At 64.4% G+C, this 115,343-nt stretch carries 79 protein-coding genes and 1 tRNA gene (1 of these 80 cut by a window edge); 38 read left to right on the top strand and 42 right to left on the bottom strand.

Annotated features, from left to right (window positions below; translation table 11 throughout):
* The first annotated feature begins 68 nt into the window (after window positions 1–68).
* Window positions 69–1,205, top strand: coding sequence for a TIGR01906 family membrane protein (locus AB0N72_RS05425; RefSeq protein WP_363929941.1), 1,137 nt, complete (start codon window positions 69–71; stop codon window positions 1,203–1,205).
* Window positions 1,206–1,250: 45 nt separating this feature from the next.
* Here the strand turns inward: AB0N72_RS05425 and AB0N72_RS05420 are convergent, their stop codons facing one another.
* Entirely contained in the window at window positions 1,251–3,083 is a 1,833-nt protein-coding gene (locus AB0N72_RS05420; protein ID WP_363929940.1) for an AMP-dependent synthetase/ligase, read from the bottom strand.
* Between the two features lie 10 nt (window positions 3,084–3,093).
* A complete protein-coding gene (locus AB0N72_RS05415; protein ID WP_363929939.1) occupies window positions 3,094–4,905 on the bottom strand; it encodes a phospholipid carrier-dependent glycosyltransferase in 1,812 nt (603 codons plus the stop codon).
* Window positions 4,906–5,039: 134 nt separating this feature from the next.
* Here AB0N72_RS05415 and rsmI point away from each other — a divergent pair, with 134 nt between their 5' ends.
* Window positions 5,040–5,912 (top strand): 16S rRNA (cytidine(1402)-2'-O)-methyltransferase, encoded by an 873-nt coding sequence (rsmI, locus tag AB0N72_RS05410; RefSeq protein ID WP_363930333.1) that lies wholly within the window; start codon window positions 5,040–5,042, stop codon window positions 5,910–5,912.
* A 159-nt stretch (window positions 5,913–6,071) separates the two neighbouring features.
* On the top strand, window positions 6,072–7,553 hold the full coding sequence (locus AB0N72_RS05405; RefSeq protein WP_363929938.1) for an NAD-dependent succinate-semialdehyde dehydrogenase: 1,482 nt from the start codon (window positions 6,072–6,074) through the stop codon (window positions 7,551–7,553).
* A 170-nt stretch (window positions 7,554–7,723) separates the two neighbouring features.
* On the opposite strand, the gene AB0N72_RS05400 is transcribed toward AB0N72_RS05405, so the two are convergent.
* From AB0N72_RS05400 to AB0N72_RS05390, 3 genes are all read right to left on the bottom strand, one after another.
* Window positions 7,724–10,102 carry a DUF3488 and transglutaminase-like domain-containing protein gene (locus AB0N72_RS05400; protein WP_363930332.1) on the bottom strand — a complete coding sequence of 793 codons (2,379 nt, stop codon included), beginning with the start codon at window positions 10,100–10,102 and terminating at the stop codon, window positions 7,724–7,726.
* Window positions 10,103–10,221: 119 nt separating this feature from the next.
* A complete protein-coding gene (locus AB0N72_RS05395; protein ID WP_363929937.1) occupies window positions 10,222–11,718 on the bottom strand; it encodes a DUF58 domain-containing protein in 1,497 nt (498 codons plus the stop codon).
* A gap of 12 nt (window positions 11,719–11,730) precedes the next feature.
* Complete coding sequence (locus tag AB0N72_RS05390; RefSeq protein WP_363929936.1) at window positions 11,731–12,819, bottom strand: MoxR family ATPase; 1,089 nt, start codon at window positions 12,817–12,819, stop codon at window positions 11,731–11,733.
* Between the two features lie 164 nt (window positions 12,820–12,983).
* Between AB0N72_RS05390 and AB0N72_RS05385 the strand changes: the two genes are divergently transcribed.
* From AB0N72_RS05385 to AB0N72_RS05365, 5 genes are all read left to right on the top strand, one after another.
* On the top strand, window positions 12,984–13,880 hold the full coding sequence (locus AB0N72_RS05385; protein WP_363929935.1) for a TatD family hydrolase: 897 nt from the start codon (window positions 12,984–12,986) through the stop codon (window positions 13,878–13,880).
* A 292-nt stretch (window positions 13,881–14,172) separates the two neighbouring features.
* On the top strand, window positions 14,173–15,333 hold the full coding sequence (locus AB0N72_RS05380; protein WP_363929934.1) for a transglycosylase family protein: 1,161 nt from the start codon (window positions 14,173–14,175) through the stop codon (window positions 15,331–15,333).
* Window positions 15,334–15,359: 26 nt separating this feature from the next.
* Window positions 15,360–16,241 carry a 16S rRNA (adenine(1518)-N(6)/adenine(1519)-N(6))-dimethyltransferase RsmA gene (gene rsmA / locus AB0N72_RS05375; RefSeq protein WP_363929932.1) on the top strand — a complete coding sequence of 294 codons (882 nt, stop codon included), beginning with the start codon at window positions 15,360–15,362 and terminating at the stop codon, window positions 16,239–16,241.
* Window positions 16,238–17,230 (top strand): 4-(cytidine 5'-diphospho)-2-C-methyl-D-erythritol kinase, encoded by a 993-nt coding sequence (locus AB0N72_RS05370; RefSeq protein WP_363929931.1) that lies wholly within the window; start codon window positions 16,238–16,240, stop codon window positions 17,228–17,230. Before rsmA ends, AB0N72_RS05370 begins: the two co-directional genes overlap by 4 nt.
* Before the next feature lie 37 nt (window positions 17,231–17,267).
* Window positions 17,268–19,091 carry an ABC-F family ATP-binding cassette domain-containing protein gene (locus AB0N72_RS05365; RefSeq protein WP_363929930.1) on the top strand — a complete coding sequence of 608 codons (1,824 nt, stop codon included), beginning with the start codon at window positions 17,268–17,270 and terminating at the stop codon, window positions 19,089–19,091.
* 101 nt (window positions 19,092–19,192) lie between these two features.
* On the opposite strand, the gene AB0N72_RS05360 is transcribed toward AB0N72_RS05365, so the two are convergent.
* Together AB0N72_RS05360 and AB0N72_RS05355 are read right to left on the bottom strand one after the other, a co-directional pair.
* The gene (locus tag AB0N72_RS05360; protein ID WP_363929929.1) at window positions 19,193–19,594 is read right to left on the bottom strand and encodes a VOC family protein; all 402 of its coding nucleotides are present in this window, start codon (window positions 19,592–19,594) and stop codon (window positions 19,193–19,195) included.
* A 107-nt stretch (window positions 19,595–19,701) separates the two neighbouring features.
* Entirely contained in the window at window positions 19,702–20,301 is a 600-nt protein-coding gene (locus tag AB0N72_RS05355) for a TetR/AcrR family transcriptional regulator (protein WP_363930331.1), read from the bottom strand.
* 276 nt (window positions 20,302–20,577) lie between these two features.
* On the opposite strand from AB0N72_RS05355, the gene AB0N72_RS05350 reads away from it, so the two are divergent.
* The 10 genes from AB0N72_RS05350 (at window position 20,578) to sufU (ending at window position 35,448) form a co-directional block, all read left to right on the top strand.
* Window positions 20,578–20,649: transfer RNA gene (locus AB0N72_RS05350), tRNA-Gln, on the top strand.
* A gap of 123 nt (window positions 20,650–20,772) precedes the next feature.
* Complete coding sequence (gene glmU, locus AB0N72_RS05345; protein ID WP_363929928.1) at window positions 20,773–22,272, top strand: bifunctional UDP-N-acetylglucosamine diphosphorylase/glucosamine-1-phosphate N-acetyltransferase GlmU; 1,500 nt, start codon at window positions 20,773–20,775, stop codon at window positions 22,270–22,272.
* A 2-nt stretch (window positions 22,273–22,274) separates the two neighbouring features.
* Window positions 22,275–23,255 (top strand): ribose-phosphate diphosphokinase, encoded by a 981-nt coding sequence (locus AB0N72_RS05340; RefSeq protein WP_159697849.1) that lies wholly within the window; start codon window positions 22,275–22,277, stop codon window positions 23,253–23,255.
* Window positions 23,256–23,617: 362 nt separating this feature from the next.
* The gene (locus AB0N72_RS05335) at window positions 23,618–24,193 is read left to right on the top strand and encodes a 50S ribosomal protein L25/general stress protein Ctc (protein ID WP_363929927.1); all 576 of its coding nucleotides are present in this window, start codon (window positions 23,618–23,620) and stop codon (window positions 24,191–24,193) included.
* A 123-nt stretch (window positions 24,194–24,316) separates the two neighbouring features.
* Window positions 24,317–24,901: an aminoacyl-tRNA hydrolase gene (gene pth / locus AB0N72_RS05330; protein ID WP_363929926.1), complete on the top strand. Its 585-nt coding sequence runs from the start codon at window positions 24,317–24,319 to the stop codon at window positions 24,899–24,901.
* A 142-nt stretch (window positions 24,902–25,043) separates the two neighbouring features.
* Entirely contained in the window at window positions 25,044–27,776 is a 2,733-nt protein-coding gene (locus AB0N72_RS05325) for a LuxR C-terminal-related transcriptional regulator (RefSeq protein ID WP_363929925.1), read from the top strand.
* 44 nt (window positions 27,777–27,820) lie between these two features.
* Window positions 27,821–30,478 (top strand): AAA family ATPase, encoded by a 2,658-nt coding sequence (locus tag AB0N72_RS05320; protein WP_363929924.1) that lies wholly within the window; start codon window positions 27,821–27,823, stop codon window positions 30,476–30,478.
* 604 nt (window positions 30,479–31,082) lie between these two features.
* Window positions 31,083–33,560 (top strand): ATP-binding protein, encoded by a 2,478-nt coding sequence (locus tag AB0N72_RS05315; protein ID WP_363929923.1) that lies wholly within the window; start codon window positions 31,083–31,085, stop codon window positions 33,558–33,560.
* A gap of 79 nt (window positions 33,561–33,639) precedes the next feature.
* Window positions 33,640–34,965 carry a cysteine desulfurase gene (locus AB0N72_RS05310; protein WP_363929922.1) on the top strand — a complete coding sequence of 442 codons (1,326 nt, stop codon included), beginning with the start codon at window positions 33,640–33,642 and terminating at the stop codon, window positions 34,963–34,965.
* Between the two features lie 30 nt (window positions 34,966–34,995).
* Window positions 34,996–35,448 carry a Fe-S cluster assembly sulfur transfer protein SufU gene (gene sufU, locus AB0N72_RS05305; RefSeq protein WP_363929921.1) on the top strand — a complete coding sequence of 151 codons (453 nt, stop codon included), beginning with the start codon at window positions 34,996–34,998 and terminating at the stop codon, window positions 35,446–35,448.
* Between the two features lie 22 nt (window positions 35,449–35,470).
* On the opposite strand, the gene nhaA is transcribed toward sufU, so the two are convergent.
* The 4 genes from nhaA to AB0N72_RS05285 form a co-directional block, all read right to left on the bottom strand.
* Window positions 35,471–36,775, bottom strand: coding sequence for a Na+/H+ antiporter NhaA (gene nhaA, locus AB0N72_RS05300; RefSeq protein ID WP_363929920.1), 1,305 nt, complete (start codon window positions 36,773–36,775; stop codon window positions 35,471–35,473).
* 147 nt (window positions 36,776–36,922) lie between these two features.
* On the bottom strand, window positions 36,923–37,144 hold the full coding sequence (locus AB0N72_RS05295) for an SCO4848 family membrane protein (RefSeq protein WP_018777351.1): 222 nt from the start codon (window positions 37,142–37,144) through the stop codon (window positions 36,923–36,925).
* Window position 37,145: 1 nt separating this feature from the next.
* Window positions 37,146–37,643: a DUF2505 domain-containing protein gene (locus AB0N72_RS05290; protein ID WP_363929919.1), complete on the bottom strand. Its 498-nt coding sequence runs from the start codon at window positions 37,641–37,643 to the stop codon at window positions 37,146–37,148.
* Between the two features lie 47 nt (window positions 37,644–37,690).
* Window positions 37,691–39,220 (bottom strand): SDR family oxidoreductase, encoded by a 1,530-nt coding sequence (locus AB0N72_RS05285; RefSeq protein ID WP_363929918.1) that lies wholly within the window; start codon window positions 39,218–39,220, stop codon window positions 37,691–37,693.
* Window positions 39,221–39,328: 108 nt separating this feature from the next.
* On the opposite strand from AB0N72_RS05285, the gene mfd reads away from it, so the two are divergent.
* Both mfd and AB0N72_RS05275 read left to right on the top strand, forming a co-directional pair.
* Entirely contained in the window at window positions 39,329–42,961 is a 3,633-nt protein-coding gene (gene mfd / locus AB0N72_RS05280) for a transcription-repair coupling factor (RefSeq protein ID WP_363929917.1), read from the top strand.
* Between the two features lie 4 nt (window positions 42,962–42,965).
* Window positions 42,966–43,769 (top strand): metal-dependent hydrolase, encoded by an 804-nt coding sequence (locus AB0N72_RS05275; RefSeq protein ID WP_363929916.1) that lies wholly within the window; start codon window positions 42,966–42,968, stop codon window positions 43,767–43,769.
* Between the two features lie 108 nt (window positions 43,770–43,877).
* Here AB0N72_RS05275 and AB0N72_RS05270 read toward each other — a convergent pair whose 3' ends face one another.
* Together AB0N72_RS05270 and deoC are read right to left on the bottom strand one after the other, a co-directional pair.
* Window positions 43,878–44,105, bottom strand: coding sequence for a hypothetical protein (locus tag AB0N72_RS05270; protein WP_363929915.1), 228 nt, complete (start codon window positions 44,103–44,105; stop codon window positions 43,878–43,880).
* Between the two features lie 55 nt (window positions 44,106–44,160).
* Complete coding sequence (gene deoC, locus AB0N72_RS05265; protein ID WP_363929914.1) at window positions 44,161–44,853, bottom strand: deoxyribose-phosphate aldolase; 693 nt, start codon at window positions 44,851–44,853, stop codon at window positions 44,161–44,163.
* Window positions 44,854–45,047: 194 nt separating this feature from the next.
* Here deoC and AB0N72_RS05260 point away from each other — a divergent pair, with 194 nt between their 5' ends.
* Window positions 45,048–46,478, top strand: coding sequence for a DUF222 domain-containing protein (locus AB0N72_RS05260; RefSeq protein WP_363929913.1), 1,431 nt, complete (start codon window positions 45,048–45,050; stop codon window positions 46,476–46,478).
* Between the two features lie 22 nt (window positions 46,479–46,500).
* Here AB0N72_RS05260 and AB0N72_RS05255 read toward each other — a convergent pair whose 3' ends face one another.
* The 9 genes from AB0N72_RS05255 to AB0N72_RS05215 form a co-directional block, all read right to left on the bottom strand.
* Complete coding sequence (locus AB0N72_RS05255) at window positions 46,501–47,373, bottom strand: FAD-dependent oxidoreductase (protein WP_363929912.1); 873 nt, start codon at window positions 47,371–47,373, stop codon at window positions 46,501–46,503.
* 162 nt (window positions 47,374–47,535) lie between these two features.
* Window positions 47,536–48,879, bottom strand: a complete 1,344-nt coding sequence (locus tag AB0N72_RS05250) for a patatin-like phospholipase family protein (RefSeq protein ID WP_363929911.1) — start codon at window positions 48,877–48,879, stop codon at window positions 47,536–47,538.
* Complete coding sequence (locus tag AB0N72_RS05245; RefSeq protein ID WP_363929910.1) at window positions 48,876–49,289, bottom strand: hypothetical protein; 414 nt, start codon at window positions 49,287–49,289, stop codon at window positions 48,876–48,878. The genes AB0N72_RS05250 and AB0N72_RS05245 overlap by 4 nt, the downstream gene beginning before the upstream one ends.
* Window positions 49,286–49,768, bottom strand: coding sequence for a hypothetical protein (locus AB0N72_RS05240; protein WP_363929909.1), 483 nt, complete (start codon window positions 49,766–49,768; stop codon window positions 49,286–49,288). Before AB0N72_RS05240 ends, AB0N72_RS05245 begins: the two co-directional genes overlap by 4 nt.
* Entirely contained in the window at window positions 49,765–50,736 is a 972-nt protein-coding gene (locus AB0N72_RS05235) for an acetoacetate decarboxylase family protein (protein WP_363929908.1), read from the bottom strand. The genes AB0N72_RS05240 and AB0N72_RS05235 overlap by 4 nt, the downstream gene beginning before the upstream one ends.
* Window positions 50,733–51,788, bottom strand: coding sequence for an alpha/beta fold hydrolase (locus AB0N72_RS05230; RefSeq protein ID WP_363929907.1), 1,056 nt, complete (start codon window positions 51,786–51,788; stop codon window positions 50,733–50,735). The genes AB0N72_RS05235 and AB0N72_RS05230 overlap by 4 nt, the downstream gene beginning before the upstream one ends.
* A complete protein-coding gene (locus tag AB0N72_RS05225) occupies window positions 51,785–53,722 on the bottom strand; it encodes a hypothetical protein (RefSeq protein WP_363929906.1) in 1,938 nt (645 codons plus the stop codon). Before AB0N72_RS05225 ends, AB0N72_RS05230 begins: the two co-directional genes overlap by 4 nt.
* Window positions 53,719–56,376, bottom strand: a complete 2,658-nt coding sequence (locus tag AB0N72_RS05220) for a GMC oxidoreductase (RefSeq protein WP_363929905.1) — start codon at window positions 56,374–56,376, stop codon at window positions 53,719–53,721. The genes AB0N72_RS05225 and AB0N72_RS05220 overlap by 4 nt, the downstream gene beginning before the upstream one ends.
* 149 nt (window positions 56,377–56,525) lie before the next feature.
* Window positions 56,526–56,957, bottom strand: coding sequence for a hypothetical protein (locus AB0N72_RS05215; protein WP_363929904.1), 432 nt, complete (start codon window positions 56,955–56,957; stop codon window positions 56,526–56,528).
* Between the two features lie 72 nt (window positions 56,958–57,029).
* Here AB0N72_RS05215 and AB0N72_RS05210 point away from each other — a divergent pair, with 72 nt between their 5' ends.
* The 3 genes from AB0N72_RS05210 (at window position 57,030) to umuD (ending at window position 58,968) form a co-directional block, all read left to right on the top strand.
* Window positions 57,030–57,800: an SDR family oxidoreductase gene (locus AB0N72_RS05210; RefSeq protein ID WP_363929903.1), complete on the top strand. Its 771-nt coding sequence runs from the start codon at window positions 57,030–57,032 to the stop codon at window positions 57,798–57,800.
* 48 nt (window positions 57,801–57,848) lie between these two features.
* Entirely contained in the window at window positions 57,849–58,442 is a 594-nt protein-coding gene (locus AB0N72_RS05205; protein ID WP_363929902.1) for a dihydrofolate reductase family protein, read from the top strand.
* A gap of 94 nt (window positions 58,443–58,536) precedes the next feature.
* Window positions 58,537–58,968 carry a translesion error-prone DNA polymerase V autoproteolytic subunit gene (umuD, locus tag AB0N72_RS05200; RefSeq protein ID WP_363929901.1) on the top strand — a complete coding sequence of 144 codons (432 nt, stop codon included), beginning with the start codon at window positions 58,537–58,539 and terminating at the stop codon, window positions 58,966–58,968.
* Here the strand turns inward: umuD and AB0N72_RS05195 are convergent.
* Window positions 58,959–59,975, bottom strand: coding sequence for a LacI family DNA-binding transcriptional regulator (locus tag AB0N72_RS05195; RefSeq protein ID WP_363929900.1), 1,017 nt, complete (start codon window positions 59,973–59,975; stop codon window positions 58,959–58,961). The two genes, umuD and AB0N72_RS05195, sit on opposite strands and share 10 nt — an antisense overlap.
* Before the next feature lie 134 nt (window positions 59,976–60,109).
* Between AB0N72_RS05195 and AB0N72_RS05190 the strand changes: the two genes are divergently transcribed.
* Window positions 60,110–61,579: a sugar porter family MFS transporter gene (locus tag AB0N72_RS05190; protein WP_363930330.1), complete on the top strand. Its 1,470-nt coding sequence runs from the start codon at window positions 60,110–60,112 to the stop codon at window positions 61,577–61,579.
* 180 nt (window positions 61,580–61,759) lie between these two features.
* Window positions 61,760–63,058 (top strand): Y-family DNA polymerase, encoded by a 1,299-nt coding sequence (locus tag AB0N72_RS05185; protein ID WP_363929899.1) that lies wholly within the window; start codon window positions 61,760–61,762, stop codon window positions 63,056–63,058.
* A gap of 28 nt (window positions 63,059–63,086) precedes the next feature.
* Here AB0N72_RS05185 and AB0N72_RS05180 read toward each other — a convergent pair whose 3' ends face one another.
* The 3 genes from AB0N72_RS05180 to nirB are packed head-to-tail and all read right to left on the bottom strand — an operon-like array spanning window position 63,087 to window position 67,916.
* Window positions 63,087–64,244: a uroporphyrinogen-III synthase gene (locus AB0N72_RS05180; protein ID WP_363929898.1), complete on the bottom strand. Its 1,158-nt coding sequence runs from the start codon at window positions 64,242–64,244 to the stop codon at window positions 63,087–63,089.
* 12 nt (window positions 64,245–64,256) lie between these two features.
* Window positions 64,257–65,291 carry a uroporphyrinogen-III C-methyltransferase gene (gene cobA, locus AB0N72_RS05175; RefSeq protein WP_363929897.1) on the bottom strand — a complete coding sequence of 345 codons (1,035 nt, stop codon included), beginning with the start codon at window positions 65,289–65,291 and terminating at the stop codon, window positions 64,257–64,259.
* Between the two features lie 12 nt (window positions 65,292–65,303).
* Window positions 65,304–67,916, bottom strand: a complete 2,613-nt coding sequence (gene nirB / locus AB0N72_RS05170; RefSeq protein WP_363929895.1) for a nitrite reductase large subunit NirB — start codon at window positions 67,914–67,916, stop codon at window positions 65,304–65,306.
* Between the two features lie 282 nt (window positions 67,917–68,198).
* On the opposite strand from nirB, the gene nirD reads away from it, so the two are divergent.
* Window positions 68,199–68,579, top strand: a complete 381-nt coding sequence (gene nirD / locus AB0N72_RS05165; protein ID WP_363929894.1) for a nitrite reductase small subunit NirD — start codon at window positions 68,199–68,201, stop codon at window positions 68,577–68,579.
* 5 nt (window positions 68,580–68,584) lie between these two features.
* On the opposite strand, the gene AB0N72_RS05160 is transcribed toward nirD, so the two are convergent.
* The 4 genes from AB0N72_RS05160 to AB0N72_RS05145 form a co-directional block, all read right to left on the bottom strand.
* Window positions 68,585–70,333: a phospho-sugar mutase gene (locus AB0N72_RS05160; RefSeq protein WP_363929893.1), complete on the bottom strand. Its 1,749-nt coding sequence runs from the start codon at window positions 70,331–70,333 to the stop codon at window positions 68,585–68,587.
* Between the two features lie 100 nt (window positions 70,334–70,433).
* Window positions 70,434–72,053, bottom strand: coding sequence for a glycoside hydrolase family 32 protein (locus tag AB0N72_RS05155; protein WP_363929892.1), 1,620 nt, complete (start codon window positions 72,051–72,053; stop codon window positions 70,434–70,436).
* A 94-nt stretch (window positions 72,054–72,147) separates the two neighbouring features.
* Window positions 72,148–73,749 (bottom strand): glycoside hydrolase family 68 protein, encoded by a 1,602-nt coding sequence (locus tag AB0N72_RS05150; protein WP_363929891.1) that lies wholly within the window; start codon window positions 73,747–73,749, stop codon window positions 72,148–72,150.
* A 519-nt stretch (window positions 73,750–74,268) separates the two neighbouring features.
* Window positions 74,269–75,069: a purine-nucleoside phosphorylase gene (locus AB0N72_RS05145; protein ID WP_363929890.1), complete on the bottom strand. Its 801-nt coding sequence runs from the start codon at window positions 75,067–75,069 to the stop codon at window positions 74,269–74,271.
* Window positions 75,070–75,185: 116 nt separating this feature from the next.
* On the opposite strand from AB0N72_RS05145, the gene AB0N72_RS05140 reads away from it, so the two are divergent.
* A complete protein-coding gene (locus AB0N72_RS05140; protein ID WP_363929889.1) occupies window positions 75,186–76,595 on the top strand; it encodes an NAD(P)H-quinone dehydrogenase in 1,410 nt (469 codons plus the stop codon).
* 115 nt (window positions 76,596–76,710) lie between these two features.
* Here the strand turns inward: AB0N72_RS05140 and AB0N72_RS05135 are convergent, their stop codons facing one another.
* From AB0N72_RS05135 to AB0N72_RS05125, 3 genes are read right to left on the bottom strand one after another with little or no spacing between them, the layout of a single operon-like run.
* On the bottom strand, window positions 76,711–78,273 hold the full coding sequence (locus tag AB0N72_RS05135) for an FAD-dependent oxidoreductase (RefSeq protein ID WP_363929888.1): 1,563 nt from the start codon (window positions 78,271–78,273) through the stop codon (window positions 76,711–76,713).
* Complete coding sequence (locus AB0N72_RS05130; RefSeq protein ID WP_363929887.1) at window positions 78,270–80,474, bottom strand: molybdopterin oxidoreductase family protein; 2,205 nt, start codon at window positions 80,472–80,474, stop codon at window positions 78,270–78,272. Before AB0N72_RS05130 ends, AB0N72_RS05135 begins: the two co-directional genes overlap by 4 nt.
* Window positions 80,475–81,887, bottom strand: a complete 1,413-nt coding sequence (locus AB0N72_RS05125) for an MFS transporter (RefSeq protein ID WP_363929886.1) — start codon at window positions 81,885–81,887, stop codon at window positions 80,475–80,477.
* Between the two features lie 294 nt (window positions 81,888–82,181).
* Here AB0N72_RS05125 and AB0N72_RS05120 point away from each other — a divergent pair, with 294 nt between their 5' ends.
* Window positions 82,182–83,591, top strand: coding sequence for an MFS transporter (locus AB0N72_RS05120; RefSeq protein ID WP_363929885.1), 1,410 nt, complete (start codon window positions 82,182–82,184; stop codon window positions 83,589–83,591).
* Window positions 83,592–83,656: 65 nt separating this feature from the next.
* On the opposite strand, the gene AB0N72_RS05115 is transcribed toward AB0N72_RS05120, so the two are convergent.
* From AB0N72_RS05115 to AB0N72_RS05075, 9 genes are all read right to left on the bottom strand, one after another.
* Window positions 83,657–85,471, bottom strand: coding sequence for a biotin carboxylase N-terminal domain-containing protein (locus tag AB0N72_RS05115; RefSeq protein ID WP_363929884.1), 1,815 nt, complete (start codon window positions 85,469–85,471; stop codon window positions 83,657–83,659).
* Window positions 85,472–85,588: 117 nt separating this feature from the next.
* Window positions 85,589–86,248, bottom strand: a complete 660-nt coding sequence (locus AB0N72_RS05110; RefSeq protein ID WP_363929883.1) for a nucleoside triphosphate pyrophosphatase — start codon at window positions 86,246–86,248, stop codon at window positions 85,589–85,591.
* 149 nt (window positions 86,249–86,397) lie between these two features.
* Window positions 86,398–88,797: an MMPL family transporter gene (locus AB0N72_RS05105; protein ID WP_363929882.1), complete on the bottom strand. Its 2,400-nt coding sequence runs from the start codon at window positions 88,795–88,797 to the stop codon at window positions 86,398–86,400.
* A 1-nt stretch (window position 88,798) separates the two neighbouring features.
* Window positions 88,799–89,494, bottom strand: coding sequence for a TetR family transcriptional regulator (locus AB0N72_RS05100; protein WP_363930329.1), 696 nt, complete (start codon window positions 89,492–89,494; stop codon window positions 88,799–88,801).
* 184 nt (window positions 89,495–89,678) lie between these two features.
* On the bottom strand, window positions 89,679–90,146 hold the full coding sequence (locus AB0N72_RS05095; RefSeq protein ID WP_363929881.1) for a YbjQ family protein: 468 nt from the start codon (window positions 90,144–90,146) through the stop codon (window positions 89,679–89,681).
* Window positions 90,147–90,239: 93 nt separating this feature from the next.
* The gene (locus tag AB0N72_RS05090; RefSeq protein WP_363929880.1) at window positions 90,240–91,673 is read right to left on the bottom strand and encodes a dicarboxylate/amino acid:cation symporter; all 1,434 of its coding nucleotides are present in this window, start codon (window positions 91,671–91,673) and stop codon (window positions 90,240–90,242) included.
* A 194-nt stretch (window positions 91,674–91,867) separates the two neighbouring features.
* On the bottom strand, window positions 91,868–93,550 hold the full coding sequence (locus AB0N72_RS05085; protein WP_363929879.1) for a DUF885 domain-containing protein: 1,683 nt from the start codon (window positions 93,548–93,550) through the stop codon (window positions 91,868–91,870).
* Between the two features lie 66 nt (window positions 93,551–93,616).
* Window positions 93,617–93,862, bottom strand: coding sequence for an acyl-CoA carboxylase subunit epsilon (locus tag AB0N72_RS05080; RefSeq protein WP_363929878.1), 246 nt, complete (start codon window positions 93,860–93,862; stop codon window positions 93,617–93,619).
* The gene (locus AB0N72_RS05075; RefSeq protein WP_363929877.1) at window positions 93,859–95,442 is read right to left on the bottom strand and encodes an acyl-CoA carboxylase subunit beta; all 1,584 of its coding nucleotides are present in this window, start codon (window positions 95,440–95,442) and stop codon (window positions 93,859–93,861) included. The genes AB0N72_RS05080 and AB0N72_RS05075 overlap by 4 nt, the downstream gene beginning before the upstream one ends.
* Before the next feature lie 216 nt (window positions 95,443–95,658).
* Here AB0N72_RS05075 and AB0N72_RS05070 point away from each other — a divergent pair, with 216 nt between their 5' ends.
* The 9 genes from AB0N72_RS05070 to AB0N72_RS05030 all read left to right on the top strand — a co-directional run.
* Entirely contained in the window at window positions 95,659–96,537 is an 879-nt protein-coding gene (locus AB0N72_RS05070; protein WP_363929876.1) for an NAD(P)-dependent oxidoreductase, read from the top strand.
* Window positions 96,538–96,604: 67 nt separating this feature from the next.
* Window positions 96,605–97,528, top strand: a complete 924-nt coding sequence (locus tag AB0N72_RS05065) for a biotin--[acetyl-CoA-carboxylase] ligase (protein ID WP_363929875.1) — start codon at window positions 96,605–96,607, stop codon at window positions 97,526–97,528.
* A complete protein-coding gene (locus tag AB0N72_RS05060) occupies window positions 97,521–98,114 on the top strand; it encodes a PH domain-containing protein (RefSeq protein WP_363929874.1) in 594 nt (197 codons plus the stop codon). The genes AB0N72_RS05065 and AB0N72_RS05060 overlap by 8 nt, the downstream gene beginning before the upstream one ends.
* Entirely contained in the window at window positions 98,104–99,300 is a 1,197-nt protein-coding gene (locus AB0N72_RS05055; protein WP_363929873.1) for an adenylate/guanylate cyclase domain-containing protein, read from the top strand. Before AB0N72_RS05060 ends, AB0N72_RS05055 begins: the two co-directional genes overlap by 11 nt.
* A 139-nt stretch (window positions 99,301–99,439) precedes the next feature.
* Window positions 99,440–105,574: an Ig-like domain-containing protein gene (locus AB0N72_RS05050; protein ID WP_363929872.1), complete on the top strand. Its 6,135-nt coding sequence runs from the start codon at window positions 99,440–99,442 to the stop codon at window positions 105,572–105,574.
* Window positions 105,575–105,824: 250 nt separating this feature from the next.
* A complete protein-coding gene (locus AB0N72_RS05045; RefSeq protein WP_363929871.1) occupies window positions 105,825–111,920 on the top strand; it encodes an Ig-like domain-containing protein in 6,096 nt (2,031 codons plus the stop codon).
* Window positions 111,921–112,012: 92 nt separating this feature from the next.
* Window positions 112,013–112,984 carry a MoxR family ATPase gene (locus tag AB0N72_RS05040; protein WP_363929870.1) on the top strand — a complete coding sequence of 324 codons (972 nt, stop codon included), beginning with the start codon at window positions 112,013–112,015 and terminating at the stop codon, window positions 112,982–112,984.
* 72 nt (window positions 112,985–113,056) lie between these two features.
* On the top strand, window positions 113,057–114,457 hold the full coding sequence (locus AB0N72_RS05035) for a DUF58 domain-containing protein (RefSeq protein WP_363929869.1): 1,401 nt from the start codon (window positions 113,057–113,059) through the stop codon (window positions 114,455–114,457).
* Window positions 114,454–115,343, top strand: partial view of a transglutaminase-like domain-containing protein gene (locus tag AB0N72_RS05030; RefSeq protein ID WP_363929868.1) — the beginning only. It continues 1,621 nt past the right edge of the window; 890 of the gene's 2,511 nt are visible here — the first part of the coding sequence; its start codon is at window positions 114,454–114,456; the stop codon falls past the right edge of the window. The genes AB0N72_RS05035 and AB0N72_RS05030 overlap by 4 nt, the downstream gene beginning before the upstream one ends.

Raw genomic sequence — 115,343 nt, 5'->3', positions numbered from 1 at the left:
GCTCGAATGCAGACAAGAGAGCCGGCAGCACGCAATGGCCGGTGGATGCCTACGGAAGTGAAACCGCTGTGAGCGACAAGAGCCCAAAACCACAAGAACCGGACACGGACGTCCACGAGGACCCCAATGAACCGGCCTTCGACTGGATGAAGCCGAAGACGTCCAGTGGTGCCTCAGCCGCGACTCCTGCCGAGGCATCAACCGCTGCTCCCGGCACCGCGTCGACCGCCGCGGGCCAGCCTGAGAGCCGCGCGGACCGCAAAGCTGCAGAGGCTGCCGACGCCGATACGGAACCACCGCTGTTCGCCGACACCCTTGCGAATGCATCTTCGGGCAAGCAACCGTCGCACTATTCGGAACCGCTGCCGACGTCGGCCCTTCAGGTCCGCCCGCCGGAAGACGAGGTGGCCCGACGCAACGCTGAACGGGAGCAAGCCGCAAAGGTCAAGCCCGTAGGCCCCCGTATCTTCCAGGTGCTCTTGGCTGTTTTCTACCCTGTGATCCTCCTGGTGCTGGCAGTCAGGGCGGTCACCAGTCCATTGTTCCTATGGGTGGAGTACAACCGGCCAGGTTTCCCCGGTGATGGCTACGGCTTCAACACCGATGACCGGATGACGTACGGGTCCTACGCCGTGGATTATCTGAGCAACTGGGCCGGTCCCCGTTACCTGGGTGGCTTGGTAAACCAGGACGGTGCAAAGCTGTTCAAGGACAGCGAAGTAGCGCATATGGCGGACGTTAAGACAGTGATTCTGTCGTCGTTCGGTGCGGGGGTCCTGCTGATCATCCTCAGCATCATCGGCATCATCTACCTGCGCAAGCGGAGCACCGGCGGGGTTCGCCGCGGACTGTTCGCAGGCTCCATTGTCACCTTGGTGATCATCATCGGCCTCGCTGTCCTGGCCGTGCTCAGCTGGCAGCAGTTCTTCACCGAATTCCACAGGATCTTCTTTGCCAACGGCACGTGGACTTTCTCCTTGGAAGACACGCTGATCCGGCTCTTCCCCGGGCAGTTCTGGGTTGACGCCGGCATTGTGATCGGCGCTTTGGTATTCATTGCCGCGACGCTGACGTTTGTGTTCACTTGGCCGACGAAGAGGCGTCGGGGACTCGTGGCCCGCGAGGCAGAACACGAGGATGTAGATGCAGATGAGGCTTCGGACGACGAAGCCTTTGACCAAGAAGCAACGAGCGCAAAGCGGTAACTTGGCGGTTTCGTCCCAGGAAGCCCGGAGTACTAAAGCGCCCGCCTACTTCTCGTAGAGCTTTTCAACGCTCGAGGCGAAGTCTCCCACCACGGTCGCGCGCTTGAGTTTGAGTGAGGGCGTCAGGTGTCCGGACTCCACGCTGAGCTCGGCGGTAATGAAGCCGAACTTCTTGATGGACTCCGCTGCTGAGACGAGCTTGTTCGCTTCGTCGACGGCGGACTGCACAGCGGCTTTCACACGGTCATCACCTGCAGCTTCCGCCGGGCCGAGCGCCGGGTACTTGTTCTCGGCGCACCAATCCGCCAGGCCGTCCGGGTCCAGGCTGATCAAGGCCGCCACGAATGGCCGTCCATCACCCACCACCACTGCCTGACCCACCAACGGGTGCTCGCGCAGTTTCTCTTCCAGGGGAGCTGGAGCAACGTTCTTGCCGGCGGCCGTCACCAGGAGGTCCTTCTTGCGGCCGGTGATGGTCAGGAAACCGTCGGAGTCCAGCTCACCGAGGTCTCCGGTGCGGAAGAAGCCGTCCACGAACGCGGCCTCAGTGGCTTCCTTATTGCCGTGGTAGCCCCTGAACACGCCGATGCCTTTGACCAGCACCTCACCGTCCTGGGCGACGCGGATGGTGGTTCCCGGCAGGGGTATCCCCACAGTCCCGATGCGGCACATGGTGGGCGTGTTCACCGTGCATGGTGCCGTGGTCTCGGTCAGGCCGTAGCCCTCCAGGACCGGAACACCGGCGCCGTGGAAGAAGTGGTTGTCACGGAGACTGAGGGGGCTGGCGCCGGACACCGTGTAGCCGACATCGCCGCCGAAGACTTCCCTCACCCTGGGGTAGAGCAGTTTGTCGAACACCCGGTGCTTGGTTCTCAGAAGCCAACCCGGACCGTGCCCCTGACCACGCGCGGCAAGATCCACCGCCGTCGAATATTCCACGGCGGTTGAAGAAGCCGCCGAGAAAAGGGCGGATTTTCCTGACATGGCGGCCTTGTGGCCGGCACCGGCGTATACCTTCTCAAAGATCCGGGGGACTGCCAGGAGGAACGTCGGCTTGAAGGAGCCCAGGTCCGCCATCAGTCCGCTGGCACCGGCGCTGTGGCCCAAGGTAATGCCGGCAGTGAGGCATACAACCTGGACGGCCCTTGCCAGGACGTGGGCAAGCGGCAGGAACATCAACGTCCTCGCGCCCGGCTGCATCAGAAGCTCCGGAAGGAAGGGGATGACGTTCCGGGCCACCAGTACGAAATTGCCGTGGGTGATCTCGCACCCTTTCGGCTTGCCGGTGGTGCCCGAGGTGTAGACGATCGAGGCGATGTCAGCCAGCTTTGCCGCGCTGCGTTGCCGCTCCAGTTCGGCATCCATGACCCCGATTCCGACGGCGGACACGCTGGTCAGGTTGGGTGCCTCGCCGTCGTGCTCCATCCGGATGATGGCGATGGGGTCCTCGCCGAGGAGCTCCGATTTGTCCACCACGGAGTGGACCATTTCGGCCTTCTGGGCGTCCTCAACGAAGATGCGCCGGGCACCGGAGTCCGCCAGGATCCATTCGATCTGGCTGGCGGACGAGGTCTCGTAGATGGGTACGGTGACGCCGCCCGCCATCCAGATGGCGAAGTCCACCAGCGTCCATTCGAAGCTGGAACGGGACATTACCGCCACGGGGTCGCCGGGGTTGAGTCCGCCGGCGATGAGGCCCTTGGCCAGGGCGGTGACGTCCGCGAGGAACCGTGCAGCGGAGACGTTGAGCCAGCCGTTTGCGGTGTTGTGCGCGTACAGGATGCCGAACGGATCCTTGGCGCACCGCTCCAGCAGGAGATCCGTCACATTGGAGTCCTCATCGGCGTCGAAAAGGAGCTCCGTGCTTGCTTCCCTCACTGCTTGCCTCCTAGATCCACGATGGCATCCACATTCTCATTCGCCATTCCTGGTAACTGATCACTTCCGCCGTGAGCACCGGGTAGAAGAATGCTGTGGCGAGGACGGCCAGGACCAGGACGACAGCTACCACGTACAACCCCGAGCGTCTGCGCCAGGGCGGATCGGCGCTGCGGCCCAGCACCAAGCCCAGCACATACGTCAGGCCAAGCACCAGGAAAGGTTCAAAGGAGACAGCATAGAAGATGAACATGGTGCGTTCCGGGTACATGAACCACGGCAGGTATCCGGCAGCGACTCCGGCAAGGATGGCACCCGCCCGCCAGTCGCGGCGCCCAGCCCACCAGAACAGCAGGATGACCAACGCGATGGTTCCGCCCCACCACACCACGGGGTTGCCCACAGGAAGGATTGCTGAGGAGCAGGTCTCCACAAGGCAACCTGAGGTCCCTTGCTTTGGGGACTGGTAATAGAACGACGTCGGACGGCCCATGACCAGCCAGGTCCACGGACTGGATTCGTACGGGTGGTCGGAGCTGAGCCCCTGATGGAACTTGTAGGCCTCCAGGTGGTAATGCGCCAAGGACCTGACGGAGTCAGGCAACCAGTCCCAACCGGGCGCCGGGTTGGTGGCGGCCCATTGGCGGTAATAGGCGTCCTTGGACAGGAACCAGCCGGTCCACGTCGCAGCATAGGTGACCACAGCCACCGGGATGATGGTGAAGAACGCCAAAACACCGTCCTTGACGATGCCCGCACTGAACCAGTTCCGGATGCCGGCGATGCGTCGAGCGTTGAGATCCCAGAGCACGGTCATCACGCCAAAGGCAGCTACGAAGAACAACGCCGACCATTTGGTTCCCACGGCGAGTCCGAGGCAGATCCCGGCAACCAGGCGCCACCACCGCATTCCCAGCCAGGGTCCCGCCACCAGCTGGCTGGCCAGTGGACGGTCGTCGGGCGAAGCAGCCGCTTGTGCGGCGAGCCGGGAAGCCAGGCGACGGCGGCCGTCGTCGCGGTCCAACAGCAGGGCACCAAAAGCGGCGAAGAGCCAGAACGCGAGAAAGACGTCAAGCAATGCTGTCCGTGAGAGCACCAGGTGGTGTCCGTCAATGGCAAGCAGCAGGCCGGCAACAGCCCCGAGAGTATGCGAGCGGAAAAGCTTCATGGCAACGAGCGCCACCAGGAAAACAGTAAGGGTGCCTGTCAGCGCTGCACTGAAACGCCAGCCAAAGGGATTGTCACCGCCGAACAGCCACATTCCGAAGGCGATCATCCATTTGCCGACCGGCGGGTGGACTACGTATTCGGGGGTGTTCAGCAGGACGTTGGGATTACCGGCATTGAAGGAGTCGTTGGCATTGGACGGCCAGCTTCGCTCGTAGCCGCTGACCAGATAGGAGTAGGCGTCCTTGACGTAGTACGTTTCATCGAACACCAGGCTGTGGGGGACTTCGAGCCGGAAAAACCTGAGGATTCCACCCAGGACGGCAGAAATCGTGGGAATCAGCCAGAACCATAACCGCAGCGACGCCGGGTAGTCGCGCCAGCTCTGGATACCGCCGATCAAGCGGTTCCGCAGTGCCTCCGCGCTGAAAGCCCCGGCCGGCCGGGCAATCCAGCGGTGGCGCTCAAGGCCGCGGCCCGGCAGGTAGCCCACAGGGCCGGTTTCCGTCCGCCGGGAGCTGCGGGAGCGGCCTGCGGGCACTGGTTCATCAGGGTGGCCGACCGGGCGTTGGACTGTGGTCCCATCTGTGTCGGCGTCGGCGGAAGACGCCACGGGTGTGCCGGAAGCGGCGGCAGGAACGGGCGACTGGTTCACCCGCCCATGCTACCTTTCCATGCTTGCAGCATCGTTGAGGTGAGGTGTCGGAGGCGGCGCGGCATTAGGCTTGGCAGGTGGACGAACAACGCAACACCCCGGACGAGGCCCTTCCCAGCGACGACGAGGACGAGCTGCTACCCGCTGTGGAGCCCCCTTCCGGAGCAACCCCCGGGTTCGGCAGGATTGTCCTGGCGGCAACGCCTATTGGAAACGTAGGCGACGCGTCCAGCCGCTTGGTGGAACTCCTGGCGACATCGGACATCGTGGCAGCTGAGGACACCCGTCGCCTGCACAGGCTGGTGACGGCGCTGGGCGTCGAGGTTTCCGGACGCGTCATCAGCTATCACGAGCACAACGAAGTGGCCAAGACCGGCGAACTCCTGGACCACGTGCGCGCCGGGAAGACCATCCTCATGGTCAGCGACGCCGGCATGCCGGCTGTCTCGGACCCCGGGTTCCGCTTGGTGGAGGGTGCCGTGGCCGCTGGTCTGACCGTGACTGCCGTTCCGGGTCCCTCCGCGGTGCTGACTGCACTGGCACTGTCCGGCCTGCCGACGGACCGCTTCTGCTTCGAAGGGTTCCTGCCCCGGAAATCTGGCGAACGGAATTCGCGCTTGGCCGATCTGGCTGATGAACGCCGCACCATGGTGTTCTTTGAAGCCCCGCACCGGCTGGAAGTCATGCTGCGGGCATTGCACGAGCGCTTTGGCGCGGATCGCCGGGTGGCTGTTTGCCGCGAATTGACCAAGACCTATGAGGAAGTCATCCGCGGAACCCTGCGCGAGCTCCTGGAATGGGCAGAGAACAATGAAGTCCGTGGCGAGATAGCGGTAGTGGTGGGTGGTGCGCCTGAACAGGAGCCCGGCAAACCCGAGGACCACGTCGCGGCGGTTAACGAACTCATTGCGCAGGGCATCCGCCTGAAGGAAGCCGTAGCGGCCGTTGCCGAAGACGCCCGCGTCAGCAAGCGGGAGCTGTACTCAGCGGTCCTGGCCGCCCGCTGAGGTAGCTGTGCAGGTGCACAAAATGGCGTCCGGATGGCAGTGCGTGCAGGCGTAGACACTGCTTCTCAGCGGGCAGTACCGTGGCAGTAATTCAAGCCACTTCCGGCAACGAACCCCAGTGGTGCAATTCTCCAAAGCACCCAAGACGAAGGAGTCGCCATGACTGTCACGGTTGAACGCGAAAGCGAACTGCTGGCTTCCGTCCCTACAGGCCTGCTGATCAACGGTCAGTGGCGCCCGGCCGGATCCGGAAAGACCTTTGATGTTGAGGACCCGGCAACGGGCAAGGTCCTGCTCAGCATCTCCGACGCCGGTGCTGAGGATGGTGCCGCCGCCCTCGACGCCGCTGCTGCCGCCCAGGCTGACTGGGCCCGTACGGCCCCGCGCGAACGTGGTGAAATCCTCCGACGCGCCTTTGAGCTGGTTACCGAGCGTGCCGAGGATTTTGCGCTGCTGATGACCCTCGAAATGGGCAAGCCGCTGGCTGAAGCCCGCGGGGAAGTCACCTACGGTGCCGAGTTCCTGCGGTGGTTCTCCGAAGAAGCCGTCCGCGTTTCCGGCCGCTACTCCGCGGCCCCGGACGGCAAGAACCGCCTGCTTGTGCAGAAGAAGCCGGTTGGCCCCTGCCTGCTGATCACTCCCTGGAACTTCCCGCTGGCCATGGCCACCCGCAAGGTAGCCCCCGCCGTCGCCGCCGGCTGCACCATGGTGCTCAAGCCCGCCAACCTGACCCCGCTGACCAGCCTGCTCTTCGCCCAGGTCATGCAGGAAGCCGGCCTCCCCGCGGGCGTCCTGAACGTTATCCAGACCTCCACGGCCGGCGCCGTCACAGGACCGCTGATCAAGGACGACCGACTCCGCAAGATCTCCTTCACCGGCTCCACCCCGGTGGGCCAGGCCCTCATCCGCGAAGCCGCGGACAAGGTCCTGCGCACCTCGATGGAACTCGGTGGCAACGCCCCGTTCGTCGTCTTCGAAGACGCCGACCTGGACAAGGCCGTTGAAGGCGCCATCGCGGCGAAGATGCGCAACATGGGCGAGGCGTGCACCGCGGCGAACCGCTTCATCGTGCACGAATCCATCGCTGATTCCTTCGCCGAGAAGTTCGCAGCGAAAATCGGATCCCTCACCACCGCCCGCGGCACCGAGCCCGAGTCCAAGGTGGGTCCGCTCATCGATGGCAAGGCACGTGACGGCGTCCACGCCCTCGTCACCGAAGCTGTTGAAGGTGGCGCCGAGGCAGTCACCGGTGGTGCCGCCGTCGACGGTCCCGGCTACTTCTACGAGCCCACCGTGCTCAAGAACGTCGCCGAGAACGCCCGCATCCTCCAGGAAGAGATCTTCGGACCGGTCGCCCCGATCATCACGTTCTCCACGGAAGACGACGCCGTTCGCCTGGCCAACAACACCGAATACGGCTTGGTTGCCTACGTCTTCACCAAGGACCTGAACCGCGGCCTGCGGATCAGCGAACGCCTTGAAACCGGCATGCTGGGCCTGAACGCCGGCGTGATCTCCAACGCCGCAGCACCGTTCGGTGGCGTCAAGCAGTCCGGCCTCGGACGCGAAGGCGGCTCCGAAGGCATCGAAGAGTACCTCTACACCCAGTACGTAGGCATCGCGGACCCGTACGCCGACTAGGCTCCTCCCACCAAGGAGCCGTCCACCGCTCTCGCAACAAGATCGGTTGACACCCGGAAGGCCCGGCACCGGAACCCCAAGTTCCAGTGCCGGGCCTTCTGCTGTTTTCGGCTGGCTCTCTTCGCCGGCTGTCTTAGGCCTGCTGTTTTCGGCCTGCGGCCAGCCCTTCGTCAGCGGCGTTGGGGAAGCACTTCACGCACCGAGCGCCATCCCCGGACAGCCACCCACCCCACACTTTTGCCGAGCATACCCAGTGCGCGGAACGGCGCACCCAGTGCCCTGGCCCACCGCCGCATCATCGACGGCGGCAGCCAGTCAGCACGGAACCGGACCAACCAGCGCGCATTGTTCCGCAACGACTCACGCACGACGGCGATGCGGGGCGCCGCTGCGGGGGCCGCCACCGCCAGACGACCATAGCGTTGCCGTTCGAAGTCCGCGGTGAGGGACGCAACGGCGTGGTGCGCGGCGTCGTCGAGCCCTCCCGACTCACCCAAGGCCGCGCTGGAACGCAACCTGCCGGAGAAGTGCCTCGGTGTTTCGCTGGGCGACGACGGGACGCCGTAATCGCTGGCCAGGTCCTGCAGCTCGGCCCATGCCAGCTCCGGCCCCGGATCCTTGTACCCCGGCGGCAGTCCTTCGGGGTCATCCTTGGCTTTGACGTTCAGCCGACGTCGCCGAAGGACCGCGCGGCTGAGCCTCGGCGAGCACAGGAACCCCAGCAGGAGCAGCAGCCCTGCCGCCGCGGCGCCGATTGCCGGAAGCGGATTGACGCTGGCGGAGCCGGTGGCGGGAGCGCCCACGTCCGGAACAGGGATAGGAGCCGTGGCCACCGGTGCCGGCGTGGTCAGGGTTTCCTTTTCGTCAGTGTTCGTGCTGAGGTTTCCCGCAACAGAGCTCTCCGTTGCGTAATCAGGTACGACGCCCCGTGACGGGGTCGGTTCAAACGGGACCCATCCCAGGCCCTCGAAATACAGCTCAGGCCACGCGTGGGCGTCCCTGGCGTCGACCTCGTATTCGGGGAACGAGCCCTGGCCCACCAAGGCAACAGATTCGCCAGTGAGGCGGCCGGGCGCATAACCGACTGCGATGCGGCTCGGGATGCCTTCGGCCCGTGCCATGACCGCCATGGCTGAGGAGAAGTGAACGCAATAGCCGCTCTTGACGCTCAGGAAATCTGCCAGGACGGAGAGGCCGTTACCGTCATAGCCGTTCTGGACGGGTGCTTGAAGGGAGTACGTGAACTCCCCGGAACGCAGGTATTTCTGGATCGCCAGGGCCTTGGCGTAGTTGTTGTTGCCTGCTGGAGCGGTGACCGAATCTGCGGTTTTACGGACGATATCGGGCAGGTTCCCGGGAATCCGGAGGAAGTCATCCGAGATGGACCGGGCCGGAGCCGTGGCTTGGGTCAACGCTGCGGCAGTGATCTTGGGGGCGGCGGAGAAGACGACGTAACGCTGTGCCCTCGTCGTGGTTTCTGTGCTCATGATGCTGAGGGTTTCAGGGTCCCAGGTCCAACGCCCGTTGAGGCCGTTCACCGAGGCAGGGGCGAAGGGGGCGGGAAGATACGGGCTGGTGAACTGGCCTGCGCTGACCGACGTCACCGCGTTGATGATTTCACCCTGGACGGCGTAGCCGGTCTCTATCCTGTCGGCACCGGCGCGCCGCTGTGCCGTGCGGTCATCAGGCGCCCACGTTTCGCCGTCGAAATGGTCAATGGTGACGGACCTCAGATAAAGCGGCGCGCTGGAACTCGTCGCATAGGTGATCCGCCCTGATCCGGTGGGGCTCCGCAGGCTGTTGCCCAGCGTAATCATGGGGTTGAGCCCGTTCGAGGTACCCCAGGGACTCAGCCGCGAACCTTGGGGAAACGTGCCTGTCTCGAAGCCGGGAATCGCGAGGGGCACCACAAGGGTCAACGCAAGGGCCAGGCCGCCGGTCACCAACGAACGCCTGAACTGGCCGGCGCCCCGGCCCGTCCCGGTCTGCAACCGGGCATCAGGGGCGAACCAGTGGCTGCACCCGAGGATGAGCAGGTAGCCCACCGCCGCGCCCAGGAAACCGGCAACACCCACGCTCTGGGGCTTGATGGTCGCCGGCACCACCATGACCGCCAGGATCCCGATGCCGCTGGCAGCAGGCATGGAGAGCGGAACTGCCAACGCGTCGATAAGGATCACCAGAAGCCCCAGGCAGGCGCACATGACGAACACGATCCCGGCGTTCGGCGCTACGGGCGCACTCTCCGAGACCACCGTCTCGGCTGCCCGTTTGATCAGGCGTCCGACGGCGGTGAAGGTACCGGGAGTGGGGATGAAACCGAGCAGGCTCTCCTGACGGCAGAACGTGAAGGCAAGCACGGCTGCCAAGGACACAAACGATCCTAACGTGGCCAGCAAGGGCTGGGCACGGAGGGCCCGAAGGGCAGCGAGTGTCAACGAAACTACCAGGACTGTGGTGATCAGGGGCATGAACCAGGCCCAGCCCCTGAGGACGCCATTGAGCGACAAAGCGGCACCCAGGACAGCCACCGCGATGGACCCGGCCATGACCCAGGGATAAGGGCCGGCGCCTGGCGTCCTTGGGCGGCGCAGGTTGGCTGGTCCGTTCTGCCCGGACGAGCCACTGGCAGGGTTGGAGGCCGGGGAGTTCCGGTGGGACGTTGTTGTCATCGGGGCACCGCCGCTCCACGCCGGACATCCATGGCGGCCCCTGCCGCGGCGACTATTCCGCCTTCATCGAAGGCGGACCAGGCGGAGGTCAACTGGGTCTTGGGCGTCACGGCGGCGACCCGCCAGCCCGCCCTCCGCAGGATCTCGAGGGCATCTTCATTGCTTCGGGATGCGTCGCCGATGACCAGGGCAAAAGCATTGGCTCCGTACGCAGCCGCAGGAGCCAGTGCCCTGGCTTCCGACGGGGTCAAGGAACCCAGCAACGCCAGAAGGGGGCCCCGCAGCCGGTGTGCGGCCAGCTTGTCCATGAGGCGGTCATCAAAGACGGAATCCGCAGCGTCCGTGGGCGCCTGGCCGGGACGCGTGTCACGGTGCCCCGGACCGGGATGCCGGGACCCCGTATTTTCCGGCCGCGTCTGCCCGGAAACGTGGCCCTCCAGCCGGTGGTGCTCTGCCCGGGCATGCCGTGGACCACTCAGCTCGATGGCAGCGAGCCCCTCTGCGATGGCTTGCAGACCCCCCGCTCCAGAGAATTCTTCGGCGTCGGGATCCGGAGCCGAACGCGAGCGGAGGAACGCCGGGCCGCCGAAGGCGTCGAGAATGCGCAACGAATAGTTCCGCTCGGACAAATGCGCCGCCACGGACATCGCCGCAGTGACCATCCATTCAAAATGGGAACTCGTCACCAGGTCCGAGTCCTCATCATGGCCGCCAAAAACAGAACCCGTACCGCTGGCGAAGGCCGAAAAGCGTTGATCCAGGATTAGGGTGGCCTCCGGCGTGGTCACGGATTCCTCCTGGCGGACCATAAGTTGGCCGTGACGTGCCGTGGCAGCCCAGTGCACCCGGCGCATAGGGTCCCCGTGCCGGTATTCGCGGGTCATGATGTCGTCGTCGCTGGGGTTGGCGCGGATGCGCGTGGCCGTCACGCCATCGTTCCCACGTGCTCCGGCGAGCCCGGTGACCGGAAGCTCGACGGCGGCCGGCGTCACGGTGAGGAGGTCGCCGTCATCGATGGAATGGCGCCGCAGCGACAGACCAAAGGGATCGCTGAACTCGGCCGTGACTGGACCGATCCGGAACTGGCCCCTCTTGCCTGACCGCAGGCGGTACTCGTAACGGCTGGTCCCGCCAGAGGCGGACCTGGCCGGGAAACGGAACGCGGGCGGCTCACCGAACCTCGGCGGCAGTTGTTCCTCCATGATGACGTGCCCCGTGGAGTAGGACGTGCGGGCAACGGCGAGGCGAACCGTCGTTGTGCTGGACGTTTCCACGCTGGAGGGGTTGAACTCCCGATACACCTGGAATTTAGGTTTAAGCACCCGGACTCCAGCCAAGGCAACCAGGGGGAGTACCAGCAACAAGATGGCCAGGGTCAGTAGATCGCGCCGACCCATGACGTAGGCAGAGCCGAGGGAGACCGCGCCTGCGGCCAGAAGGCCCCAGCCCCGGGCAGTGAACAGGTGCTTCGGAAGCCGGTCCATGAGTGCCACTGCGGATACCTCCTAAACGGCGTGGCGGTCCCTGCGCCACGCCCCCGGCGGTTCCTGGGCCACAGGCAATGCGGACAGGATTCCCCGGAGTACGCTCTGCGGTGTATCGCCGGAACTGGCTGCCTTACGGTCCAGGATGATCCGGTGGGCGAGGACTGATTCAGCGACGTCGACGACGTCGTCCGGAAGAACAAAATCGCGGCCATCCAGCGCAGCCGTCGCCTTCGCGGCACGCAACAGCTGCAGCAGGGACCGCGGACTGGCACCAAGGCGGAGGCGGGCACTGTCTCGGGTGGCCCGTCCGATGGCCACCGTATATTCCTTGATGGCCGTGGAAACGTGGACCTGCTGGACCGTGGCAATCATGGCCGCGACATCGTTGGCTGTGACCACCGGCGTCACCTTGACCAGGGGAGAGGAGGCCTGGTGCGTTTCCAGCATCTGGATTTCAGCGTCCTTGTCCGGATACCCCATGGAAATCCTTGCCATGAACCGGTCGCGCTGGGCTTCGGGCAACGGATAGGTGCCCTCCATCTCAATGGGGTTCTGGGTCGCCACCACCATGAAGGGCAAACCCAACTGGTAGGAATTGCCGTCCACGGTGACCTGGTGCTCTTCCATGCATTCCAGCAGCGCGGACTGGGTCTTGGCCGATGCGCGGTTGATTTCATCACCGATCACGATGTTCGCGAACACGGCTCCCGGCCGGAACTCGAACTGCCGGGACGACTGGTTGTAGATGGACACGCCGGTGACGTCCGAGGGCAGCAAATCCGGGGTGAACTGGATGCGGGAGACCGTACAGTCCACCGTCCGGGCCAACGTTTTGGCCAACAGCGTCTTGCCGACCCCCGGCACATCCTCCAGCAACAAATGGCCCTGGGCGAGCAGTACCGTCAGCGCCAGCTTGGCAGCATCGGCCTTGCCGTCAATGACTTTGTTGATCGAATCGAGGATGCGCTCGCTGGCGTCGTGGAACCTGTCCTGATCCATGACCTGCGGCCTGTGCCCGTTCAGTCCGGCGCCGTCCCGGGGCAGCGGGCTGTAAGCCTCGCCCTGGAGGGGCGAAGATTCAACGGTGACTTGTCGCTTGGACTCCATGGATTGCCCTTCAGCTTTTGGCCGCGGCACCGCCGGTGCTGGCCGCCTGTCCGTTCCAGACTACCCAGACTTTGGCCGTCCCTGACATAGTGCTCCCGGAATTTATGTGCCAACTGGAATTTATCCGGGCAGCAGGAGGACCGCGGTCCGATTAAGGTGGGAGCATGTGCAATTCTCTTGCTCCCGCCCCTTACCGTGCCTCGCAGGACGCCGAGGAAAAGCCGGACCCGCGCCGGGAATACCCGCCGGCACCGGAACCCCTGCCCGTGCCGGTCATGGACAACCACACCCACTTGGATTTCAGGCACGGATTGATTGAGGTTTCTGTACGTGACGCCATGGACTCCGCCGAGGCCGTAGGGGTGCGGGGCGCGGTCCAGGTTGGTTGCGATTTGGAGTCCTCGCGATTCACTGTGCAGGCCGTGGATGCAGATCCCCGGCTGTTGGGTGCAGTGGCGATCCATCCCAATGATGCCCCCGAGTACGCAGGGCGTGGCGAACTCGAAGCGGCACTGCAGGAAATTGAAGACCTGGCCGCGCATCCCAGGATCCGTGCGATCGGTGAGACAGGGCTGGACTTCTTCCGGACGCATGGGGAAGGGCTGACGCACCAGCGGTACTCCTTCCGCCGCCACATCGACATTGCCAAGAGGTTGGGCCTGACGCTGCAGATCCACGATCGCGACGCCCACGATGACGTCGTGCAGGTCCTGCGCGAAGAAGGCGCGCCGGAACGGGTGGTGTTCCACTGTTTCTCGGGCGATGAAGAGCTGGCCAGGATCTGCAACGACAACGGTTGGTACATGTCCTTCGCCGGAACCATGACCTTCAAGAATGCCGGGAACCTGCGCTCAGCTTTGGCCATTGCCGAGCCAAGCCGGATCCTGGTGGAAACCGATTCCCCGTTCCTGACGCCGCATCCCCACCGCGGGCGTCCCAACGCGAGTTACATGGTGCCCTACACCGTGCGGTCCATGGCCGAGGTGACAAAAGATGACCTGGCCGGGCTCTGTTCGCGCCTGGCCGAAAATACCTTGTCAGCGTACGGATCCTGGGCTTGAAACGGTGTCCGGGAGCCCCGGATTGGGCCCATAAGGTGAATACCGGGTATGCAGACGTCTTGGTCCGTTTATAACAGATCGGTTACTGTGTTAAACAAGTAGCCGGGGTCGGGGAAGGCCAACGGATAACTGGACCGGGTAATTCCGGACCCATCAGTTGAATGTTTTTGGCGGCACGGATGCCGGCAGCAAGAGTGGGACCAGGCAGTTTTGCCTGGCCCCTCGGTTTTGCGGCTGGCATTATTTCTGTGCTTTTCCCCGTGCCCGGATGGTCTGAGAGTTATGGGCAATCGTGATCAAGTTCTTCACAACGGATGGCAAGTTCAGCTTCCTCAAAGTTGGTGCCCAGTTGCTGGTAGTCGCAGCACTGGTGGTCGGCGTCGTCGCCTTTGTCGGCAACAACAAGACCGTCACCCTCAACGTTGACGGAAAGGTGAGCTCCGTCCAGACCTTCGGCGGCACAGTTGACGAGGTAGTCAAGGCAGCCAAGGTCGAGCTGAAGGACGCAGACCGCGTTTCGCCGGCCCTGGACGCACGCGTGGACAACGGCTCAGTGGTGAACGTCAACCTGGCCAAGGCAGTCTCCATTGAGCTGGACGGCGCCCGTAAGACGGTCAACACCACCGCCCCCGACGTCGCCGGCCTTGTCAGTGAACTTGGCGTCGCCAGTTCCTCGCAGGTTTCCCAGCCGAAGGAAGCTGCCCTGGAAGTAACGGGATCCTTCGTCTCCATTTCCACTCCCAAGACCATCAGCGTGGTGGCCGACGGCAAGAGCACCAGCACCACCACGACGGCGGCCGACGTCGCCACCGTCCTCAAGGACGCCGGCATCAAGGTGGGCGCCAATGACCACCTGTCCCAGCCCGGCAACGCGCCGGTCATCCAGGACATGGTGATCAAGGTCTCCCGCGTGGACACCAGCAAGACCGCCGAGGCCACTGAGGAAGTGCCCTTCGACAGCGTGAAGACCGAAAGCGCCGATCTCTTCAAGGGCGAGGAAAAAGTCACCCAGGAAGGCGTTGCCGGTTCACTGGTGAAGACGTTCAAGCTGGTCCTCGTGGATGGACGCGAAGCATCGCGCACCCTGGTCTCCAGCAACGTAGCCACCCCGCCGGTCGCCGAAAAGATCAGCGTCGGCACGAAGCCCCGTCCTGCAGCCGCCCCCGCAGCCGCCGCTGCCGCAGCCCCCGTTTCGGGCGGCCCCACCGGTGCCCCCAACGAAGCCATGTGGGACAGGATCGCCCAGTGCGAGTCCGGCGGAAACTGGGCCATCAACAGCGGTAACGGCTACTACGGCGGACTCCAGTTCTCCGGCCCCACCTGGCTTGCCAACGGTGGAGGCGCCTACGCTCCCACGGCAAACCTCGCCACGAAGGCCCAGCAGATCGAAATCGCCAACCGCCTCTACGCCAAGAACGGCCTGAGCGACTGGGGCTGCGCGCACGCAGCGTGACCCCGGACAGGCGATACGATACCTAGGTGACTGAACCGAATTCCGAACCCGCCGCCGTCGCGCCTTTGCTGGGCGCCACAGACATCCGACGGCTTGCCGAGGAAATCGGTGTACGCCCCACGAAGACACTGGGGCAGAACTTTGTGATCGACGGCAACACCATCCGCAGGATCGTCAGCGCTGCTGCCATTGACGCGGACGAAACCGTGCTGGAAGTCGGACCCGGGCTGGGTTCCCTGACACTGGGACTCCTGGATGCCGCCAAGAATGTGGTGGCCGTTGAGATCGACCCCGTCCTGGCGGAAAAACTGCCGGAGACGGTCCGGGCTTGGCGTCCGGAGGCCCAGGACAACTTCCACCTGGTGCTCTCCGATGCCATGAAGGTCACGGAACTTCCCGTGGCTCCAACGGCGTTGGTGGCCAACCTGCCGTACAACGTGGCTGTGCCGGTGGTGCTGCACCTCCTGCAGCATTTCCCCAGCCTTCAGCACGGCCTGGTCATGGTGCAGGACGAAGTAGCGGACCGGCTTGCGGCAACTCCGGGTTCCAAGATCTACGGCGTTCCCTCGGTCAAGGCTGCCTGGTACGGACACATGCGCAAGGCCGGGGTTATCGGGATGAACGTGTTCTGGCCGGCACCGAAAATCCACTCCGGACTGGTCGCGTTTACCCGCCATGAGCCTCCCGCAACGCACGCAACCCGCGAACAGGTGTTCGCCGTCATTGACGCCGCCTTCGCCCAGCGCAGGAAGACGCTCCGCGCCGCCCTGGCAGGGTGGGCAGGGAGCGCTGCCGAGGCGGAACGATGCCTCGTAGCTGCCGGAGTGGACCCCACAGCACGCGGCGAGGTCCTGGATATCTCCGCCTATGTCAGGATTGCCGAAGCCCGCCACCCCGTGGGCGCATGAATCCGGGAACCCGCAAGCCTGGCAGCCTTCCGTTCGCGGGGGACCGCTTCCATGCCCGGACAGTCCGCGTCAAAGCACCCGGGAAAGTCAACGTCTCCCTGAGCGTTGGTCCGCTCAGGGCCGATGGGTACCACTCGGTAGCAAGCGTGTACCTGGCCGTGTCGCTCTATGAAGAAGTGGCTGCCACCAGTACCGAAGGCACAGGAATCACGGTCAGCGTCAGTCCGGAGAGCACGCTGGACCTGGATGGCGTGGACATCCCGTTGGATGAACGGAACCTGGCCTACAAGGCTGCGGCCATCATGGCCGAGGTCTCCGAAAAACCCACTGGCGTACACCTGGAGATCACCAAGCGGGTACCCGTGGCCGGTGGGATGGGCGGCGGTTCTGCAGATGCGGCGGCCACGCTCCTGGCCTGCGACGCCTTGTGGAACAGCGGCCTTTCACGCGAGGAACTCGCGCATCTCGCAGCCGAACTGGGCGCGGACGTGCCGTTCTCGCTCCTGGGCGGTACCGCCGTCGGGCTTGGCGTTGGCGACAAACTCTCGCCTGCCCTGGCGAAGGCCCAAATGGACTGGGTTCTTGTCTTCGCGGACTATGGGCTGTCAACGCCGGATGTGTTCCGAACCCTTGACGGGCTGCGCGACTCTGAAGGCGTGGAGATTCCTGAACCCGTGGACGTGGATCCCACGATTCTCCAAGCACTGCGCAACGGGGATCCTGAGACCCTCAGCCGGGTGCTCATCAACGACCTCCAACGGGCTTCGATCACACTGGCACCGCAGCTTCGCGACACCATCGGTCTGGGAGAGGCACGCGGCGCCCTGGCGGGCATGGTGTCCGGTTCCGGCCCCACCGTCGCCCTGCTGGCCCGGGACTCCGTGGCGGCCAGCGTGCTCGCCGAAGAGCTCACCCACCGGGGGCACACCGCAGTGGCTGTGCACGGCCCCGTTCCCGGAGCACGGATCATCTCCGATACGCTCCTTTAGTACCTCCCCGCATTCCAGCAGTAGAAAGTAGTACCCATTGGCCCACCTGCTCGGCGGCGAAAACCTCACCGTTTCGTTCGCGACCCGCACAGTCCTCGACGGCGTCACCCTCGGTTTGGAGGATGGCGACCGGATCGGCATGGTGGGCCGCAACGGTGACGGCAAGTCCACACTCATGCGCCTCCTGGCACTGCGGTCCACCCCGGACTCGGGCCGCGTCACCAAGCGCGGCGACGTCACCGTGGGCTACCTGGACCAGTCGGACGTACTCGACGGCGACCTCACCGTGGGTGCCGCCATCGTGGGGGACCGCGCGGACCACGAATGGGCCGCCAACCCCAAAATCCGTGAAGTCATGGGGGGACTGGTGGGCGACGTCGATTGGCACGCCAACGTCCATGCCCTCTCCGGCGGACAGAAACGCCGCGTCGCACTGGCCAAGCTCCTCATTGAGGACCACGACGTCATCATGCTGGACGAACCCACCAACCACCTCGACGTCGAAGGCGTCGCTTGGCTGGCCCGGCACTTGAAGACCCGCTGGCGTGCAAACCAGGGCGCCTTCCTGGTGGTCACCCACGACCGCTGGTTCCTGGATGAAGTCTGCAATTACACGTGGGAAGTCCACGACGCCATGGTGGACATGTTCGACGGCGGTTACGCCGCCTACGTTTTGGCGCGCGCCGAGCGCGACCGCATGGCCGCCGTCGTCGAAAGCAAGCGCCAGCAGCTCGTCAAGAAGGAACTCGCCTGGTTGCGCCGTGGCGCACCCGCCCGGACAGCGAAACCGAAGTTCCGCATCGAAGCTGCCAACGACCTCATCGCCGATGTGCCCGATCCCCGGGATTCCGTAGCGCTGAGCAAAATGGCTACAGCCCGCTTGGGCAAGGACGTGCTGGACCTTGAAAATGTCACCCTCGATTTCGAAGGCGGCGCCTCGGGGCAGAAGCTCTTCGACAACATCACGTTGCGGTTAGCGCCGGGCGAACGCCTGGGGCTCGTGGGCGTCAACGGCGCGGGAAAGTCCACGCTGCTGAAACTGCTCAACGGGGAGATCCAGCCGAGCGCCGGCAAGGTCAAACGCGGAAAGACCGTGGTCACGGCTGTGCTGACGCAGGACGTCAAGGAGCTTGATGATGTTTCCGACCTTCGGGTCATCGAGGTAATCGAACGCGAGAAGCGGTCCTTCAGCGTCGGTGGCAAGGAATTCACTGCCGGGCAGCTCGTTGAACAGCTTGGCTTCACCAAGGAAAAGCAGTGGACTCCCGTCAGCGACCTTTCTGGTGGCGAGCGGCGGCGGCTCCAACTGCTGCGCCTGCTGGTGGGCGAGCCCAACGTCCTCATGCTCGATGAGCCCACCAACGACCTCGATACCGATACCCTGGCCGCTGTCGAAGATGTCCTGGACGGTTGGCCCGGGACGCTGGTTGTGGTCAGCCACGACAGGTACCTGCTTGAGCGTGTTACGGACAACCAAATGGCGTTGTTGGGTGACGGCAAACTCCGTGGGCTGCCCGGCGGCGTCGACCAGTATCTCGAACTGCGTGAAGCGGCCCTGGCCTCGGGAGCGGTTGTTGGTGGTTCCGGCGCGCCGACAGCTGCAACGGGCTCTGGTGCGGTTACGGCGGGAGCCAGTGAAGCCGAAAAGCGTGAAGCGCGGAAGGACCTCAACAGGATCGACCGCCAGCTCGGCAAGATTGCCCAGCAGGAGGAGAAGCTCCACACCCAGATGGCCGCGAAGTCCGAATCCGGCGACTTCGACGCCCTGGGGGAGCTCAACGCCAAGCTCCGTGAGCTGCTCGATGAGAAAGAGGGCCTCGAAATGGAGTGGCTGGAGGCCGCAGAGATCCTGGGCGAGTAGTACCGCCGTCGGGACGCTCTCTCACGTTCCGCGTGGTTGGGGTGATCGCTGGCTCACGTTCCGCGTGGTTGGGGTGATCGCTCGCTCACGTTCCGTGTGGCTCACGAGGCTGGTTCGTAGCCAATCAGCCAATGCAGGCCGTAACGGTCGATGACCTGCCCGTCCGAAGCGCCCCACGGCTTCGGCGCCAGTGGATCGACGATCCTGCCACCTTCGGCGAGCTTGTCGAACCACTCGTGGAGGACCGGGGGTTGTGCCGCCCCGAGCAGCGAGAGCATGGCGCCTTCGATCAGGAAACCCTTTTCGCCCGTGGCCGCATCTGTCCCGAATAGGGCAACGACGCCGCTGAGAACTCCGTGGGCGATGGCGTCCGCGGGGCCATCGGTGCGTGAAAAGTCCTGATATGTGTGAAGTGTAAGTTCGCCACCGAAGACTTCCGCGTAGAAACCCAGGGCTTCACGCGCAGTGCCGGGAAAACTGAGGTAAAGCTGGGGTGCTGTCATGCACACAGCCTACTCACGCCGCGGCCAGCTTCCTGGAAGAGGGTCGGGTTTAGGGGCGTGGGATGTGATGGAGGGTTGGGTTTAAGGGCGTGGGATGTGATGGAGGGTTAGCCCTCGGAGCGTAGCCCGGGCTCCCTTTGGAGACCCGTCAGCCCGTTCCAGGCAAGGTTCACCAAGTGTGCGGCAACAGCGCGTTTGTCGGGCGAGCGGGCGTCGAGCCACCATTGGCCGGTCATGGCCACCATCCCCACCAGCATCTGGGCGTACATGGCGCCGTCGGCGGCGCTGAAGCCGCGGCGTGCGAACTCGTCGGAGAGCAGGTGCTCGACGCGCGCGGTGACGTGGGAGAGCAGGGTGGAGAAGGCGCCTTCGGGTTGCGACGGCGGGGCGTCGCGCATCAGGATCCGGAAGCCTTCCGTGCGGTCCTCGATGTAGCCCAGCAGGGCCAAGGCAGCACGCTCCACCAACACCCTGGGCTTGGCTTCGGTGCTGAGGGCCTCGGTGATGGCGTCCAGGAGGATCCGGAATTCGGTCTCCACAACCTGCCGGTACAGGCCTTCCTTGGAGCCGAAGTGCTCGTAGATCACGGGCTTGGAAACACCGGCAGAAGCGGCGATTTCCTCGATGGTGGTGCCGTCCAGGCCCCGGGCCGCGAAGAGCGCACGGCCGATCCCGATCAACTGTGACTTGCGCTGCTGGCCAGTCATCCTGACCCGTGCCGGCTGGCCGTTGGAAGCTTGGTCCAACGGGGCGGAAGTGCCCACGGGCCGGGAAAGTTCAGTGCGCTTGCTCACGTGACCATCATGCCCCAGATGGCCAGTGGAGCGGGTGAAGGCTCCTCGTGATGGTGCGTGGCGGAGCGTTTGCCGGGTGGTCAAGTCGCGAAGCACGCAAAGGTCATGGCAAACTAGTTTCTTGTGTGTGGAACCCGGCGACCCGGGAGACCCTGCGGGCTTCTGGTCCGAAGGATGAGCCACGCACGGTCCGCTCTGGTGTAACGGCAGCACCCCGGCCTTTGGAGCCGTGGAGTATAGGTTCGAATCCTATGGGCGGAACGGTCGGAAAACGCGCTCCTTCTCTGTACCTGTGACGGCTCTAACGGTGCCTGGGTCCATTGTCGGATGGCAGCTTTCCGAAGCCGGGTTACCCGGGACATACAGAGCAAGGAGAGCCAGTACGTGAGCCCCGAAACCAACGGTCCCGCAGCGGTGATCGTCTTGGCCGCAGGTGCCGGAACGCGCATGAAGTCGCGCACTCCCAAGATCCTCCACGAAATCGGCGGCCGTTCCATGGTCGGCCACGCTCTCCTCGCAGCCCGGGCCATCAACCCCTCGAAGCTCGCCCTGGTAGTCCGGCACGAACGCGACCTGGTGGCAGAGCACGTCTCCGCACTGGACCCCGAAGCCCTGATCGTTGACCAGGATGAGGTCCCCGGCACGGGACGCGCGGTGGAAGTGGCGCTGAACGTGCTCGACGCCGAGGCCCGGCTCACCGGCACCGTGGTAGTCACGTACGGCGATGTCCCCCTCCTGACCGGCGAACTGTTGGCCGAACTGGTCACCACGCATGAGTCCGAAGCCAACGCCGTCACCGTGCTCACTGCCGTGCTGGATGACGCTACTGGGTATGGCCGCATTCTTCGCGCAGAGGACGGTACCGTCACCGGCATCCGCGAACACAAGGACGCCAGCGACGCCGAGCGGGGCATCCGCGAGGTCAACTCCGGAATCTACGCGTTCGACGCCGCAGTCCTTCGCGCAGCCCTGGAAAAGGTCACCACCGACAACGCCCAAGGTGAGATGTACCTCACCGACGTCCTCGAACTGGCGCGCGACTCCGGTGGCCGGGTTGCCGCCGTCGTGACCGAGGACCGCTGGCAGGTTGAGGGAGCAAACGACCGCATCCAGCTTTCGGCGCTTGGCGCCGAGCACAACCGCCGCATCGTCGAGGCATGGATGCGCGCCGGTGTGACCGTGGTGGATCCGTCCACCACCTGGATCGACTCCACCGTCACCCTTGACGAGGACGTCCGTTTGCTGCCCAACACCCAACTTCACGGTTCCACCACGGTGGCGCGGGACGCCGTCGTGGGTCCCGATACGACGCTGACGGACGTCAACGTTGCCGAAGGTGCCAAAGTGACCCGCACGCATGGCTCGGGTTCCATCATTGGAGCCGGGGCCACCGTTGGACCGTTCACCTACCTCCGCCCTGGCACGGTACTGGGAGAGACCGGCAAGATCGGCGCCTTCTACGAAACCAAGAACGTGACCATCGGCCGCGGTTCCAAGCTGTCCCACCTCGGGTACGCAGGTGACGCTGAAATCGGCGAGGACACCAACATCGGCTGCGGCAACATCACGGCCAACTACGACGGCGAGAAGAAGCACCGCACGGTGATCGGCTCGGGCGTGCGGACTGGTTCAAACACCGTCTTTGTCGCTCCGGTGACCGTGGGTGATGGCGCTTACAGCGGCGCCGGTGCCGTCATCCGCAAGGATGTCCCGCCTGGAGCCCTCGCCATTAGCCTGGCCGCGCAGCGAAACGCCGAAGGCTGGGTACTGGCCAACCGCCCCGGTACCAACTCAGCACAGCTAGCGCAGGCCGCGCAGGAGTCCATGCTGACCCCCGCCTCCACATCCTCACAATCTCCAGCAACCACAGAAGAGGGCAAATAGGCATGAGCGAAATTACCGCACACGGCGAGAAGAAATTGATTCTCGCCGCCGGAAGGGCACATCCGGAGCTGGCGCAGGAAATCGCGAAGGAGCTGGAGACTGAGCTCCTGCCCATCGACGCCTATGACTTCGCCAACGGGGAAATCTACGTCCGTTCCGCTGAGAGTGTCCGCGGCACCGACGCGTTCGTCATCCAGGCGCACCCGGCCCCGCTGAACAACTGGCTCATGGAGCAGTTGATCATGATCGACTCCCTCAAGCGCGCCTCTGCCAAGAGGATCACGGTTGTTTCACCGTTCTACCCGTACTCCCGCCAGGACAAGAAGGGCCGCGGCCGCGAGCCCATTTCCGCCCGCCTGGTAGCGGACCTGTACAAGACCGCCGGTGCGGACCGCATCATGTCCGTGGACCTGCACACCTCCCAGATCCAGGGCTTCTTCGATGGCCCGGTTGACCACCTGATGGCGATCCCGCTGCTGGCCGACTACATCCGCACCAAGGTGGAGGCGGACAACATCACCGTTGTTTCGCCGGACACCGGCCGGGTCCGTGTCGCCGAGCAGTGGGCGGAACGCCTTGGCGGTGCCCCGCTGGCGTTCGTTCACAAGAGCCGCGATCTCACCGTGCCCAACCAGGCCGTCTCCAAGACCGTTGTTGGCCAGGTTGAAGGCCGCACCTGCGTGCTTATTGACGACATGATCGACACCGGTGGAACCATCTCCGGCGCCGTCCAGGTCCTGAAGAACGCTGGCGCCAAGGATGTCATCATCGCTTGCACGCACGCCGTTTTCTCCGACCCGGCAGCGCAGCGCCTCGCGGATTCGGGCGCACGCGAAGTGGTTGTCACCAACACCCTGCCCATCCCTGCAGAGAAGCGTTTCCCGCAGCTCACGGTGCTGTCCATCGCACCGTTGATCGCGCGTGCCATTCGTGAAGTGTTCGACGACGGTTCTGTTACCAGCCTGTTCGACGGCAAAGCCTGACCTTTCCGGCACAGGACGGGCCATCCAGGCGCCTTGCGGCGCGTGGGTGGCCCGCTTTTTGTGCCTGTTTTTCCTGCTCGTTTCCATCCCTGTTTCATCCCGGTTCATCCCGTTTTCACGCAATGCGGGCTGCGCTGCTAGACTCTTGGGGATACCTTGGCGAGGGAGAGCACATCCGGTCCGCATTTTGTGGATCTGGGTTGCGGGTCTCCGTTATCGACTGGGTCTGCATCTCCTTCTACACAGGCAGAACGGCTGCTTCGCGGCCGTCTTCAGCCGGGCGTCGAAGGTCTCCAGACCTCCGCCCTTGCTGATAGACCAGCCCGGTCCTTACCGGGCGCCACAGTAATCAAGGAGTACACATGTCTGAGCAGAAGCTCACCGCAGAACTGCGCACCGAATTCGGCAAGGGTTACGCCCGCCGTGCACGCATGGCCGGCCAGATCCCCGCTGTCATCTACGGCCACGGCGCAGAGCCGATCCACATCAACCTGCCGGGCCGCGCCACCACCTTGGCTGTGCGCGTTTCCAACGCCCTGCTTGCGATCGATGTCGACGGCGAGCAGCACCTGACCCTGGTCAAGGACATCCAGCGCGATCCCGTAAAGCAGATCATCGAGCACGTTGACCTCCAGACCGTCAAGGCAGGCGAGAAGGTTACCGTCGACATCGCCATCCACGTCACCGGTGAAGTTGCTCCGGGCGCTGTTGCCAGCCTCGAAGCCACCACGGTTTCCCTGGAAGCTGAGGCAACCCACGTTCCCACCGCCGTCGAGGTTGACATCGAAGGCCGCAAGGCCGGCGAGAGCATCCACGCCTCGGACCTGGTTCTCCCGAAGGGTTCCACCCTGCTCACCGAAGGCGACACCCTGGTGGTCCGCGTTGCCGAAGCAGCCGGCTCCGAAGAAGAAGAGTCCACGGAAGCAGCTGCCGAGTAGTCTTCTGACTGCTTGAGGGCTTACGCCGTACAGTGGCCGGGTACCTTCGGGTCCCGGCCACTTTCTGTTCTTCGGCCCAGCCAACCTCCGCTGCTTCGAACTACCTTTCCCTAGGATGAGACCATGACTGACACCTGGCTGATCGTCGGCCTCGGCAACCCCGGCAGTGAGTACAGCAACAACCGGCACAACGTGGGCCAGATGGTGCTGGACGAACTGGCTTCCCGCATGGGTGGAAAGTTCAAGGTCCATAAAGCCCGGGCCCAGGTAGTGGAAGGCCGACTGGGCATTGGCGGGCCCCGTGTGGTGCTGGCCAAGCCGATGACGTACATGAACGTATCCGGTGGCCCCGTGGCTGGACTGTGCAAGTTTTACGACATTGCGCCGGACCACGTGATTGCCGTCCACGATGAGATCGACATCCCTTTTAACACAGTCAAGTTAAAAATCGGGGGCGGTGAAGGTGGGCACAACGGCCTCCGCGACATCTCCAAAGCGCTTGCAACAAAGGACTACCTCCGGGTCCGGGTGGGGGTCGGAAGGCCCCCCGGGCGCATGGATACGGCCGACTACGTCCTGCGGGATTTCGCCACCAGCGAGAAGAAAGAACTCCCTTTCCTCCTCGATGAGGCTGCCGACGCCGTGGAACTGCTCATGAGTGAGGGCTTGTTGGCCGCCCAACAGAAACACCATCCCGCCAAAGCTTGAGCAAATCTTGAGTAAAGCCTGATCAAAGACTGACGGCCCGGAGGACCCCAAGGCCTACAAACTGGCGGCGCCCGACGGTAGTGTGCATGTTACGCAGATGAGCGGTGGGGGACTATCGCGAATGTGTTAGCTAAGGATGCGGATGTCGTCGGAGTTGCTAAACAGGAGCGGTGGAGGCGCAGCGAGGGCTGCGGCTCCCGATTTTGCGGGCGGACCCGGCGATCGCCAGACGTGGTCGCTGCTGGCCCGCAGCCATGACCTGTCCAGGGCAACCAAGTTCCTTGAGTCGCCCTCGTCCTACGGAGTAGTCCTCACGGGGGAGCGGGGGATCGGAAAATCGGGCCTGGCCCGTGCCGTGGTGTCATCCCTCGGGCCCAGGGTCCACAGTCTCCAGCTCCGAAACACGGTAGCGAATGGCCAGACTCCTTATGGGTGCCTCGGTTTCCTGCTGGCCCGCCTGCCCTCGGAAGCCGTTGGTTCCCCTACGGGAATCCTGCACGCCGTCACCAACCTGATCAGGGCCGAAGCCGCGGGGCGGGAAACCGTCTTTATCGTGGACAACGCAGGCGGCATGGATCCCATGAGTACCGGTGTGTTGTTGAACCTCATGGCCACGGGCACCGCCAAGGTGGTGGCCACCGTCCAGCGGGCCAGCGATCTCCCCGCTGATTTCCACCGCATGGTGTTGGACGGCGAACTGGGCGAAGTGCACCTGAACACCCTGAATGAGGAACAGACCAAGCAGGTGCTCGGCTCGGTGCTGGGCCACTACGTTTCGACGACCCTGGCTGGGTCATTGCACTCGGCTGTGGGCGGCAACCCCATGCTGTTGCACGCGCTCCTGGAGGAGCAGCGGCACAGGGGAAACCTTGTCCTCAACGACTCCGTGTGGACTCTCCGCGACCGGATCACGCTGGAGGGTGCGACGGTGGTGGAGGACTTCGTCCGTTCCAGGCTGGCGCGCGAACCGCAGGCCCACAGGACGGTCGTTGAACTCCTCGCCTGCGCGCAGCGCGCCACCCTCGTAGATCTTGCAGCCATCTTTGAAACCCAAATCCTGGTGGAGATGGAAGAATCCGGCCTGCTCACGGTCGAGCGGAAGGGTGAGCACTGGGTCTCCCTTCGGGATCCGTATGTTGGGGAGGTTGTGCGCAGTTGGCTGAGTACCCGCCGCATGAGGGAACTCAGGCTGATGCTGCACGGCCCGAAAGAACCGGAACCAAGCGGAATGGCTCCGCAGGACCTCCTTAGCTATGCGGCATGGACTCACGCCTGCGAGGATGAACCCCAGCCCTCGCCTGCCCTGGCCCTTGCGGCCGGACTGGCGGCTTTGGACGACTACGACCCCAACTTCGCCATCCAGTGCACGGCCTCTCTGGACCCCAAAGACGCTGAATGGGTACGCGGCCAGCGCCTCAAAGCCGCTGCGTACCTCATGCTGGACCTGCCACTGCATGCTGCCCAGGCACTGGATGAGATCTCCGGGTCGCACATCGCCGGGCTCGACCCAGTGGAGTTCGCCGAGGTCACTGCAGCGCAATGCCAGGCAATGACGTGGATTGACGGCCGGTCCGGCATGGTTCCAGCTGTCATTGCGGAGGCCTTCGAAAGGCTCGAGGGGATGTCCGCTGAGCATCCTCCGGGCATGCTGGCCAAAGCCCGGAACAGGCTCCATCTGTGCAACTACGAATACAAGACGTACATGGGCGAGTACGCGTCCATGATCGAGGACCTTGAAAAGGAACTCACCAAGGACTACACCGAGGACCGTGAACATTGGCTCAGGTCGTCCTTCTTCCTGATCGAGGCCCGGTGCATTCTGGGCAGGGAAGTGGAAGCACAGCAGCTCGCCCGCAGCGTTTCACGGCGCTTGGGGGACACGGACAGGCCAGCCCAACTGGAAGAAGCCTTCGCCAAGCACGCCTTCCTGGTCCTTCTGCTGTCCGGCCAGTGGCGCAAGTGCATCGAATTGATGCGCCGCACCCCGTCAAGGCCCTCGCGCCTCCAGTACCGTGGTGCACTGACTGAACTGGGCGTTGGCTTGGCCTATGCCTACGCCGGCAAACCTGCCAGCGCCATCGAACCCCTGCGCTCGGCGGTTGCCCAGTTGGAGCTCCGGCCCGCCATGAACATGAACAAAGTGGCCTACGCTGCCACCGCCTTTGCCTACGCCCAATTGGGCAATTTCGTCGAGGCCGGCCGCTACTTGGACCTGTACAGGACCTGCAGGGGCGTGGGAATGTACTTCTCCGAGTCCGTGGCCGTATTTTGCGCCGAGATGGCAGGCAGGTGGATGGGGGACCCCGACGTCAAGGATCGGCTCCTTGCCCGGGTCCACGAAGACATCGAACAGCAGCGCTACACGACGGCGGGAATCTGCCTTTTCGGCGCGACGGTGGAAGGCTCCGATGAGGAATACCGCCTGCTGGAGGACATCGCCGGCCGACGCCAGGGGCCGCTGGCAAAAATCTCCGGCGACCTCGCCCGTGGCTCGCTGACCAAGAGCTCGCGGTCGTTGTTGGCAGCCGCCGACGCGGCAGCGTCCCTGGATCTCCTGGTAGTTGAGGCGCGCTGCGTGGCCATGGCCTTGGACTTTGCCCGGGATGCCGGCGAGACCACGACAGCCCGGACGGCCCAGCTGAGGCTTGAACGTTTGGAGCATTCGGTCTCCTCACTTCCCATCCAACCAAGAAGCGACGCGCCGGTATTGACCGAACGGGAACGCCAAATTGCTAAACTCGCCGGAAAGGGTGTCAGCAACCGCGAAATCGCGATGGATATTGGGGTGTCTGTGCGGACTGTAGAAGGCCATCTGTACCAAGTGTTCACCAAGCTCGGTGTTTCGTCTCGGGGCGAGCTCAATGGGCTCCTGTGAGGTAGGGCGGCGGGCAGAATCCATATTCCTGGTGCGGGCTGCCCATGCAGGCTGAGCACCTTGTAGGCCGGGACGCCGAACTGGAACTGGCCCTGGAGATATTGCGCCAGGAAGGTGCCGGGGCCGTGCTGGTCGTGGCGGATCCGGGCATCGGGAAGACCGCCCTGTCCGACGAAATAGCAGCCCGTTTGGCATCGGAGATGGTGGTGATGCGGGTCCACGGGAGCCCGGCACTGTCAGCGGTTCCCTATGGGGTCCTGGCACCATATTTGTTGGATCTCCCCGTGGACCAGGCCACCTCGCCGGTGGCCATTCTGCGTGAATTCTGGTCGCAGTTCGAGAAACGACGCGGCGGCGAAGGAGCGCGCCTTTTGCTGGTGGTCGATGACGCCCACGACCTCGACGAAGGCAGTACGCAGATCCTGGCCGAACTGGTCACCGCGGGCTGGGCCCGGTTGGTGGCAACCAGCAGGCCCAGGCCCGGTTTGCCCGCCTCACTGCTCCAACTGTGGTACGACGGTTTGGCCGAGCGCGTGGAACTCCATCCCTTGGACAAGGAAACCGCCACCGAATTGGTGGAGAAGACCCTCGGTGGGACGGTCATGGCGAGTGCGGCGGACGTGCTGCATGCTTTGTCCGAAGGCAACCCGCTGCTGCTGAGGTGCCTCCTGGACGACTCGAAGGCCGACGGGAACCTGGTACGGCGCAATGGCGTGTGGCTTTTGACGCGGGAGCCCTCCGGCAGCGGCGAAAACCTGGCCGAGGTGGTGAGGAACAGGGTCCTGCGGACGAGCGAGGCGGAACGGGAGGCGATGTTTGTCATTGCCCTGTCCGAGCCCGTCCCTGCTGCTTTGCTGGACGCCGAGGTAGGCAGGGACACTGTGCGGGCCTTGATGGACAACAGGCTCGTGATCCCTACTAATGGCCCGGGCAGCCCCCTCAAAATGTGGCACCCCATGTACAGCGAGGCCCTTCGCCAGATAGTTTCGCCCGCCCGCAGCCTTCAGATCCGCCAGCGGATGGTCCAGCACCTCGCGGTGGAGCCCACCACCGCTGAGGGACTGCTGCGCATGGTGAGCTGGGCGCTGGACTGTGGTGCCGACGTCGACGACCAACAGCTGCTGCAGGCGGCGTTCCTGGCCGCCAAACTCCTCCAGAACCCCTTGGCGCTGGCAGCGGCCGGCAAGGTCCGCTCGGACGCGCTGCTGCCGCGTGCACGCGCGGTGATGGCTATGGTCAGGTACAACGACGGCGACTACGGCAGTGCGGTGCGGCTGCTGGAGGAGGGCAACGGGTTCCTCGACGCCGACCCGATGGGACCGACGGGGGCAGGCCTGTTGTGGGTGGCGGCGCGCACGGCCAGGGGTGATTCGGCGTCGGACATTGCCTCCGACGCCTGGGCCGCGGCCAAGTCCCTGACCGACGGTTCAGCGGCGTCCGGCTCCATGGCCACCCAGGTCACAAGGCATGCGTGGTCCGTGGAACTGGCCGCGCTGGCCCACGAAGGACGATACGGCGAACTTCGCGAGAGCCTGGACGCGTATGCCGAGGGACTCCCCAGCGATGAACCGGACAGCGCCATGAACCGGATCTTCCTGCTGGCCCTGCAGTGTGAGCTTCTCACCGTTGAAGGCCAGCCCGCGCAGGCCCTCGAGGCCGGTCGCGAAGCTTTGATCATGCTCGATGAGCACAGCGACAACCTGCTCTACTTCAGCGACTTCGTGCTGGTCCGCTACGCCCTGGCCGCCTTGGAATCGGGCGACTGGAGTGCAGCCGATGCGGCCCTGGACCGTTACGCAGCCAGCTCGGCCATGGGGCTGATCACCTTCGGTGGTGACATCCAGGCGCTCAAGGGGCTCGGGCTCTTGCGGCAGGGCCGCTCGGAGCAGGCCACCGCACTGCTGACCCCCGCCGTCGAAGCCCTCCGCGTGAAGGACCCCCAGCGGCTCAGGAGCGTGGGGCACGCCCTGGCGTTCTATGCGGCGGCCAAATCCGGCAACACCGCACTGGCGCAGCGGCTGGCGGGCGAACAGGTCCCTGGCCGGGGGAGTAGCTACATTGAGGCCCTTGCCGGGCTGTTCGCTTTGGCGGGCCATGAACTTCTGGTCAAAGGATCCGGGCTGCAGAAATTGCGGGACCTGCCGGAAACCGGTCGCCTGCACGCGTTGCCGGGCCTGCTCTTGCAGAACCTTGTCTTGAGGGCCGAGCTCGGTGACCTCCGTGCCACCGAGTCGATCGAGGAAACCGCCTCCCTGATGACCGGGGCCTGGGCCGCGGGATGGCAGTCACTTGCCGCTGCCCAGTTGAATGGCGCCGGCCAAGGCTTCGTGAACGCAGGGAACCTCATGTCTGCGGCAGGGATGCCGGGCCCGGCCGCCGCGGCGTTCGACAAAGCGGTGGCGACTTTCGACGCCGAGGGCAAACGTCCCGAGGCGCGCCAAGCGGCCGTGATGCGGGACGTCAGCGAAGCCAGCCTGGGCGACTCCCTGGTCCGGGACCCGAACACAGAAGCGGACCGCTCCGTGCCCCTGACGCGTCGTGAGCAGGACATCGTTGCACTGGCCGTATCAGGGCTGACCGATCGCCAGATCGCTGAGAAGCTCATGGTCTCGGTTCGGACTGTGGAGGGCCACCTGTATCGCAGCTACGCGAAGCTGGGCATCCGGCGTCGTGAAGATCTTGGAGCCGCTGTTCGGCAGTGACGGTGCGCGCCGCTGCGTCTGTGGCCGCCATTTCGTGGGCTCGCTGCGTGCGGTGCCGCGCGCGTGGCATGGTGGGCAGCTAAGCCACGAATCGGGCCAGCCGGGAAGATCGAGCCCTACTCTCCGGCCCTGAATGCCTAGCCCGTTTGAGTACCCCCAAAAGAGCTCTCCGGCCCCTCGCATCCGAATCCGTGGCCATTTAACCAATCAATGGAGTAATCCGCAGGTATTTCGTGTCGGAACCAAGTAGTGGCTCGTCGGGGTACTGAGTACAACACAGTATCCGGCCCCCAAAAGCCCCTAAGTAATCGAGTACCGATTACTGGTGTACGGCATTTGCGCCCCCGGCAGTATTGATCTTGGAAGAACGGTTCAGCCCCAAGCATCACCGGGATTCCGAAAGTCGCATCAATCGCATCGGTGGTCTCTTCAGCCGATGCCCCGGCCACCGGAAGGTGGTCCGGCCCTGAACGAAGCCGGCGGCGACAGAGTCTTCTGAGACCGAGACTCTCCCCCCAGCCGCCGCCGGCTTCTAAGCCAGGGACCCCGCGAATCGCGGAAACAAAAACTTCCCGGACATGGGACTGCTGCTATTGGAGTGTGCATGCTGCCGGACCCTTGGCTGGACGAAGACACCGTCCCAGCCAGGCTGCGATCCCCGGCACTCCCGGACAGGGCACAGTTGCTGGAATTCGTCCTCTCGACCGTACGGTCACCCTCCACCAGCGGCATCGTGGTCGCAGGAGACAAAGGCTCCGGCAAGAGCCACTTGTTGCTCTCGCTCAAAGCCGGACTCCCCGAGACGATGGATGTCAGGACCTTTGCCGGAAGCCTGGACCTGAAAGCCACCGACTACGGCGTCCTGCGTTCAGGGGCAGGTGTGTTGGGTACCGGTGGGCCGGGCACAGGCGTGGGTGCACGAGTCCTGGGGGCCGGCCTTGATGCCGGAACCAACGAGGGCCTGCTGCCTGGACTGCACGTCTTCCGCGCGCTCACCCGCACGCTCGGACCGGCCAGCTACCTGTACTCGGCCCCCACCGCACGGCGACGCAGCAAACAGCACAACCAGCCCGCAAAGCCCCAACTGGTGGTGCTGGTGGACGACATCCACTACGTAGACCCGGCCTCGCTTGGCGTGCTGCTCCAGCTCATCCCAGGTTTCGGGGCCAAACTTGTAGCCACTGCAGACAGCCGCCGCCCACTCCCGCAGGACCTGTATCAACTCTGGGAAGACGGCTTCGTGGAGCAATTCCTCCTCCCGCCATTCACCCTCATGGAGGCCCACGCTTTGTGCGTGACTCTTCTCGGTGGCAAGGTGCAACGACGCGCCAGCAGCCTTCTTGCAGCAATGAGCGGTTTCAACGTGGGGATACTTTGCCTTGCCGTAGAGGATGCGCGTCGCGCAGGCCTCCTGGTGCAGCGGGAAGGCTATTGGATGATCGATACCCGGGCCCACTGCGACTGGCCCCGGGTAGTGGAGCATGTACGGGCCGAGAACGATAGCCGTCCGCCGGAGGAGAGGCTGGCCCTCGAGCTGATCGCATTGTCCGAGCCGCTCCCCGCCGAGGTCGTGGAACGCCACTATGGCCAGAAGGTCCTGGAAAACCTCTTGGCGGACCGGCACATCAGGCTGTTGCCGGGCTGGCCTCCGATGGTCCGCATGGGATCGTGGCTGAGGGGCGAGGGTACCCGGCTCGCTGTCCCACCGTCCCGCAGCCTTGCCCTCCACCAGCAGATCGAGGAACCCGGCCTTACCCCTGAGACAGCCCCGAGCCTGGTGCGTTGGATGACCTGGACCCTGGACTGCGGCGTCAGCCAGGCCGACGAACTCCTCCTGGCCGCCGCGCCCGCCGCCGACCGTCCCTCCACCGCTGAACTGGCCCTCAAAGCCGCCGCAGCAGTGAAGGCCCCGGATCACTCGGATGAAGCAGGAATGCTGAGGGTGCGCGCCTTGATTGCCGAGGGCAGGCTTTCCGAAGCCACGCCGGTTCTGCGTCGCCTGGCCGCAGCGGGCAGTCCGGAGGAAGTAAAGGCCGACGCCGGTGCCCGGCTGATGGCATTGGAGCTGTTGGGTGCGGTCCCCGGTGACTCGCTGGCAGAGGGCAGGGCCGCCGGGCCCGCTGCCCTGATCACGGAAAACGTGCGTGAAGCCGAGCGCCTGCTGCAGTCCGGTGCCGCCGTGGAGGCGTTGGCGAAGACCACCCAGGGAATGAAAACCGTAGGCAACGATCCCTCCTTGGAAACCTTCCGCCCGGGCGTTCTTCTCCGCCACGTCATCTGCCTGCGTCACAATCTGGCATGGGGCACCTTGGGCCCGCTCCTGAAGTATTCCGCCTACAACGTGCCCGCCCACGTGGCCGAATGTTCGGAGGCGGCACGGGCCTACACCGAGCTCAGCCAAGGCCTCCCGCGGGCAGCGTACGGCACCTTGGAGGCCGTGCTGGCAGAACTGTCCGACGCCGGCCTGCCGCCTGTGCGTTCGCTGGCTGCGGCCATGATGGCCTACTGCGAAGCGCTGCGCGGAAACCCCGGCCGGGCCATGGAACGGGCCACGCAAAGCGCCCAAGCCCTGGACAGCGTGAAGCCATCCGGCCTTCTGCCCCGGATCAGCGCCCTTTACATCGCCGCAGCCCGGGACGTTGCATCCGGCACATCCGGACACCTGCTGGCGCTCGCAGAACAATTCCATGAGGAGGGAAGCGTGTTGCTCGAAGCTGAGGCGCTCTCCCTCCTGGCGCTCAACGCAAGCAGTACCGCCGTCGACGATCAGGCCATCCTGAGCCGCTTGGCGGCCGCGGCATCCGACGTCGACGGTGCCGCTGGTGCGGCGCTGCGGACCTTTGCTGCTGCCCTGCTGGAGGACGAGCCCAAGTCGCTTGAGACGGCAGGGCGTTCATTGTCTGCGGACCGGCAGTTCGCGCATGCCGCCCGCTGCTACGCCCGGGCGGCTGCCGGGTATCAAGCCAAGGCACGCAAGGCCGCGGCACGCCGGGTATCGGTGCTTGGTGAACGGCTGCGCGGCGTCGTCGAGGGTGAGGCCGTGCCGCCGCCGGGCTGGGTCCCGGGGCGGGCGGGCAACTGACGTGCTGTACGGCACACTGCCCGATCCGGACCTGCGTGGGATAATGAGGAGTCCCTGAAGGATTCCCAAGGAGCGCCCCTTGACTGCCGTATCAACTCCCGCCTCATTGCAACAGTCCGTGCATGCCATGGACAACGAGGAGGTGTTGCGGATCCGGAACGACTTCCCTGTCCTGGATCAGCTGGTCAACGGAAAGCCCCTGATCTACCTCGATTCCGGCGCTACCTCGCAGAATCCGCTCAGTGTCATCGAGGCCGAGCAGGAGTTCTACGAGCAACGCAATGCCGCCGTGCACCGCGGCGCCCATCACCTGGCCGTCGAAGCGACGGAGGCTTTCGAGGACGCCCGCCAGACTGTAGCGGACTTCATTGGTGCGCAGTACGAGGAAACCGTGTGGACCTCCAACGCCACCGAAGGACTGAACCTCGTCAGCTACGCCCTGTCCAACGCGGCTTTATGGGCGGCGCAGGGACGCGGCGGCCCGGCTCTCAAGGACCTTGCGATCGGCCCCGGTGACGAAATCGTGGTCACCGAGATGGAGCACCACGCAAACCTGATTCCCTGGCAGGAACTCGCCTTCCGGACCGGGGCAACTCTGAAGTACATCCCGATCAGCGACGACGGCGCGCTCCGCCTTGATGCTGCTGCGGACATCATCGGAAGCCGGACCCGACTCCTGGCGTTCACACATGCTTCGAACGTCCTTGGCACCATCAATCCTGTGCCGGAACTCGTGGCGCTGGCTCGACGGGTGGGGGCCCTGGTGGTGCTGGACGCCTGCCAGTCCGTTCCCCACATGGCTGTGGACGTGAAGAAGCTCGACGTCGACTTCGCAGTGTTTTCCGGGCACAAGATGCTCGCTCCCACCGGTGTGGGCGTCCTTTACGGCAAGCAGGAGCTCCTTGATGTCCTGCCGCCGTTCCTCACCGGCGGTTCCATGATCACCACTGTCACCATGGAACGCGCGGAATACCTGCCCGCGCCGCAGCGGTTCGAGGCCGGAACGCAGCGCATCTCCCAGGCTGTGGCACTGGCGACCGCCGTCAACTACCTGGCCGAGACGGGCATCGACCGCATCCATGCTTGGGAAGCGACCCTGGGCCAGCGCCTGGTCAAGGGCCTTGAAAGCATCGAGGGCATTCGCGTCGTGGGTCCCGCTGCGGGTGCTGAACGGATTGGCCTGGCAGCGTTCGACGTCGCCGGAGTACACGCCCACGACGTCGGGCAGTTCCTTGACGACCGCGGCATCGCCGTCCGCGTCGGCCACCACTGCGCCCAGCCGCTGCACCGCCGCCTCGGCCTGACGGCCACCACCCGGGCGAGCACCTACCTCTACAACACCACGGACGACGTCGACGCCTTCCTCGACGCCGTTTCGGGCGTACGGGCCTACTTCCAGGCCTGACACAACGACTTATTCGAAGAAACGGGCATTATGAGTCTTGACCAGCTTTACCAGCAGATAATCCTTGACCACTCCAAGCAGCGGCACGGCAGCGGCCTGGCAGAAACAGACGCTCCCGCGGGCGCCTCGACAGGTCAATCCCACCAGCTGAACCCCGTCTGCGGGGACGAAGTGACGCTGCGGCTCGCCGTTGCGGACGGAACCGTACAGCAGATCAGCTGGGACGGCGCAGGCTGCTCCATTTCCATGGCATCGGCCTCCGTGCTCAGCGAGTTGGGGGAGGGGATGTCCGTGACGGAACTGCACTCGGTCATCGACAACTTCCGGGAGGTCCTGCGTTCGCGCGGCAAGGTGCAGGCAGACCCCGAGATCCTCGGTGACGCCGCGGCCTTCGAAGGGGTGGCCCGCTACGCCGCCCGCGTCAAGTGCGCCATGATCTCCTGGGTCGCTGCTGAGGACGCGCTGAACCAAGCCACCGCGTAGCCTGGAGCGGAGCACCTCACCATCAGGCGCGGGCAAAGACGTCAGGCACGCCATCGCCGTCGTCGTCCCGTTCTTCATCCGCCTGCACCTGCCGGTATCGCCGGTTCCGGGCCTTAAGCACGACGGCGGCCAGCAGCGCCGAGATCAGCGAACCTGCCAGGATGGCCACCTTGGCGTGATCGTTGTAGGCCGAACCAGCACCGAAACTCAACTCCCCGATGAGCAGGGAAACGGTGAATCCGATGCCAGCCAACAACGCCAGGCCGAACAGGTCGATCCACGCGATGCTTGAGTCCAGGCTGGCACGGGTGGTTTTGGTGACCAGGAACGTAGTGCCAAAGACACCAACGGCCTTGCCCACCACCAGGGCCGCGACGATGCCCACGGCCACAGGATCCCGCAACGCCGCGCCCATTCCGTCCAGCCCGCCCAGGGCCACCCCGGCGGAGAAGAAGGCGAAAGCGGGAACGGCGAAACCTGCAGAGAACGGGCGCAGCCGGTGTTCAAAGTGTTCGGCCAGCCCTTCGGCGGGCTCGTTCTTCTTCCCGCTGGCGAACACCGGCACGGCGAAGCCCAGAAGGACACCAGCAACCGTGGCATGGATGCCGGACGCGTGGACGAATGCCCACGTGGCCAAGGCCAGGGGAACCAGTAAGTACCAGCTGCGGACCCGCTTCTGCACCAGGAACGTGAAGAGGGCCAAAGGAACCAGGGCGGCCAGCAGCATCAGCGGTTGCAGCCCGGTGGAATAGAAGAAGGCAATGATGCCTATCGCGATGAGGTCATCCACCACGGCAAGGGTCAGGAGGAACGTCCGGAGCGCGGCGGGGAGGTGGGTGTTGATGACGGCCAGGACCGCCAGGGCGAACGCGATGTCGGTGGCCGTGGGGATCGCCCAACCTTTGAGCGTCTCCGGAGATCCCGCGTTGAACAGGACGAAGATCAGGGCAGGAATCACCACGCCGCCGATCGCGGCCGCCACAGGGACGACTGCCCTGGCTGGTTTCCGGAGTTCCCCGGCCACGAATTCACGTTTGAGCTCAAGGCCGGCCAGGAAGAAGAAAACCGCGAGCAGGCCGTCGGAGGCCCAATGCCCCAGGCTCAGCTCAAGATGCCAGGGTTCGAAGCCGAGCTTGAGGTCGCGGAGGGAAAAGTAGCCGTCGGCGGCTGGGGAGTTGGCCCAGATCAGGGCGATAAGCGTTGCTGCCAGGAGAAGAGCGCCGCCAACGGTTTCCGTGCGCAGGATCGAGAGGATCCGGCGGTACTCGGGGTAGCTGGAGCGGGAAAAGACTTTGCCGGAGGGCGATGCGGGGGGCTGCTGGGCCACGGGGGCTCCTAACGGTGGGCGGGTACGTCAAAAACTCCGCCGACCAGACTTCCCGGCACACCACTGTCCATCCTACCCAACCAGGTCGCAGATCAGGTCGTTCCCAGCGCTCAGAACGACGTGAACTGCGACCCAGTTGGGTGAAACTTAGGCGACGAGGCCCGCGATCCCGATGACCGCCGTCGCGAGCCCCAGCACCATGGAGATGGTGACCAGGACGACGTGTACCGTCAGGAACTTGGTGGCCTTCCCGGCAGCGTCGCGGGCCCGGGGGTCCTTCATGACGCGCTTGAGGAACTGCGGCCACACAGCCAGTGACCAGACGCCGGCCACGATCAGGACCACCGCAAGGATTGCGGGAATCTGCATGCTAGTGGCTTTCGAGCCAGGCCTGCGCCTGCTGCGACTGGATGCCCAGGGCTTTGCCAACCATCGGCTCTGCGGCGTCGGCGATCTTGCCCCCGAGGAACGGAACCGAGGAGGTCACGTTGCCCTCGAGCTCGATCCGGGTGTTGCCGCCTTCAGCGACGAGGCGCTGGACTGCGGTGACGTCCAGCGGGGCGCCGGCGATCTTCAGCGCGATCTTGCTGGCGCGTGAGCCGTCCGCAGCAGGAGCTTCCCACTCCTCGGTCTGGGTTACCTTCAGGGTCTCGCCAACGAACTTGCGGGCGATTTCCGGCAGGCGCGTGGTGGGCAGCGTCCGGACGGTGGTGGTGGTGAAAGCGCCGGCGGTGTCGCCGTCAACGGTGAACGATTCCAGCGAGCCGCCCACGTATTCGCTCGTGTGGCGCAGGAAATCCTCGTCGACAAAGACGGCCGCTACGCGGTCAACGCTGTGGGGCAGGGTGGTGGATGCACTCAGGGCCATGGGTCCTCCGTGGATGGTGGTGGTGAAGCTTTTTAGCTCCCAACATCCTACGGTGTCCGGGTGGACACACTGGAACCGGCCTCTTCCTGGAGGGCGGTGGCAGCGGCGGAGATGTTGCGGGCCATCGACGGGAAGATGAATCCGTGGAATGGGTAGACGCCCAGCCAATAAAGCCTTCCTGCCAGCCCACGCGGGAAGAAGATGGCGCGCTGCTTGTACAGGCTGCCGTCACCGTCCGGCTCCACGCCCAGTTCAAGCCACGCGCCGCCAGGTGCGCGCATTTCGGCACGCAACCGCAGCAGGTGGCCCCGGTCGATGGCCTCAACCCGCCACCAGTCCACAACCTCGCCGGCGTTCAGTGTCTTGGGGTGCCGCCGGCCCCGCAGGAGTCCCGCGCCACCCTGAAGCTTGTCCAGCCACCCCCGCACCTTCCATGCCAGGGGCAGCGAGTACCAGCCGTTCTTGCCGCCGATGCCCTCGATGATCCTCCACACGTACTCTGGCTTTGCCTCGCTGTGGAAGGTCCTTTCGTCCAGGAACACTTTGTAACCGGCCCAGTCGGGGTCGCTGGGGAGGGGGTCGGCGTCGATTCCGGCGTTGGCCCAGGTAGTCTCCACCTGCCCGTCCCGTTCCTTGCCCAGCGCCAACGCAACGGCGCGGCGGTAGGAGGTCAGGCCGCCGTCGGGCTGCTTGATGTAACGGTCGACGTCGTGCTCCCGCGACACAGCGTCGTGCTGGAGCGACTGCACCAACGGCAGGGACATGGACAGCGGAATGGGCGTCACCAGCGCTACCCACAAGCCGGCCAGTTTGGGCGCAGGAACAGGAAGGGCGATCACCAACCGCCGGGGAAGCCCGCGCTCCACGGCGTACTCGTTCATCATTTCCTTGTATTTCAGGACGTCGCGGGAGCCGATATCGAAGGAGCGGTTCAGCTTGTCCGGAAGCGAGGCCGCGGCCACGAGGTAATGCAGCACGTCCCGTACCGCGATGGCTTCGATCCGGTTGTTGACCCAACTGGGTGCGGGCATGACCGGCAGGGTGTCGGCCAGGTGCCGGATCATCTCGAACGAGGCAGAACCAGAACCGATCACCACGCCGGCCTGGAACACGATGGAGTCCACGCCGGACTGCAGGAACACCTTGCCCACGGTTTCGCGGGAACGCATGTGCGTGGAAAGTTCCGTGTTTTCCGGATGCAGTCCGCCGAGGTAGACGATCCTGCCCACTCCGGCTTGCGACGCCGCCCCCGCCACCAAACGGGCCATTGCCTCTTCCTTTGCTTCGAAGCCACTGCCCGAGGCCATGGAATGGACCAGGTAATACAGGACGTCAACGCCCTGCAGCGCATCGGTGAGGCCATCGGCGTCGGACAAGCTGTTCTCAACGATCTCGACGTCGTCATGCCAGGGAACGTCGGCGATCTTTTGGGGAGTGCGGACCAGGACTTTGACCTGGTGGCCAGCCTCAAGGAGGCGAGGGACCAGGCGCCCGCCGATGTAGCCGGTGGCGCCGGTCACCAGCACTGACTTGGAGTGGCGCGGGGTGTTGGAATGCGTAGCTTCCGAAGGCTGCAAAGGAACTCCTGGGGCTGGGGTGGAGGTAGGCTGGAATGACCCGGCATTCATCTGAATTTCCGGGCATTTGTGTTGCCTGCCCTTGGACCCACCCTAGGAGTTTCTGCCATGAGCCTCAACGGTCTGCGCCGCGCACTGGCGGAGGACAAGACTTTTGCGCGCGTTCGAACCGAGGCGCAGCGGCCGTTCACCGACCGCAACAGCGACTACCAGATCAGCGCGCCCACAGGGATGCGGGCCGTCCTGATTGCCGAGATGGCAGATGCCTTGGCCGAATCCGGTGCCGGTGACGCGGGCGCTCCGGTGGTCCTCGCAGTCACCGCCACCGGCAGGGAAGCCGAAGACCTCGCCGCAGCACTGTGCTCCTATCTCCCCGCAGACTCCGTGGCCGCGTTCCCCAGCTGGGAAACCCTCCCGCATGAGCGGCTCTCGCCGCGCTCGGACACCGTTGGCCGCCGGCTCTCGGTCCTGCGGCGCCTCACGCACCCTGAAACCTCGACGGCGGCCCCGCTGCGTGTGGTGGTGGCTCCAGTCCGCGCAGTGGTCCAGCCCATCGTGGCCGGGCTGGGGGACCTGGTTCCCGTGACGCTTCAGGTGGGCCAGGAGCGCTCCTTCACGGAGGTTGTCCGGGCTTTGTCGGATGCCGCCTACGCGCGCGTCGACATGGTGACCCACCGTGGCGAATTCGCCGTCCGCGGCGGCATCCTCGATGTCTTCCCGCCTACGGAAGACCACCCCATCCGTGTTGAGTTCTTCGGCGACGAGGTGGACCAGATGCGCTGGTTCGCCGTGGCCGACCAGCGCTCGCTGTCCGCGCCCGGAGTTCATCACCCCACGGAGCTGCACGCCCCGCCGTGCCGGGAAATCCTGATCACCCCGTCCGTGATGTCCCGCGCTGCCAAGCTGAAGGCGGACATGCCCGCCGCGGCCGACATGCTGGAGAAGATAGCCGGGGGCATCGCGGTCGAGGGCATGGAATCCCTGGCGCCCGTGCTGGTGGATGCCATGGTGCCGTTCGTGGACCAGCTCCCGGCCGGCTCCCTTTCCGTGGTGATCGAACCGGAGAAGGTGCGCACCCGCGCGCACGACCTCGCGGCGACCAACGAAGAGTTCCTCGAGGCGGCTTGGTCAACGGCGTCCGACGGCGGTGCGGCGCCACTGGACCTGTCGTCCCAGGCATCAACGGACCTGCACGCCGCCAGTTTCCGCTCGCTCACGGACACACGCTCGTCCGCGCTGGCACACGGCGTGTCCTGGTGGTCCATTACCTCCCTGGCCTCGGATGAGGACCTGGTCCTTGATATCGACGTGCTGAACATGCGTGCCCGCGAACCCCGCGGCTATCAGGGCGATGTTGCCGAGATGCTGGAATTCATCGGCTCCCGTGTCCGTGAGCAGTGGCGTGTTGTGGTGGTCACGGACGGTCCCGGTCCCGCCCAGCGCCTTGCCGAGTTGTTCCACGATGCCGACATTCCGTGTTCCCGCGTCGAGTCCTTGGATCACGAACCGCAGCCGGGCATCATCGAGGTGACCACTGCCGCCGTCGGACGCGGTTTTGTCCTGGACGGCCTCAAACTGGGCCTGCTGACGGAAGCGGACCTCCTGGGCCGTGCAACGGCCAGTTCCACGAAGGACATGCGGCGCATGCCTTCCAAGCGGCGGAATGCAGTGGACCCGCTGCAGTTGCACGCAGGGGACTTCGTTGTCCACGAACAGCACGGAATCGGCCGGTTCGTCGAACTCATCCAGCGCAAGGTGACCGGGACGTCGTCGTCCGATGCGGGCCTGCGCGAGTATCTGGTGCTGGAATATGCACCCTCCAAGCGCGGCGCCCCGGGCGACCGCTTGTTCGTACCGACAGACCAGCTTGATCAGGTAACCCGCTATGTCGGTGGCGATACTCCCGCGCTGAGCAAAATGGGTGGGGCCGATTGGGCCAGCACCAAATCCAAAGCCCGCAAAGCCGTCAAGGAGATCGCCGGCGAGCTGATCCGGCTCTACTCGGCCCGCATGGCATCCCGCGGCCACGCGTTCGCGCCCGACACCCCGTGGCAGCGCGAGCTTGAGGAAGCGTTCCCCTATGTGGAGACTCCGGACCAACTGACCACCATCAACGAGGTCAAAGCAGACATGGAGCGCGAAATTCCCATGGACCGCCTGGTCTCCGGTGACGTTGGGTACGGCAAGACCGAGATTGCTGTCCGGGCGGCGTTCAAGGCTGTCCAGGACGGCAAGCAGGTGGCTGTACTGGTGCCCACAACGCTGTTGGCCCAGCAGCACTACGAGACGTTCACTGAGCGCTTCTCGGGGTTCCCGCTGCGGGTCAAGCCGCTGTCCCGCTTCCAATCCAGCAAGGAAGCCAAGGAAACGGCCGAGGGCGTCAAGAGCGGGGCCGTGGATGTCGTGATCGGTACGCACAGGCTTCTGTCCAAGGACTTCGAGTTCAAGGACCTGGGCCTGGTCATTGTGGACGAGGAACAGCGCTTCGGCGTGGAGCACAAGGAAGCGCTCAAGAAGATGCGCACCAACGTGGACGTCCTGGCCATGAGCGCTACACCCATTCCGCGAACCTTGGAAATGTCCCTCACCGGCATCCGGGAAACATCCACACTTGCCACGCCGCCGGAAGAACGCCACCCGGTGCTGACGTACGTGGGGCCGTTCACGAACAAGCAGACCTCCGCTGCCATCCGCCGCGAACTCATGCGCGAAGGACAGGTTTTCTTCGTACACAACCGCGTGTCCTCGATCGAGCGCATTGCCGCCCAGATCCGCGAACTCGTCCCTGAGGCGAGGGTGGAGGTAGCGCACGGGCAGATGTCCGAGAGCCGCCTGGAGAAGATCATTGTGGACTTCTGGGAGAAGCGCTTCGATGTCCTGGTGTGCACCACCATCATCGAAACCGGCCTGGACATCTCCAACGCCAACACCTTGATCGTGGATGGCGCCGACAAGTACGGCCTCTCACAGCTGCACCAGCTCCGTGGCCGTGTTGGCCGTGGACGTGAGCGCGCCTACGCCTACTTCCTCTACCCCTCCGAGAAGCCGCTGGGCGAGGTGGCGCTGGAACGGCTCAAGGCCGTGGCGGCGCACAACGAGCTCGGCGCCGGCATGCAGCTGGCCATGAAGGACCTGGAAATCCGCGGTGCGGGCAACCTGCTCGGTGGAGAACAGTCCGGCCACATCCAAGGCGTCGGCTTCGACCTCTACATACGCCTGGTGGGCGAGGCCGTGGCAGAATACCGCGGTGAGGCCGAGGAGAAGGCCGCCGAGATGAAGATCGAGCTGCCCGTCAACGCACACCTGCCACACGACTACGTTCCGGGGGAGAGGCTGCGCCTGGAGGCATACCGCAAGCTCGCGGCCGCCGTCACCTACGAAGCGATCGACGAAGTCCTCGCAGAACTGGTGGACCGCTACGGCGAGCCGCCGCTGCCGGCACAAAACCTCATAGCCGTGGCCCGCTTCCGGGTGGGTGCCCGCGAAGCCGGGCTGTCCGACGTCGCGCTCCAGGGCAATTTCATCCGCTTCTCACCGGCGCAACTGCCTGAGTCCAAAACCATGCGCCTGAACCGCATGTACCCGGGATCGCAGGTCAAGCCTGCCCTGGACGCCGTGCTGATTCCCAAGCCCAAGACGGCCAGGATCGGCGGCAGGGACCTGCAGGATGCCGAAATTCTCCAGTGGGCCAACAACGTCATTGAAGCGATCTTCGCCGATGTGCCCGTGAAGGCGGGCTAAGCGAATGATGGGAGGACACCACGCCGCGTCGGGAGCCGCGGCGTGGATAGCTATTGCCTCGACGGGCCCTTACGCACTGGGCTGGTACCCCTTGGATTCCACGGGAATCCTGATCGGAGCCATGGCGACGGCGGGCACCGCCTTGGTCTGCGACTGGGACCACCGGCACAGCACCATCGCGAATTCACTGCCGCCGCTATCCAACGTCATTGCAGTGGGGATCGAGAAAGCCAGCGGCGGGCACCGGCAAGGGACGCACTCGCTGCTGGGGGCGTCCGCGTTCGTGGTGCTCGCGGCGATGGCCGCACAGTTCCAGATGGTGACGCCAGTGGGAAAGCTTTCCGTGGGCGCCGGATTGTTGTGCATGTTCATGATCAACCTGGCCGCCAAGGCGTTGAACCTGTTCCCGAAGTCCGGTTGGATCACCAACTGGCTCTTTGCCTTGGTCATGGCCGGCCTGGTGACCTGGTTCGCCCCGGACCAATGGGGTTGGCTTCCGTTGTCCATGCTCACAGGCGTGGTGGTGCACATCGTAGGGGACATGATTACCGTTGGTGGTGTGCCGCTTTTATGGCCCGTTGTCATCAAACCACCGAAATTCCTTCGAAAATCCTTGGTCAGCGGAATCTGGCGCGCGAATGGGGCGTTCTCCCTGCCGCTGCTCGGGCGAGCGGGTTCGCGCCGAGAATGGCTCGTCCTGATTCCCGTCAGCGGATACGCCATGGTGGGGATGGGGGCCGCAGCCTGGACGCTGGCGCAGCTCCACTGGCCAGGATTCCTGGCGGCCTTGGGTGGAGTGATGAGGTAGCCGCCGCTGCCTGGGTGATGAGGTAGCCGCCGCTCCCGGGCCGCTATCAGGCTGATGTCGAAAAAATGGCCCGGGCGGGTGCCCGGGCCATTTTTGCGTTTGAAGGATTTAGCTTTCGCCGGCGGAATCCGAACGACCAAGAATGGTCTGCGGGATCCAGAAGGCCAGTGCAAACAGGCCCAGGCACACGGCCATCGGCCACGGGTTTTCCAGGCTCAGGAACGAGAGCGAGTAGATGGCGCCCAGGAAGAGCACGATCATGACCACGAACAGGACAATGCTTGTGCCGAGATTGTTCTCTTTTTCAATGGGGGCACTTGTGGCGTTCTTGGACATTCATTCCTCCTCGGCCCCGCGGGGCTCAAAAATCTGTGGCGGTTTTGCGGAAGCCTCAGTAGGCGGATGAACCCTGTTCACCCTTGACGATGGCAATTCCGGAACTCGCTCCGATACGTGTTGCACCAGCAGCAATCATAGCCTGTGCATCGGCCAGGGACCGCACTCCGCCGGACGCCTTCACTCCAATGTCCGGCCCTACGGTCTTGCGCATCAGGGCAACGTCCTCGGGCGTGGCGCCGCCCCCATTGAATCCAGTGGAGGTCTTGACGAAGTCTGCGCCCGCTTCCACGGCTGCTTCGCAGGCAATGACCTTCTGCTCGTCAGTCAACATCGACGTCTCGATGATGACCTTCAGGATGGCCTCGCCGGCGTGGACAGTCTCCGCCACGGCCTTGATGTCATCCACCAGCGCGCCCTTGTCGTTGGCGCGGGCCGCAGCCATGTTGATCACCATGTCGATTTCGTCGGCGCCGTCAAGCACGGCACCGCGGGCTTCGAAGGCCTTGACGTCGGTGGGAGTGGCGCCCAAAGGGAAGCCGACCACGGAACAGGCCAACACGCCTGAGCCCTTGAGTGCCTTGGTGACGGTCTTGACCCACACGGGGTTCACGCACACGGACTTGAACCGGTACTCCACGGCCTCCGAGCACACCTTGAGGATGTCGGCTTCGCTCGCCTCAGGCTTCAACAGTGTGTGGTCGATGTAGGAGGCGATGTTTGCAGGGGCGACGGCTTCGTTGCTCATGGGATCCTTCCGTGCAGGGCGTGGCCGGCCCGGTGGCCGCAGGGTTGTCACTGCCCGTCAAAGGACCATCTTGCCACATCTGCCCTGGGTGGTTTGGTGGGGCTCTTTAGGGGTGTGCCGGGCTTTGGCGGGGTTTTCCACATAGGTGGTTTGGTGGCTGTCCGGGTGTGGGGGTGGCTGGGAGTGTTGTTGATATGGAACGGATTCGGGAGGGGCTGGAGGCTGGGGTTGGTGCCGCCCAGGCTGCTGATGCTGGTGCGGTTGAGGAGCGGGGAACAGCCTGTGGCGAGCTCGGCGGTGAGCTGATCGCTCAGTTGCGGGCGTTGGAGGAGATGAAGTCTTCCATCTGCGCGTTGCAGGCGAGGATCACGGCGGCTTTCGATGCCGCCCAGCGTGCTCAAGAGGCCGAGGCGGGGGTTCCGGTGTCCGGGCGGGGCCTGGGTGTTGGGGCGGAAGTGGCGTTGGCGCGGCGGGAATCGCCAATCCGGGGATCGCGTCTTTTGGGGTTGGCGAACGCGTTGGTACTGGAGATGCCGCACACCATGGCCGCCTTGGAAGCGGGCCAGCTGAACGAGTGGCGGGCGATGTTGCTCGTGAAGGAAACAGCGTGCCTGTCCGTGGAGGACCGGGCTTCGGTGGACGCCGAACTCGCGCCCGACACCGGGACGTTCGATGGGGCCGGGGACAAGGACATCATCGCCGCGGCCCGTGCCGCGGCGTACAGGCGCGACCCCCGCTCGGTGGCCAACCGTGCAGCCCGTGCCGCGGCAGACCGGAGCGTGAGCCTGCGGCCGGCACCGGATGCCATGACGATCCTGACCGCGCTGCTCCCGGCCGCCCAGGGGGTTGCGGTGTACGCAGCGTTGTCCCGGGCGGCGGACACTGTCCGGTCAGGTCCCGGCCCGCGTGGGGAGGTGCGGGGCCGGGGCCAGGTCATGGCCGATACCTTGGTCGAACGCATCACCGGCAAACACGGTGGCATCAACGGGGTCGAGATCCAACTCGTCATGACGGACCGTACCCTGTTCCAGGGTGACTCCGAACCGGCCAGGCTCCAGGGCTACGGCATCGTCCCGGCACACTGGGCACGGGAACTCACCAATCCCAGCCAAGGACCAAACCCGCCAAGGCAGAGGCCGACGGACAGCAGCGGCGGTCAGTCAGGAACCGAGCCACAGGCAGCAGCACCCGTGCGGGATACTGAATACGCAGTCTGGCTACGGCGTCTTTATACCGCCCCGGCCTCAGGGGAGCTGCTAACTACGGACTCCAAAGCGAGACTTTTCCCGCCACGGCTCCGGCGATTCATCGAAACCCGCGACCATACCTGCCGCACCCCGTACTGTGACGCGCCCATCCGCCATATCGACCACGTGGTCCCGTGGCAACAAGGAGGGCCCACCAGCCTGGACAATGGCGCGGGGCTCTGCGAAGCCTGCAACCACAACAAGGAACACCCCGGCTGGACCGCAACGACGGCGGGCACTATGGCTCCCGCCAGCCGCGGAGGCCCAGGCACCGGAACCCCCCACACTTTCACCGTCCAAACACCAACCGGACACAGCTACCAGTCCAAGGCGCCGCCCTTGCCCGGACACGAGTATGCCGGGGCAGGTACCTCATGAGCGGCTGCTCATGCATGCCTGATCAGGCGGCCAAAGCAGGCTGTGCTTCGCTTCCCACATTGCCCAACAGCATGCCCGAAGCACACAGCATCGCGGACGACTCGGCAGACAGGAGCAGCCCCAAGCGAAGACCATCGCAGGAGGCGGCATCGCCGATCGCCCAAATGCAGGGGACGGAGGTGGCGAGGTCGCGCCCGACGGCTATCCCGCCGTCGAAAGCTATCCGGAGGCCGGCACTTTCGGCGAGGTCGTTGCGGGCAGTCCGCTCTTCGGCGAGGACCACGAGGTCGCCCTTCATGCTGCTGCCGTCCTCAAAGACGATTCCAGTGGCAGGCAGTGCTGCTCCGGAGACCCCGGAGTCGGCACCCGAGGGAACCACGGCGGTTGGCCGGAGGGTGGTCCGGACCGGACGGACGCCACGTGCCCGCAGTACTGCTTCAGCCTGGCCCGCTGCTGGACCATTGCCCACGAGGATCCCCAAGGGCCTGCGGCCCACAACACGGGCGACGTCCTTGACGGCCTCACCAATGTGGGCGGCGTCGTCAATGGTGGAGTAGCTCAGGACTGAGTCGGCGCCGTCCACAGGAGGCAAAACCGGTGCCGAACCCGTGGCGATCACCAATTGGTCGTAGGTGAACTCCATGCCGTCCACCGTGGTGACAACTTTGGCGTCAGCATCAATGAAACTCGCTGCCTGTCCGAAGCGCACAGAGACCTGGGGAAGTTCCGCGAGCTCCAGAAGGGACTCCGGGCAGTCGTCGCGGTTGCTGAGAACCGTGATGGTGCCGGCGAAGGGGCGAAGCCTGGTGTCAGCCGTGCCAGCCAATCGGCGCACCAATGCCTGGGCTGCGGGACCTGCGCCGGCGATGACGATGTGAAGGGAAGTGGAGGACATGGGTGGGCCCTTTCGCTGATGACCTGTTTGGTGCTGTTGAAGATCAGCGTAGGGGGCCGGTTTTTCGCGGGTGTTTCACCCCTGTTGCCATCTTTGGCTCATCCGTAGCGTGCTGTTTACCCGCCGGTAATAACGTGCGTCACATGCGGGCCCGGAAAGGACTCAGTACCGGCGCATCAGGTCACCGAACCCGTTGGCCGTAAACCGCGCCACGGCCTCCGCACGCTCAGCGAACCCGTGTGCCCCTACGGGTTCGATGGATGCCAGCAGGCCTGCCGCATCGCTCGGAGCCATGGTCATCTCCACCACGTGGTTTCCCGTCTCGAGGCGGGCGCTGCGGATGTCCGACCATGCATCGGGCCCGGGATCGTCGTGCAGGGTCCGGGTGACGGACACATCCTGCCATCCACCGTCCAGCCGGACCCGGGCGCGGTAAATGACGTCATCGCCAACGGCCTCCACGTGGCCACCCGCCAGGAAGACCCGACCCAGCCGCGGATGGTCGAGGTAGCCGCTGAGCTGGGCTGTCCCGGCCCCTGCGTCGGCGGGCATCACGATGGCGGCGCGGAACGTCAGCGGTTGACCCTCCAGTTCGCCGTGCAGAACGTCGATGAAACGGACACCCGGGGACGGCTCCGTCATCGCTGTGCAGGCCGGATCCTTCGCGAGCCCGGCCGGCGGTCTCGCCTCAAGGTACGCCCGGGCATCGCGGTACCCCATACCGATCAGGGTGTCGGCGTCGATCCGCCCCAGGTAGAACTCAGGGTCCAAGGGCAGCGGGTGCTCGGGCCGGACCACATGCAGCACAAACTCCCGCCCTGCTGCTGCGGCGGCGTCGAAGTCTGCCAGGAGTGCACCCATGGCACTCATTTCGATCATGTGCACGTATTGCTCCAAGGGCCCGTCACCCCAGTACGGGGAGTTGCCGATGCACCAAATCAACCAGACTTCCTCGGCGCCGCGCCGGAGTGCTTCGGCAACGTTGGCGTCCCGCACCCAGACGGCGTCCGTCCAGATCTGCCCGTGTCGGCGCAGCGGCTTGAGGAAGATAGGCAGCGACATGCCGGCCGCCATCAGTTCAGCGTCAATGTGGGCAGCATCGATTGCGTGGCACTGCTTCGACGTGAACTCCACTACGTTGAACGAACCTTCGACGGCGTCCGGTTCCGCCGCACGGGCACGGATGGTTTCGGCGTCGATCCCAAGAGCAGGAAAGATCTCCCTGAGGATGCCGTCGGCGTCCCCAAGGGCAGGAAGCGACCATGGGCCTTTGAGGTAGTCACGCAGGGCCAGCGCGGAGCTGAAGTCCTTGACGTCCACGCCGGACCAGCGGCGGCACATTTCGTCCGCGGACACCCCGGAGAGCATCATCCCGGCGGTCAGGATGCCGCCGGAGGTGCCGTCGATGTGCTGGAACTCCACGCCCTCCTCGGCGAGCGCCTTCACCACACCCGCTTGCCAGGCTACGCGCATCCCTCCGCCGGCAAGGACCAGCGAGCGTTTCATGGTGTTCTTCCGTGGGCCAGTCCGGGATTGGCTGCCGGGGCATTTATCCGGCGCCAGTAGATGAAGAGGAGGACCGCCGTCGCGAGGTCAAAGAAGGCGACCCAGAGCGCGATCGGAGCGAAGACCCCGTTCATTACTCCTACGCCCACCGCGCCGAAGGCTCCGGCTTTCTGCACCCCGGACCAGAGAACAACCTCGGGGGAGGGGGAGCCGCTGAGCAGGGTGTGGAGGAGCAGTCCGCCGACCACCATCATGAACATTCCCACCGTGCCGAAGAGCTGGCGGGTCGTGGCAGTGTCCTCGGAACCGAGTATCCGCAGGATGGGACCTCCAAACGGGAGCTGCGAGGCGCCGGTCAGGACAGTGATGACGGCAATGACGCCCAGGACCGCGCGGAGTGCTTCTGTCATGTGAAGGACTCCAGCAGTCGGCCCCGGTCAACAAGCAGCCACACCATGGACGCCCAGGTCAGGGTAGAGACGTAGAAGCGGACGTCGTTGAGCATCATCCACCGTTTGAGCAGGGATCGGAGTTCGGTGTCGTCGTTGAAGTCGCCGCCGCGGATCCTCACGTTGATGGGAATGATGATGCCTTGGCCCACAACGGTCAGGGTAATGATGCCCACCAGGCAGATGATGGCGAAGATGACACGGACGGTGCCCCATTCGGACCACACCAGAATGCCGCCGGAGATGAACATGATGGGCACCACGATGGTGAAGAACTTGGTGGCAGCACGGGTGGGGATGCCAAAATGCATGTCCACGTTGTCCCGCGCCAGTGAGCGCCACGTGGGGTAGAGGAAGAATTTGAGGACCCACATGGTGCCGACGTACATGGTGGCGCCGAACAGGAAGTAAAGCGCGTTGGCCAGGAGGAGCCAGTTCATGGCGTGCCGCCGCTTGGTCCCGCTTGGGCAGCGGCGCCTGGTATGCGGCTGCGATCCGGGGGAGCGAGCCAGTCCTGTCCTTGGCCGAGGTCTGTCACGCTGTCCAACATGTCACCACCTTGCAGGGCCACTGCCTCCAACTGGGTGGGGGCGGTGAGGAACCATGCTTCGTAGTGGTCGTCCAGGACGCCGTGGGCTTGCGGCAGCCAGGCTGTGAAGACCGGGTTGCTTTCCACTTGGAGATTTTTCAAGGGCTCGACGCCGGGTGCGTCACCGAGGACGAGGCGTGCCTTGGCCTGTGCTCCTAAAGCTATGTCTCCGGTGGCTTCGAAGTAGATGTCTGATTTCCAGAGCATGTTGCGGAAGACGCAGTAGTTGGATGCCGCCAGTTTGAGGGGAAGGCCCATCGGATCGGGCCTTTCTATTTCGATGTAGCAGCCCAGCTGGCCGTCTTTGTCATACAGTGCGGACACCGTGGAGTCCGTGACAACGAAGTCGAGGTTGGCTTGGTGCTTGGGCATGCCCCAGATACCCTTGCCGCCCTTGACGGAGACTTCCGTGCTGACCGGCAGGTCCACCACGAACTGGCCGAGCTTGAACGTCTTCTGGAACAGCAACGGAAGGATGGGCGGTGCGGGCCTGCTGCCATGGGTAATGGCGATGGCCAGGGAGTATTCGATGTACTTGCCGATGTCCGTGGATTTGTAGTTGACCACCGTTACCACCAGCAGCCCTTTGCCGCCGAGGCTGAAGGGTCGCATTTCCGAGCCCGGCAGGATCGCAGCGGCTGCGCGCTTGTTGATTGGGAAGGCCGCCATCAGCACGGGCGAATCATCGGAATTGACCGGCATCACGTACTTGATCCCGTCGGCGAAGGCATGCTGGCCCCGGAGGCGTTCCTGTCTGCCTGGAACCGGCGAGGGCAGGAGTTTGAGGAGGGGGGTGACCAGCTGCGTGAGGGTTTTCATGAGTTCGGCTCCTTGGTTCCGTTCAGCTCCTGGAGTATGACGGGGAAGGTGTCCTGCCAGGCGTGATCGCCGAAGAAGACGTCCAGGTGCCCGTAGCCGGGGATGAGGTGGAGTGAGTCCTTGCCTGGGCGGTGTTTCTGGAAGAAGTCGTAGGTGCGTTGCTGGCTTTCGGGGAGGAAGCACCGGTTGTCCAGGCCCGCGATGAAGGCGAACCTGGCATCGGTTTGTGGAGCTTTGGCCACCAGATTGCCGGGCAGTTCAGGGTGGTCGCCGGCGGCCACCATGTGCCCTGCCTTGATACTTTGGCCCATCTCTTCGAAAAACGTCACTGGTACCTCCGCGAATTCGCCGCTGAGCCATTGGTGGGTGGCGTCGTCGAGGTTTTCGTGGGACCAGAGGGCAGGCCGGCCACTGCCGTAGGTGAAGCTGACCATTTTGCAGACGGTGTTGTCGCACTCGTGGTGGGTGGCTTTGACCAGGCCGCGGATGGCCCGGGTGAAGTAGCCCTGGGACTTGTAGCCCCAAGCGGGTGAGAGGTACGGGGTGAACACTTTCACTACCGGTGTGAGGTAGTCGATTTTCAGCCGTGAGAAGGCCGGTACCACCGGGTGCAGGGAGACGGCGTTGGACACGATGGTCTCTACCTGCGGCAGCAGGCCCGCGACGGCGGACATGGTGAACGACGTCGACCCCTGGCAGTGGATCACCGCCTTCATGGTCTCGGCACCAGTCGCGTTCAGGACGTACTCGACGGCGGCGGGATGGTCGTACACGGCGGCGTCGGCAAGGGTCCAGGACAGGGGGTCGAGGTCGATGGATGCCCGCCAATTCAGCATCCACACATCCCAGCCGTCTTCCAGAAGGACGTCCACCAGGGTGGTCCGTACCGGTGGCCGGAACAGTTCAGCGCGGACGCCTGAACCGTGCACCAGCAGCACGGGGCCCTTGCTGGGTTCCACGGGTGATGTGACATGGACCAGGCTCAGTGGAGTGTTGTCCCGGGCACGGAACGGGAGGACCTCGGTCCGGTGCTCGGCACGGGTGATGATCATGGCGGGGTGCCTTTCCGTGCGATGGTGATGGGTTCTTCAAGCAGCCGAATGGCAGGTAGGCCGGCTTCGGGAGCCAGCCGCGCACCGTCGTCGTTCACGTCCAGTCGCCAGTCGCGGCAAATGGTGTCCACCACCAGGGGGTAGACCGTCAGTGAGCCGTCCGTGGCCAGGTGGAGGCGGAGGAAGCCCTTGTGGTCCTCGATGGATTGGCCGGACATTTTCCAGGTGGACACTTCTCCGCTGGGAGTGGACAGGATGTACAGCGCGAATGCCTCGCTGCCCAGCACCCAGCCGCCCAGGTCCACCACGGCCAGCGCCAGGAGCACCACCACGATGTCCGGCCAAGAGCGGGGCCAAGGGATAAGGATTACGACGGCGGCACTCACCGCGAGCGCGGACAGCTGATAGAGCGCTCCACGGGCGAAGACGATGCTCCCGGCGCGGGCGAAGCGCAAGAGCCCGGCTGCAAGGGCTGTCAGGCCAACGAGCACTGGCATGCAGAGGACCAGGACAGCGACGAGCAGGACGGTGTTTCCGTGGGTGAGCCCGCGGAGGCCGTCCACGAACGACTCGCCGCGGAAGGCGCTGAACACGGTCCAGGCCGTCAGTGCGGCAACTACGTGGACCATGCCCATGGTGGCTCCGAAGCCCGGATTGCGGACCGGGAGCCAGGAGGGGGAGAGGGGGTTGGCCAGACGCGGTCCAAGCAGGTGGGAGTCGCTCTGGTCTGGATAGATGGTGGGCGTCCTTGTGAAACGGCGGTGTGTTACCGGGCGGGGTCCGGCTGCGGGCAGGAGGAGCTCGTCCGGCAACCAGTGGGCGTCGGAGAGGTAGGCGCCCCCGAGGCCGCAGGTGATCATCTGCGTTGCGCTGGCTTCCTGTGGCTCGTGTTGTTGGTACCGGGAGTAATGGTGGAGGTCCCCGCTGAGCCATAACCGGACGCTGGCGCCGGTGGCCTCGAACAATTGGGTTTCCGGATTGAAGCGGCGCAGCAGGTAGTCCTGCTCGAAGAAGCTGACCTGCCTGAACCCGGCGCTGCCCTTGACCCAGAAGGGGGCGGCTACGCAGAGGATGATCGCATCGCCGGGTTGCAGCACGGAGGTGACATTTCGGTAGAAGTAGTCCAGTTGGGGCTCGTCGATGTATTGGCCCAGTTGGCTGTCCAGGCCCAGCAGCCACCAACCGGGTGTTCCGTGATGATCCGGGGTGGGGGTCCGGCCTGTGAGCCGCACAGCGAAGTAGCTGCGCGTCTGGATGGTCCGCCACCGTCCGATGTTCCGTTGCCGGGTGAAGATCCGGATAAAGGAGGTCAATCCGTCGTACCAATCGTGGTTTCCGGGAAGGGCCAGCATGACGGGTGAATCGTTCTGAGGCCGGCTGTGCCAGCCAGGGTTCGGGCCCGGGCCGTTGACCGGGCCCGGCAAGGGCCGTCCAGGCAGTGCCGTCCTGTAGGGACCCACCATCCGGTCCTCGTAGCCGGCGGGGGATGCCACCGGGTAGACCTCGTCACCGCCCAGGACCAACACCTGGCCTCTCGGCAGGTCCAAGCCGCTTACTGTCAGGATGTCCTGGGCCAGCAGCGAGGCGATCGTGTACGTGGCATCGAAGCCGTCGCCCAGGTCCGCGGCGAAGTCCAGCCACAATTCCGCTGTCTGTTCTGAGTGGTTTGCGTCCATGTCGGCGGGCCGGGGCAGGCCGCGCGCACTGACCACAGGTTGCGCCGGCTGGCCAGCGACGGGCAGCTTGTCCAGGGTCAGCTGATCGGCTGGAAAGCTGCCCTCCAACTCGCGTTTGTCACCAAAATCCGCGAAGACCGTGGCCGCCATGACCTTCAGCGCCGTGCGCGCAAGCGACCTGGGCGAGAGCCAGCGGACCGCGGTCCGGGGAGTAAACCCCAGAACGTCGTGGTGTCGGGCGAGCTCCCGGCTCTTCATCGCTTCGGCTTGAGGGGAAACGGCACGCGTCTGGGGACCCGCCCGTAGACTTGCCAAAGCTCGCCGCCAAACAGTTTGCCAAACGTCAACAGTCCCTCGGCCGGAGCCGGCCCCTCGGCCCGGAAAGTGGTCAGTTGCCTGGCGAAGTCCCATGGACGGATGTAGAGGATTCCCGCACCGAGGGTGCCTTCCGGCAGTTCACTGGGTTCAGCAGGGATGTCCGGAGGCACTTCCGTTTCCGGGGGCGGGACATGGCCCCGCGCGATGCTCGCATAGAGCGTTGTGGTGTCTGGCCAAAGGTCGAATCCGGCCTCATTGTGGATGAGTTTGTGGCCCGAGAAAGTGAAGGGCGTGCCACCAGGGTCCCGCAGCCACAAGCGGTAGAGCATGCGCCTGGCTGGCCCGTCGTCGGAAGCGTCTTCCACGAACAGGTTGAACCATCCACGCTCCACCGGCATCCGGCCACCGAAGTAGTCTGCCAGCACGTACCCCTCGGCCTTGGCAGGGTGCCTCGGATCCGCTGCGAACGCGTCGATGTCTTCCGCCGTGATGGTCAGCTCGAACATGATCCTCCGGGAGCGGTCCCTGCCCAGGCTGCGGCCCTTCTCCGGATCCGTGACGCCAGGACTGAACCAACCGTGCATCTGCTCGGTGAACCGCACGGAGGTTGCTTCCTTTGCCGCATTGCTGGGCAGCTCCAGGCCGCGGGTTCCCGGTCCAGGCCCGGTAACTGCGCTCGCAGGCTGTTCCGGCTGGGCGGCCTTGCCTTTGGTGGCGTCCGGCGCCAATGCCCGCGGAGCCAAGCCGCCGACGTCGACGACGACGCCAGCCGCCTCCCGCTGAACCGTCACCGCATCGCTGGGGCTGAGGCCCCTGTGGCGGGCCTGGCCGCCGGCCTCCAGGATATGGGCGCAGGTGCGCTCGGCGAAGGCGGCAATGGTCAGGGAAGGGTTGGCACCCACCGGCCCGGGCATCGCAGCACCATCCACTACGAACAGCCCGGGGTACCCGAAGACTTCGCCGTACGCATCACAGACTGCTTCGCCAGGATGCCGTCCGGCCGGTGCGCCACCGATCGGGTGGACGGTGATGACGCGTTTGGCCCACCAGAGTGGGTTGTCGATGAAGTCTCCGTCCAGGTCCTTGGCGATCTCGGACATCGTTCGGCGGACCCGTCCGAAGTACTCAGTGGACGTGGCCATCGTCCATGCGATGGCAAGCCTGCCCTCGCGAAGTGTCATCACACCGTCGGGTATGTCCCTGCCCATGCCGAGCAGCGGCACGGAACTGGACGATAACCGTCCGTCGCCCAGGGCGGCGGCCAGGTCGGCGGAGACGCTGGACCGGCCGGCGTCGAACAGCCTGTCCTTGAAAAGCTGGCCGGCTACCTTCGCGGTTCGTTTGACGGCGGTCTTCAGTTGGGCCGTTTCGATCAGCCAGTTCATGAAGGCGGGGTACCCGGCGTCTTCCACGTAATAGCCGCGGCCATCGCCGTCGTCGTCGTTCGAGTCCGGGATCCTGACTGCAGTGGTGATCACGGGTCCCTTGCTCCCGGAGAGCATCCGGACGCCTGGCCGGGAGCCGTTGCTTGGGGGTGTCTTGGCATCCATGATGAACGTCAGGAGATCGCCGTTGCCGCTGAAGCGGGTGCCCAACGCCTCGCTGAGCGCGGGCAGGGAAGCGTGGTTGCGGAGCAGCAGGAAGTTGGTCCCGAAGGTGCCCGCGCCGAGGATGAGCCGGCGGCAGTGGATGATCTGCTCGGTCAGCAGCCCGCCTTGGTTTTCCGGTTTGTGCACCACATACCGGACTTCGTATCCGCCACCCCCAGTGCCCGGAGCGAGTGGCCGGATCCCCCGGACGTCGTGGAATGTGCGGATATCGGCACCCTTGAAGGCCGCCGCCGAGAGGTAGTTGTGGTCGAGGGTGTTCTTGGCGCCGGCGTTGCAGCCGATGTCGCATTCGCCGCTGAGCGTGCAGGTGGTCCGCACAGTGTTGGGGCCGTGGATGCTGCCGTAGTGGGGGAGCGGGAGAGCTTGGTTGGTGCGGGGTGCTGCGCCCGGTCCGGAGGAGAACGTGACGGCGATCGGCGGACGGGTGATGGAGAGGCCCAGGTTTGCTGCTGTTTTTTCCATGGCCATCGTCTTGGCCGTGTCCTGATACGGGTATGGAACGGGTTGGAGCATGTCCTCTGCGGCTTTGTAGAAGGGATCAAGGTCGGCCCTGGTAAAGGGCCAGTTCTCGTAGCCGCCCCCTGGGACGGGGGATTCGTTGACGAACCACTTCTCGTCCTTGCGCAGCAGCACGTTTGCGTAGATCAGCGAGCCGCCGCCGAGGCCGCTGGAGACCAGCCCCTCCGTGCCGCGGAACGTCCATGCGTCGAAGAGCCCGTACAAACCGCGGTCCGGGTCCCAGAAGTTCCTGCCCATTTCCGACGGCGAGCGCGCGAAACTACCCGGCGGGTAGGGTTTTCCGCGTTCCATCAGCACCACTGATTGTCCTGCTTCGGCCAGGCGCAGGGCCGCAACCGAGCCGCCGAAGCCCGAACCAACAACCACGGCGTCCACTTTTTCGATGCCGTCCGGACTGCGGCGTCGGGGATCACCGGCGGGTTCGGGACCCGCGTCCCCACTGTTCCCGGTCCCCAGACGACCCACGGCCGTTCCTCTCAAAGGAGAGCTGACTACATGGCAGCGGCAGAGGGCGCCGGCGTGGCCGGGCGTTGCCTCCGCGGACTATGGGCCTTATGTTCCCACCGGGCGTGGAATCTGTAAATGAGGTGGAGTAATCCTGTTCGGGTGCGGGGTCAGGTGATTCGCCTGTACACCATGTCGAAGTCGTGCTCCAGTGGTCCGCCGGGGTACGTTCCGCGCTCCAAACGGGCGGTGATGGTGTTGCCGTCGCCGCTGAATCTGCCAACGAAGCGCTGGGGCCAGTCCGGTCCATCCCGGTAGAGCGTCCAAAGGTTGTCCCTGAGCGTCATGTCGTAGATCCGGGCAACGCCCCGTGAGTCGAAGTAATGCTGCTGGAAGGCCCCGTCGGAACCGGTTGCACCAATGATGCTGACTGCATTGGGATATTCCGGCCGTTGCACTGTGGAGCGCTGGATGAGGAAGCCGCCGCCTTCCAACCATTCAAAGGTTGTGCGGCCCTGTGTTCCGGCGCTGGGGATCGTGGTCTCCCATACGCCCACAAGGATGTCCAACTGCTCCAGGCTTGGTTCCGGTTCGCGTGCCATGGCTGTCCCTTTTGTCGGGGTATGAACAGCTTCAGCGTAGGACCTGCCGCTGTTGCCGCATAGGGTTCATGCATGGACCATCGCTCAAAGGTTGCAGTCCTCACGGGTGTTGGCAGGAGGCGTTCCATCGGGGCCGCTCTTGCCATCGGCCTCGCGGAAGACGGATGGAATCTGATCATCAACCACTGGAAGCCCTACGACGACAGGCTCGGCCTCGAGGCGTCCCCGGAGGACGTCACCGCCATTGCCGCCGAATGCCGCGAACTTGGCGCCGCCGTCGAACTTATGCCGGGCGACCTCAGCGAGCCTGCCGTTCCGGCGGCGTTGATCGCTGAAGGTCAGAGGATGGGACCCGTGACCGGTTTGGTCATGTCCCATTGCGAATCGGTGGACAGCAGCATCCTCACAACTTCCGTGGAAAGTTGGGATCGCCATTTTGATGTGAATGCCCGTGCCACCTGGCTGCTGATCAAGGCCCTCGCCGAGCAGTTGCCGCCTGTTCCTGCGGGAACCGTGGGTGGCCGGATCGTGGCATTGACGAGTGATCACACGGTCCACAACCTGCCCTATGGTGCCAGCAAAGGTGCCCTGGACCGGATCGTGAGAGCGGCCGCCGTCGAACTGGGTGAAAAAGGAGTGCGGGCCAACGTCATCAACCCAGGCCCCATTGATACCGGCTGGATGGACGACGGCGTGCGGGAGTGGGCGACGGGCGCCACCCCTGCGGGACGCCTTGGCACTGCTTCGGACACTACCAACCTGGTGCGCTTCCTGTTTTCCGACGCCGGTTCCTGGATCAACGGTCAGGTCCTGCACAGCAACGGCGGCTTCAACGTCTCCTGACGTGGCTTGCTCTGGTGGCCCGGGCCGTCCCGATGGCAGGATGGGCCCATGACCCTCGTTACATGTGACCTCACCGTGTCCCTCGACGGCTTTGTTGCCGGACCCCACCAGAGCATGGAGCAACCGCTCGGGGAGGGCGGGGAAAAGCTCCACCGCTGGCAGTTCAAGGAACGGGACATCAACGCAGTCGAGGTTGCCGGGATCCTGGAAGCCGGGGCCTACATCATGGGCCGGAACATGTTCGCCGGTCCGGGAGACGGGGTGTGGCCGGAGGATTGGCGTGGTTGGTGGGGTGAAGAACCGCCGTACCATGCACCTGTATTCGTTCTGACCTCCCACGCCCATGAGCCCATGGTGATGGAGGGCGGCACCACGTTCCACTTCGTCAATGATGACATCGGGTCGGTCCTGTCCCGGGCCCGTGAAGCCGCAGGTGACAAGAACGTTGCCGTCGCCGGGGGAGCGTCGACTGCCCGGCAGTTCCTGTCCGCCGGGCTGATCGACGAGCTGCGGCTTCACGTGGCGCCGATCGTCCTGGGGGCCGGTGAGAGATTGCTCGATGGCGTGGGTGACCTCAAGCTTGAGCCGCTGGAGGTTCGGGGTACGAGCCTGGTCTCACACCTCCGCTACAGAGTCGGCTAGGGAACGCCACTCTCGGCGAAGCAGACGGCGCGCAGAATGTCCTCACACCGCTGTACACTGAAGCATCGAACATATATTCGAATAAAGGTGTGTTGTGGGCGTGATAGTCGGCCCCCGCGTGATAAATGCGGGCTTTTCCCTGGTGTCGGTGTTGTTGGCTCCTGTGTCCGTGGCGGCTGGGTACCCGTCGCCGGCGCAGGACTACTTCGATGGCCGGATCGACCTCAATGAGCACCTGATCAAGGACGTCACCAGCACCTTCGTGGTGCGGGTGACCGGTCAGTCAATGGAGGCGGCGGGAATCAGCGACGGCGACGAGCTGATCGTCAACCGGGCGCTGGAGCCCAAGGACGGGTCCGTCGTCGTGGCTGTCCTGGATGGTGAGCTGACCGTCAAGCGGTTGCGAATCACCCCAACAGGTGTGGTGCTGCAGGCGGACAACCCCACATTTCCGGACATCAGGGTGGCGGCGTTATCGGAGCTGACAATCTGGGGTGTTGCCACCACGTGCCTGCATCACGTGTAGGCGCCCGGCGCTGCTGTCGAGTTGCGGACCACCAATTCTGGGATGAGCCGTTCGTCCGCGATGGGACCCTCCGGATTCCTGAGCCGATCCAACGCTATCGCGCCCGCGGCCTGGCCCAGGGTAACAGCGCCAAGGTCAACTGTGGTGAGGTCGATGCCGTGCAGCTTGGCGATCCTCGAATTGTCGTAGCCCACCAGGGACAGGTCATGCGGGATCGACAGGCCCAAGGCGTAGGCGGCTTCGCGGACGCCCAGGGCCAGTTGATCATTGTGGGTGAAAATCGCTGTGGGGCGGTCGGGCTGATTCAGCAGGCTGGTGGCGGCGCGTTGTCCGGCTTCCTGCGTGAAGTCTTCGGCGGACAGCGTTTGGGGCTTCAGCCCGGCGTCGCGCATGGTTTTTTGGTAACTCCGCCTCCGGGCGGTGTGTCCGTCGTAAACGGGGCCGGCCAGATGGACGATGCGCTGGTGTCCGAGGGCGAGGAGGTGCTCCGTGGCGGCCCTTGCCCCCATGGCGTCGTCCGAGTACACGCTGTCCACGCCGGGCACGGGGCGCGTGACGCTGACAAGTGGCACTATCTGCGCCAGTTCCTGCACGCGCTCGTCCGGATCCAGGAGCGTCGCGGCAATGATGATCCCCGCCCGGGCTTCGATAAGGGACTCCAGCGCGCCCGCGTCAACGCCACCGACCGACCGGGATACGCTCAGGATCAGCCGGTTGCCGTCCTGCGGAAGGGTCATGCGGACGCCGCTGAGAATGTCGGCGTAGATTTCGTTCCGCATATCCATCAGATAAAGCCCGACGGCGGAACGGTGCTTGCGTGCCAGATCGGCCGCTGCGGCGTTGGGCCGGTATCCCAGACGTTTGGCGGCTTCGAAGATGGCTTCTTTGGTTTCTCCGCTGACTCCAGGGGCTCCGCGGAAGGCGAATGACACAAGTGTTCTGGAGACACCAACTTCCCGGGCGACATCACTTTGCGTGGCGGGGCGGTGCGGGCGGTCGGGGGCCATGCCCTCCATCCTCCCATGTCGCAGAAAGGGTAAAACTGGGAGTTTGTTAGTTTGACCTTACATTTAAGCCTTTCGCGCGTTAGTCTGGGTTTAGAGCGGATGAGCATGACCCGCAACACACCGACAAAGGAGTCCTGATGTCTGCAACGCAAATGCAGCGGGAAGGCGCCCATGGGGCATCCCTTCCTCCCCTGACCAATGGTCCGCACCGAAAGCGCCTCGGCCTCGTCGCCTTGGTCGCAACCTTCGGTGGACTGTTGTTCGGCTATGACACTGGTGTCATTAACGGTGCCCTGAGGCCGATGACCGCTGACCTGGACCTGACGCCCCTGACCGAAGGGATCGTGACCAGTTCCCTGCTGTTCGGGGCAGCGGCCGGAGCTGTTGGAGGCGGCCGCCTCTCCGATTCGTGGGGCCGCCGGAAGTCCATCATCCTGCTCGCGGTGCTGTTCCTGGCGGGAACCATTGCCTGCGTCTTCGCGCCGAATTTCGAAGTCATGGTGCTGGGGCGTGTCATTCTTGGCCTGGCTGTGGGGGGAGCTTCGACAGTAGTGCCTGTATTCCTTGCCGAGCTGGCGCCCTACGAGATCCGCGGTTCGCTGGCCGGGCGGAACGAGCTCATGATCGTCATCGGCCAGCTCGCAGCGTTCGTGGTCAACGCCATCATCGGGAATGTCTGGGGAGAGTTCGGGGGCGTGTGGCGGGTCATGCTTGCCGTTGCTGCCCTGCCCGCCATCGCACTGTTCTTCGGCATGCTCCGTATGCCCGAATCACCACGCTGGCTGATTTCAAAGGGACGATGGGAAGAGGCCCTGGTGGTCCTCAAAACCATTCGGTCGGTTGAACGCGCCGAGGCCGAAATGGCCGACGTGAAGCACCTTGCCGAAGAAGAGCGGGCGTCGAAGGCGACGTCGTGGGGCGCGCTTAAGGACAAGTGGATACTTCGCATCATCCTGGTGGGCATCGGACTGGGTGTCGCGCAGCAGCTGACCGGCATCAACTCGATCATGTACTACGGCCAGTCCGTGCTGGTCGAGGCCGGCTTTGACTCCAGCGCGGCCCTGATCGCCAACATCGCTCCCGGAGTGATCGCGGTGGTTGGCGGTGTTATTGCGCTGACCCTGATGCAGCGGGTCAACCGCCGCACCACGCTGCTGCTCGGCTTCACCCTGACCACTGTGTGCCACTTCCTCATTGGTATCGCTTCGATCGTTCTGCCGGTGGGCAATGCCGCCCGTCCGTTCGTGATCCTTTTCCTGGTGGTGGCGTTTGTGGGTTCGATGCAGACCTTCCTCAATATCGCCGTCTGGGTGATGCTGTCCGAGATTTTCCCGCTGCACGTCCGGGGTTTTGCCATCGGCCTTTCGGTGTTCTGCCTCTGGATTGCCAACGCTCTTTTGGGCTTGTTCTTCCCCAGCCTGGTTGCCGGAGTGGGGATCACGGGTACGTTCTTCCTCTTTGGGGTTGTGGGGATCGCGGCCCTCATCTTCATCTACACGCAGGTCCCTGAGACCCGCGGACGCACCCTGGAAGCGCTGGAAGAAGACGTCTCCACTGGCGCCATCTACCTGGTACACAAGAAGGCCCCCTCCGCCGGTCCGTAACTCGGTTTCACGCTGCGCCGGCATCCCGTCCTCCGGACTTTTCCACAGTCCGGACGGCGGGATGTTTCGTTGTCGGACGGCGGAGGTACAGTTGAATCATTCGAATATATATTCGAGTGCACGGCGTGTCCTTTCCCTTTCCTGCGGGCACGCATGCTACTGCCTAACCGAGGAGGACCGATGTCCAGGCCAGCGCTTATGCACCAGATGCAGGAGATCGCCCACGTGGACATCAACTGCTTCTACGCTTCGGCGGAACGGGCCTTCAATCCTGCGTTGGAGGGCAAGCCGCTGATAGTACTCTCCAATAACGATGGATGCGCCGTGACAAGATCCCCCGAGGCAAAAAAGCTCGGCATCGGTCTCGGAGACCCGTGGTTCAAGTTGGCGCCACGGGCCAAGGAATGGGGGCTCGTTGCGCTCTCCAGCAATTACGAGCTTTACGGGGACATCAGCTCGCGGATCATGGAGTTGCTGAGCCGCTACTCGGCGTGGCAGGAGGTCTATTCGATCGACGAAGCATTCCTGGGCGTCAAGGGCCAGCCGGCAGAATTGCTGCAACTGGGAAGAACCATCAAGGATGCTTGCCGGAGGCACGTAGGGGTTCCGGTGTGCGTCGGTATTGCCCGGACCAAGACCCTCGCCAAGCTGGCCAATAAATGGGCCAAGCACAATCCAGCGTTCGCGGGAGTATGCCGTTGGGACTCGGTTCCGGAAGCCGAGCGCGAGGCCCTCATGTCCCGGCTTTCCGTTATCGAGATCTGGGGCGTGGCCACCCGGCTTACCAAGCGCCTGAACGCGATGGGGATTTTCTCCATCATGGACCTCGTGCGGGCGAATCCTGTGGCCCTGCGGGACAAATTTTCCGTAGTCATGATGCGTACCGTTTTGGAACTGCAAGGGACGCCCTGCATTCCCATGGAGGAGGAACGCATCGGACGGGACCAGCTGATCTTCTCGCGTTCCTTCTCAACGCCCATCACTACCGCAGCCGGGATGCGGCAAGTGCTCAGCGTATACGGGCAGATGGCGAGCGCCAGGCTGGCCAAGCATGACCTCCAGGCGAAACTGCTGACTGCATTCGCGCAAACGTCTGTCTACAACCCGAACGATTCATCGTTTCCGGCCGTCAACGTCAAACTGCCCATGCCCACGGCGGATCCTGTGCTGCTCACCAGGGCTGCGCACGCCCTCGTTCCCAAAATCCAGGAAGGCATGAGGTATGCCAAGGCCGGAATCATGGTCACCGACCTCCGCCCCACCGGCAACCAAAAACCCCTGGAAATCTTCGAGAACCGGCACGAGGAACGGGGCATCGGAAGTTTGCTGGAGGAGGTCAGCAAGCGCTACGGCCGAGGCTCCATCGGCCTGGGACACGCAGGCATCAAAGGCGGTCCGGACTGGTCCATGAAACGGGACATGCTCAGCCCCCGCTACACCACCCACTGGGACGAGCTCCCTATGGTGAAGGCGGCGTAGCGTGGCGCAGAACGGCGAGGCCGCAAAGCTATGCCCGGAGCCGGTACCCTCGCTTCACCACTGTTTCCACAAGTTTGCCGTCCGGGAGCGAGGACCGCAGCCGGCTGACCGTCATGTCCAGGGCATGCACGGAACCGCGCAGGTCCAGCAAATCCGAGAGTGCTTCGCGGGACAGGACCGCCCCGCCGGCTCCGAGCAGCGCCCGCAACAGCAGGAGGGGGGCGGGCGCCAGGTCCACAACCTCGCCGTCGATCCGAAGGCAGCGCCCCCGCAGTTCGATCGTGGCGCTCTTGGTCTCCAAGCGGCGCACATGATTCAAGGACAGGTGCTCGGTCACAAGACGAATGAGTGCACCCATGCGGTATCGGTCAGGGATCAGCGGCGTCAGCCCGGCGTCGACCAAGGGCTGTGCGGTGACCGGCCCTACCGCGGCTACAGTCACCGGACCCTTGAGCGCTTCAATGAGTTGGCGGTAGAGGCCCATCTCATGGGCGGTGCTCCACATGGCGTCAACGGCCGGTGCGCTGGTGAAAGTCAGGACGTCGAGGTTGCCGCTGACCACAGCTTCGATCAGGCGCGGCAGCTTGTCTTCACCGTCCGGCTTGACCCAACGGTAGGGAGTCACGGTCAGCACGGTCGCGCCGGACATGCGGAGCCTCTCAAGCTGGCGAACGTCCGTGTACCCGTGCAACTGCACGGCCACGGTCTTGCCGCGCACGCCCTCCACGAGGAGCATGTCCACCAGGGTTGCCGTGGTTTCGTCGCTACTGATTCCGACGTCGGCCAGGCCGGCCGCGCGTACGGCGCCGCGTGCCTTGGGCCCGCGCACGAACATGCGGCAGGCGGACAAAGTTTCCAGGAGCTGTTCGCCGATGCCAAAGGAATCGGCTGCTTCGCACCAGCGGCGCATCCCGTAGGCAGTGGTGGCTATGCAGATGTCCGGCTTCGCCTCGATGATGGTCCGGGTGTCCTCAATGAGGATCATGTCCTCCTGGACGGGGGCGATCTTCAGCGCTGGGGCGTGCAGGACGCTCGCACCGCGCCGTTCCAGGGCCTCGATGAGGTCGCGGGAACGGCGGTGCGAGGTGACCCCGATACGGAACCCATCCAAGGGCGCGTCGGTGGCCTCGGAAACGTCCGGGGCGGTATTGGGGTCCTGGACTTCGATGGCACGTGCAACAGTCATGTGTTCTTACCTTCAGGCTTCAAGGAGCGAAGCCGCGAGCCGGCTCAGTTCAGCGGATGCTTCGGCGTGGTTCCGGTTGGCCTCGGCCACCCGGACAACCTCGCCAATGACCAGCACGGCGGGGTTGCTGCAGCCGGTCGCAGCCGTTTCGATACTACCGAGATCGGCAATGGTGGTGCGCTGGCCCGGCCGGTAGCCACGTTCCACTACGGCCATGGGCATGTCGGATCTCATCCCTGCCCGGCGCAATCCGGCCGCCAGCTGGGGGAGTGTTCCGATTCCCATGAGGACCACGAGGGTGCCCCCAAGGCCGGCGAGGTGGGTGTGCTCCTTTTCCGTCAAGGGTGCGTGCCCGGACACCACGGTGAACATGTGGCTCACTTCGCGGTGCGTCACCGGGATACCTGCGGCAGCGGGGACGGAGATCGCGCTGGTGACCCCGGAAATGACGCGGACCGGAACACCGGCGGCGACGCAGGCAGCCACTTCCTCACCGCCACGCCCGAAGACGTAGGGATCGCCACCCTTGAGCCTGACCACGTTCTTGCCCATCAGGGCCGCTTCCACCATGAGCTTTTCGATGTCGCGTTGTGTGACCTTGTGGAGGCCAGGCTGCTTTCCAACATCCACCAGGTCCGCAGAGGTCAGCCCGGCCAGTTCCTGGTAGGGAGCCAGGCGGTCGTAAAACACGACGTCCGCATCACGCAGAGCATCCAAGGCCCCTACCGTCAGGAGGTCCAGGGCGCCCGGGCCTCCGCCTACCAGGGTCACATGTCCCTCGGCGCCTGGGGCAGGCTCGAACGCTACCGGGATGCCGGCTTCGCGGCAGCGTTCCACCAGCGCAACCCAGCCGTCGTCGCCGTCGTCCACTACCGCCACCAGGAACGGGCGCTCGGGAAGCTGGCCGTCCGACGGTACGCCGTCGGGCGTGCTCAGGCGGTGGACGTTGGCTCCCGCGCTCCGGTAGCGGCGAACAGCCTGGCGTGCGGTTTTATCGGATCCTGTGACCAGGACATCGCGGCCGGTGAGATCAATGGTGAGCTGCATGGGGACCCCTTGTTATTCGCTGCGGACCGGGATGGTGGAGGCGATGAGCACGCCGCCCTTTTCTTCGTTCGTGGCAGGGCGGATTTGGCCGCGCTCCGGAACGAAGGCAATGGACTCGTCCTTCTGGTCGGGGGCGTTGACGAAGGAGCGGAATCGGCGGAGCCGCTCCGGATCCTTCAACGTTTCGGCCCACTCGTCCTCATAGGTGTCGATGTGCTTGGCCATCGCGGCTTCAAGCTCGGCGGCAATGCCCAGGGAATCGTGGACCACCACATCCTCGACGTGCTTGATGTCGCCGTCGAGCTCTTCCTGCCAGCGGGCAGTGCGCTGCAGGCGGTCAGCGGTCCGGATGTAGTACATCAAGTACCGGTCGATGTACTTCAGCAGTGTTTCGTCATCGAGGTCTTTGGCGAGCAGCTTGGCATGCGCGGGAGTGGCTCCGCCGTTTCCGCCAACATACAGGTTCCAGCCGTCCGCGGTAGCGATCACACCGACGTCCTTGCCCCTGGCCTCGGCGCACTCGCGGGCACAACCGGAAACGCCCATTTTGAGTTTGTGCGGGCTGCGGAGTCCGCGGTAGCGCAGCTCCAGCGCGATGGCCATGGCCACGGAATCCTGGACACCGAAGCGGCACCATGTGGATCCAACACACGACTTCACAGTGCGCAGGCTCTTCCCATAGGCCTGGCCCGATTCGAAGCCGGCGTCCACCAGCTCCTTCCAGATATCCGGCAGTTGCTCGAGCCGGGCTCCGAACATGTCGATCCGCTGGCCACCGGTGATCTTGGTGTACAGGTTGTACTTCTCAGCCACCGCCGCGATGACCCCAAGGCCCTTGGGGGTGATCTCACCGCCGGCAATGCGGGGAACCACGGAGTAGGTGCCGTCCTTTTGCATGTTCGCAAGGGCGCGGTCATTGGTGTCCTGAAGCGAACCACGGCCGGCGTCCAGGACGTAGGCGGAGTGCTGGCTGGCCAGGATGGAGGCGATGGTCGGCTTGCAGATGTCGCAGCCCGCGCCGGTGCCGTACTTGGCCATGATGTCCTCGAAGGAGGTCAGTTCCAGGACGCGGATGGCATCGAAGAGTTCCTGGCGCGAGAGGCTGATGTGTTCGCACAGGGCTTTGGAGACCTCGATGCCGGACTTCGTCAGCTCGCCTTCAAGGAGTTTCTTCAGCATGGGAACGCAGGAACCGCACTGGGTTCCGGCCCGGGTGCATCCCTTGAGCTCGCTGAGTTCCTGGACCGGGGCGTTGCCTTCGCAAGCGCCACAACCATTGATGGTGTCGCGGATAGTACCTGCGGCTACGTTGTTGCAGGAGCACAGGATGGCATCGTCCGGGAGTTCGGTCTCCGGAGCTTCGCCACCCCCGGCGGCGCTCAGGTACGCTCCCGGTTCGGCAGGCAGTTCACGGCCCAGGAGCGGGCGCAAGCTCATGTAGGGCGAAGCGTCGCCCACGAATATCCCGCCCAAGAGGGTCTTCGCATCGTCAGTGGTGACGATCTTCTGGTAAACGCCCCGGGCGGGGTCAGCGTAAACAATTTCGAGGGCGTGCTCAGTCCGGGCAAAAGCGTCGCCGAAGCTGGCGACATCCACACCGGAGAGCTTGAGCTTGGTGGCGGTGTCGAAACCAGGGAACGTCGCTTCTCCGCCGTGCAACCGGTCCGCGACGATTTCAGCCATGGTGTTTGCCGGCGCTACGAGGCCAAGGCACATACCCTCAAAGTTGGCCACTTCACCAATGGCCCAGATGCCATCGACCTCGGTGGCGCAGAAATCGTTGATGACCACGCCGCCGCGCTGGCCCAGGCTGAAAAGCTGCTCTTCACCCTCGGCTGCGCGGAACAGATCGTCGCGGGGCCTGACGCCGATTGCCACAATCACGAGGTCGGCCTCGATGATGCGTCCGTCTGCCATCAGGACGCCGGTCACCTGGCCGTCGTCGTCCGCCAGTACTTCGGAGGGAAAGACACCGCCGTGCACTTCGAAGCCCTTGGCCGCAATCAAACGGCCCAAGGCCTGGCCCGCGCCCTCGTCCAGCTGGGTGTTCATCAACCACGGGGAGCCGTTAATGACCACAGGCGTCGCGCCGAGTTGCTCAGTACCGGCGGCAGACTCGAGGCCGAGGAGGCCACCGCCTATGGTTACCGCGTTGACCTTCCGCCCGAGCTTTGTGGTCAACTCCGCGATGGCCTTGTTGATGGACCATACGTCCTCGAGCGTCCTGTACACGTGCGTGTGCTCGGATCCGGGGATGGGAAGACGGGCAGCATCAGAACCTGTAGCCACCACCAAGTGGTCGTACCCGTACACATTGCCCGCAGCGGTGAAGACGTTCCTGGCGACGGTATCAATCCTGACCGCGCGCTCGCCGGTCTTCAGTTCAACGGCAGGGTGCTCCCACATCGCGGCATCGCCAAGGGTGAGGTCAACGTCGGTTTCCGTGAGGGCCTTGCTCAACGCCACGCGATCGTAGGGGAGGTGCGCCTCCTCCGTCAGTACCGTAAGTTGCCAGCCTTCAAGACCGCGATTGACCATGGCATCGGTGAAGCGGTGGGCAGCGGGACCGCCGCCGACGACCACGACGCGGCGCGGGTTCTCTGTGCTTGAAGTGTGTCCGGTCACTGGTGGGCCTTTCGCAGATGTTGCAGACGGATCTCCGCCAACTTGTGGTCCCAGCCTAGGTAGGGGCAGTTTCGCTTCAGTTTCCCTTTTGTTTCGTGGTCTTAACTTCTGCATCACGAACGCGTTTCAGTGGGCGTGAGGTGTCTTTTACCAGTCGGACACAAAGGCGCACCCCGCATGAAACACCCCGGTTTTAGCGTGGAGGAGTGGCCGCAAGTGTGGCCCGGTCCGGGGGAGTGGCGGAGGAAAACGCCAACACCGGACACAGTGAGAGGGGCTGAAATGACCGTAATTCTGGACCGTGCCGCAATTCTTGATACTGCCGGAGAGCTGACCGCAGCCGTTACGTGGCACCGGGTTTGCCCGTTGGACGAGCTTGAGCCCGCCTGGGGAGAAGCGGCACTGATCGCCGGCCGTCAGGTTGCGCTGTTCCGCACCGGGCCCTCGGAAGTATTCGCAGTGGCCCAGCAGGACCCGGCGACCCTCGCCAACGTCATGGCGCGAGGCATCATCGGATCCCGCGGAAGCCGCCCGACCATCGCCTCGCCGCTCCACAAAGAGGTCTATGACCTTGAAACGGGCGAGTGCTTCAGCAATCCCGAACTCAGCCTTGAGGCCTTCGCCACCCGTCTGGTGGACGGCTTCGTCGAGGTTGAACTCTAGAGTTCCTACTGCCCCAATGCTTCGCGGACGTCCCTGAGGACATCGTCCAGGGCTGTCCGCGCTGCCTGGCGCGCTTCAGGAAGCTCAGCCGCGGATTCCACGGCCTGAATGACTTCCAGGTAGCACTTGAGTTTGGGCTCCGTACCGCTGGGCCGGATGATGACCCGGCTCTGATCGCGCGTGAGGTACAACAGCCCGTCCGTTGGAGGCAGGTTGTCGCTTCCTTCCGCCAGATCCGTGGAAATTTCGACGGCGGAGCCTCCGAACGCTTCGGGTGGATTGACCCGGAGCCGGTTCATCATGGCGTCCAGAAGACCCAGGTCTGCCACACGGATGCTCAGCTGGTCGCTCGCATGGAGCCCGTGGACAAGGTACAAGTCGTCCAGGGTGTCGAAGATCGTCTTGCCCTCGGCTTTGGCCGCGGCCGCCATCTCGGCGATCAGCACAGCGGCAGAGATACCGTCCTTGTCCCGGACCAGGTCCGGCGCCACGCAGTAGCCCAAGGCTTCCTCGTACCCGTAGGTGAGGCCGGGGACGCGGGAGATCCACTTGAAACCCGTCAGCGTTTCTTCATGGGCGTAGCCCGCGGCAGCAGCGATCCGCGAGAGCAGTCGCGAGGAAACAATCGAGTTGGCGAAAACCCCTTTGTGTGGTTCTTCCGAGGAAGAGGCAGCGGCCAACCGGGCCACGATATGGGCTCCCAACAACGCGCCAACTTCGTCGCCTCGCAGCATGCGCCAGGCCCCGATCGTGGGGTCCAGGGCGGCAACCGCAGCGCGATCGGCGTCGGGATCATTGGCCAGCACGATGTCGGCCCCGGCGTCGGCGGCAGCTGCCAGGGCCAGATCCAAGGCGCCGGGTTCTTCGGGGTTGGGGAAAGCCACGGTGGGGAAATCCGGATCCGGCTCGGCTTGTTCGGCCACCAGCGTCACGTCAGTGAAACCTGCCGCGTTCAGGACCGAGACCGCTGTCCCGCCGCCCACGCCATGCATGGGTGTCAAGACGATCTTCAGGTCCCGCGCAGGGAAGTGCTCACGGTCAACCAGCTTGGCCATGGCGGACTCATAGTCCGAGGCGATGGACACCGGCAGCACCGACCAGCCGGAATCGGCCAGCTCGATGGACTCCAGTGCACCCACGGCCTCGATCCTGGCCGCGATGCTGGCATCATAGGGCGCGACGATCTGGGCACCCCGGCCGCTCTCGGATACGGCATGCCGCCCCAAGTAGACCTTGTAACCGTTGTCCTGCGGCGGGTTATGGCTGGCAGTGACCATCACGCCGCCGTCGCAATCCAGGTTCCGGACCGCGTAGGCGAGCAACGGCGTCGGAAGGGCCGCAGGCATCAGGAACGTTTCGATACCCGCAGCGGTGAAGATCGCTGCCGTTTCTTCGGCAAAGATGTCCGAGTTGTAGCGGGCGTCGAATCCGACGACGGCGCGTGGCCGGGTTCCAGGGGCAGCTGCGGCTACGGTTTCGGTGAGGAAGGCTGCCAGCCCTGCTGCTGCACGGCGGACAACCACACGGTTCATGCGGTTCGGGCCGGGACCGAGGGCCGCGCGCAGGCCGGCGGTGCCGAACTGGAGGGTGCCGTTGAAGCTGTCGCCCAGTTCCTGGACTGCTGCTGCGTCACCGCCGCTGGCGAGGTCGGCTAGCTCCAGAAGCGCCGCCGTCGTCGTCGGGTCCGGGTCTTGGGAGGCCCATTGGCGGGCGTCGGTGATCAGCTGTTCAAATGCGGCATCGCTGGATGTCATAGGGACAAAACTATCCTCATTGCGCACGGCAACGGCAACGCGGGGTCAGATACGGCCGATAAATCTGGTCGTAATGGGGCATATCCGACCCCGCGTTGCTTCAGAGGGGACGTGAATGCAGCGAGAAGTCCGCGTCGCCGTCAATGCTGAACGCCGAGGCTCCTGTTGCGTCCCAGTCCGGGAAGAACGTGTCCGAGATAACCGCGACGCCGTCCCGGGCAAAGACTTCCACGGACGACGAATCGAGGAGGATCGTGAGATGGACCTTCGCGTCGCTCCCGGAAGGAGGGAGGGAGACCTGGTGGTACGGGCTGAATTTCTCGGAGAAATTGGTGGTTCCCGACGCCGAACGGTCAACCTTCAACGTGCGGGTCTCCTTGGTGTAGGAGATGCGCAGGCCGGACTTGCCATCGGAGGACTGGCGGAAGATCACGCCCGCCTCACGTGAAGAGGTCAGGTCCATATCGAGCTCGATCAGCTGGTTCCGGCTCGAAAAGTCCTCTCCGAGGGCCTGCACTGAGGAGCCCAAGGTGAGGTTTTTGGATTTCACCTCACCGCGGCGTTCAAGCGCCTCCCGGGCCGCAGTGGCAATGGCCGAACGCAACTCGTAGCGGTGTTCGCCGCGAACCAGTGTGAGTTCCCTCGGGATGGCCATGGATCCCCGCCAAGGAGTGGTGGGCACATTCTGGGCGTAGTCCCAATTGCCCATCCAGCCAAGCAGGACAGGCTTGTCCCCGGGTGCGCCGGAGATCGAGTTGGCGGCGTAGTAGTCCGCGCCGTTGTCCAGCCATTGCGAATCGCCGAGGGGCGCGCCGGGCGCGGCTGCATTTTCCGCGGTGAAGCGTGTTCCATCGAATTCGCCCACGAAGTATTGCATGCCGGAGCCACCGGCGATGCCGCCAGGGTTGATGCTCAGCAGCATGACCCATTTCTTCGCACTGGAGCCCTCCACGGTCATCTGCATGAGTTCGGGGACCTCCCAAAGGCCTCCCTGCGCGCCGACGCCGGAGAAGTCGCTGAGGTAGTCCCAGTGGAGCAGGTCAGTGGATTTGAAGAGTTTGACCACTTGGGCATCGGCCACCACGGTGGTCATCACCCAGTACTGGCCGGGTTCATACCAGAGGACTTTGGGGTCGCGGAAGTTGTTGTTCGCTGGCGCCAGGTTCAGGACCGGATTGCCGCGGTATTTCTGCCAGCTGGTGCCGCCGTCCACGCTGTACGCCACGGATTGCGCCTGGGCGCCTTGGGGCAGTGCGCCGTTCTTGCCGTAGGCACTGGTGTAGAGGGCCACCATGGGAGGGTTGTCCGCAGAACCAAGACCCGAGGCGTTCCTAGTATCCACCACCAGGCAACCGGAGAAGATCTCTTCCTCGGCGCTTGCCTCCATGGCTACGGGCTGCTGTTGCCAGTGAACCAGGTCGGTGCTGGTGGAGTGGCCCCAGGACATGTTGCCCCACGAGTTCGCGCGGGGGTTGTACTGGTAGAAGGCGTGGTAGGTCCCATCGTGGTAGACGAGGCCGTTGGGATCGTTGAGCCAGTTCTTTTCAGCCGTCAGGTGCGCCACTGGCCGCCACGGATCCGTTGCGGTCGGCGTCCGGCCCGGCAGGGTGGGTGCCGGCGTCGGACTGGCCGTGCAGGAGGCAGCAGCGAATGAGACCACGACGGCGGCACTTGCGGCCAGCAGCCGGCGGCGGGACAGGTGGGGGCTGGGATGAGTCATGGGAGGAATCCTGAAGGGGTTGGGGTGTGGCAGGGGTGGCCGCTCTTGTGGAGCTTCCACCCCTGCCGTGGCCTGGCGGCCGGGGTGTTGCGGGCTACTTGTAGAGGCCCTCGCCACCAACGCGGAGGTTGGTGGGCAGGTAGCCGAACGGACCAAGGCCGTTCTGGCCGAAGCTGCGGTCAACCTGCGTTACGCCGCCCTTGAAGTTCATCTTCACGGTCGGTGACAGGGAACCGCCGCGGACACCGTCCACGTTGTCGATGAACGACTGGACGAGGCCGCCGGGCTGCACGTAGTGCGAGTAGGCCTGGAACTGCCGGCCGTTCTGGCGCGGGTCCGGACCTTCCGGCGCGTTGGCCGGCATGTTCAGGTCCGTGGGGGAGCCCAGGGCCAGTCCGCTGTTGTTGACGGGCTGGAAGTCGGAACGGACGCCGTTGCCGACGAAGCCGTAGACGCCGTCGGGGCCGCGCATGCCATCCGCGTAGGTGAACTGGTGGCTGATGGTGAACAGGTAGTACTTGTTCTTGCCATTCTCGTTCTGGATGAAGATCTGCGGACGCTCAGTCTGGTCGTTGACGCAGTTCGCTGACAGGATCGGGGGCAGGAAGCTCCACTTGGTCAGGTCCTTGTTGTCGGCGACGGCAAGGCCCACGTTGGCTGTCTGGTACCAGGCACCGGTGGTGCTGTTGACCTGGTCAACACTCTCGGCGTGGGGATCGCCGGGCTGGTAGCCGAGGTCTTCCTGCTTGCACTTGTAAGAGCCGCGGGTACCGCCGGTGTTGCCTTCGAAGACCATGAAGGTCTTGCCCGGCTGGGCGGGATCGCTGAAGGTGTACGGGTCGCGGAATGCGAAGCCGGGGTTCTGGGCCTTGTTCTGGTACATCTTTCCGTCCGGCTCCAGCAGCTTGGTGTGCTCGAAGCCGTCGAAGCTCACGCCGTCCTTGGTGGCGTGGATGTTGCCCAGGGCCTTGGCGATCACGGCATCGGGCGCGATGCCGCCGCCGCCGGCGTTCCGTTCGGCGACGTCGTAGAACGTGGTTGCCGTGTAGAACACGTTGACCTTGTTGCCCTGCATCAGGCGCGTGGAGCCGGACCATTCGGTGTTGCCGATGGACGTGTTGGGCAGGAACAGGTGTCCGCCGTAGTTCCACTTGTCCTTGGCGGGGTCGGCGTTGGTCTTCCGGAAGAAGTAGCCGATCCTGGCGTTCCAGTGGCGCTGGTCGAAGCCGTAGCCGGCGTGCCGGTCGGCGACCAGCGAGAAGATGACGTCCCAGCCCTTGTAGCTGATCTGGTTGGCATTCTCATCGGTCAGCGACCAGGTGTCCCACACCCACACGTCATCGTTCATGGCCGGGAAGTCCTTGGGGATTTCCGGCATGGTGACGTTGGGGCTCATGGAGTTCTGGCCGGGTGCCACATTGGTGTTGCTCTGGGCCATGATTTGCTTGGCGTCGGCGCGGGTCCACTTTGAGGTGAAGTTGGCGGCCGGGTCGTAGGCCTGCTGCGTGTGGAGCGATGGCAGCGGGAAGCCGGGCGTGGGTGCCGGCATGGTGCTCGACGGCGGGTCGGCAGGCTGGTTTGCCTGCGCGGCCGGCGTGACCAGCAGGATGCTGCCCGCCACGCTGGCGGCCGCAGCGAGGGCTACTGCCCGTCGCAGGCGGCGCCGTGGCCGTTGAGGGTTTGAGTGAGTGTTCATGCTTGCTCTTCTCGCGGAGTGTTGGACTTCGTGGAGTGGGGCGCATGCCCTGTTCCCCGATTGGGGCCTCTGCTCAGGCGTCCGTCGATCCGCTGGTGGCGTCTTCGAAGGACGCCATCGTTTCGAGGTAGCGGCGGGTCGCCTTGAGGACGCCCACCGCGGGTGGTTCCGGCACGTCGACTTGCCGGAACAGACTCCACGCTAGACACGTGTTAGGTCCCAAATCAAAGGGTGTTTCTTCGGCCCTTTCGGCTACCCGCGGGTAGGTGCGCAAGCGCTTACATTGCCAACATGCGCGCGTGGCATATCCCGCCGCAAAGAATCAAATGTTGCGCAACAAATCAGATTTATTCTGTGAATTTACTGTGCGTTTACATGTCGTCCAGCTTGTTAGCGCGCACAATCACGCAGTGCTTAAACACGTGAGGGCCTCAATAGAGACAGGGCCTCAACAGATACAGGCCTTAAGCAGAAATGCGTGGCCACCCTCAGGGCAGCCACGCATTGCTGGTGGATCTATCAGAGCTTGGCGATGATCCCGGCGAGAAGCTTGGATATCCGCTTACCGGCGGCCTGTCCGGCCTCCAGAACCTCCGCGTGGCTCAGCGGAACAGGGCTGATTCCGGCGGCAAGGTTGGTGACCAGGGAAATGCCGAACACCTCCATGCCTGCGTGGCGGCCTGCGATGGCTTCCAGTGCAGTGGACATGCCTACCAGGTCCGCACCGATCCGCTTGGCGTACTGGACCTCGGCAGGCGTCTCGTAGTGCGGGCCGGTGAACTGCGCGTACACGCCTTCCTGCAGCGAGGAATCGACTTCCCGCGCCAATTGGCGGATGCGGGACGAGTAGAGGTCGGTGAGGTCAACGAACGTTGCGCCCTCAAGCGGTGAAGTGGCAGTGAGGTTGATGTGATCGGCGATCAGCACGGGAGTCCCCGGGGTCCAATCCTCGTTGAGTCCGCCGCAGCCGTTTGTCAGCACCAGGGTCTTGCAGCCGGCCGCCGCTGCCGTGCGGACGCCGTGGACCACTGAACGCACGCCGCGTCCCTCGTAGTAGTGGGTCCTGGCGCCCAGGACCAGGGCGCGCTTGCCCTCCCTGGTGAGGACTGACCGGATGGTGCCAACATGGCCCACCACGGCAGGTTTGTGGAAACCCGGCACCTCGGAGGCGTTCAGGGTTGCCGTGGTTTCGCCGATGAGATCGGCGGCCTCGGCCCAACCGGATCCGAGCACCAGCGCTACGTCGTGGGATTCGACGCCGGTCTCCGCGGCAATGAAGTCTGCGGCGGCCTGGGCGGCTTCAAATGGGTCTGTGTTCATCAGCTCAGTGTTACTCACTGGTACAAGCTACCCTGCGTCAACGTCAATCGGGTAGGGACGGAGGTGAGGGTTGGCTGAGTGGCAGGCTGCGCGGCAATGAGCGAGAATTGAGGATTGTGACCACCCAAGTTGACTTCAGTGCCCCCCGTATCGCGATCCTGGGAGGTGGTCCCGGTGGATATGAAGCCGCCATGGTAGCCGCCTCACTGGGCGCCCACGTCACCATCATCGAGCGCGCAGGCCTCGGCGGCTCAGCCGTGCTGACCGACGTCGTGCCGTCCAAAACCCTTATCGCCACCGCCGATCTCATGACCCGCGTCGGTGAGGCGGATGAGCTGGGAGTAAAGTTCGACGGCGACGGCACAGCCTCAAAGCCCCGCGCCGACCTCAAACACATCAACGACCGCGTCCTGAACCTGGCCCATGGACAGTCCAACGACATCCGTGCCGGCCTTGAGCGACTGGGCGTGGAGATCGTCATTGGCTCCGGCAGGTTGCTGGACAACAACACCATCGAGGTCCTGACCCTCGAAGGAACCCGGACCATCGACGCCGACGCCATCCTCCTGGCCGTCGGCGCCCACCCGCGCGAACTTCCCACCGCCAAGCCCGACGGCGAACGCATCCTCAACTGGGCCCAGATCTACAACCTCGACGAACTTCCCGAGGAACTGATCGTGGTGGGTTCGGGCGTCACCGGCGCCGAGTTCGCCTCCGCCTACAACGGCTTGGGCTCCAAGGTCACGCTGATCTCCAGCCGCGACCAGGTCCTCCCCGGTGAAGACACCGATGCTGCCAAGCTGCTGGAAGGCGTCTTCGAACGCCGTGGCGTCCGCGTTTTGTCCAAGTCGCGCGCGAATGCGGTAGAGCGGACGGACGACGGCGTGAAGGTCACCCTGGGTGACGGCTCCGTGGTAACGGGCTCGCACTGCCTGGTGTGTGTCGGATCCATCCCGAACACTGCCGGCGTCGGGCTTGAGGAGGCCGGCGTGACGCTGACCGAATCCGGCCACGTCAAGGTCGACGGCGTTTCCCGCACAACTGCCCCCAACATCTACGCTGCAGGCGACTGCACAGGTGTCTTTGCCCTGGCGTCGGTGGCCGCCATGCAGGGCCGCATCGCCATTGCGCACTTCATGGGTGACGGCGTGAAGCCGCTCAAGCTCAACCAGGTGGCGTCGAACATCTTCACGTCCCCGGAAATCGCCTCCGTGGGCGTTTCCGAGGCCGATCTCGCTTCGGGCAAGTACCAGGGCGACGTCGTGATGTTGTCCTTGCTCAGCAACGCGCGCGCCAAGATGCGCAACACCAAGGACGGGTTCGTCAAGATCATCGCGCGCAAGGGATCCGGCACTGTGATCGGTGGCGTTGTGGTGGGGCCGAACGCCTCCGAGCTCATCTTCCCGATCTCCGTGGCCGTCACCCAGAAGCTGCACGTGGATGATGTTGCCAGCGCGTTCACCGTGTACCCGTCGCTGACAGGCTCCATCTCCGAGGCTGCGCGGCGCTTGCACGTTCACATGTAGGCCTGCGTCCGGAGCCCGTTTCGGGGCTTGGCTGCGCTCCATGCCGTTCGCGCGGCATGATCGGCAGCGAGCCATCGAAACGGGCTCTTCGCCTCTCAGGGAACGGGCTGCGGGCTCAGGCAGCCGCCGCTTGGAAGTGCTTCTCGATGATCCCTTTGATGTCCTCGTGGCATCCTCCGCAGCCCGTCCCGGCGCGCGTGGCCTTGGAGACCTCGCCAACGGTACTGCAACCTCCGAGCACCGAGTCCCCAATGGTGGAGGCACTGACTCCGGCGCAGCGGCATACGGTGCGCTGGGGGTCGTTGTTGGCAACACCTGCGTCGAGCTGGTCCGGTCCGTCAAGGCGCAGGAGGAGGGAACGGTCTGCCGGCAACTCTGAGGACCGTTCGAACAGCACCACCAGTTCAGCGGCAGTGCGGGGCATTCCGACGGCCACCAAGCCCTCCAGCACTCCGCCCCGCGTGGTCATTTTCACGTAACGGCCGTGCTCCGGATCAGCCCACTGGGAAACGTGGCGGCGCATGCGTCCCGCGGCAGCGCCCGCTTCAAGGAGTTCTTCGTCCCAGGGGTCCGCTTGGTTGTCACCGGCCATGGCCAGGTTGATGCCGCGTGCCTTCAGGACCACCACGCCAGGCTTCTCGTAGGGGAGCGGTTCCAACGCGTCTGCGGCGGACTGCCCGTCGCGGGCCAGGACCACGAGGTACTCAGCCAGCCATTCAGCTTGGCGCCAGCCCGGCCCCACGAGTCCGGAAGGGCCTCCGGCCGTGCGGCAATCGATGCAGGAGCCATCGGTGCAGCGGACTTCGGCGCAGTCACCGATCGCGAACATGTGGGGCTCGTGGTAGGTACGTAGGTGGTGATCCACGAGGATGCCGGTGCCCGTGGGAAGTCCACATCCTTCCGCAAGCTCCAGTCGGGGCCGGACACCACAGGAGAGCACCAGCAGGTCGCCGTCGATCGCGGATCCGTCGTCGAGCAGCAGTGCGGAGAAGGAACCTCCCGGACCCGCGGTTTCAACGCCTGTGGAGCGGGCATTGCCGGCCATTCGGACGCCACTGGCACGCAGGCTGTTGGTTAGGACGCTGCCGCTGCCGCGGTCGATGCTCCTGCCCAACGGGAAAGGGCCATTGTGGACCACGGTTGCCTGCGCACCTTCTTCGGAAGCGGCCAGTGCGGTTTCCAGTCCCAGCACCCCTCCGCCCAGCACCACCACGCGCTTGCCGCCCGCCACGGCCGACCGGAGCACGGCTGCGTCCTTCAGGTCCCGGAGGGTGATGACGCCCGGAGGCAGGACAGGGCCGGAAGGGTCCGGATTCAATCCGGTGAGGTTGGGAATGACGGGGCGCGAACCCGTGGCGAACACCAGCCTGTCGTAACCGGGAGTCGAACCATCGGAAAGCACTACCTGCTGGCGTGCCCGGTCGATCCGCTTGACCTTGGTGCCCAGGCGGACGTCGACGCCGTCGGCTTCCAGCCCGGCAGCATCGGCCATGGCCAGTGCATCAGCGGTAGTCCGCCCAACACCCAGCTCTGCAACCATCACACGGTTGTAAGCAGCTTCAGCCTCTTGCCCGACAACAAGCAGTTGCATAAGGCCTTCACGCACGGCCGGAAGCAGCTCGTCCACGAGCCGGGCAGCCACAGGCCCGAATCCAACAACAACAATGCGCTCGCTCATGAGGCCTCCTTGACGTGCAGCGGCAGGCGGGTGCCGGCAGGAACGAGGTCCTGGCGGGAGACCGCCCTCCGGACCCACACCCGGCTGGTCTTGAACTCCGGCATGCCGGAGATGGGATCTGTAACCGCCTCCGTGAGGCGGTTGGCGTTTTCCTGGCCCGGAAAATGGAAGGGCAGGAAGACGGTGTCGGGACGGACCGCGTTGCTCAATTCGGTGCGGCATAGGACTTCGCCACGTTCATTGGTCACCGTGGCGTAGTCGCCGTCGGCAATGCCACGGGCTGCAGCCGTTCCAGGGTGGATCAGAAGCTTTGCCTGCGGCTGGGACCCCAACAGCTCACTCACGCGGCGCGTCTGCGCGCCGGACTGGTAGTGCTCCAACAGCCGGCCCGTTGCCAGTGACAGCGATTCGTCCGCGTACGAACGCGCGGCCCGCTTCGACGGCGTAACGGGAACCATCACGGCCCGGCCATCCGCGTGGGCGAATCCATCGGCAAAAAGGCGGGGCGTGCCGGAGCTTCCGGCAGGAAACGGCCAGTAGGCCGGCTCGCCGCGGTCCAGCATGGCGTAGTCGATGCCCGAGTAATCGGCCAAGCCACCTGCGGAAGCCCGCCGCAATTCCTCGAAAACAGTCTCCGGGTCGTCGCTGAAGGAAGACGGGGCCTCCAGGAGTCCGGCCAACCGTGCCATGAGCCACAACTCGCTGCGGACACCTGGAGGCGGCGTCAGCGCGCGCCGCCGACGGATCACGCGGCCTTCGAGGTTGGTCAGCGTGCCCTCTTCCTCGGCCCACTGCGTGACCGGCAGAACCAGGTCAGCCTCAGCAGCTGTCTCCGACATGAAGAAATCGCACACCACCAGGAAGTCCAGGCTGCGAAGTCCTTCGAGCACGGCATTCGTGTCCGGGGCGGAGACCACCACATTGGCGCCGTGCACGAAAAGGCACCGGATGCCGTCGGGCTTTCCGAGGGACTTGAGGAGTTCGACGGCGGGCAGGCCCGGTCCGGGGATCAGCGACTCGTCGACGCCCCAGACGCTGGCGACGTGCTCGCGGGCTGCCGGATCGGTGATCTTGCGGTAGCCCGGGAGTTGGTCGGCTTTCTGCCCGTGTTCCCGGCCACCTTGGCCGTTGCCTTGCCCTGTGAGGGTGCCGTAGCCGCTGCGGGCCGAGCCCGGCAGGCCCAGGAGCAGGCTGAGGTTGATGGCCGCGGTGGCTGTGTCGGTTCCGTCCACGTGCTGCTCCACACCGCGGCCGCTGAGGATGTAGCTGCCTCCGGCGCGGGCGCCTTGGGCGAGGCGGCGCGCGGTCTCGCGGATGAGGGGAGCGGGCACGCCAGTGATCGTCTGGACCCGTTCCGGCCAGAAAGCGTTCAAGCTCCGCACCACGGAGGCGTAGCCGGTGGTCTTGTCCTCCACAAAGGCCGAATCCACCAGCCCTTCGTGCACCACCACGTGCGAGATCCCCAAAATGAGGGCCAAATCGGTGCCGGGAGTTGGCTGCAAGTGGAGGCCGCCGCCGTCGGAGGTGAACTCGGCTGTCGCCGAGCGGCGCGGATCAACCACGATCAGCCCGCCGGCGTCGCGGGCGCCCTGCAGGTGCTGGACGAACGGAGGCATGGTTTCGGCGACGTTGGAGCCAAGCATCAGGATCACCGATGCCGAATCGAGGTCGGTGACAGGGAACGGCAGGCCCCGGTCCACTCCGAAGGCGCGGTTGCCGGCAGCAGCTGCCGAGGACATGCAGAACCGCCCGTTGTAGTCGATGCGGGACGTGCGGAGGGCCAACCGGGCGAACTTGCCCAGCATGTACGCCTTCTCGTTGGTCAGGCCCCCACCGCCAAACACTCCCACGGCGTCGTTTCCGTAGTGCCGCTGGGTTTCCTTGACGGCGGCGGTGATGAGCATGAGGGCCTGGTCCCAGGAGATCGGCTGGTGGACGCCGTCGGACCCTTTGAGCATGGGCTCGGTGACCCGGCCGCTGTGACGCAACAACGACGCCGATGTCCAGCCTTTTCGGCACAGCCCGCCCCTGTTGGTGGGGAAGTCGCGCCCGGAAACCTCAAGCGGGGCGGTGGGCTGGGTCACTTCTGCGGCGGGCGCGGGCGCCGGCCCCGGCGCGGCGGAATCCGTCGCGGCCGGGGTCAGCGTCATCGCGCACTGGAGCGCGCAGTAGGGGCAGTGGGTATCGGCGCCGTTGGGCATCTAGATGTGTCCGATCGTGTTGCGCTGCCGGGCGGGGCGGATGTAGCAAACCCAGCAGACTGTGAGCATCAGCACGTAGGCTGCGACGAATCCGTAGAACGCCGGGGTGTAGGAGCCACTTGTTGTGTTGGAGGCGTTGAGCACCTGGGGGATCACGAAGCCGCCGTATGCACCGATCGCGGAGATCAGGCCCAGTGAGGACGCTGCGAGGCGGGCCGTGTCAGCGCTGCTGGCACCGGAGCGGGCCGCCCGGCTGGATGTCGCGAAGATGACCGGGATCATGCGGTAGGTGGCACCGTTTCCGAAGCCGCTGGCGAGGAAGAGAAGCAGGAACAAGGTGAGGAACAACCAGAAGCTTTTCAGCGGCAGCGTCCAGATCATGGTGAGGGTGATGACGGCCATGGAGGCGAAGGAGGTAATGGTCATCCGTGCTCCACCCATGCGGTCGGCCATGCGTCCGCCGTAGGGGCGGGCGAGCGAGCCGACGAGCGGGCCCAGGAAGGCCAGGGACAGTGCCACGGCGCCAACGTGGATCGAGGAGAAGTCCGGGAAATAGTCCTTGATCAGTTTGGGGAAGACACCTGCGAAGCCGATGAACGAGCCGAACGTGCCGATGTAAAGGAACGCCATGATCCAAAGGTGCGGTTCCTTGACTGCGGCCAGGGAGCCGGCCACATCACCTTTGGCGCTGGTGAGGTTGTTCATGTATTTCCAGGCGCCGAAGGCGGCGATGATGATCAGCGGAATCCAGATGATGCCTGCCATGGGCAGGTTCACGGTTCCGGCCGCCAGCACCGTGATGGCGATGGGGACCACAAGCTGTGCGACGGCGGCACCCAGGTTGCCGCCCGCGGCGTTCAGGCCCAATGCCCAACCCTTTTCGCGGGCGGGGTAGAAGAAGGTGATGTTGGCCATTGAGCTGGCGAAGTTGCCGCCTCCGAAGCCTGCGAGGGCAGCCATGAGGAGCATGACGCCGAACGGGGTCTGCGGATTTGAGACGCAGATTGCCAGGCCTGTGGTGGGGATCAGGAGCAGGAGCGCCGAGACGATGGTCCAGTTGCGGCCACCGAATTTGGGAACCATGAAGGTGTAGGGGATGCGCAGTGTCGCGCCTACGAGGCTGGGAATGGAGATGAGCCAGAAGACCTGGTTGGAATCGAAGGTGAAACCGGCGGCGGGGAGCTGGACCACGACGATGGACCACAGCTGCCAGACGACGAATCCGAGGAATTCGGCGAAGATGGACCAGTACAGGTTTCGCTTGGCAATGGACCGGCCTTCAGCTTCCCACTGGCCCTTGTCCTCGGCGTCCCAGTTGGCGATCCAGCGGCCGGGGCGGTGTTCAAGGGTGGGGGTGGCGGCAGCAGTGGACTGGACGGGAACCAGTGCATCTGCGGTGCTATCAACAGTCACGGAGTGCCTCCTTGGTGGGGGACGTTGTTCTTCCAAGGTAGGTTTGGCGCATTTCGCGGACGGTCGCTGTTTGTAAACGCCCTGTGACATTTCCCTATCGGCGGGGTCACCGGCGCGTGAGACGCCGGTGAGGTAATGTGGCGCAGACCACATGGTGGGATTTTTACTGTTGTCCGCATGTTGGACTTGGTTGTCCACTAAGTGGACGGCGGGAACTATTATTGAACTCTCAAATAATCCTTCGCCGGCACGCTCCACGGGGCCTCCGCCGGTGTGAACGAAAGCTGCAACTACATGTCTTCCACAGCACCATCCAAGGAAGGCGAGTCCACTCAGCCAGTGAACTCGCGGGGACGGGTGATTGTCGCCAGCCTGATTGGCACCACCATCGAGTTCTACGACTTCTATGTCTACGCCACAGCAGCGGTCCTGGTGTTTCCGCGGCTGTTCTTCCCGAATTTGGACGCAACAACCCAGCTTCTGAGCTCCTTCGCCGTGTTCGGTGTGGCATTTGTGGCCCGCCCACTCGGCTCGATCATCTTCGGTCACTTCGGTGACAAGTTCGGACGCAAGGGGACGCTGGTTGCTTCGCTGCTCACCATGGGCATCGCGACGTTCCTGATCGGTTGCCTCCCAACCGCCAGCGTTCCTGGCTGGACTGTTCTGGCCCCTGCCCTCCTCGTGGTCATGCGGTTCGCCCAGGGGCTGGCCCTCGGCGGTGAGTGGAGTGGCGCGGCGCTGCTGGCAACGGAAAATGCTCCGGCCAACAAGAGGGCCATCTACGGGACGTTCCCTCAGTTGGGCGCTCCTATTGGCTTCATCCTGGCCAACGTCATTTTCCTCGTCTTCAGCTACACGCTGTCCGCCGATGCGTTCGAGTCCTGGGGCTGGCGTGTTCCGTTCCTGCTTAGCGCAGTCATGGTGGTCATCGGGCTCTACGTTCGCCTCAAGCTCATCGAGACCCCGGCCTTCACCAAGGTCGTGGAGTCCAACGAAGTTGCCAAGCTGCCCATCGGCAGGGTGTTCAAAAGCAGCTGGCGCCAGCTCATCCTGGGCACATTCATCATGCTGGCCACCTACGTGCTCTTCTACCTGATGACCACGTTCACTCTTACCTATGGCACCAAGCCAACGTTGGCTGGCGCGCAGGCGGCAGCTGAGAAGGCGGGGAAACCGATGACTGAAGCCGCTGCGGCTGCTTTTGTTCCCGGGCTGGGATACACCCGAAACGAGTTCCTTTGGATGCTCATAGCTGGTGTTGTTTTCTTTGGAATCTTCACCCTCGTGGCCGGCCCGCTCGCAGAAAAGTATGGCCGCCGTAAAACGCTGCTCGCTGTGACAGCTGGGATTTTCGTTTTTGGGCTGCTCTTCGTTCCGCTTTTCGGAGCAGGCTTCGTTGGAACCATGGCCCTGCTGATCATTGGGTTCACGCTCATGGGCCTGACGTTCGGTCCCATGGGTGCGCTCCTTCCTGAGCTGTTCCCCACCAATGTCCGCTACACCGGCTCGGCCGTCAGCTACAACGTCTCCAGCATCCTGGGAGCAGCAGTGGCGCCGTTCATCGCCGTATGGCTGTGGGAGGTCGGCAAGGGCAGCACTGTCCTGGTAGGTGTCTACCTGAGCGCCATGGCTGTGCTGACGCTCGTCGCCCTGTTCCTGTCGAAAGAGACCAAGGACACGGACTACGAAAACAACGTAGCCTAAGCACCCAACAACGACGCCGGCCCCCGCACCTTGTGGTGCGGGGGCCGGCGTCGTTAATGCCTGGGTTAGTCCTCGATGGTGGCGATGACGGCGCCAGCGGCAACGGTCTCGCCTGCCGTGGCGGACAAACCGCGCACGGTGCCGGCCTTGTGGGCCGTGAGGGGCTGTTCCATCTTCATGGCCTCAAGAACCACGATCAGGTCGCCTTCGGCCACGACGTCTCCTTCAGAAGCTGCCACCTTGACGATGGTGCCCTGCATGGGGGACGTCAGTGCGTCTCCGCCTGCCGCCGCAGCCGCGGCGCCGGCCGAGCGCGAGCGCTTCTTGGACTTTCCGGACTTGGTGCCCGCTCCGGCGGACGCGGTGGCGACGCCCGCACCCAGGCCCGACGGCAGGACCACCTCAAGGCGCTTGCCGCCAACCTCGACGACGACGCGCTGGCGCTCACCGGCGTCGGGCGTTTCAGCGTTGGCCCCGGCGGTAGACCATGCCGGAATGGTGTTGACGAACTCAGTTTCGATCCAGCGGGTGTGGACGGTGAACGGGCCCTCGGCGGGGGCGAACGCGGGATCGGTCACCACTGCAAGGTCGAAGGGGATGACGGTGGGAATGCCCTCCACCACCATTTCCTCAAGTGCGCGGCGCGACCGCTGGAGGGCCTGCTCGCGGGTGGCGCCAGTGACCACCAGCTTTGACAGCATGGAGTCGAAGTTGCCGCTGATGACATCGCCCTGTTCGATGCCGGAATCCACGCGGACACCAGGACCCGTGGGGTTCTTCAGCGTGGTGACAGTTCCGGGGGCAGGCATGAAGTTCCGGCCCGGGTCCTCGCCGGTGATGCGGAATTCGAAGGAGTGGCCGCGGACCTCGGGGTCCTCGTAGCCCAGGGCTTCGCCGCGGGCGATGCGGAACTGCTCGCGGACGAGGTCAATGCCGGTGACCTCTTCGGAAACACAGTGCTCCACCTGGAGGCGGGTGTTGACCTCGAGGAAGGAGATGGTGCCGTCCTGGCCCACCAGGAACTCGCAGGTGCCGGCGCCGAGGTAGTTGGCCTCCTTGAGGATGGCCTTGGAGGATTCGTAGAGGCGCTTGTTCTGCTCCTCGCTCAGGTAAGGGGCCGGAGCTTCCTCAACGAGCTTCTGGTTGCGGCGCTGCAGTGAGCAGTCACGGGTGGAGACAACCACTACGTTGCCGTAGGCGTCCGCCAGGCACTGGGTCTCGACGTGGCGGGGAGCGTCCAGGAATCGCTCGATGAAGCACTCGCCGCGGCCAAAAGCCGCAGTGGCTTCGCGGACGGCGGATTCGTACAGCTCAGGGATCTCGTCCATCGTCCGGGCCACCTTGATGCCGCGGCCACCGCCGCCGAACGCGGCCTTGATGGCCACGGGAAGGCCGAATTCCTCGGCAAACTTCAGGATCTCGTCAGCGGATTCCACGGGATCAGCCGTGCCGGGGACCAGTGGCGCACCCACCTTTTCGGCGATGTGGCGGGCCTGGACCTTGTCGCCCAATGCGGAGATGGCGTCGGGGGAGGGGCCGATCCAGTTGATGCCGGCCTCAATGACCTTGGCCGCGAACTCGGCGTTCTCGGCCAGGAAGCCGTAGCCGGGGTGGATGGCGTCAGCGCCGGACTGCTTGGCGACATCGATGATCTTGTCCATCACCAGGTACGACTCGGCGGCCGTGTTGCCGCCCAGTGCATAGGCTTCATCAGCCAGGCGGACGTGCAAGGCGTCACGATCCGGGTCAGCGTAGACGGCCACGGAGGCAATGCCTTCGTCCCGGGCGGCTCGGATGATGCGGACCGCGATTTCGCCGCGGTTGGCAATCAAGACCTTGGTAAGAGGGCTGGAAATGGGCTGCGCCGGGTTAGCTGACAAGTTGTTGACTCCTTCTGTCCTTCAGGGAGCCTAGCGTGATTGTGAGGGTTCCGCCCATATTGGTGGGGGATTCCGTGTGTGAGGCGATGTTCCTTTGTAGGTTTGCTACAAACCGGGCTACTGCGCCTGTGGCACCCACAGTTCCGTAATACCCACGTTGGCGTGCACCAGCAGATCGCGGAGCGTCGAGATGGAAAGCCCGACGACGGCATGGGGGTCCCCGTCCACCTTTCGGATGAAGGCCCCGCCCAGGCCGTCGATGGTGAAGGAGCCGGCGCAGTGGAGCGGCTCACCGGTTGCGATGTAGGCGTTGATTTCGTTCTCGCTCATGGGCGCGAAGTGCACTTCCGCGCTGGAAACGGCGCCTACGGTGGCGCCGGTGCCCTCAGTGGTTTCGTCCTCTTCTGCGTCGGCAGCAGTGTCCCGGCAGTCCACGAGCCAGTGGCCGGTGTGAAGCACGCCCTGTGAGCCACTCATGCGCAGCATCCGCTCACGGGCTACCTCTGCCGTGTACGGCTTGCCGTGCGATTCGCCGTCGAACTCGAAGACAGAGTCGCAGCCGATCACCAAAGCACCCTCGGCCTCAGGAAGGGCCGCGACGGCCTCGGCCTTGGCCCGGGCCAGCAGGAGGGCGGTGTCGTGGGCGTCCGTCACGCCATACTTGGCCTGCACCGCGTCCTCGTCCACGTCTGAAACCAGGACGTCGTGCTGGATTCCCGCCTCGGTGAGGAGCTTGGTGCGGGCGGGGGACTGGGAGGCGAGGATCAATCGGGTCACGCTCCCAGCCTAGTATGATCCTCGCTCACATCCCGCGTGCTTCCCCCCGACCCTCAATCACATCCCACCCTTAAATACCGGACGCTCTATCACTGGCGTGAAGGAAGTGAGAGAGCGTCCGCGTGTAGCCCTAGGGATGTGAGGGAGGGTCAGTGCACCAGTTCCCCGGAGTCGGTCTTCGAGCGGTCGCTGCGCTCGAGCTTGGCGCCCTCCACGTCCACGTCCGGGAGTATCCGTCCGAGCCACTTCGGCAGCCACCAGGCCTTTTCGCCAAGCAAGTACATGATGGCTGGCACGATCGTCATGCGGACCACGAAGGCGTCGATCAGCACGCCGAACGCCATCGCGAAGCCCAGGGGCCGGACCATGGTCAGGTGGCTGAAGATGAATCCGGAGAAGACACTGACCATGATGATCGCGGCCGCCGTCACGACGGCGGCTGCGTGGCTGAACCCGGAGCGGACGGCATGCTTGGCTGATTCACCGTGCATGAAGGACTCGCGCATGCCCGAGGTAATGAACACCTGGTAGTCCATCGCCAGGCCGAACAACACACCGATCAGGATGATGGGCAGGAAGCTCAGAACGGCACCCGGGTTGGCGACATCGAAGATTCCTCCAAGCCAACCCCATTGGTACACGGCCACCACAGCGCCAAAGGCCGCAGCGAGGGAGAGCAGGAACCCGCCGGTCGCCAGCAGGGGCACCACGATGGAACGGAACACCAGGAGCAGCAGGATCAGGGAAAGTCCCACCACGATGGCCAGGTAGGGTGGCAAGGCAGCGCCGAGCTTGGCAGAGACGTCGATGTTTCCGGCGGTCTGGCCGGTCAGGCCGATGGTGGTCCCAAGGTCGTCGTGGATGGCAGTGCCCTTGGCGCGCAGATCGGAGACAACCTGCACGGTCCCGGCGCTGGCCGGGCCTTCCTTGGGGATGACCTGGAAGACGGCGGTGCGGTGGTCGTCGCTGAGTGCAACCGGGACGGCCGCCACGACGTTCTCAACGCTCCGGAGCTGGTCCGCGACGTCGTACTGCTTGTTCTTCGCATCGTTTTCGTTGAGCCCGTCAGGGAACTCGGCCACCACGATAATCGGGCCGGTCATGCCTTCGCCGAAGCTGTTGCGGGTCAGGTCGTACGCCTTGTATGCCTGCGAATCCACAGGTTCCGATCCGCCGTCGGGCAGTGCAAGCCGGAGCTGCGAAGCCGGCAGCGCCAAGGCGCCCAGAAGGACAATGCTCGCAATGAGTGAAACCCAGGGGTGACGCGTCACCAGGCCACCCCAACCTCCGCTGCTGCGCTTCTCCTCGAGCTCGCGGTCGGCAGCTTCGTGGCCGGGTTCCGCGTTGTGCTTGGCAGCTTTCGCCCAAGCGCGCTTCGAGATGAGCCGGCGGCCGATCAGGCCAAGGACGGCGGGCGTCAGGGTCAAAGCGACGACGACGGCGACGCCCACTGTCGCTGCGGCGGCAACACCCATGACAGCAAGAAAGGGCAGCCCGGGAACGACGAGTGCGGCCAAAGCAATGATCACTGTGAGGCCCGCAAAGAGCACCGCATTGCCGGAGGTGCCGGTGGCCAGCGCGGCTGATTCCTCGCCATCCATGCCGGCCAGGAGCTGGGTGCGGTGGCGGTTGACAATGAAGAGGGAGTAATCGATGCCCACCGCAAGGCCGAGCATCAGGGCCAGCATGGGGGAGATGGAGCTCATGTCGATCACGCTGGTCAGCGCGAACGTGCCGCCCACGCCGACCGCCACGCCAACCAGGGCCATGACCAGCGGCAAGCCGGCCGCAATCAGGGTACCCAGCATGAGGATCAGGACCAGTGCCGCAACGGCTACGCCCACGATTTCTGCGATGCCGAAGATTTCCGAAACGTCCTCGGTGATCTCCTTGCTGGCATAGGCGGTGACGCCCGCGGAAGAGACGCCCTGGACGATGTCCTGGACTTCCTTGCGAACGGCTGGATCCACGGCGTTGATGGAAGTCTTGAACTGGACCTGGGCAACGGCGGCCCTGTTGTCGCTGGAAACAAACCGCAGGCCTTCGGATGATTCGAGCTGGCGCTTGCCGAGAGCCAGCTGGGCACGCTGCGGCGCGAGCTGGGCTTCGATCTGTGCGGGTGGCACCCCGGCGGCCGCCATTTGCTGCTCACCGCCCGCGAGCTGCGCTTCGCCCGCCGCAAGGTCCGCAGCGGCTTTGCTCAGTTGGGCCTGGGTGGTGAACGGATTGACCGTCCCCTGCACGTCCGGCATGGCGTCAAGCTTGGTCAGCGCAGCGGCCACTGCGTCCTTTTTGGCTTGGTCGAAGCCGGAATCTCCCGCGTCGAAGACCACGCTGGCGGAGCCCCCGGAGGCGTTGGGGAGGGCTTCCTTGAGCTTGTCCGCCATGCGCTGGGTTTCAGTGCCCGGAATGGTGAAGTTGTTGGACATGGTGCCATGGAAGGCGGCGGCGGAACCGCCTACTGCCACCAGGACGGCCAGCCAAATGGAGATGACCAGCCAGCGGCGCCGATACGAAAACTTGCCGAGACGGTAGAGGAACGAGGCCATGTCAGAACCGATCTGTGGTGTTTGGAACGGAAGGGGAGGCAGATGCTGCGGTTGCGGAGGAGTCCGACGGCGGCGCGAAGCCGGCGCCCAGGAGTCCCATCGCGTCGATGAGGTGCTGGCGGAGGGCGGCCAGGGATCCGGCCGAAAGGTCCGGCCCGTATTCGGCGAACCAGACAGTCATGGCGGCTTTGCCGCAGGAAATGACCGAGCCGGCCAGGGCGTGGAGGTAGAGCTCGCTGATGCCTTCGCCCAGCCTGCTGCGGGCCGCGTCAATGATCTGTCCGGTGCAGTGTTCCCAGGCTTCAAGCTCCGAGCGGGCCAGGGAGCGGTTATCCTGGGTCAGGCTGAAGAGTTCGGCCATGGGCGCTACCGACATCGGATCGGCCAGTGCCATGAGGGCGGCCTGGGCGGATTCGAGGATGGATTCGTCGGCGGGACGCAGCCGGAACTGCTCCAGTGCGTGATCCATGAAGCCGTCGGCTACTGATGCGAGGGCGGCTTCGAGGCTGGGGAAGTAGTTGAAGAAGGTACGCCGGGAGACCCCTGCGCTGGCGGCAATGTCCTCCACGGTGAAATTGCCGGCGCCGCTGGTGCGCAGCAGGCCCAGGGCTGCGGAGGCGATGGAGCTGCGGGTCGCGGCCTTGTTGAGTTCGCGTCTTGAGGGGGTGCTGGACCCGTCCGGAGGTGTGGGCTCCAGGGCGGTTTCCTGGCTGCTGGTGTTCGTCACATACTTACACTAAGTGCAAGTTTGCACTCTGCGCAATTTGTTCTTGTGCGGCTTAAAAGAAAATCCCGCTCACGCCCGCTCTCTTCACCTTTACGCAGTGACGATAAGTGGTGAGGAGCGCGGGCGGGAACGGGACGATGCTGTAAGGAAGGACTCAGAACTGCTGCGGCGGAGCCGGCGGAGCTGGCGGCCCGGGGTTGACCGGCGGAGCGGGAGGGGCGGGTTGCTGCGGTTGCGCGGTTTGCTGGGCGGCAGTCTTGGTCAGGTAGACGGACTGTCCCGTGGCTCCGGGTTCGCCCTCACCCAGCGGGAGGACGTACACGGCCGTACCGTAGGCACAGACCTCGGTCCAGTTCGTGCCCATTTCCGAGGTATCGAAACGCATGGCAACGATGGCGTTGGCACCGCGCTGTTGGGCTTCGTTGACCATGCGCGCCATGACTTCCTGGCGGCTTTCGTAGAGCGCTTTGGTCATTTCGGGCAGCTCGCCGCCGCCCAGGGAGCGGAAACCGGCGAGCATCTGCGAGCCGATATCCCGAGAACGGACAGTCAGGCCCATGACTTCGCCAAAGACGGCATCGATGCGGTGGCCCGGGATTTCATTGGAGGTGACGATCAACATGGTCAGAGCCTATCCAGCTTTCCGCCCTTTAACCGGCAAATCCCCCGGGGAGAACTCCCCAGGGGATGTGTGCCGATGCAGTTCGGAGCTTTGTCAGGCCTTGGCGATGGCCAATGCGCGCTCGTCGGCTTCTTCAGCTGCCTTGTCTGCTGCGTATTCGTCGGCGAACGCGGCACCGTTGCGCGGCGCGTTGTACAGCGATTCGTCCAGGATGCCCTGGCGCTTGGCAACAATCGCGGGAACCAGGGCCTGGCCAGCAACGTTGACTGCGGTCCGGCCCATGTCCAGGATGGGGTCGATGGCCAACAGGAGGCCGACGCCGGCCAGCGGCAGTCCCAGCGTGGACAGGGTCAGCGTCAACATGACGACGGCGCCCGTGGTGCCTGCCGTGGCAGCGGAACCCAGGACGGAGACCAGCACGATCAGCAGGTACTGGGTAAAGTCCAGGTTGATGCCGAAGAACTGTGCCACGAAGATCGCAGCCACGGCCGGGTAGATGGCCGCGCAACCGTCCATCTTGGTGGTGGCGCCCAGCGGCACTGCGAAGGAGGCGTAGCCGGAGGGAACGCCCAGGTTGCGCTCGGTAACGCGCTGCGTGAGCGGCAGCGTGCCGATCGAGGAGCGGGAAACAAAGGCGAGCTGCACGGCCGGCCAAACACCGGAGAAGTACTGCTTGATGGAGAGGCCGTGTGCCCTGACCAGGATCGGGTACAGGACGAACAGCACCAGGGCCAGGCCGATGTAGATGGCGGCGGTGAACTTGCCCAGGGATCCGATGGTGTCCCAACCGTAGATGGCAACGGCGTTGCCGATCAGGCCGATGGTGCCCAGCGGAGCGATGCGGATGATCCACCAGAGGACCTTCTGGATGACCGCAAGGGCCGAAGCGTTGAAGGTCAGGAAGGCCTCGGCCTGCTTGCCGACCTTCAGCGCGGCGATGCCGACTGCGATGGCCACTACCAGGATCTGGAGCACGTTGAAGCTCACTGAGGTACTCACCGTGGTGGCGGCGTTGGCACTTTCGGTGACAGTCGAGCTGGCACCCAGGCCGAGGAAGTTCTTGGGGAACAGGCCGACCAGGAAGGCCCACCAGTCACCGGTCTTGCCGGCGTACTCCGCTTTCTGGGTGATGCCCGTAGCGGCACCGGGCTGAAGGAGCACACCCAGGCCAATGCCGATCAGCACCGAAACCAGCGAGGTGATCGCGAACCACAGCAGGGTGTTCCACGCGAGGCGCGCGGCGTTGGAAACCTGGCGCAGGTTGGCGATGGAGCTCACCACTGCGGTGAAAATCAAAGGAACGACGGCGGTCTGCAGCAACGAGACGTAGCTGGACCCGATCGTCTGGAGGGTCGCGCCAAGACCGTTGGGTGCAGTCTTGGTGCTGCCCGTGTACTTGGCGATCAGGCCGAGAACGAGCCCGATGATCAGGGCGGCGATGATCTGGACGCCGAAGGAACCGGCCCACTTGGGGAGCCGGAAGCCGGTCTTTCCAGCTGAAGGGGAAGTTTGGGTTGAGGTGCTCACCGGAACACGGTAGGTGCACACTGAATAACATAGCGAACGGACGTTGAGAAATGTTACGTGCGCAAAAGTTATTCCCTGTGCGTTTGTGACGTTACTCTCGGGTCAGACTGGCCGAAGGCCGGGCATCCGGCAGCGTGCGTCAAAGCGACGAAGGAGCAGCACGCAGAGGATGTCCGGCCTTCGGCCTACAAAGCTCAACCCAGGAGTGCCCTTCGCAGCACGTCCAGGCCGACCGAGCCGATGTTAAGGGCTTTGCTGTGGAATGACTTGAGGTCGAAGCCCTCGCGGGTTTCCAGTTCAGCCCGGATCTGCTCCCAAAGGCGCTGCCCCACTTTGTAGGAGGGCGCCTGCCCCGGCCAGCCGAGGTATCGGGCGAATTCGAACTGAAGCTGGCCCTCGCTGATGTCAAGGTTGGCTTTGAGGAAGTCGAAGCCCTTGTCCGGAGTCCAGGTCCCGGATCCCCAGCGTTCCGGGACGGGCAGTTCCAAGTGGACGCCGATGTCGAACACCACGCGGGCAGCGCGCATGCGTTGGCCGTCCAGCATGCCCATGTGGTCGCCCGGGTCCTTGAGGTAGCCAAGTTCGAGCATGAGCTGCTCGGCGTACAGCGCCCAGCCTTCGCCATGGCCTGAGACCCAGCAGACATTGCGGCGCCAGTTGTTGAGCAGTTCGCGCCGGTATGTAGCCGTTGCCACCTGCAGGTGGTGTCCCGGAACGCCTTCGTGGAACACCGTGGTGGTCTCGGACCACGTGGTGAAGGTGTCTTCGCCGGCAGGGACGGACCACCACATGCGGCCGGGCCGCGAGAAATCGTCGGAGGGGCCGGTGTAGTAGATGCCACCCTCGTCAGTGGGCGCGATCATGCATTCGAGCGTCTTCATGACGTCGGGAATGTCGAAGTGGACGTCGGCGAGTTCGGACACCGCCCGGTCGGAGAGCTCCTGCATCCACGCTTTCAGGGCATCGGTGCCCTTGATCTGGCGGGCGGGATCGTTGTTCAGGATGCTCTTGGCTTCCTCGATCGAGGCACCCGGCTTGATCTGCCCGGCGACCTTCTCCTGCTCTCCGATGAGGCGCTCGAGTTCCTGGACGCCCCAGGCATAGGTCTCTTCCAGGTCCACTTGGGCGCCCAGGAATGAGCGGGAAGCCAGCGCGTACCGTTCGCGTCCGACCGCGTCCTTTTCCGGAGCTGCGGGGAGGAGCTCGTCCCGGAGGAAGGCTCCCAGCGAACCGTAGGCTAACCGCGCGGCCGCAACGCCGTCGTCGAGCTTGGCCTGGAGTTCTTCAGGGAGCGGCGAGCCATCGATAGCCGCCCCGGCGGCCAGCTTGGCGAAGAAGCCGTCCTCCGCGGCGTAGCGGCCTGTTTGCTCCATGACGATCCGTACCTGGCGCGCGGCGGCGACTTTGCCGTTGGCGGCCGCAGTGCGGAGCGATGCGATGTAACCCTCAATGGCCCCGGGAACGTTGGCGGCCCGGCCGGCGATGTGCTCCCAGTGCTCCAGGGTGTCCGTGGGCATGAGGTCGAAAATGGCACGGATGTCCTGGGCGGGCGAGGCAATGTTGTTCAGGTCCGCAGCATCCCATCCGGACCCGTGGATCTCCAGGTCCAGCCCCAGCCGTTCACGCATGGCGTCCAGGGTTACGACGTCGGACTCATCCGCCGGTTCCAGGGCGGCCAGTGCTTCAAGGGCTTCGCGGGTAGCCTGCGCATGAGCCCCGGCCCCGGCCGGCGAGTAGTCCTGGTACTCGGTCTCGTGTCCAGGCAGTCCCAGCGTGGTGGCGAAGCTGGGATTGAGTTCGATCAGCTTTTCTGTATACGCGTCAGCGACGGCATCGATGGCGGACTTCGGGCGTACGGGGGTGTTTGGAGTAGTCACCCACAGAGCCTATCCGCGACGCCGCTTACGTGAAAGGGTTGTTTAACTCTTCTACGCGCGGGAAAACTAGCCCCGGCTGCGCCTCCAGGCGCCCGGACCCGGTGTGGGATCCAGTCGAAGCTGTTGGCGTCGCACCCAGTGCCGGACATTTGGCTTGGAAGGGGCCGTTTCCCCGGGTGCGCCAAGCGAAACCACGACGGCGGCAATCGCCGCAAGTTCCTCGGCGGTCGGCTCGCCCTTGACCACCGAAAACAGGGGAGCGGCGGATGTTTCGTCCGGCGCGGCGTCGGCGCGATGCTTGGGCGCGGTCACAGCGGGATGTTTCCGTGCTTCTTGGTGGGCAGGCTCGCACGCTTGTCCCGCAGTGCCCGGAGGCCGCGAATGATCTGGGTGCGGGTGTCCGAAGGGGCGATCACTGCGTCAACGTAGCCCAGCTGTGCAGCCTGGTAGGGATTAAGGAGTTCTTCCTCGTAGCCCTGGATGATCTCGGCGCGCCTGGCCTCGACATCCCCTCCGGCCTCGGCTACGGCGGCGAGATCGCGGCGGTAGAGGATGTTCACGGCACCCTGGGCGCCCATGACGCCGATCTGGGCGGTGGGCCAGGCGAGGTTGAGGTCCGCTCCGAGCTTCTTGGAACCCATCACGATGTAGGCGCCACCGTATGCCTTGCGGGTGATCACGGTGAGCTTGGGGACCGTGGCCTCTGCGTAGGCGTAGAGGAGCTTCGCGCCGCGGCGGATGATGCCTTGGAATTCCTGGTCCTTGCCCGGCAGGAAGCCCGGGACGTCCACCAGTGTGATGATGGGGATGTTGAAGGCGTCACAGTGGCGGACAAAGCGGGCAGCCTTCTCGGAAGCGGAAATGTCCAAGGTTCCGGCGAACTGCATGGGCTGGTTGGCGACGATGCCCACGGTGTGCCCTTCAACGCGGCCGTAGCCGATGATGACGTTGGGGGCGTACAAGGACTGCATTTCCAGGAAGTGGGCGTCATCCACGATCTGCTCAATGACTTTGCGCATGTCGTAGGGCTGGTTGGCGGAATCCGGAATCAGCGAGTCCAACGCGTGGTCGTCGTCGTTGAGTTCCAGTTCCTGGTCGTGCTCTACCACCGGGGCCTCGGAGAGGTTGTTGGAAGGAAGGAAGTCCAACAGTTCACGGACGAACTCGATCGCATCGGCTTCGTCGGACGCCAGGTAAGTGGACGTTCCCGTGGTGGCGTTGTGCTGGCGGGCGCCGCCCAGGGTTTCCATGTCCACGTCTTCGCCCGTAACGGTCTTGATGACGTCCGGTCCGGTGATGAACATGTGGGAGGTCTTGTCCACCATCACCACGTAGTCGGTCAGGGCGGGGGAGTAGGCTGCGCCACCGGCACAAGGGCCCATGATGAGGGAGATCTGGGGTACCACGCCGGAGGCATGGACGTTGTTGCGGAAGATGTCCGCGAACATGGCCAGGGATGCCACGCCTTCCTGGATACGTGCGCCGCCGCCGTCGTTGATGCCGACAACCGGGCAGCCGTTGCGGAGGGCGAATTCCTGGACCTTGACGATCTTCTCGCCGTTGACCTGGCTCAGCGAGCCACCGTAAACGCTGAAGTCCTGGCTGTAGATGGCCACCAGCCGGCCGTCCACGGTTCCGTACCCGGAGACAACGCCGTCGCCCAGGGGCTTTTTCTTCTCCATGCCGAAGGCGGTGGAGCGGTGGACCGCAAGGGCGTCGAACTCAACGAAGGAATCCGGATCAACCAGGAGGTCGATGCGCTCACGGGCGGTGTTCTTGCCCCGTGCGTGCTGCTTCTCGATCGCTTCCGGGCCGGACGGCTGCTCTGCCCGTGCCTGGCGGTCGCGGAAGTCGGCAATCTTTCCCGCGGTCGTTGTCAGATCGTGGCTCATCAAGTGTCTCCGGCTCTGTAGCTGATATTCGCTGGCGCAATCCTGTGTGCGGATCAGTAGCTACTTAAGTAGCTTCCGTACAAAGAACAGGCCTCGCAGTCCACTCTAGTGACGCCTTTGCCGCGAACCGCTGTAGAAACCCTACAATTTTCCGTGCCGTGACCAAATCCCTTGCTATGTTACCCGTCGGTAACATAGTTGGGCTAGAGTGTCCCCATGAGTTCAAGCAACGACGCTTCCAGCACACTTTCCCCGAGCGCCAGCCCCTACGTCGCCACGGGTTCGCTCAAGGACCGGACCATCCTGATGTCAGGCGGAAGCCGCGGCATCGGGTTGGCAATCGCCACCCGGGCGGCCCGCGATGGCGCGAACATCGTCCTCATGGCCAAGACGGGCGATCCCCACCCGAAACTCGAAGGCACTGTCTTCACCGCCGCGGAGCAGCTGGTCGCCGCAGGTGGCCAGGCCCTGCCGCTGGTGGGGGACGTCCGCAATGATGACGACGTCGCCGCCGCAGTCGCCGCCGCCGTCGAGCGTTTCGGGGGCATCGACGTCGTGGTCAATAACGCCTCCGCCATTGACCTGTCCCGCACCGACGCCGTCGACATGAAGCGCTATGACCTCATGCAGGACATCAACGTCCGGGGCACCTTCCTGCTTTCCAAACTGGCGCTGCCGGCGCTCAGGGAATCCGGCAACGGGCACATCCTCACGCTTTCCCCACCGTTGAACCTCGATCCCAAGTGGGCAGGAATGCACCTGGCCTACACCATGGCCAAGTACGGGATGAGCCTGACCACGCTCGGGCTCGCCGAGGAATTGAAGGACGACGGCGTGTCCGTCAACTCACTGTGGCCGTGCACCCTGATTGACACGGCAGCCATCCGCAACATGCCCGGCGGCCAGCAGATGGTGCAGGCGGCGAGGGGCCCGGAGATCATGGCCGACGCAGCCCACGCCGTGCTGACCGGCTCGGGTGCCACAGGAAACTTCTTTACCGATGAGCAGGTCCTGCGCGCGGCCGGTGTCTCCGACTTTGCGCCCTACAGCCTCGGAGCCCCCGAAGACCGCCTGGTGCCGGACATCTTCCTCTAAGCGTATTCACGGCTTCTTTTCAGTGCTGCCGGCCTGCCAAAGCGGCTCAACTGGATAGGATTCAGCTATGGATGCCGAACAGCCAGACAGCAGCGAACCACAGGTCCCGTCGAGCAGGTTGGAACGCCCTGCCCTGGATCGCGAGGCGCTGCTGCAGCCGGACTTCCTGTCCGCGGCCGGCATTTCCCAGCTGCAGATTGTCGAATCCACGGGTTCCACCAACGCGGACCTGGTCCGGGCAGTGACGGTTGAGCCTAAGAAGTGGGCCGACCTCGCTGTGCTGACGGCCGAACACCAGACAGCGGCGCGTGGGCGCCTGGACCGGCACTGGGAAGCGCCCGAGCGCTCCTCGGTCTCCGTCTCCATAGTGCTGCGCCCTGTGACATCACAAGGGATGCCCGTCCCGACTCAGAGCTACTCGTGGCTGTCACTCCTTGCAGCCGTGGCCCTGCGCGAAGCCTTGCAGGAAACGGCTGGACTGACCGCAGACATCAAATGGCCCAACGATGTCCTGGTCAATGGCCGGAAGATCGCCGGCATCCTGGCCCAGATGACGCCCCTCGGGGACGGTTCCGTCCCGGCAGTGATTCTGGGTGTTGGATTGAACGTGTCCCTCGCCGAGGAGGAGCTCCCGGTTCCCACCGCGACCTCGCTCGCCGTGGAGGGGGCCACGACGACGGACCGCACCGCGCTGCTGAAGAGCTACCTTTCGCGGTTCGCCCGGCTCTACCGCAGCTTCTGCAACTCCGAGGGAGACCCGTCAGCCGGCCTGGATGGGGGCGCGTCGCTGCACAAGCGTGTCGAGTCCGCCATGGTCACCCTGGGCCGTGAAGTCCGCGCGCACTTGCCCGGCGACCTTGAGCTGGTGGGCCACGCATCCCGCCTGGACGAACACGGTTCCTTGCTGGTGGTGGACCACGGGGGCCGTGAACACGTCATCACCGCGGGCGATGTGGTGCACCTGCGCGCCACAGAAAGCGGTTATGCGTAAAGAGTTGCTTCCGGGGGAGCAGGTCATCACCATCACGCGTCAACAGGCCCGCTCGCTCTTCTTTCCCGTGCTGGCCTTCATCGCTGTTCCCGCCCTGGCCGCCTACGGCTGCGCCTGGCTGGTCAAAGGCAACGCCCAACGGTTGGTGCCCTTCATTTCGGTGGAGTGGACGCCGTGGCTGATGGGTGCCTGCCTGGTGCTGGCCGCGTGGTTCTTGTTGGCCTACAGCGTCAAGCGCGTACTGAAATGGCGCTCCATCAGGTACATCCTCACCAGCAGGCGAATACTTGCCAGATACGGAATGTTCAGGCGTAACGACTGGCAGGTGTCCTTGGCGTCCATCCGCAACGTGGGAGTCCACCAGAGCCTGCTCCAGCGGAGCTTGCACTCAGGGAATATATCCTTGGATACCGGGCACCCTGAAACGGCCTTGCTGGCCGACGTCCCTGAGGCCGCTAAATTCAGGGGTTTCATTCTTGACGCGATGGACGAACTCCCGCAAGGTGAGGTTTTTGAGGGTGAAGTGCTGGGGGATTATGAAGAATTGCCGTGGGAATTGAGAGAAGGTGGATGGGATGAGCGTTGAGGATCAGCAGTCCGGCGAGGACCTGGACCAGGAGTTCGACGCCGAATCCGAACCTTCAGTGGACCAGGACGGCGAATCGGACGAGGACAACGAATCCGGACCCGCGCAGGCTCCCGTGCCCACAGGTCCGCCCACCGGCGTGATGTCGGCGGAGCGCTTGGCCATCAAGGCCTTGGAGTCCAAGCTCCTTGGCGGTGAACGCAAGCTCCGGCGTCGTGAGGTTGCTGCCGGCGCGGGCGTGTCCATCCTGTCGGCCCGCAAGGTGTGGCGCGCGCTCGGTTTCCCCAACTTCAATGACGAGGACGTTGCCTTCACTGAGCGGGACCAGGCCGCCTTGTCCAGCATCCTGGACCTGGTTCGCGCCGGCATCCTGACCGAAGAGGCTGCGATCTCCGTGACCCGTTCCATCGGCCAGATGACGGACCGCATGGTGGTCTGGCAGATCGAGGCCCTGGTGGAAGACATGGTTTCCGAACAGGGCATTCCCGACGCCGTGGCACGCAAGCAATTGGTGGGTCGGTTGCCCGCCCTTGTGGACTCGCTCGAGGAAATCCTGGTCTACTCCTACCGCCGCCAGCTCAATGCCGGCGTCCAGCGGCTCGCCGTCCGGGCCGAGGCCGGCCTGCAGGCGAGCGAAGAAGGCCGCGAAGGCGACGAAGACGATTCCCCGTTGCCCTTGGCGCGCGCCGTGGGCTTTGCGGACCTGGTCTCCTACACGAGCCTCTCCCGGCGGATGAACGAGAAGACGCTTGCCCAGCTGGTGCAGCGATTCGAGAACAAGTGTGCCGAGATCATCTCCGTTGGCGGTGGGCGACTGGTCAAGACCGTGGGCGACGAAGTCCTCTACATTGCCGAGACGCCCGCAGCCGGAGCCGAAATATCCCTCGCCCTGGCCCAGGCTTTCACAGAAGACGAGATCCTGCCCCAATGCCGGGTGTCCATGGTGTGGGGACGCATCCTCTCCCGGCTTGGCGACATCTATGGGCCCACCGTGAACCTGGCCGCACGCCTCACCACACTGGCCCAGCCCGGCACGGTCCTGGTGGACGCCATGACCGCTGCGGCACTTGGCCAGGACGACCGCTTTGTCCTGGTGCCCCAGAAATCGGAGAACGTCCGCGGTTTCGGTGAAATCCACCCTGTGATGCTGGCCCGTGGCCGCGGCAAGGGCCTGGTGCTGGACTAAACACGGCCTGAAGTGTTGCGCCAGGGGAAGCCCATATTGCGCACCCTTGGCTAATCGATGGATTAACCCGGTACTCTGGGGTTGTTTGTGTCGTGATGGTCCGGGTTGGCTGCGGGCTGCCTAAAAGTGGGGAAAATGGATGGCTCTGACCAATGGGTCCGGGAATCGTCGTGCCAGGATTCGACGTCGTAAAGTCCTCACGGCTACCGCTTTCACGGCAGCCGCTGCGGTCCTGGCGACAGGCGCCATCCTGTACCCGGGGTTCAAGACCACCGAGGTGGACCTCAACGACGGCGGCGTATGGGTAGTCAGTAAATCCAAGAATGCCGCCGGACGGCTCAACTATCCATCCAAATCCTTGGACGGCGCGGTGACTCCGGCCAGCAAGGACTTCGAGATCCTCCAGCAGGCCAGCGACGTTTTCATCGACGACGCCGATGGCGGGACCATCAACCCCGTCAGCGCCGCCAACATGCGCCTGGGCGGGGACCAAAAGCTCCCGGGCTCGGCAGAAGTCAGCTTCGGCAACAAGGTCCTGGCCGTCACCGATCCCTCCAAGGGCAAGGTCTGGGCGCTGACCCCCGGCTCGGTAGGTGGGTTCAGCGACGAATCGCAGCCGGTCCTGGAACAGTCCACCGGCGTGGTGTCCATTGTGGGCAGCGACGACACCATCCACACGGTGGACCCCGAAGCCGGCAGCCTGACAGCCACCAAGGTGGATTCGAACGGCCAGTCGGTGGACTCGCAGGTCCGCAAAGACGACGCCTTGAAGGGTGCCGGGAACCTTCAGCTCACAGCGGTAGGGGACAAGGCAGTTGTCCTCAACGAGGCCACGGGCAACATCATCCTCCCGGGCGGAGCCACAGTGCACCTGGACGACGCCCGCGATGCCAAGCTCCAGCAAAGCGGCACGGAAGCCGATTTCGTGGCGATTGCCACCACTAAGGCCCTCCTGCTCCAACCCCTGGACGGCGGCACGGCCCGGACCATCCAGGCAGACGGCCAGGGCGTACCTGCCGCACCCGTCCATCTGGGCAGCTGCACCTACGCGGCCTGGTCCGGTGCCAACAAGTACATCCGCGAATGCAGCAACGAAGCTGACAACCGGCGCGCCGACGTTCCCAAGGCGAGTGCGTCGCCGTCGTACGTTTTCCGGGTCAACCGCGATCTCGTGGTCCTGAACGACGTCAACTCCGGCAACGTCTGGATGGTCAACCAGAACATGCAGCTGGTCAATAACTGGGATGACGTGATCCCGCCCCAGCAAACATCGGACGACGCCGACAAGGACTCCGCGGACGAAGTCCAGCAAACGGTCCTCCCGGACCGAAGCAAGCCGAACACCCCGCCGGTGGCGAAGCCGGACGCTTTTGGGGTCCGGGCAGGCAAGACGACCCTGCTGCCGGTGCTGGACAACGACGCCGATTCCGACGGCGACGTTCTCACCGTGTCCGCCGACCAGGCCCTGAAGTCGGGTGCGTTGGCGCCTGTGTACGGTGGCACAGGTTTCCAGATTGCTGTTCCGGCCGAACAATCCGGGACGGAGACGTTCAAGTACTCGGTGGACGACGGCCGTGGTGGAACAGCTGCGACCACCGTGGACCTGAGGATCGTCCCGTCAGGGGAGAACGCCGCGCCGCAGCAGAAGCCCAACAGGAACAATGCCCTGGTGGTCCAGTCCGGCAAGATCGCCAATCAGTACATCCTTAGCGACTGGATAGATCCCGACGGCGACGACCTCTTCGCCGTGGCAGCCAGCAGCAGTGATCCCGCGGACCAGGTCAGGATCAGGCCGGACGGGCTCTTGACGTTCCAGGACTCCGGCGCGGGGCCGGGGAAGAAGACCCTTTCCATCACGGTTTCGGACGGCACGCTGACTACCGAGGGACGGATCAGCGTGGATGTCCGCGCCCCGGGAGCGTTGCCGCCCATCGCGAACGCGGACCACGTGGTGGCTGTGGCGGGGCAGGACACTGTCATAGCTCCGCTCAAGAACGACTCGGACCCCCAGGGCGGCACGCTCCGCCTGGCGCAAGCCCAACCCAATGACCAGGCAACCGCGGTCATAGGCCCGGACCAGCAGACGTTCACTTTCAACTCAACGAGCGTCGGCCCCCATTACGTCACCTACATGGTCACCAACGGGCCGGCGAGCGCGCAGCAGCTGGTGCGCGTCGACGTCGTATCCGGCAGTAATGACGGCGCGCCTGTGGCGGTCCGCGACATTGCGCTGTTGCCCAGCGGCGGCAGCGCGGTGGTGGACGTGCTGGGCAACGACTCGGACCCGGCCGGTGGGGTGCTGGTTGTCCAGTCCGTCACGGCGGCCGATGGACTTCCGGTCACGGTGGCGGTGCTGGACCATTCGGTGGTCAAGATCACCGATATCCACGCCACCGGGCAGTTGTCCTTGAAGTACACGATTTCCAATGGGAAAGCTTCCGCCACTGGGGATATTTCGGTCCAGGTGGTCCCGGCTCCCAGCAAGCTCCAGGCACCGCAGGCCAAGCCTGATGAGGTGTCGGTTCGGGTTGGGGACGTGGTGACGATCCCCGTCCTGGAGAACGATTCCGATCCCAATGGCGGAGAGCTGAAACTGGACCCCGTCCTGGCGCAGCAGCCGGATGCCGCCGACGGGCGGATGTTCATTGCGGGTAATTACCTTCGCTTCATTGCAGGCGACGTGCCGAAAACTGTCTACGCGATCTACAAAGTCAGCAACTCCTCGGGACAGACCGATTCCCAGCAGGTGACCATCCGCATCCGGGCCAGGGACGATGCCACCAATACCCGCCCCGAGCCACGGAACCTGACGGCGCGGGTAGTGGCCGGCATGACGGTCAAGATCCCGGTACCACTGGACGGTATTGACGCCGACGGCGACTCGGTCCAGCTCATCGGCGTGGACAAGGCACCTGCCATGGGCACCGCAGTGATCCGGGACGGCTACATGGAGTTCACCGCCGGCGGCAAGTCTGCAGGAACGGACACGTTCAGCTATCGGGTGCGGGACCGCATTGGTGCGGAGAACACAGGCACGGTGATTGTTGGTATTGCTCCTGCTGAAGCCAACAACCAAAAACCGATCGCGATCGATGACGCCATCGATGTCCGGCCGGGCCGCCGCATCGCAGTTGATGCCCTGAAGAACGACTCCGACCCCGATGGCGATCCCATTGGCCTGGTCAATTCCTTTGAAGCCAACCCTGGTCTCCAGGTTGAGGCAGCGTCGGGCAAGGTCCTGTTGACTGCACCCGGCGCCGCCGGGATCGAGAGCATCAGCTACCGGATCCAGGACGACAAGAAGGCCGAGGCCAGTGCTGTGGTCCGGGTCCAGACGAGCCCGACGGCGGCCCTGCATGTTCCGATCGCAGTGGACGACCGCATCACGCTGGCAGAGACATTGGGCAAGACCGCCGTCGACGTCCCGGTCCTCAAGAACGATTCCGACCCCGACGGCGTCGCTGAAGACCTCACTATTACGCTGCCGGATGGGAACCCGAACGCACGGGTGGGCTCCTCGGGAAATGTCGTGGTCACGCTTGTGCCGCAGGACCAGCTGATCCCTTACACCGTCACGGATATGGATGGACAGTCGGCTACCGCCGTGATGTGGATACCGGGCCAGGGCCTCCAGTACCCCACATTGGCCAAGACGGATCCTGTCGAGGTGATGTCAGGCAAGGACATCACGTTGGCGTTGCAGGATTACGTCCGCGTCCGCGAAGGCCGCCAGCCCCGCATCACGGTGGCAGAGAAGATCCGTGTCCAGGGCGGCGATCCCACCAATGTGATCTCCGGCGACGGAAATGCACTGCGCTACGCGGCACAAGCCGACTACGTTGGCCCCGGATCCATCACGTTCGAGGTCACCGACGGCTCCGGCCCGGACGACCCGCAGGGTCTGAAATCCACATTGACCATCCTCACCAAAGTCATTCCGGACCCCAACGCCAACCACCCTCCCACCTTCAGTGGCGCCTCGGTTGAGGCGCCCAAGGGAGAAACCACGGACGTTGAACTGGCCAATCTGGCCAAGGACGTTGACGAGCGCGACCAAGGCAACCTGAAGTTCGAACTCGATGGCCAGCAGGCGGCTGGTTTCCAGGCAAAGGTGGAAGGCACTGTCCTGAAGATCACCCCGGATCTGTCGCTCACACCGGGCGCGGTGGGTTCCTTCCCGCTCAAGGTCACCGACGGCCGCACCGACGCCGTGCGCGCCACCATAACGGCCTCCGTAGTGTCATCGAACAGGCCTCGTCCCGTAGCCAACGACGACGCCGTGGACAAGGCCAACGCCGGACGATCGGAAACCATCAACGTCCTCTCCAACGACTTCAACCCGTTCAATGATGCCGCGCTGACTATTGAAAGTGCTGCGGTGGAGACGGGATCTGCCGCTGGCCAGCCGTCGGTTTCCGGGGACTCGATCACCGTTACCCCGGCTGAGGGTTTCAAGGGCGTGATGGTGGTCCGTTACACCGTCCTGGACAAGACCAAGGACCCGTCCAGGCAGGCCACTGGCCGCGTCCGCATCACCGTGCGGGACAAACCGGACGCTCCGTCAGCGCCCGTTGCCACGGACGTCCGAAGCCGGACCGCCGTGCTGAAGTGGGCGCCGCCGTCGGACAACGGCGCATCCATCACCAAATACACGGTGAAGGCGGCGGGCTTTGAGCAGGTGTGTCCCACCACCACCTGCACGCTCTCGGGACTGACCAACAACGTGAAGTACGTCTTCACCGTTTTCGCCACGAACGAGGTAGGCGACTCGGCGCCATCCACGGCTTCCAACGAGATCCGGCCGGATGAGAAACCCTCGCCACCGGATGCTCCCACCGTCAAGGCCGGGGACAAGAATATGGCCATCACCTGGGCCCCTGCCAAGACGGAGGGATCACCCGTGAAGCATTACAACCTGGAGATCTCGCCGCCCCCGGCCAACGGTATTGCCGTGAAGAACGAGGTCACGGGACTGACGTACACCTGGCCGGGACTTACTAATGGTGTGAAGTACAAGGTCCGTGCCCAGGCCGTCAATGAGCTCGGACCCTCCGACTGGGGCGTGTACTCCATTGAGGACAACCCTGCCGGTCTTCCTGGAGCTCCCGCGGCGCCAACGACGGCCGTGGTTCAGTCCGTGGGAACGCAAAACCAGCTGCGGGCCGATTGGGCAGAGCCGGACACCAACGGTGATCCGATCAAGGCGTACTACGTCACCATGAACGGTGGTAATGGTGTCACCCAAACGCAGACCGTTGCCGGCAGCGTACGGTCGGCAACCTTCACTGCAAACAACTCTGAAGCTGCGTACACCTTCACGGTGCAGGCTGAAAACAAGGCTGGGAAGGGCGGCGTCAGTGCGCCCTCTGCTCCGCGTCGTGCAACAGGCAAGCTCGGAACGGTGGGCAATGTCTCGGCAACTCCGGCAAACACCGGTGGAGCCGGCAAACAAGTGACGATCAATTTCTCTGCGCTGACTCCAGCCCAGCGAAACGGTTCCACACAGAGCGAAGTGAGTTACCGCTACAACGCGAGCACTGGCCAATCGGGGCCCATTACGCCCGGGCAGACAGTGGGCGGGTTCGCCAATGGGCAGGCTACTTCCATCACCGTGACGGCAGTCTCTTCGGTGGCGCCCAGCTCTGACGCCAGCGCTCCTGCTACCACCACACCGTATGGTTCGCCGGGTACGCCGTCGGCCTCTGGTGCCAACGGTGGCCAGAACCAAACCACGCTGACCCTGAACTGGTCCTCTCCCTCCACCGCGAGCAACGACGTCGCCGTGACCAAGATCAGGATCACAGGCGGCGGAACGGACACCGGTTGGATCAACGAGTCCGCCTCCGGCAGCCGGGTGGTGAACACCGGCGGCTACAACCAGACCCGCACCATTGAAGTGCAGACCTTCAACTCGGTGGGCCAGGGCGGAGGCGTGGCGTCGGCAAGTGCCCAGAGCGGTCCGCAGAAAACCTCCTGGGACGCCACGCTGCCTCCTGGCAGCTACCGCACGTGTACAGATACTGCCGCGTCAGGACAGACCTCCTGGGATCCGAATACCCCAGGACACCGCTGCGACGGCAAGGTCTCCGGACCGCCGTGGCAGTACGAGACCAACGGTTCGTTCACGGTGAACTGCTACGTCAACCGCAGCACGCCGTACCTGAACTACGCGGCGTGGTACCACCTCACGAGCGGCCCGAACGCAGGCCGCTTCATCGCCCAGGGCAACACCACACTGGGCGATCCCGGACCCCACCAGATCCCGCAATGTTGAGGCCACAAGCTGCCCGGCGCAGGGAAGTTGTCCCCATCGCGTCCCACGGCACAAAGACAGTACGCTGTCACAGCCAATGGATAGCCCGCTCCCGGGTTTCCTTGGCTGGCCGTGGGGCGCGTGGGATAGTCTTAGGGACTGAAAATTCCGCCGCCGTATGGGGGTACTGCGGAATGTACGGCTGCCGGCACATGCTGGTTGGCCTGGAAGTCGCTCGGGGGCGACTGAAAACAAAGGGAATTCTGGGGCTGTGACAACTTTCTTCGGCAAGCTGGGGCTGAAAAAGCGTCAAAACAAGAAACTCGTAGCGGGCACTGCTGCCACAGCGGCAGGTGCCCTGCTGGTCGCCGGGGCTGTGCTCTACCCGGGGTTCAAGACCACTGAGGTGGACTTGAACGACGGCGGCGTGTGGGTTGTCAGCAAAACCAAGAATGCCGTGGGTCGGTTGAACTACCCGTCCCGCGTCCTTGACGGCGCCGTAACCCCTGCGACCACGACGTTCGATGTCCTGCAGCACGACGGCAATGTCTTCGTCGATGACGAGGCAGGCTCCACCATCAACCAGGTCTCCGCCGCCAACCTCAAGCTTGGCGGCGACAAGGAACTGCCGTCGTCGTCGCAAGTCAGCTATGGTTCCACGGTCCTTTCCGTGACGGATCCGGCCCGCGGCAAGGTGTGGGCGCTTTCGCCCTCAACCGTCAACGGCTTCGATGAGGAAGGCACCGAACCGGTCCTGACCGGGTCCCAGGGCCTTGTTTCGGCCGTGGGCACCGATAACCGCATCTACACAGCCGACCCCGGCAAGGGCGAGATCACTGCCATCACGGTGGATGCCGATGGCCAGAGGACCGCCACCGATGTCACCAAGGTTGACGATCTCAAGGGTGCCGGAGACCTCCAGATCTCCGTGGTGGGCGATAAGCCGGTGGTCCTTGACGCCGCCTCGGGAAACCTCTTCCTCCCTGGCGGCCGCAAACTGCAACTGCAGGATGCCCGTGAAGCCAAGCTTCAGCAGACCAGCGAAGAGAGCAGCTTCGTGGCCATTGCTACCCGCAAAGCGCTCCTGAAGCAGCCGTTGGACGGTTCCACGGCCGCGACGGTCAACGCAGACGGTGAGGGCGTGCCCGCTGCGCCCGTGCAGGTCAGCAAATGTGTCCATGCGGCGTGGTCCGGCGCCAACAAGTACGTCCGCGATTGCGAAAATGACGCCGATGACAAGAAGAACGACGTTCCGAAGGCCAGTGCTTCCCCGAGCTACGTGTTCCGCGTGAACCGTGATCTGGTGGTCCTCAACGACGTGAACTCCGGCAGTGTGTGGCTGGTCAACCAGAACATGCAGCTGGTCAACAACTGGGACGACGTCGTCCCGCCCAAAAACCAGTCCGACGACCAGGACCAGGAGTCCGCGGACAACAACACCATCAACGTCCTGCCAGACCGCACCAAGCCGAACCGCCCGCCGGAAACCAAGCCGGACGAATTCGGTGTCCGTCCCGGCCGCACCTCTATCCTGAGCGTCCTGGACAACGACTCGGACCCCGACGGCGATGTCCTCACCGCCGCGGTGGGTGCCAACGGCCCCAAGATGGGGGCGCTGGAAAACATTTATGGAGGCTCCGCGTTCCAGATCAAGGTCCCGGCGGACGCCAAACCGGGAACGGAGGTCTTCGACTACAACGCAGCTGATGGGCGCAGCTTGTCCGCCGGCGGCAAGGTCACCCTTCACGTGGTGGCCCCGGAAGAGAACAAGCCCCCCTTCTTCAAGCGGGCCGAACCCACCACCATGCTGGTGGAACAGGGAAAGTCCGTCAGCCAGAACATCCTCACGGATTGGATGGACCCTGACGGCGATGACCTCGTACTGCTGGATGCCAAGACGGACAACGACCAGGACCAGGTGAAGGTGCGCCGGGACGGCCTGCTCACGTATCAGGATTCCGGGGCGGCACCGGGCAAGAAGAACGTCACCATCACGGTGTGGGACGGCAGGGCCACCACCACCGGCCGCATCGTGGTCAACGTGCAGCCTCCCGGTGCACTGGCTCCCGTGATCAACGCCGACCACGTGACAGCGGTGGTGGGACAGGACCTGGTGATCGCGCCGTTGAAGAACGATGTCGACCCCAACGGTGGCGCCTTGCGTGTTGCCCATGTCGAGGCCGCGGGCCCTGCCGAGCTGGGCCCGGTAACTGATGGCGGTACCTTCACGTTCCGGAGCACGACGCCCGGCCCCATCTATCTGACGTACATTGCCAGCAACGGACCACAAAGCAGCCAGGGACTCATCCGAGTGGATGTGGAGTCGGGCAAGGACGCGGGTGCTCCGGTCGCCGTGCATGACGTGGCGCTGCTGCCCGTGGGCGGGAGCGTCCTGGTGGACCCGTTGGCCAACGACTCCGATCCCTCCGGCGGCGTGCTGGTCCTGCAGTCCGTGACTGTTCCGGATGGCTCATCTGCCTCGGTCAGCGTGATCGACCACAGCGTCCTGCGCGTCACCGATGTCCTCGGCGCCAAAGACCCTTTCGTCTTCAGCTACACCATGTCAAACGGCCGCACCTCTGCCACCGGAACGGTGGGCGTGGTCCCGGTGCCGGCCCCCGCCGTCGTGGAAGCTCCCCAACCAAAACCGGACGAAGTGAACGTGCGCGTGAACGACGTCGTCACCATTCCGGTGCTGGACAACGATACCCATCCGCAGGGCGAAGAGCTGTCCGTGGACCCTGTCCTGGCGCAGACCATTCCCGAAGAGGACGGAAAGGCCTTTATCTCGGAGAAGACCTTGCGCTTCATTGCCGGTCCCACGCCAAAAACTGTTCGCGCCATCTACAACGCCGTTGATCCGCAGGGCCAGAAGAGCGCTGCCGCCGTGACCATCCACATCCTTCCGCTGGAAGGCACCCAGAACTCACGGCCGCAGCCGCAAAACCTGACAGCCCGTGTGGTTGCCGGCGGCAGCGTCCGTATTCCGGTTCCGCTGGACGGCATCGATCCCGACGGCGATTCGGTCCAGCTCACCGGCATCGACAGTACGCCCACCATGGGAACTGCGACGGCGGGCAGCAGCTTTATCGATTTCGTCGCCGCTGGTGACGGTGCAGGAACAGACACCTTCCGGTACAAGGTGATCGACCGCCAAGGTGCGGTCAACACCGGAACGGTGACTGTCGGCGTCGCGCCCCGTGGCGAGAACAACCAGAAGCCCGCTCCCGTCGATGACGAAGTGAAAGTCCGCCCCGGCCGCCAGATCGCCGTCGACGCCACCGCCAACGACACCGATCCCGACGGCGACATCATTCGTATCCTCACGGACAGCATTGAAGCCGATGCGGGCCTGGACGCCCATGTCAGCAAGACCAGTGGACGCATATTGGTTACCGCACCCGCGGCAGAAGGCACCGTGAACGTCCGCTACTCCGTGGCCGATGACCGTGACGCCGTGGGACAAGCCAGCATCCGCGTGGTGGTCAAAAACGACATCCCGCTGCAGGCGCCCATCGCCCGTGACGACCGCGTGACCTCTGCGCAGACCCTTGGGAAGACGGCAGTTGATGTGCCCGTCCTCAAGAACGACGAGGACCCTGACGGCGTAGGTGAGAACCTCAAGGTCAGCACCGACGCAACCACCGCGCGCCCGGGACCCGAAGGCAACGTGATCGTCGAGCTCACCGAGCAGCCCCAACTGGTTCCCTACACCGTGGAAGACGTGGACGGGCAGAAGTCCACCGCCATCATCTGGGTACCGGGCATCGGCCAGCAGGTACCGACCCTCGCCAAAGATGAGGTCATCGAACTGGTTTCGGGCCAGTCCGTGACTGTTGACTTGGCGGAGTGGGTCAAGGTCCGCGAGGGCCGCTCGCCACGGCTGACCCAGACCGACCGCATCAAGCTCATCGGTGCCGACGGCGCGGACCCTGTCGCCAACGGGGGAACGGGCCTGAAGTACACCGCCGGAGCCGAGTACGTTGGCCCAGGCTCCATCAGTTTCGAAGTGACTGATGGAACCGGGCCGGACGATCCCAACGGCCTGAAGTCGACCTTGAGCATCCGAACCAAGGTGCTGCCGGATCCCAACAAGAACAACCCGCCTGTCCTGCTGGGCAGCGACGTGGACGTTCCCAGGGGCGACTCGGCAAGCCTGGACCTTGAAAAGCTGACGTCCGATCCCGACTCCGACGACGTCCGGAACATGAACTACGAGCTGACAGGCGCTGCCACAGGGGGCTTCAAGGTGGCAGTTGAGGGCAAGACCCTCAAGGTCTCCGCGGAGGACTCCGTCCAGATCGGGCAGTCAGGCACAGTCCAGGTCAAGGCCAAGGATCGCCGTGGCCTCGAGGCCGTTGCCACCTACAAGCTCTCGCTCTCCGCGTCCAACCGGCCCAAGCCCGTGGCCAATGACGACGCCGAACCGGACGCGCAATCCGGCAAGCCCGTCACGGTCAACGTGCTGGCCAATGATTCCAATCCGTTCCCGGATACGCCGTTGAAGATTGTCTCGGCTGTCACAGAGACCGGGCAAGGCACAGCTGAGCCCGGCGGCGACAGCGTGACGGTGACACCCGCGGGCGGCTTCACCGGCACCATGGTTGTGGCCTACACGGTGCAGGACAAGACGGGTGAGATCTCCCGTTATGCCACGGCGCGCATCCGCTTGACCGTCAAGGACAAACCGGCTGCACCCTCTACGCCCCTGGCCCAAAGCGTTGGGGACCAAACGGCGTTGCTCACATGGAATGCTCCTGCGGACCGTGGCTCACCCATCACCAAGTACACGGTGTACGGCGAGAACGGCTTCAAGCAGGATTGCCCGGCAAACACCTGCACCCTGACTGGCCTGACCAACAACGTGAAGTACCACTTTGCGGTCACCGCCACGAATGCCATCAACGAATCCGAACGCTCCCCGGTTTCCGCAGAGGTCCGCCCGGACGTCAAGCCCGACACCCCGGTGGCGCCTACGCTGAAGTTCGGCGACAAGCAGCTGTCCGTTGCATGGGTTCCCCCTGCCAGCAAGGGCTCTCCCATCAAGTCCTACGATCTTGAGATTTCACCGGCTCCTGCCGGGCAAAATCCCCAGATCCAGAACCTGACGGGCAACAGCCACGTCTGGACGGGCCTGACCAACGGCGTGGCCTACAAGGTCCGGGTCCTGGCCCGCAACGATGCCAAGGATCCTTCCGAGTGGAGCACCTACTCCGCTGCGGAGACTCCGGCCGGCGTGCCTGCCACCCCTGCTGCTCCGTCCGTATCCGGAGCTGGCTCCGTAGGCAGCCAGAGCCAGTTGCAGGTCAGCTGGACAGCGCCGAACAACAATGGCGACGCCGTGTCCACGTACACATTGACCACCTACCGTGGTGGCGCCGTCGTGGGTTCGCAGGCAGTAGCAGCGACCTCCCAGAACGTCACCGTGGATAACTCCGAGGCCGATTATTCGTTTACGGTATCGGCCACGAACAAGGCCGGAGTCAGCGGTGTGAGCCAGCAGTCCAATGCCATCCGTGCCGCAGGCAAGCCCGGAATGGTGGGCGCGCCGTCGGCAGCACTGGTGGGGACAAACGCCGACGGCGGCAAGATCCGCGTCGCCTTCAACCCGCTCAGCGCGGCGGAACGGAACGGCGCCAACGCCAACGAGATCAGCTACCGCTACGCCCTGACGTCCGGCGCCGGCACTGGCGCGATTCCGGCGGGCGGTGGAGACGTGGCAGCGCCGAACGGCAGCGACACCGCTGTTGTGGTGTGGGCGATCTCGAGCCGTAACCCGACACCCGGGGACCGAAGCCCGGCATCCAATACCGTCAATCCCTATGGCCTTGCCTTCGCTCCCACCGTCAGTGGCAGCAAGAGCAGTGGCGTGGGTGACAAGACGGTGTCCTGGACCTGGAACGCTCCCAACGGCAACGGCCGTCCGGTAACGGGCTACCAGTACAGCCTCGACGGCGGGGGATGGACCAATACTGACCAGCGGAGCTTCTCCAAGACTGTTGGATTCAGCGAAACGCACACTCTGCAGGTCCGTGCGGTCAGCGGCGGACAGCCGGGTCGGGTAGGCAGCGATACCTCGCGCAGTGGTGCGGAGCCGCCACCCCCGCAGCCTCCGGCAGGCGAGATCAGGGCGCACAACAACACCTGCCCCGGAAAGCCCGGGCAAACCGATACTTACAACCCCAGCGGACCGAGCTGTGGCGTTGGCTGGGTCTCCAGTTCGGAAGGGTGGTTGAACGTCGACTGCACCAAGGACATCTACAGCAACGGCACCCCTTGGTACCGGGTGACCCAAGGCAGCCACCCCGGATGGTACGTGAAGTCCACCACTGTGGATCTTCGGGGAACAAAGCCGGGCGGCTGCTAGACCTCCGCAAGCACCAAGACAACAACATCCCAAAAACCCGATAACCCAACACCCCACACCCCACACCCAACAAAAAGGAACAGGATCAACCGATGACCATGACAAACGAGCAGGCCGCGTGGTTTGCAGAAACGTTCGAGAAGCTCGTTGCCAACGTGGGCCAAGCCGTTCTGGGCAAGGAACACGTCATCCGGTTGACGTTCACCGCAATGCTGGCCGAGGGCCACGTCCTCTTTGAAGATGCACCGGGCACGGGCAAGACCTCCCTTGCCCGTGCACTGGCCGCCACCGTGCAGGGTTCGCACAACCGCATCCAGTTCACGCCTGACCTTCTGCCCTCCGATGTCACGGGTGTGACCATCTATGACCAGAAGACCCAGAAGTTCGAGTTCCACAAGGGCCCGGTGTTCAACAACATCGTCCTTGCTGACGAAATCAACCGGGCTTCCCCGAAGACCCAGTCCGCGCTGCTTGAAGTCATGGAAGAGTCCCGGGTTACCGTGGACGGCACCACGTACGAGGCAGGCAGGCCGTTCATGGTGCTGGCCACCCAGAACCCCATCGAGCAGGCCGGCACCTACCGTCTTCCGGAAGCCCAGCTGGACCGCTTCCTGATCAAGACCTCCATCGGCTACCCGGACCACGCTTCCACGGTCCGGTTGCTCGGCGGGGCAAACCTGAAGGACCGGTCCAAGGACCTCTCGGCCTTGATCACCACCCAGGCTGTTGCCGATATGGCTGACCTGGCAGCCACCACCCACGTGGACACGGCCGTGCTCGAATACATCTCGCGCCTGTGCGAGGAGACCCGCAACGCCTCCGAAACCCGTTTGGGTGTCTCCGTGCGTGGTGCGCTGGCGATGGTCCGTGCTGCCAAGGTGTGGGCTGCGGGTCAGGGCCGGAACTTCGTGCTGCCGGACGACGTCAAGGAACTGGCTCCCGTGGTATGGACGCACCGCTTGGTGATGGACCCGGAGGCAGAGTTCTCCGGCGCCACGCCGGAGGTCGTGCTTTCGCGCGTCCTCGCAGAAGTTGCTGCCCCGCAGCAACGCGCCACCGCCTAAGCCGGAACGGCCTGCCGCGGCAGGCAACAAGCGCATTTCTTCCTCGCACCCAGTTCGAACAAAGGTCCCCACATGTCCTCCAGCAAACCCCTGACCAGGGCTGCTGATTCGCTGAAGCGTGCCACGTCGGCACTTGGCGGCAGCATGCGTGCCATGCGTGGCTCCGGCAATGAAGCAGGCCGCCCCGGCGCTCCCAAAAAGCCTGGAAAAACCAGGAAACTGCACCCTGCAGCGGTGTGGGCCGAGGCCGCCGGAACGGCCGGGGAATTCCTGGCGCCGGCCTGGGACAGAGTCCGCGCCGTGTGGCACCGCTACGTTTGGCCCGTGCTCTCCGTTGTCAGCCTGCTCGGCTGGGTGGTCCTGGCTGCGGCCATCGCCCTTTGGTGGGCGGGGCAGGCCTGGGGCTGGCAGGAAGCGAAGTCGGCGGCTTTGGTGGCCTTCCTGCTCTTCCTCCTGGCGATCGGTTTCATTGTGGGGCGCTCGGCTTACGGCGTAATACTCGATCTGGCCCGCACCCGCGTGGCCGTGGGCGATGACGCCGTGGGAAGCATCGCGGTATCCAACGTTTCCACACGCCCCCTGCTGCCTGCCGCGCTGGAACTGCCCGTGGGTGCCAATACGGCCGTTTTCCATCTGCCCCGCATGAAGCCGGCCCAGGTACACGAGGACCTGTTCACCATTCCCACAGCCCGCCGCGCAGTGATCGTGGTGGGCCCGGTCCGTTCCGTCCGCGCCGACCCGCTCCACCTGCTGCGGCGCCGGGTGCTCTGGACCGAGCCCGTGGACCTGTTCGTACACCCGCGCACAGTTGCCCTGGGTGGTTCCGCCGCCGGTTTCATCCGCGACCTTGAGGGCATGCCCACCACGGAGCTATCCAGCGCCGATGTCTCTTTCCACGCCCTGCGCGACTACGTGCCAGGCGATGACCGCCGGCACATCCACTGGAAGACCACTGCCCGCACCAACAAGCTCATGGTCCGCCAGTTCGAGGAGACCCGCCGGGCACACCTTGCCATTTCCCTGTCGATCAACACCGATGAGTACGACTCCGAGGCAGAGTTTGAGATGGCCATCTCCGTGGCGGCATCCATTGGCCGGCAGGCCATCAGCGAACAGCGCGACCTGGACGTACTGACCCAAAAGGGGCCCCTCCGCTGTGAAACCGGCCGCAACCTGCTGGACGACATGACCCGGATCGTCGGGGCACCCATGCGGAAGACCGCCGTCGACCTCGCCCGTACCCTTTCCGATACTGTCCCGAACGCCTCAGTGGTGTTCTTCGTGGTGGGCAGCCACGTGACGGCCACCCAGTTGCGTTCGGCCGCTGCGTCCGTCCCGCCGGGAGTCCGCAGCCTTGCCGTCCGCGTACAACCGGGCGCGGCGCCGTCGAGGGCCAACATTGCGGACCTGACCGTCCTGACGGTCGGCGACCTTGACGATCTCGCCATTGTTCTTCGAAAGGCGGCAGCATGAGCACCGCACCCAACCTCCGCGTCCGGCCGCGTGCGGAAAGGTCCGGCAAGACCAGCGCCGCCGCCAGGAAACGCGCTGCCGGGGGATCGGTCTTCTCCGACGACCGCCCGTTGTGGCACTTCTTCGTGGATTGCGGCGCCCTGGTGGTGCTGCTGTTCCTGGGTGTCCTTGGCTTCACCTTGAGTTTCGGTGGTGACGCACGCTTCCTCGTTGCAGGTTTGGGCGGGGTGGTCCTCGGGCTCGGCATCGCCGTCCTGAATGCACACTTGCGTCTGGGCCTGCTGATCACCACGGCCGTGGCGTTCGGCGCCTACATGCTCTTCGGGTCCGCATTGGCAGTGCCGGATTCGGCGGTGCTCGGCTTCCTGCCCAGCCTCGATTCCCTCCGGACGCTCCTTTTGGGCATTGTGTTTTCCTGGAAGGACATGCTCACGGTGGGCGTTCCCGTGGGCACGGCGAACGGCATGCTGATCGTGCCTTTCCTGAGTTCGCTGCTCACCGCACTGGCGGCCGGGCTCCTGACCTGGCGGCTGAAGAGCCCGTACTGGCCGTTGCTGCCGGTGCTGGTCCTTTTCGTCACGGGCATCGCCTTCAGCACAAGCACGGCTTTCCTGAACGTGGAGCGCGGTGTGTCCCTGACCATCGTGTCGATCGTTTGGGCGACGTTCCGGCGTGAGGTGCTCCGCCAGCGGAGCACCAGGACTGTTTCGGCCAACAGGCCGGATTCCGACGCCGGTGCGGCCCGCCGCGGCCAGCTGCGCCGCTTGGGGACTGCAGCGGCAGTCATCGCCGTGGCGGTTGGCGTAACAGCCATCGCGTCTCCCTTGGTGACGGCAAGCGATGACCGGAAGGTGCTCCGCAACACGATCGTCCCGCCGTTCGACCC

The organism is Paenarthrobacter sp. NPDC089307 (assembly GCF_040685055.1).
GTDB lineage: Bacteria > Actinomycetota > Actinomycetes > Actinomycetales > Micrococcaceae > Arthrobacter.
This window is presented reverse-complemented; position numbering and strand designations above follow the sequence as displayed.

Bases quoted from the DNA above. Each gene is read 5' to 3' on its own strand.
- AB0N72_RS05405 (WP_363929938.1), top strand. From the start codon at position 6,072: ATGACTGTCACGGTTGAACGCGAAAGCGAACTGCTGGCTTCCGTCCCT.
- AB0N72_RS05400 (WP_363930332.1), bottom strand. From the start codon at position 10,102: ATGGCCGGGTCCATCGCGGTGGCTGTCCTGGGTGCCGCTTTGTCGCTC.
- AB0N72_RS05390 (WP_363929936.1), bottom strand. From the start codon at position 12,819: ATGGAGTCCAAGCGACAAGTCACCGTTGAATCTTCGCCCCTCCAGGGC.
- AB0N72_RS05385 (WP_363929935.1), top strand. From the start codon at position 12,984: ATGTGCAATTCTCTTGCTCCCGCCCCTTACCGTGCCTCGCAGGACGCC.
- AB0N72_RS05370 (WP_363929931.1), top strand. From the start codon at position 16,238: ATGAATCCGGGAACCCGCAAGCCTGGCAGCCTTCCGTTCGCGGGGGAC.
- AB0N72_RS05360 (WP_363929929.1), bottom strand. From the start codon at position 19,594: ATGACAGCACCCCAGCTTTACCTCAGTTTTCCCGGCACTGCGCGTGAA.
- AB0N72_RS05355 (WP_363930331.1), bottom strand. From the start codon at position 20,301: ATGACTGGCCAGCAGCGCAAGTCACAGTTGATCGGGATCGGCCGTGCG.
- AB0N72_RS05340 (WP_159697849.1), top strand. From the start codon at position 22,275: ATGAGCGAAATTACCGCACACGGCGAGAAGAAATTGATTCTCGCCGCC.
- AB0N72_RS05335 (WP_363929927.1), top strand. From the start codon at position 23,618: ATGTCTGAGCAGAAGCTCACCGCAGAACTGCGCACCGAATTCGGCAAG.
- pth (WP_363929926.1), top strand. From the start codon at position 24,317: ATGACTGACACCTGGCTGATCGTCGGCCTCGGCAACCCCGGCAGTGAG.
- AB0N72_RS05325 (WP_363929925.1), top strand. From the start codon at position 25,044: ATGTCGTCGGAGTTGCTAAACAGGAGCGGTGGAGGCGCAGCGAGGGCT.
- AB0N72_RS05320 (WP_363929924.1), top strand. From the start codon at position 27,821: ATGCAGGCTGAGCACCTTGTAGGCCGGGACGCCGAACTGGAACTGGCC.
- AB0N72_RS05315 (WP_363929923.1), top strand. From the start codon at position 31,083: ATGCTGCCGGACCCTTGGCTGGACGAAGACACCGTCCCAGCCAGGCTG.
- sufU (WP_363929921.1), top strand. From the start codon at position 34,996: ATGAGTCTTGACCAGCTTTACCAGCAGATAATCCTTGACCACTCCAAG.
- AB0N72_RS05295 (WP_018777351.1), bottom strand. From the start codon at position 37,144: ATGCAGATTCCCGCAATCCTTGCGGTGGTCCTGATCGTGGCCGGCGTC.
- AB0N72_RS05290 (WP_363929919.1), bottom strand. From the start codon at position 37,643: ATGGCCCTGAGTGCATCCACCACCCTGCCCCACAGCGTTGACCGCGTA.
- mfd (WP_363929917.1), top strand. From the start codon at position 39,329: ATGAGCCTCAACGGTCTGCGCCGCGCACTGGCGGAGGACAAGACTTTT.
- AB0N72_RS05275 (WP_363929916.1), top strand. From the start codon at position 42,966: ATGATGGGAGGACACCACGCCGCGTCGGGAGCCGCGGCGTGGATAGCT.
- AB0N72_RS05270 (WP_363929915.1), bottom strand. From the start codon at position 44,105: ATGTCCAAGAACGCCACAAGTGCCCCCATTGAAAAAGAGAACAATCTC.
- deoC (WP_363929914.1), bottom strand. From the start codon at position 44,853: ATGAGCAACGAAGCCGTCGCCCCTGCAAACATCGCCTCCTACATCGAC.
- AB0N72_RS05260 (WP_363929913.1), top strand. From the start codon at position 45,048: ATGGAACGGATTCGGGAGGGGCTGGAGGCTGGGGTTGGTGCCGCCCAG.
- AB0N72_RS05255 (WP_363929912.1), bottom strand. From the start codon at position 47,373: ATGTCCTCCACTTCCCTTCACATCGTCATCGCCGGCGCAGGTCCCGCA.
- AB0N72_RS05250 (WP_363929911.1), bottom strand. From the start codon at position 48,879: ATGAAACGCTCGCTGGTCCTTGCCGGCGGAGGGATGCGCGTAGCCTGG.
- AB0N72_RS05245 (WP_363929910.1), bottom strand. From the start codon at position 49,289: ATGACAGAAGCACTCCGCGCGGTCCTGGGCGTCATTGCCGTCATCACT.
- AB0N72_RS05240 (WP_363929909.1), bottom strand. From the start codon at position 49,768: ATGAACTGGCTCCTCCTGGCCAACGCGCTTTACTTCCTGTTCGGCGCC.
- AB0N72_RS05235 (WP_363929908.1), bottom strand. From the start codon at position 50,736: ATGAAAACCCTCACGCAGCTGGTCACCCCCCTCCTCAAACTCCTGCCC.
- AB0N72_RS05230 (WP_363929907.1), bottom strand. From the start codon at position 51,788: ATGATCATCACCCGTGCCGAGCACCGGACCGAGGTCCTCCCGTTCCGT.
- AB0N72_RS05225 (WP_363929906.1), bottom strand. From the start codon at position 53,722: ATGAAGAGCCGGGAGCTCGCCCGACACCACGACGTTCTGGGGTTTACT.
- AB0N72_RS05215 (WP_363929904.1), bottom strand. From the start codon at position 56,957: ATGGCACGCGAACCGGAACCAAGCCTGGAGCAGTTGGACATCCTTGTG.
- AB0N72_RS05210 (WP_363929903.1), top strand. From the start codon at position 57,030: ATGGACCATCGCTCAAAGGTTGCAGTCCTCACGGGTGTTGGCAGGAGG.
- AB0N72_RS05205 (WP_363929902.1), top strand. From the start codon at position 57,849: ATGACCCTCGTTACATGTGACCTCACCGTGTCCCTCGACGGCTTTGTT.
- AB0N72_RS05195 (WP_363929900.1), bottom strand. From the start codon at position 59,975: ATGGCCCCCGACCGCCCGCACCGCCCCGCCACGCAAAGTGATGTCGCC.
- AB0N72_RS05185 (WP_363929899.1), top strand. From the start codon at position 61,760: ATGTCCAGGCCAGCGCTTATGCACCAGATGCAGGAGATCGCCCACGTG.
- AB0N72_RS05180 (WP_363929898.1), bottom strand. From the start codon at position 64,244: ATGACTGTTGCACGTGCCATCGAAGTCCAGGACCCCAATACCGCCCCG.
- cobA (WP_363929897.1), bottom strand. From the start codon at position 65,291: ATGCAGCTCACCATTGATCTCACCGGCCGCGATGTCCTGGTCACAGGA.
- nirD (WP_363929894.1), top strand. From the start codon at position 68,199: ATGACCGTAATTCTGGACCGTGCCGCAATTCTTGATACTGCCGGAGAG.
- AB0N72_RS05160 (WP_363929893.1), bottom strand. From the start codon at position 70,333: ATGACATCCAGCGATGCCGCATTTGAACAGCTGATCACCGACGCCCGC.
- AB0N72_RS05155 (WP_363929892.1), bottom strand. From the start codon at position 72,053: ATGACTCATCCCAGCCCCCACCTGTCCCGCCGCCGGCTGCTGGCCGCA.
- AB0N72_RS05150 (WP_363929891.1), bottom strand. From the start codon at position 73,749: ATGAACACTCACTCAAACCCTCAACGGCCACGGCGCCGCCTGCGACGG.
- AB0N72_RS05145 (WP_363929890.1), bottom strand. From the start codon at position 75,069: ATGAACACAGACCCATTTGAAGCCGCCCAGGCCGCCGCAGACTTCATT.
- AB0N72_RS05135 (WP_363929888.1), bottom strand. From the start codon at position 78,273: ATGAGCGAGCGCATTGTTGTTGTTGGATTCGGGCCTGTGGCTGCCCGG.
- AB0N72_RS05130 (WP_363929887.1), bottom strand. From the start codon at position 80,474: ATGCCCAACGGCGCCGATACCCACTGCCCCTACTGCGCGCTCCAGTGC.
- AB0N72_RS05120 (WP_363929885.1), top strand. From the start codon at position 82,182: ATGTCTTCCACAGCACCATCCAAGGAAGGCGAGTCCACTCAGCCAGTG.
- AB0N72_RS05105 (WP_363929882.1), bottom strand. From the start codon at position 88,797: ATGGCCTCGTTCCTCTACCGTCTCGGCAAGTTTTCGTATCGGCGCCGC.
- AB0N72_RS05095 (WP_363929881.1), bottom strand. From the start codon at position 90,146: ATGTTGATCGTCACCTCCAATGAAATCCCGGGCCACCGCATCGATGCC.
- AB0N72_RS05075 (WP_363929877.1), bottom strand. From the start codon at position 95,442: ATGAGCCACGATCTGACAACGACCGCGGGAAAGATTGCCGACTTCCGC.
- AB0N72_RS05070 (WP_363929876.1), top strand. From the start codon at position 95,659: ATGAGTTCAAGCAACGACGCTTCCAGCACACTTTCCCCGAGCGCCAGC.
- AB0N72_RS05065 (WP_363929875.1), top strand. From the start codon at position 96,605: ATGGATGCCGAACAGCCAGACAGCAGCGAACCACAGGTCCCGTCGAGC.
- AB0N72_RS05060 (WP_363929874.1), top strand. From the start codon at position 97,521: ATGCGTAAAGAGTTGCTTCCGGGGGAGCAGGTCATCACCATCACGCGT.
- AB0N72_RS05055 (WP_363929873.1), top strand. From the start codon at position 98,104: ATGAGCGTTGAGGATCAGCAGTCCGGCGAGGACCTGGACCAGGAGTTC.
- AB0N72_RS05050 (WP_363929872.1), top strand. From the start codon at position 99,440: ATGGCTCTGACCAATGGGTCCGGGAATCGTCGTGCCAGGATTCGACGT.
- AB0N72_RS05040 (WP_363929870.1), top strand. From the start codon at position 112,013: ATGACCATGACAAACGAGCAGGCCGCGTGGTTTGCAGAAACGTTCGAG.
- AB0N72_RS05035 (WP_363929869.1), top strand. From the start codon at position 113,057: ATGTCCTCCAGCAAACCCCTGACCAGGGCTGCTGATTCGCTGAAGCGT.